Source organism: Maritalea sp. S77 (assembly GCF_049801075.1).
In the GTDB taxonomy this organism is placed as follows: domain Bacteria; phylum Pseudomonadota; class Alphaproteobacteria; order Rhizobiales; family Devosiaceae; genus Maritalea.
Genome location: NZ_JBNAGG010000001.1, coordinates 1311865 through 1426252, shown reverse-complemented (window position 1 = coordinate 1426252; position 114388 = coordinate 1311865). Strand labels below are relative to the sequence as shown.

The 114388-nt window shown below is 51.8% G+C and carries 111 protein-coding genes, 2 tRNA genes, 2 pseudogenes and 1 riboswitch (2 of these 116 running past the window's edge); of the genes and pseudogenes, 54 read left to right on the top strand and 61 right to left on the bottom strand.

Annotated elements, in window-relative coordinates; translation table 11 throughout:
* On the bottom strand, window positions 1–430 hold the 5' portion of the coding sequence (gene dapD / locus ACP15Y_RS06875) for a 2,3,4,5-tetrahydropyridine-2,6-dicarboxylate N-succinyltransferase (RefSeq protein WP_424982260.1). The gene continues 419 nt to the left of window position 1, outside the view; 430 of the gene's 849 nt are visible here — the first part of the coding sequence; its start codon is at window positions 428–430; its stop codon lies off the left edge, out of view.
* A gap of 173 nt (window positions 431–603) precedes the next feature.
* Between dapD and ACP15Y_RS06870 the strand changes: the two genes are divergently transcribed.
* Complete coding sequence (locus tag ACP15Y_RS06870) at window positions 604–1467, top strand: LOG family protein (RefSeq protein ID WP_424982259.1); 864 nt, start codon at window positions 604–606, stop codon at window positions 1465–1467.
* Window positions 1468–1499: 32 nt separating this feature from the next.
* Here the strand turns inward: ACP15Y_RS06870 and ACP15Y_RS06865 are convergent, their stop codons facing one another.
* Window positions 1500–1796: an antibiotic biosynthesis monooxygenase gene (locus ACP15Y_RS06865; protein WP_424982258.1), complete on the bottom strand. Its 297-nt coding sequence runs from the start codon at window positions 1794–1796 to the stop codon at window positions 1500–1502.
* A gap of 88 nt (window positions 1797–1884) precedes the next feature.
* On the opposite strand from ACP15Y_RS06865, the gene ACP15Y_RS06860 reads away from it, so the two are divergent.
* Window positions 1885–2565, top strand: a complete 681-nt coding sequence (locus ACP15Y_RS06860) for a helix-turn-helix transcriptional regulator (protein ID WP_424982257.1) — start codon at window positions 1885–1887, stop codon at window positions 2563–2565.
* Here the strand turns inward: ACP15Y_RS06860 and ACP15Y_RS06855 are convergent.
* Together ACP15Y_RS06855 and argB are read right to left on the bottom strand one after the other, a co-directional pair.
* On the bottom strand, window positions 2562–3251 hold the full coding sequence (locus ACP15Y_RS06855) for a pyrimidine 5'-nucleotidase (protein ID WP_424982256.1): 690 nt from the start codon (window positions 3249–3251) through the stop codon (window positions 2562–2564). The two genes, ACP15Y_RS06860 and ACP15Y_RS06855, sit on opposite strands and share 4 nt — an antisense overlap.
* A complete protein-coding gene (gene argB / locus ACP15Y_RS06850) occupies window positions 3251–4168 on the bottom strand; it encodes an acetylglutamate kinase (RefSeq protein ID WP_424982255.1) in 918 nt (305 codons plus the stop codon). The genes ACP15Y_RS06855 and argB overlap by 1 nt, the downstream gene beginning before the upstream one ends.
* A 135-nt stretch (window positions 4169–4303) precedes the next feature.
* Here argB and ACP15Y_RS06845 point away from each other — a divergent pair, with 135 nt between their 5' ends.
* Together ACP15Y_RS06845 and ACP15Y_RS06840 are read left to right on the top strand one after the other, a co-directional pair.
* Window positions 4304–5035 (top strand): type 1 glutamine amidotransferase, encoded by a 732-nt coding sequence (locus ACP15Y_RS06845; RefSeq protein ID WP_424982254.1) that lies wholly within the window; start codon window positions 4304–4306, stop codon window positions 5033–5035.
* Between the two features lie 62 nt (window positions 5036–5097).
* Window positions 5098–7788: a bifunctional diguanylate cyclase/phosphodiesterase gene (locus ACP15Y_RS06840; RefSeq protein WP_424982253.1), complete on the top strand. Its 2691-nt coding sequence runs from the start codon at window positions 5098–5100 to the stop codon at window positions 7786–7788.
* 7 nt (window positions 7789–7795) lie between these two features.
* On the opposite strand, the gene yihA is transcribed toward ACP15Y_RS06840, so the two are convergent.
* From yihA to rpmH, 5 genes are all read right to left on the bottom strand, one after another.
* On the bottom strand, window positions 7796–8434 hold the full coding sequence (yihA, locus tag ACP15Y_RS06835) for a ribosome biogenesis GTP-binding protein YihA/YsxC (protein ID WP_424982252.1): 639 nt from the start codon (window positions 8432–8434) through the stop codon (window positions 7796–7798).
* Window positions 8427–9077, bottom strand: coding sequence for a CatB-related O-acetyltransferase (locus ACP15Y_RS06830; protein ID WP_424982251.1), 651 nt, complete (start codon window positions 9075–9077; stop codon window positions 8427–8429). The genes yihA and ACP15Y_RS06830 overlap by 8 nt, the downstream gene beginning before the upstream one ends.
* 138 nt (window positions 9078–9215) lie before the next feature.
* Window positions 9216–11039, bottom strand: coding sequence for a membrane protein insertase YidC (gene yidC, locus ACP15Y_RS06825; RefSeq protein ID WP_424982250.1), 1824 nt, complete (start codon window positions 11037–11039; stop codon window positions 9216–9218).
* Window positions 11036–11407 (bottom strand): ribonuclease P protein component, encoded by a 372-nt coding sequence (gene rnpA / locus ACP15Y_RS06820; protein ID WP_424982249.1) that lies wholly within the window; start codon window positions 11405–11407, stop codon window positions 11036–11038. The genes yidC and rnpA overlap by 4 nt, the downstream gene beginning before the upstream one ends.
* A gap of 46 nt (window positions 11408–11453) precedes the next feature.
* Window positions 11454–11588 (bottom strand): 50S ribosomal protein L34, encoded by a 135-nt coding sequence (gene rpmH / locus ACP15Y_RS06815; RefSeq protein ID WP_084633949.1) that lies wholly within the window; start codon window positions 11586–11588, stop codon window positions 11454–11456.
* A 315-nt stretch (window positions 11589–11903) separates the two neighbouring features.
* On the opposite strand from rpmH, the gene ACP15Y_RS06810 reads away from it, so the two are divergent.
* The 6 genes from ACP15Y_RS06810 (at window position 11904) to ACP15Y_RS06785 (ending at window position 19382) form a co-directional block, all read left to right on the top strand.
* Window positions 11904–12674 (top strand): TVP38/TMEM64 family protein, encoded by a 771-nt coding sequence (locus tag ACP15Y_RS06810; protein ID WP_424982248.1) that lies wholly within the window; start codon window positions 11904–11906, stop codon window positions 12672–12674.
* A 41-nt stretch (window positions 12675–12715) separates the two neighbouring features.
* On the top strand, window positions 12716–14146 hold the full coding sequence (locus tag ACP15Y_RS06805) for a dihydrolipoyl dehydrogenase family protein (protein ID WP_424982247.1): 1431 nt from the start codon (window positions 12716–12718) through the stop codon (window positions 14144–14146).
* Between the two features lie 22 nt (window positions 14147–14168).
* Window positions 14169–15590 carry a sensor histidine kinase gene (locus ACP15Y_RS06800; protein WP_424982246.1) on the top strand — a complete coding sequence of 474 codons (1422 nt, stop codon included), beginning with the start codon at window positions 14169–14171 and terminating at the stop codon, window positions 15588–15590.
* Window positions 15591–15719: 129 nt separating this feature from the next.
* Window positions 15720–15796: transfer RNA gene (locus tag ACP15Y_RS06795), tRNA-Arg, on the top strand.
* A 189-nt stretch (window positions 15797–15985) separates the two neighbouring features.
* A complete protein-coding gene (locus tag ACP15Y_RS06790; protein WP_424982245.1) occupies window positions 15986–17293 on the top strand; it encodes an MFS transporter in 1308 nt (435 codons plus the stop codon).
* Between the two features lie 442 nt (window positions 17294–17735).
* A complete protein-coding gene (locus ACP15Y_RS06785) occupies window positions 17736–19382 on the top strand; it encodes a BCCT family transporter (RefSeq protein WP_424982244.1) in 1647 nt (548 codons plus the stop codon).
* Between the two features lie 52 nt (window positions 19383–19434).
* On the opposite strand, the gene ACP15Y_RS06780 is transcribed toward ACP15Y_RS06785, so the two are convergent.
* Window positions 19435–20022 carry a Crp/Fnr family transcriptional regulator gene (locus tag ACP15Y_RS06780; protein WP_424982243.1) on the bottom strand — a complete coding sequence of 196 codons (588 nt, stop codon included), beginning with the start codon at window positions 20020–20022 and terminating at the stop codon, window positions 19435–19437.
* A 68-nt stretch (window positions 20023–20090) separates the two neighbouring features.
* Here ACP15Y_RS06780 and ACP15Y_RS06775 point away from each other — a divergent pair, with 68 nt between their 5' ends.
* On the top strand, window positions 20091–20642 hold the full coding sequence (locus tag ACP15Y_RS06775) for a hypothetical protein (RefSeq protein WP_424982242.1): 552 nt from the start codon (window positions 20091–20093) through the stop codon (window positions 20640–20642).
* Here the strand turns inward: ACP15Y_RS06775 and ACP15Y_RS06770 are convergent.
* From ACP15Y_RS06770 to ACP15Y_RS06665, 22 genes are all read right to left on the bottom strand, one after another.
* A complete protein-coding gene (locus tag ACP15Y_RS06770) occupies window positions 20639–21328 on the bottom strand; it encodes an aspartate/glutamate racemase family protein (protein ID WP_424982241.1) in 690 nt (229 codons plus the stop codon). The genes ACP15Y_RS06775 and ACP15Y_RS06770 overlap by 4 nt on opposite strands.
* Entirely contained in the window at window positions 21325–21849 is a 525-nt protein-coding gene (locus ACP15Y_RS06765) for an RNA pyrophosphohydrolase (protein ID WP_424982240.1), read from the bottom strand. The genes ACP15Y_RS06770 and ACP15Y_RS06765 overlap by 4 nt, the downstream gene beginning before the upstream one ends.
* 10 nt (window positions 21850–21859) lie before the next feature.
* Entirely contained in the window at window positions 21860–23005 is a 1146-nt protein-coding gene (locus ACP15Y_RS06760; protein WP_424982239.1) for a divergent polysaccharide deacetylase family protein, read from the bottom strand.
* Between the two features lie 59 nt (window positions 23006–23064).
* Window positions 23065–24381 carry a S41 family peptidase gene (locus tag ACP15Y_RS06755; protein WP_424982238.1) on the bottom strand — a complete coding sequence of 439 codons (1317 nt, stop codon included), beginning with the start codon at window positions 24379–24381 and terminating at the stop codon, window positions 23065–23067.
* An 18-nt stretch (window positions 24382–24399) separates the two neighbouring features.
* On the bottom strand, window positions 24400–25692 hold the full coding sequence (locus tag ACP15Y_RS06750) for a murein hydrolase activator EnvC family protein (RefSeq protein ID WP_424982237.1): 1293 nt from the start codon (window positions 25690–25692) through the stop codon (window positions 24400–24402).
* A 158-nt stretch (window positions 25693–25850) separates the two neighbouring features.
* Entirely contained in the window at window positions 25851–26333 is a 483-nt protein-coding gene (rlmH, locus tag ACP15Y_RS06745) for a 23S rRNA (pseudouridine(1915)-N(3))-methyltransferase RlmH (RefSeq protein ID WP_424982236.1), read from the bottom strand.
* A 12-nt stretch (window positions 26334–26345) separates the two neighbouring features.
* Entirely contained in the window at window positions 26346–26735 is a 390-nt protein-coding gene (rsfS, locus tag ACP15Y_RS06740) for a ribosome silencing factor (protein WP_424982235.1), read from the bottom strand.
* Window positions 26736–26854: 119 nt separating this feature from the next.
* Window positions 26855–27487 carry a nicotinate-nucleotide adenylyltransferase gene (locus tag ACP15Y_RS06735; protein WP_424982234.1) on the bottom strand — a complete coding sequence of 211 codons (633 nt, stop codon included), beginning with the start codon at window positions 27485–27487 and terminating at the stop codon, window positions 26855–26857.
* Window positions 27484–28755, bottom strand: coding sequence for a glutamate-5-semialdehyde dehydrogenase (locus tag ACP15Y_RS06730; protein WP_424982233.1), 1272 nt, complete (start codon window positions 28753–28755; stop codon window positions 27484–27486). Before ACP15Y_RS06730 ends, ACP15Y_RS06735 begins: the two co-directional genes overlap by 4 nt.
* Window positions 28756–29886, bottom strand: a complete 1131-nt coding sequence (gene proB / locus ACP15Y_RS06725; protein WP_424982232.1) for a glutamate 5-kinase — start codon at window positions 29884–29886, stop codon at window positions 28756–28758. It abuts the gene before it with no gap.
* A 30-nt stretch (window positions 29887–29916) separates the two neighbouring features.
* The gene (obgE, locus tag ACP15Y_RS06720) at window positions 29917–30960 is read right to left on the bottom strand and encodes a GTPase ObgE (protein WP_424982231.1); all 1044 of its coding nucleotides are present in this window, start codon (window positions 30958–30960) and stop codon (window positions 29917–29919) included.
* Window positions 30957–31517, bottom strand: a complete 561-nt coding sequence (locus ACP15Y_RS06715; protein WP_424982230.1) for a GNAT family N-acetyltransferase — start codon at window positions 31515–31517, stop codon at window positions 30957–30959. Before ACP15Y_RS06715 ends, obgE begins: the two co-directional genes overlap by 4 nt.
* On the bottom strand, window positions 31498–32055 hold the full coding sequence (locus ACP15Y_RS06710; protein ID WP_424982229.1) for a GNAT family N-acetyltransferase: 558 nt from the start codon (window positions 32053–32055) through the stop codon (window positions 31498–31500). The genes ACP15Y_RS06715 and ACP15Y_RS06710 overlap by 20 nt, the downstream gene beginning before the upstream one ends.
* Window positions 32042–32605 (bottom strand): GNAT family N-acetyltransferase, encoded by a 564-nt coding sequence (locus ACP15Y_RS06705; protein WP_424982228.1) that lies wholly within the window; start codon window positions 32603–32605, stop codon window positions 32042–32044. The genes ACP15Y_RS06710 and ACP15Y_RS06705 overlap by 14 nt, the downstream gene beginning before the upstream one ends.
* Window positions 32606–32730: 125 nt before the next feature.
* Entirely contained in the window at window positions 32731–32997 is a 267-nt protein-coding gene (gene rpmA / locus ACP15Y_RS06700) for a 50S ribosomal protein L27 (RefSeq protein WP_424982227.1), read from the bottom strand.
* 19 nt (window positions 32998–33016) lie between these two features.
* Window positions 33017–33625, bottom strand: coding sequence for a 50S ribosomal protein L21 (locus ACP15Y_RS06695; RefSeq protein ID WP_424982226.1), 609 nt, complete (start codon window positions 33623–33625; stop codon window positions 33017–33019).
* Between the two features lie 271 nt (window positions 33626–33896).
* A complete protein-coding gene (locus ACP15Y_RS06690) occupies window positions 33897–34808 on the bottom strand; it encodes an ABC transporter permease (RefSeq protein ID WP_424982225.1) in 912 nt (303 codons plus the stop codon).
* Window positions 34801–35811 carry an ABC transporter permease gene (locus ACP15Y_RS06685; RefSeq protein ID WP_424982224.1) on the bottom strand — a complete coding sequence of 337 codons (1011 nt, stop codon included), beginning with the start codon at window positions 35809–35811 and terminating at the stop codon, window positions 34801–34803. The genes ACP15Y_RS06690 and ACP15Y_RS06685 overlap by 8 nt, the downstream gene beginning before the upstream one ends.
* 75 nt (window positions 35812–35886) lie before the next feature.
* A complete protein-coding gene (locus ACP15Y_RS06680) occupies window positions 35887–37590 on the bottom strand; it encodes a peptide ABC transporter substrate-binding protein (RefSeq protein ID WP_424982223.1) in 1704 nt (567 codons plus the stop codon).
* Between the two features lie 121 nt (window positions 37591–37711).
* The gene (locus ACP15Y_RS06675; RefSeq protein WP_424982222.1) at window positions 37712–38695 is read right to left on the bottom strand and encodes an ABC transporter ATP-binding protein; all 984 of its coding nucleotides are present in this window, start codon (window positions 38693–38695) and stop codon (window positions 37712–37714) included.
* Complete coding sequence (locus ACP15Y_RS06670; RefSeq protein ID WP_424982473.1) at window positions 38692–39693, bottom strand: ABC transporter ATP-binding protein; 1002 nt, start codon at window positions 39691–39693, stop codon at window positions 38692–38694. Before ACP15Y_RS06670 ends, ACP15Y_RS06675 begins: the two co-directional genes overlap by 4 nt.
* Before the next feature lie 338 nt (window positions 39694–40031).
* Window positions 40032–40637, bottom strand: coding sequence for a pyridoxamine 5'-phosphate oxidase family protein (locus ACP15Y_RS06665; RefSeq protein ID WP_424982221.1), 606 nt, complete (start codon window positions 40635–40637; stop codon window positions 40032–40034).
* Window positions 40638–40713: 76 nt separating this feature from the next.
* Here ACP15Y_RS06665 and ACP15Y_RS06660 point away from each other — a divergent pair, with 76 nt between their 5' ends.
* The 5 genes from ACP15Y_RS06660 (at window position 40714) to ACP15Y_RS06640 (ending at window position 45625) form a co-directional block, all read left to right on the top strand.
* Window positions 40714–41751 (top strand): enoyl-CoA hydratase/isomerase family protein, encoded by a 1038-nt coding sequence (locus tag ACP15Y_RS06660; protein WP_424982220.1) that lies wholly within the window; start codon window positions 40714–40716, stop codon window positions 41749–41751.
* Window positions 41752–41882: 131 nt separating this feature from the next.
* Window positions 41883–42173, top strand: coding sequence for an STAS domain-containing protein (locus ACP15Y_RS06655; protein WP_424982219.1), 291 nt, complete (start codon window positions 41883–41885; stop codon window positions 42171–42173).
* A gap of 7 nt (window positions 42174–42180) precedes the next feature.
* On the top strand, window positions 42181–42540 hold the full coding sequence (locus ACP15Y_RS06650) for a response regulator (protein WP_424982218.1): 360 nt from the start codon (window positions 42181–42183) through the stop codon (window positions 42538–42540).
* 28 nt (window positions 42541–42568) lie between these two features.
* Complete coding sequence (locus tag ACP15Y_RS06645; RefSeq protein WP_424982217.1) at window positions 42569–45124, top strand: chemotaxis protein CheW; 2556 nt, start codon at window positions 42569–42571, stop codon at window positions 45122–45124.
* Between the two features lie 21 nt (window positions 45125–45145).
* The gene (locus tag ACP15Y_RS06640; protein ID WP_424982216.1) at window positions 45146–45625 is read left to right on the top strand and encodes a chemotaxis protein CheW; all 480 of its coding nucleotides are present in this window, start codon (window positions 45146–45148) and stop codon (window positions 45623–45625) included.
* 85 nt (window positions 45626–45710) lie between these two features.
* Here the strand turns inward: ACP15Y_RS06640 and ACP15Y_RS06635 are convergent, their stop codons facing one another.
* Window positions 45711–46061: a hypothetical protein gene (locus ACP15Y_RS06635; protein WP_424982215.1), complete on the bottom strand. Its 351-nt coding sequence runs from the start codon at window positions 46059–46061 to the stop codon at window positions 45711–45713.
* 160 nt (window positions 46062–46221) lie between these two features.
* Between ACP15Y_RS06635 and ACP15Y_RS06630 the strand changes: the two genes are divergently transcribed.
* From ACP15Y_RS06630 to ACP15Y_RS06590, 9 genes are all read left to right on the top strand, one after another.
* A complete protein-coding gene (locus ACP15Y_RS06630) occupies window positions 46222–46803 on the top strand; it encodes a hypothetical protein (RefSeq protein WP_424982214.1) in 582 nt (193 codons plus the stop codon).
* Between the two features lie 328 nt (window positions 46804–47131).
* Complete coding sequence (locus ACP15Y_RS06625) at window positions 47132–47983, top strand: CheR family methyltransferase (protein WP_424982472.1); 852 nt, start codon at window positions 47132–47134, stop codon at window positions 47981–47983.
* Window positions 47980–49041: a protein-glutamate methylesterase/protein-glutamine glutaminase gene (locus tag ACP15Y_RS06620; protein WP_424982213.1), complete on the top strand. Its 1062-nt coding sequence runs from the start codon at window positions 47980–47982 to the stop codon at window positions 49039–49041. Before ACP15Y_RS06625 ends, ACP15Y_RS06620 begins: the two co-directional genes overlap by 4 nt.
* Before the next feature lie 87 nt (window positions 49042–49128).
* Window positions 49129–49518: a response regulator gene (locus ACP15Y_RS06615; RefSeq protein WP_424982211.1), complete on the top strand. Its 390-nt coding sequence runs from the start codon at window positions 49129–49131 to the stop codon at window positions 49516–49518.
* 171 nt (window positions 49519–49689) lie between these two features.
* Complete coding sequence (locus tag ACP15Y_RS06610) at window positions 49690–52233, top strand: methyl-accepting chemotaxis protein (RefSeq protein WP_424982210.1); 2544 nt, start codon at window positions 49690–49692, stop codon at window positions 52231–52233.
* 185 nt (window positions 52234–52418) lie between these two features.
* Window positions 52419–52799, top strand: a complete 381-nt coding sequence (locus ACP15Y_RS06605; RefSeq protein WP_424982209.1) for a YbaN family protein — start codon at window positions 52419–52421, stop codon at window positions 52797–52799.
* A gap of 93 nt (window positions 52800–52892) precedes the next feature.
* Window positions 52893–55064, top strand: a complete 2172-nt coding sequence (locus tag ACP15Y_RS06600) for a malate synthase G (protein ID WP_424982208.1) — start codon at window positions 52893–52895, stop codon at window positions 55062–55064.
* Entirely contained in the window at window positions 55065–55850 is a 786-nt protein-coding gene (locus tag ACP15Y_RS06595) for an IclR family transcriptional regulator (protein ID WP_424982207.1), read from the top strand. It abuts the gene before it with no gap.
* 201 nt (window positions 55851–56051) lie between these two features.
* A complete protein-coding gene (locus tag ACP15Y_RS06590; protein WP_424982206.1) occupies window positions 56052–56696 on the top strand; it encodes a L,D-transpeptidase in 645 nt (214 codons plus the stop codon).
* Window positions 56697–56730: 34 nt separating this feature from the next.
* Here ACP15Y_RS06590 and ppk2 (ACP15Y_RS06585) read toward each other — a convergent pair whose 3' ends face one another.
* On the bottom strand, window positions 56731–57579 hold the full coding sequence (ppk2, locus tag ACP15Y_RS06585; protein WP_424982204.1) for a polyphosphate kinase 2: 849 nt from the start codon (window positions 57577–57579) through the stop codon (window positions 56731–56733).
* A 223-nt stretch (window positions 57580–57802) separates the two neighbouring features.
* Between ppk2 (ACP15Y_RS06585) and ACP15Y_RS06580 the strand changes: the two genes are divergently transcribed.
* The 8 genes and pseudogenes from ACP15Y_RS06580 (at window position 57803) to phoB (ending at window position 65935) form a co-directional block, all read left to right on the top strand.
* Window positions 57803–59098, top strand: coding sequence for a sensor histidine kinase (locus tag ACP15Y_RS06580; RefSeq protein ID WP_424982203.1), 1296 nt, complete (start codon window positions 57803–57805; stop codon window positions 59096–59098).
* 219 nt (window positions 59099–59317) lie between these two features.
* Window positions 59318–60319 carry a substrate-binding domain-containing protein gene (locus ACP15Y_RS06575; protein ID WP_424982202.1) on the top strand — a complete coding sequence of 334 codons (1002 nt, stop codon included), beginning with the start codon at window positions 59318–59320 and terminating at the stop codon, window positions 60317–60319.
* Window positions 60320–60412: 93 nt separating this feature from the next.
* Window positions 60413–61804 (top strand): phosphate ABC transporter permease subunit PstC, encoded by a 1392-nt coding sequence (gene pstC, locus ACP15Y_RS06570; protein ID WP_424982201.1) that lies wholly within the window; start codon window positions 60413–60415, stop codon window positions 61802–61804.
* Window positions 61797–62282: pseudogene (locus ACP15Y_RS06565) on the top strand (DUF3333 domain-containing protein); the annotation flags it as partial. The gene pstC and the pseudogene ACP15Y_RS06565, both read left to right, overlap by 8 nt.
* Window positions 62283–62777: 495 nt before the next feature.
* Window positions 62778–63629: pseudogene (gene pstA, locus ACP15Y_RS06560) on the top strand (phosphate ABC transporter permease PstA); the annotation flags it as partial.
* A gap of 38 nt (window positions 63630–63667) precedes the next feature.
* A complete protein-coding gene (pstB, locus tag ACP15Y_RS06555) occupies window positions 63668–64483 on the top strand; it encodes a phosphate ABC transporter ATP-binding protein PstB (protein ID WP_424982200.1) in 816 nt (271 codons plus the stop codon).
* A 24-nt stretch (window positions 64484–64507) separates the two neighbouring features.
* The gene (gene phoU / locus ACP15Y_RS06550) at window positions 64508–65212 is read left to right on the top strand and encodes a phosphate signaling complex protein PhoU (protein WP_424982199.1); all 705 of its coding nucleotides are present in this window, start codon (window positions 64508–64510) and stop codon (window positions 65210–65212) included.
* 24 nt (window positions 65213–65236) lie between these two features.
* Window positions 65237–65935: a phosphate regulon transcriptional regulator PhoB gene (gene phoB, locus ACP15Y_RS06545; protein ID WP_424982198.1), complete on the top strand. Its 699-nt coding sequence runs from the start codon at window positions 65237–65239 to the stop codon at window positions 65933–65935.
* A 155-nt stretch (window positions 65936–66090) separates the two neighbouring features.
* Here phoB and cyaB read toward each other — a convergent pair whose 3' ends face one another.
* Both cyaB and ACP15Y_RS06535 read right to left on the bottom strand, forming a co-directional pair.
* A complete protein-coding gene (gene cyaB, locus ACP15Y_RS06540) occupies window positions 66091–66678 on the bottom strand; it encodes a class IV adenylate cyclase (RefSeq protein WP_424982197.1) in 588 nt (195 codons plus the stop codon).
* 169 nt (window positions 66679–66847) lie between these two features.
* On the bottom strand, window positions 66848–67426 hold the full coding sequence (locus ACP15Y_RS06535; RefSeq protein WP_424982196.1) for a GcrA family cell cycle regulator: 579 nt from the start codon (window positions 67424–67426) through the stop codon (window positions 66848–66850).
* Between the two features lie 356 nt (window positions 67427–67782).
* Between ACP15Y_RS06535 and ACP15Y_RS06530 the strand changes: the two genes are divergently transcribed.
* From ACP15Y_RS06530 to ACP15Y_RS06510, 5 genes are all read left to right on the top strand, one after another.
* Window positions 67783–68952 (top strand): aspartate aminotransferase family protein, encoded by a 1170-nt coding sequence (locus ACP15Y_RS06530; protein ID WP_424982471.1) that lies wholly within the window; start codon window positions 67783–67785, stop codon window positions 68950–68952.
* Between the two features lie 69 nt (window positions 68953–69021).
* The gene (gene argF, locus ACP15Y_RS06525) at window positions 69022–69948 is read left to right on the top strand and encodes an ornithine carbamoyltransferase (protein ID WP_424982195.1); all 927 of its coding nucleotides are present in this window, start codon (window positions 69022–69024) and stop codon (window positions 69946–69948) included.
* Complete coding sequence (locus tag ACP15Y_RS06520) at window positions 69945–70940, top strand: Hsp33 family molecular chaperone (protein WP_424982194.1); 996 nt, start codon at window positions 69945–69947, stop codon at window positions 70938–70940. The genes argF and ACP15Y_RS06520 overlap by 4 nt, the downstream gene beginning before the upstream one ends.
* A gap of 118 nt (window positions 70941–71058) precedes the next feature.
* The gene (locus ACP15Y_RS06515; RefSeq protein ID WP_424982193.1) at window positions 71059–72507 is read left to right on the top strand and encodes an efflux RND transporter periplasmic adaptor subunit; all 1449 of its coding nucleotides are present in this window, start codon (window positions 71059–71061) and stop codon (window positions 72505–72507) included.
* Window positions 72504–75668, top strand: coding sequence for an efflux RND transporter permease subunit (locus tag ACP15Y_RS06510; RefSeq protein WP_424982192.1), 3165 nt, complete (start codon window positions 72504–72506; stop codon window positions 75666–75668). Before ACP15Y_RS06515 ends, ACP15Y_RS06510 begins: the two co-directional genes overlap by 4 nt.
* A 24-nt stretch (window positions 75669–75692) precedes the next feature.
* Here ACP15Y_RS06510 and ACP15Y_RS06505 read toward each other — a convergent pair whose 3' ends face one another.
* The gene (locus ACP15Y_RS06505) at window positions 75693–77138 is read right to left on the bottom strand and encodes a TrkH family potassium uptake protein (protein WP_424982191.1); all 1446 of its coding nucleotides are present in this window, start codon (window positions 77136–77138) and stop codon (window positions 75693–75695) included.
* Between the two features lie 179 nt (window positions 77139–77317).
* On the opposite strand from ACP15Y_RS06505, the gene ACP15Y_RS06500 reads away from it, so the two are divergent.
* The gene (locus ACP15Y_RS06500) at window positions 77318–77941 is read left to right on the top strand and encodes a CDP-alcohol phosphatidyltransferase family protein (protein ID WP_424982190.1); all 624 of its coding nucleotides are present in this window, start codon (window positions 77318–77320) and stop codon (window positions 77939–77941) included.
* A 12-nt stretch (window positions 77942–77953) separates the two neighbouring features.
* Here ACP15Y_RS06500 and ACP15Y_RS06495 read toward each other — a convergent pair whose 3' ends face one another.
* Together ACP15Y_RS06495 and metZ are read right to left on the bottom strand one after the other, a co-directional pair.
* Window positions 77954–78184: a hypothetical protein gene (locus ACP15Y_RS06495; RefSeq protein ID WP_424982189.1), complete on the bottom strand. Its 231-nt coding sequence runs from the start codon at window positions 78182–78184 to the stop codon at window positions 77954–77956.
* Window positions 78185–78191: 7 nt separating this feature from the next.
* Window positions 78192–79397 carry an O-succinylhomoserine sulfhydrylase gene (metZ, locus tag ACP15Y_RS06490; protein WP_424982188.1) on the bottom strand — a complete coding sequence of 402 codons (1206 nt, stop codon included), beginning with the start codon at window positions 79395–79397 and terminating at the stop codon, window positions 78192–78194.
* Window positions 79398–79444: 47 nt separating this feature from the next.
* A riboswitch (SAM riboswitch) is annotated at window positions 79445–79523 on the bottom strand.
* An 89-nt stretch (window positions 79524–79612) separates the two neighbouring features.
* On the opposite strand from metZ, the gene ACP15Y_RS06485 reads away from it, so the two are divergent.
* The gene (locus ACP15Y_RS06485; protein WP_424982187.1) at window positions 79613–80707 is read left to right on the top strand and encodes a 2'-deoxycytidine 5'-triphosphate deaminase; all 1095 of its coding nucleotides are present in this window, start codon (window positions 79613–79615) and stop codon (window positions 80705–80707) included.
* A gap of 333 nt (window positions 80708–81040) precedes the next feature.
* Here the strand turns inward: ACP15Y_RS06485 and ACP15Y_RS06480 are convergent, their stop codons facing one another.
* The 9 genes from ACP15Y_RS06480 to ACP15Y_RS06440 form a co-directional block, all read right to left on the bottom strand.
* Complete coding sequence (locus ACP15Y_RS06480) at window positions 81041–81487, bottom strand: ABA4-like family protein (protein ID WP_424982186.1); 447 nt, start codon at window positions 81485–81487, stop codon at window positions 81041–81043.
* Between the two features lie 9 nt (window positions 81488–81496).
* Window positions 81497–81961 carry a cupin domain-containing protein gene (locus tag ACP15Y_RS06475; RefSeq protein ID WP_424982185.1) on the bottom strand — a complete coding sequence of 155 codons (465 nt, stop codon included), beginning with the start codon at window positions 81959–81961 and terminating at the stop codon, window positions 81497–81499.
* A gap of 3 nt (window positions 81962–81964) precedes the next feature.
* Window positions 81965–82282 (bottom strand): YbjQ family protein, encoded by a 318-nt coding sequence (locus ACP15Y_RS06470; RefSeq protein WP_133572806.1) that lies wholly within the window; start codon window positions 82280–82282, stop codon window positions 81965–81967.
* Between the two features lie 5 nt (window positions 82283–82287).
* Window positions 82288–82497, bottom strand: coding sequence for a hypothetical protein (locus tag ACP15Y_RS06465; protein ID WP_424982183.1), 210 nt, complete (start codon window positions 82495–82497; stop codon window positions 82288–82290).
* Window positions 82498–82944: 447 nt separating this feature from the next.
* The gene (locus ACP15Y_RS06460) at window positions 82945–83787 is read right to left on the bottom strand and encodes an AbiJ-NTD4 domain-containing protein (protein WP_424982181.1); all 843 of its coding nucleotides are present in this window, start codon (window positions 83785–83787) and stop codon (window positions 82945–82947) included.
* Between the two features lie 101 nt (window positions 83788–83888).
* Entirely contained in the window at window positions 83889–85532 is a 1644-nt protein-coding gene (locus tag ACP15Y_RS06455) for a thiamine pyrophosphate-binding protein (protein WP_424982180.1), read from the bottom strand.
* Window positions 85533–85544: 12 nt separating this feature from the next.
* On the bottom strand, window positions 85545–86699 hold the full coding sequence (locus ACP15Y_RS06450) for a CaiB/BaiF CoA transferase family protein (RefSeq protein ID WP_424982178.1): 1155 nt from the start codon (window positions 86697–86699) through the stop codon (window positions 85545–85547).
* A gap of 23 nt (window positions 86700–86722) precedes the next feature.
* Window positions 86723–87946, bottom strand: a complete 1224-nt coding sequence (locus tag ACP15Y_RS06445) for an acyl-CoA dehydrogenase (protein ID WP_424982177.1) — start codon at window positions 87944–87946, stop codon at window positions 86723–86725.
* A 187-nt stretch (window positions 87947–88133) separates the two neighbouring features.
* The gene (locus ACP15Y_RS06440) at window positions 88134–88649 is read right to left on the bottom strand and encodes a GNAT family N-acetyltransferase (RefSeq protein WP_424982176.1); all 516 of its coding nucleotides are present in this window, start codon (window positions 88647–88649) and stop codon (window positions 88134–88136) included.
* A gap of 143 nt (window positions 88650–88792) precedes the next feature.
* Here ACP15Y_RS06440 and ACP15Y_RS06435 point away from each other — a divergent pair, with 143 nt between their 5' ends.
* From ACP15Y_RS06435 to ACP15Y_RS06410, 6 genes are all read left to right on the top strand, one after another.
* On the top strand, window positions 88793–89308 hold the full coding sequence (locus ACP15Y_RS06435; RefSeq protein WP_424982175.1) for a response regulator: 516 nt from the start codon (window positions 88793–88795) through the stop codon (window positions 89306–89308).
* 49 nt (window positions 89309–89357) lie between these two features.
* A complete protein-coding gene (locus ACP15Y_RS06430) occupies window positions 89358–89861 on the top strand; it encodes a hypothetical protein (RefSeq protein WP_424982174.1) in 504 nt (167 codons plus the stop codon).
* A gap of 116 nt (window positions 89862–89977) precedes the next feature.
* Window positions 89978–90051 (top strand) — tRNA-Gly (locus ACP15Y_RS06425).
* Window positions 90052–90117: 66 nt separating this feature from the next.
* Window positions 90118–90726: a response regulator gene (locus ACP15Y_RS06420; RefSeq protein ID WP_424982173.1), complete on the top strand. Its 609-nt coding sequence runs from the start codon at window positions 90118–90120 to the stop codon at window positions 90724–90726.
* Window positions 90719–91225 (top strand): hypothetical protein, encoded by a 507-nt coding sequence (locus ACP15Y_RS06415; RefSeq protein WP_424982172.1) that lies wholly within the window; start codon window positions 90719–90721, stop codon window positions 91223–91225. The genes ACP15Y_RS06420 and ACP15Y_RS06415 overlap by 8 nt, the downstream gene beginning before the upstream one ends.
* A 65-nt stretch (window positions 91226–91290) precedes the next feature.
* The gene (locus tag ACP15Y_RS06410; RefSeq protein ID WP_424982171.1) at window positions 91291–92034 is read left to right on the top strand and encodes a class I SAM-dependent DNA methyltransferase; all 744 of its coding nucleotides are present in this window, start codon (window positions 91291–91293) and stop codon (window positions 92032–92034) included.
* On the opposite strand, the gene ACP15Y_RS06405 is transcribed toward ACP15Y_RS06410, so the two are convergent.
* Entirely contained in the window at window positions 92023–93651 is a 1629-nt protein-coding gene (locus ACP15Y_RS06405) for a methyl-accepting chemotaxis protein (RefSeq protein ID WP_424982170.1), read from the bottom strand. The two genes, ACP15Y_RS06410 and ACP15Y_RS06405, sit on opposite strands and share 12 nt — an antisense overlap.
* Window positions 93652–93950: 299 nt before the next feature.
* A complete protein-coding gene (locus ACP15Y_RS06400) occupies window positions 93951–94625 on the bottom strand; it encodes an SDR family oxidoreductase (protein ID WP_424982169.1) in 675 nt (224 codons plus the stop codon).
* A 260-nt stretch (window positions 94626–94885) separates the two neighbouring features.
* Between ACP15Y_RS06400 and ACP15Y_RS06395 the strand changes: the two genes are divergently transcribed.
* From ACP15Y_RS06395 to ACP15Y_RS06385, 3 genes are all read left to right on the top strand, one after another.
* Complete coding sequence (locus ACP15Y_RS06395; protein ID WP_424982168.1) at window positions 94886–95863, top strand: DUF808 domain-containing protein; 978 nt, start codon at window positions 94886–94888, stop codon at window positions 95861–95863.
* 551 nt (window positions 95864–96414) lie between these two features.
* Window positions 96415–98082: a DUF262 domain-containing protein gene (locus tag ACP15Y_RS06390; RefSeq protein WP_424982167.1), complete on the top strand. Its 1668-nt coding sequence runs from the start codon at window positions 96415–96417 to the stop codon at window positions 98080–98082.
* Window positions 98083–98373: 291 nt separating this feature from the next.
* On the top strand, window positions 98374–98547 hold the full coding sequence (locus ACP15Y_RS06385) for a hypothetical protein (protein WP_424982166.1): 174 nt from the start codon (window positions 98374–98376) through the stop codon (window positions 98545–98547).
* 73 nt (window positions 98548–98620) lie between these two features.
* On the opposite strand, the gene ACP15Y_RS06380 is transcribed toward ACP15Y_RS06385, so the two are convergent.
* Complete coding sequence (locus ACP15Y_RS06380) at window positions 98621–99202, bottom strand: ATP-dependent Clp protease proteolytic subunit (RefSeq protein WP_424982165.1); 582 nt, start codon at window positions 99200–99202, stop codon at window positions 98621–98623.
* Between the two features lie 182 nt (window positions 99203–99384).
* On the opposite strand from ACP15Y_RS06380, the gene ACP15Y_RS06375 reads away from it, so the two are divergent.
* Complete coding sequence (locus tag ACP15Y_RS06375; RefSeq protein ID WP_424982164.1) at window positions 99385–100557, top strand: M20 aminoacylase family protein; 1173 nt, start codon at window positions 99385–99387, stop codon at window positions 100555–100557.
* A gap of 40 nt (window positions 100558–100597) precedes the next feature.
* Here the strand turns inward: ACP15Y_RS06375 and ppk2 (ACP15Y_RS06370) are convergent, their stop codons facing one another.
* The 10 genes from ppk2 (ACP15Y_RS06370) to ACP15Y_RS06325 form a co-directional block, all read right to left on the bottom strand.
* A complete protein-coding gene (gene ppk2, locus ACP15Y_RS06370) occupies window positions 100598–101560 on the bottom strand; it encodes a polyphosphate kinase 2 (RefSeq protein ID WP_424982163.1) in 963 nt (320 codons plus the stop codon).
* Window positions 101561–101758: 198 nt separating this feature from the next.
* A complete protein-coding gene (locus ACP15Y_RS06365; RefSeq protein WP_027833800.1) occupies window positions 101759–101995 on the bottom strand; it encodes an Lrp/AsnC family transcriptional regulator in 237 nt (78 codons plus the stop codon).
* Window positions 101992–102828, bottom strand: a complete 837-nt coding sequence (kynA, locus tag ACP15Y_RS06360) for a tryptophan 2,3-dioxygenase (protein ID WP_424982161.1) — start codon at window positions 102826–102828, stop codon at window positions 101992–101994. Before kynA ends, ACP15Y_RS06365 begins: the two co-directional genes overlap by 4 nt.
* On the bottom strand, window positions 102825–104021 hold the full coding sequence (gene kynU / locus ACP15Y_RS06355) for a kynureninase (RefSeq protein ID WP_424982160.1): 1197 nt from the start codon (window positions 104019–104021) through the stop codon (window positions 102825–102827). The genes kynA and kynU overlap by 4 nt, the downstream gene beginning before the upstream one ends.
* Window positions 104018–105643 (bottom strand): AMP-binding protein, encoded by a 1626-nt coding sequence (locus tag ACP15Y_RS06350; RefSeq protein ID WP_424982159.1) that lies wholly within the window; start codon window positions 105641–105643, stop codon window positions 104018–104020. Before ACP15Y_RS06350 ends, kynU begins: the two co-directional genes overlap by 4 nt.
* A 19-nt stretch (window positions 105644–105662) precedes the next feature.
* Window positions 105663–106799 carry an acyl-CoA dehydrogenase family protein gene (locus ACP15Y_RS06345; protein WP_424982158.1) on the bottom strand — a complete coding sequence of 379 codons (1137 nt, stop codon included), beginning with the start codon at window positions 106797–106799 and terminating at the stop codon, window positions 105663–105665.
* A complete protein-coding gene (locus ACP15Y_RS06340) occupies window positions 106799–107611 on the bottom strand; it encodes an enoyl-CoA hydratase family protein (protein ID WP_424982157.1) in 813 nt (270 codons plus the stop codon). Before ACP15Y_RS06340 ends, ACP15Y_RS06345 begins: the two co-directional genes overlap by 1 nt.
* Window positions 107604–108071: a MarR family winged helix-turn-helix transcriptional regulator gene (locus ACP15Y_RS06335; RefSeq protein ID WP_236113172.1), complete on the bottom strand. Its 468-nt coding sequence runs from the start codon at window positions 108069–108071 to the stop codon at window positions 107604–107606. The genes ACP15Y_RS06340 and ACP15Y_RS06335 overlap by 8 nt, the downstream gene beginning before the upstream one ends.
* Window positions 108068–108814 carry an SDR family NAD(P)-dependent oxidoreductase gene (locus ACP15Y_RS06330; RefSeq protein WP_424982156.1) on the bottom strand — a complete coding sequence of 249 codons (747 nt, stop codon included), beginning with the start codon at window positions 108812–108814 and terminating at the stop codon, window positions 108068–108070. Before ACP15Y_RS06330 ends, ACP15Y_RS06335 begins: the two co-directional genes overlap by 4 nt.
* Complete coding sequence (locus tag ACP15Y_RS06325; RefSeq protein ID WP_424982155.1) at window positions 108811–111099, bottom strand: bifunctional salicylyl-CoA 5-hydroxylase/oxidoreductase; 2289 nt, start codon at window positions 111097–111099, stop codon at window positions 108811–108813. Before ACP15Y_RS06325 ends, ACP15Y_RS06330 begins: the two co-directional genes overlap by 4 nt.
* A gap of 137 nt (window positions 111100–111236) precedes the next feature.
* On the opposite strand from ACP15Y_RS06325, the gene ACP15Y_RS06320 reads away from it, so the two are divergent.
* The 4 genes from ACP15Y_RS06320 to ACP15Y_RS06305 all read left to right on the top strand — a co-directional run.
* On the top strand, window positions 111237–112028 hold the full coding sequence (locus ACP15Y_RS06320) for an enoyl-CoA hydratase-related protein (protein WP_424982154.1): 792 nt from the start codon (window positions 111237–111239) through the stop codon (window positions 112026–112028).
* Window positions 112028–113173, top strand: a complete 1146-nt coding sequence (locus ACP15Y_RS06315) for a 3-hydroxyacyl-CoA dehydrogenase NAD-binding domain-containing protein (protein WP_424982153.1) — start codon at window positions 112028–112030, stop codon at window positions 113171–113173. Before ACP15Y_RS06320 ends, ACP15Y_RS06315 begins: the two co-directional genes overlap by 1 nt.
* Window positions 113166–114020, top strand: coding sequence for an alpha/beta hydrolase (locus ACP15Y_RS06310; RefSeq protein WP_424982152.1), 855 nt, complete (start codon window positions 113166–113168; stop codon window positions 114018–114020). Before ACP15Y_RS06315 ends, ACP15Y_RS06310 begins: the two co-directional genes overlap by 8 nt.
* A 209-nt stretch (window positions 114021–114229) precedes the next feature.
* Window positions 114230–114388, top strand: partial view of an ABC transporter substrate-binding protein gene (locus ACP15Y_RS06305; protein ID WP_424982151.1) — the start only. It continues 987 nt past the right edge of the window; 159 of the gene's 1146 nt are visible here — the first part of the coding sequence; its start codon is at window positions 114230–114232; the stop codon falls past the right edge of the window.

Here is a 114388-nt window from a genome sequence, read left to right as displayed (position 1 = left end):
CCATGCAGCCATCATCGACATAGGCGCCAAGATTCACGAAAGATGGCATCAAAACCACATTGCGGCCAATATGCGCTGATTTACGCACAATTGCGCCCGGCACAGCGCGGAAACCTGCCTCGCGGAAACGATTGTCGCCCCAACCTGCAAATTTAGACGGCACTTTGTCCCACCATGTGGCGCCACCGGGGCCGCCTTCAATCACGTCCATATCGTTCAAACGGAACGACAGCAGCACGGCCTTTTTCAGCCATTGATTGACCACCCATTCGCCCTGATCATTTTGCTCGGCCACGCGGGCTTCGCCGCGGTCCATCAATTCAAGGGCTTCTTCCACGGCTTCGCGGACAACACCTTGTGTTGCAAAAGTGATCTCATCACGATTATCAAATGCACTATCAATAGTTTGAGCCAGTTCGGCGCGATCCATGAGCGGGTCTCCTTAGGGATGGGCAATTTCTTTGGCGAGACATTAGCGTGCAAGGGGCACCTGTCAACCTCGCTTTTTCGCGCTTTGGTCGCAAAATTGCAATCAAGCCAAAACATCTTTAACGCTTCACGCGCAAAGATAAAACAAACCGAGGCACCTAAAAGGGGAAATTTATGGCCAGACGTCGCAGACAGCACCACACGTCGCTTCGCACATCAGAAGAAGATATCAACGTCGCGCGCAGGGTACCGCGTACGCCACAAACAGAAGCCGCCGCCTATAAGTTGGCTTTTTCTGACGAAGAATTCATGACCGCTGAGGAAACGCGGCCCATTCGTTTGCAGCTTGAAATCCTCAAGCCCGAATTGTGGTTGGCCGAACGCGGCATCAATTCAACCGTGGTTCTGTTTGGCGGTGCACGTTTGCCAGCACCGGGTGAGGATGCTTGGGCAGCGAAAAACGACGTACAAAAGAAAAATTTGGAAAAGAACTCCAAATATTATGAAGAAGCGCGCAAATTTGCCCGCCTTGCTTCGCTTACCTCCGAAACCTTGGACTACAAGGAATATGTCGTGGTCACCGGTGGTGGCCCAGGCGTAATGGAAGCGGGCAGTAAAGGTGCGGTCGAAGTAAATGCACCCAATATTGGTCTAAATATCGTTTTGCCGCACGAGCAAGCGCCAAACAAATATGTCACGCCAGATCTTTGCTTTAACTTCCACTATTTTGCCACGCGTAAAATTCACTTCTTGTTGCGTGCGCGGGTAATCGCAGTATTCCCCGGCGGCTTTGGCACGATGGATGAGTTTTTTGAAGCGCTCACCCTTATCCAAACCGGTCGCATGGAACGGGTGCCAGTCTTGCTCTTTGGCAAAGAATTCTGGTCTCGCGTCATCAACCTTGAAGCGCTGGCTGAAGAAGGCACCATTTCACCAAGTGATTTGGAATTGTTTGAAACAGTCGATTCTGCCGAAGAGGCTTGGTGCATTGTGCGCGAATTTTACAATTTGCCCAAAGTCACTGACGAAGGCTGCTAAACGAGTTAAGCCCGGCAAATGCCGGGCTTTTTTTATGCGGTGATTTTATCAATGCTGAAATGCTTCATGCTTTCAACGCTGGCGATTTCCGCCATCATGCCTTGAAAGGCGGGCAGGGTCATCACCTTCTCAGCCGCAGCCTGTGCAGCCTCAAGGCTGGCCCATTCCACCAGATCGACAAACTGGGTTTTGTCTTCGACATTCACAAGTGCATGATAACGCACAAAACCCTCTAGCTCTTTGGCATGCTCCATGGCGTCGCGGCGCAGTTTAAGGGCGGTTTCGGCATTCTTTGCAGTGTAAGTCACCACTTCAAAAACGTGAGACATTTGATTTTCCTTTCCTGTTGATGGAAAGCGATTTAGCATTCCCCTGTTGCCACCCTTGTGGCCACAATGTTGAGTTGGGATTTAATTTATGCGCCGCGCCGAACGCCTATTCCGCATCATCCAAATCATGCGCACCGCCAATGGTGCGCTCACCGCGCTTCAAATTGCGGAAAAATTGGAGATTTCTAAACGCTCCGTCTATCGGGATATGGCGCATCTGATCGGCTCAGGCGCGCCAATCGACTCCGAACCCGGCGTGGGTTTTATGCTGCGTGATGAATTTGATCTGCCGCCGCTCAGCTTCACCTTTGAACAGCTGGAAGCGCTAGCACTTGGGGCAAAAACATTGGCGCTGATTGCCGACAAAGACATGTCGGCCGCTGCCAAAGAAGCGCTCGCCAAAATCCGCGATGCTGTGCCGCAAAGTCATCAGGAAAAATTGGACAGCCCGCATTTGATGGTGGTGCCCCCTCAAGGCATCACCATGCCGCAAAAAGAGCTGCGGCAGGCACGTAGGGCCATAGACGAGAAACGAATTTTGAGCGTCACCTATCGCGCGCTGGACGACAAAGTGAGCGAGCGTCAACTCTACCCATTGGCGCTCACAAATTTTGGCCCCATCTGGCTGATGACTGCATGGTGTGTCTCCCGGCAGGACTTTCGAGATTTCCGCATGGATCGGTTTGACAATATGCAAGTGCAGCTCGAGAAATTCACTCTCGCGCCGCACCGAACTTTGGAAACCTATCTCAAAAGATTTGAGGGCTAAGCCTGTCGCGCAAATGGGCTGAGAAACGTGCCTAGATCGTCTGTCACGTGATGAATATGCTCTTCATCATCCTTGCGCTCTAGCTCAAAGGGCTCCAGCTTGCTGCCGTCAAAATCAGCGCCGGGCACCACATGCACCGTGCGCATGCCTAAGCTGTGCGGCACCTTCAAATTGACTTCCATGTCTTCAAAAAAGGCCGCACTGGTTGGCGCAACACCATGGTTGGCGATGAATTTTTCGTAGGAATTATTGTGCGGCTTCGGCGCAAATTCGGCTTCGATAATGCCGAAAATATCCTCAAACACATCTTCACCGCCCAACCGCTTCAACACATTTTGCGCATGGCCACGATCAGCATTGGTGAAAATGATTTTGCGGCCCGGCAAAGCGCGGATCGCATCCATCAAAGCGGGGTTAGGTGCCACGGGCGAATAGTCAATATCATGCACCTTTTGCAAATAATGGTGTGGGTCCACATTGCGCGTGGCCATCAGGCCGCTCAATGTGGTGCCATATTCTGCAAAAAATTCCTTCTGCAATTTGCGCGCATCGGCCCAATCATACCCGGTCACATCCACCACATAAGCGGTGATCAGCTTGTCGATCTGGTCAAACAAGCGGCAGGTGCGAGGATAAAGCGTATTGTCGAGATCAAAGATCCAACAGTCGACATGCGAAAGGGGCATTAAACAGCAACCTCTTCATTGTTCTTGTGAATCAACGTGCCCGCGCCATGTTCGGTGAACAATTCCAACAGCACCGCATGCTCGGTTTTGCCATTCACGATCACGACAGCTTCAACACCATTTTCAGCGGCTGAGATGGCTGTTTCCAGCTTCGGAATCATGCCACCTTTGGCAACACCATCTTTGATCAATTTGCGTGCGCCATCCACATCTATATCTGCAATCAGCTCGCCATCACCGCCCAAAACGCCCTCAACATCGGTCAGCAGCAAAAAGCGTTTTGCGTCCATGGCGGAAGCGATTGCTCCAGCAAATGTGTCGGCATTAATGTTGAATGTGTCGCCCTTTTTGCCAGCAGCAATGGGCGCAATCACCGGGATAATTTCTTCAGAGATCAACCGATGCAAAATCTCAGGTTTCACGTCGCTTGGCTCGCCCACAAAACCAAGATCAACAATGCGTTCAATATTGCTGTCCGGGTCCATCTGGGTGCGGCGCAGTTTCTTGGCAGTCACCATGTTCGCGTCTTTGCCGCAAAGGCCAATGGCCCGGCCACCTTCTTGGGTGATGGCCGTCACGATCTGTTTGTTGATCGCCCCAGCGAGCACCATTTCCACCACGTCAACAGTGGCTTGATCGGTCACCCGCAAGCCATCTTTAAATTCAGATTGAATGTTCAAGCGCTCAAGCATTTTGCCGATTTGCGGCCCGCCACCATGCACCACAATCGGGTGCACGCCAGATTGGCGCAGCAACACAATGTCCCGCGCAAAAGCCCGCGCCAGATGTTCATCGCCCATGGCATGGCCGCCATATTTCACCACCACAACGCGGTCATCATAGCGCAGCATATAAGGCAAGGCTTGGGCCAAAATGGCGGCTTCTTTGGTTTTATCCGGCTTGGGTTCGCTCGTCATGGATGTGGGGATTCCTTGATGATTGTGTTGTGCCTATCGTGCAGGTTCGTCCCGCTTTGTCCAGACCTTAAAACCCCTCTTGTCATGCAAAAGTCAATAGTCTTAGATGCTCGCGATTGTTCGAGGATAGCTTTTATGAAAATCACCATTCTGCAAACCGGCCTTGTGCCTGAACCCATGCGCGACGATTTCCCAACCTATGGCGAAATGATGCAAACGATGCTCAAGCGGGCTGGGGGAGAGTTTGAGTATGAGATCATCAGCGTGGTGGAAGATGAGCCGTTGCCATCTTTGAACCAAGTTGAAGCTGTGCTCATCACAGGCAGCTCGCATGGTGTCTATGATCCGCTGCCATGGATTGCACCGCTGAAAGCATTTATTCGCGACGCCTATGATCACCATATCCCGATGGCGGGTATCTGTTTTGGCCACCAAATTATGGCCGAAGCGCTCGGTGGCCATGCGGGCAAATCTGAAAAAGGCTGGGGTGTTGGGCGTCACACCTATCATCTGCAAAATGCACCTGCGCATTTGAAGGCAACCGCTGATCAGGTCCACATCACTGCCTCGCATCAGGATCAGGTCTTGACCCAACCACCGGCAGCGCAAATCATTGCAAAAAGCGACTTCACGCCTTTTGCAGGTTTATACTATCCGGAAGGGCCCGCGATCAGCGTGCAACCTCACCCTGAGTTTGATGATGATTTCTCTGAAACATTGTTCACCAAGCGCAAGCATGTTGTTTTTGATCCTGCTGACGCAGACCAAGCCTTGGCCTCGCTTAAAACCCCATCTTCTGCCGCTGAGCTGGGGAAAATGTTTGCTGAGTTTTTCCGCGAAAATGTAACCAAAACAGCCAAAATATAATCAAAATTTAAGCATCGCTTATATATGCTGCCAAGAATATGAAAAACAAGGCAGCCTAAACAGTGAAAAAGCAGGGGCAAAATAGCGGCTTCTGGCGCAATTCGATCTGGCATTTTACCAATATGCCGGCTCTGATTTGTGTTGTCTTTTTCTCCTTCTTTTGGATATTTGTTGAAGACCAGCGCAATCGCGTTTACCTGCAAGAGCAGCGCAATGAGGTGTTGGCAAGTGCCAGCCTCGTGCGGGCTGAGCTTGAACATAAGGTCAATTCGAACCTGCAGCTTGTAAAAGGCTTGGTCAGTGTGATCGCATCTGAGCCAGATATGGGGCAGGTGCGCTTTTCCTTTTTGGCCCGCGCTCTGTTTGATGATTCTGAGCAATTGCGGGTGCTGGCAGGCGCGCCAGACCTAAAGGTCAAAATGATCTACCCGTTTGTTGGTAATGAAAGCGTCATCGGTCTCGATTATTTGGAAAATGAAGCCCAGCGCGATGCAGCTTTGCGTGCCCGTGATTCGAGCGAGCTAATTTTGGCTGGCCCAGTTGATTTGGTGCAAGGTGGCACTGGCTTCATTGGGCGCTATCCGGTCTTTCTAAATCATTTTACCGGCCAAAAAGAATTTTGGGGCATCGTTTCTGCCGTGATCGATGCTGACCGCCTTTATGAAGCCAGTGGCTTGTTGGATGAGAAATTGATGCTCGACATTGCGTTGAGGGGTGAAGACGGCCTGGGCGATAGCGGGCGGATTTTTTATGGCAATGAAGGGCTGGTGCGCGACAACCCGATATCTGTAAAGGTCAATTTGCCTTCTGGCAGTTGGACAATGTTGGCAACGCCCAAAAATGGGTGGGCAGATACCGCACCAAACGCTTGGCAATTGCGTTCCGTCCTGGCCATCGTTTTGCTGATTATTGTTGTGCCGCTTCTATATACAGGCCATCTGATCCGCCTGCGCGGGCAACAAAACCAAGAGTTGGAAACACGGGAGCAGCAGCTTGAGTTGTTGCACGAGCGTTTGCGTGTGGCCTTGTCTGCATCGGCGATTGGCGTGTGGGAAACCAATTTGAGTACCGGTGAAAATGTATGGGACGACCGCACAAACGCACTGTTTGGCTTTGACGATTGCATCTATATCCGCTCGGGTAGAGACTGGGAAGAAGCGCTACATCCTGAAGATTTGGAACGCGCAAAGCGAGAGTTCCAAGTTGCCATAACGGAAAAAGGCAATTTGAATTCTCAATTTAGAATTATCACTGCGAAAGGTGAAGTTCGTCATCTTCAATCGCGTTGCTCTTATTATCATCCCGAGGGCGGCGACCCTAAAATGGTCGGCGTAAATTGGGACGTCACTGACGAAGTTGAGATGAAAAACGCGTTGATGAACGCGAAAAAGCAAGCTGAGGGCAAGAATGCTGAGCTCAAATCTGCGCACCAGAAAATCGAACATCTGGCGATGCATGATGAACTGACTGGTTTGCCAAACCGGCGGTTGCTGGATCAACATTTGAGCAAAATGCAGGAAAAAATGAGCGATGATATGGGCCTCGCCATATTGTCGATCGATTTGGACAGATTTAAGCAAATCAACGATACACTTGGTCACCGGGCTGGCGATGCCACCCTTTGCCATTTTGCGAGTGCGCTGCGCTCCAACGCCCCGAAAGAGGGATTTATCGGCCGTGTTGGTGGCGACGAATTTGTTGTGGTCATGCCATGCGATGGCAATCTGGACATACTTGCTGAGTTGGCCAAACGCATTATTGATGCCGCCAATCAACCGTTAAATTTCGAAGGCCAAGTCTGTCGTTTTGGCGCCAGCATCGGCATTGCATGTACGCCAGATAATGATGTTGAATATGCAAGTCTCTTGGTCCGTTCAGACATTGCGCTATATCGCGCCAAGCAAGATGGCCGAAACTGCTATTCCTTCTTCACCGATGAGCTACAAACCAGCATTGTTGAGTCGCGTGAATTGGCGGATGAAATCTTGCGCGGCATCGAGCAATCTCAATTCGTCCCTTATTACCAGCCACAATTTGATGCTCACACGCTCGAGATTATCGGCGTGGAAGCACTGGCGCGCTGGAAACATCCTTCCAAAGGTGTGCTGTCTCCATTTGAGTTTATGAGTGCGGCACAAGAGCTGAATGTGATGGACAAGCTCGATCACATCATGTTGCAACGTGTGTTGGACGATATGAGCACATGGCGTGCCCAAGGGCTCGATGTGCCCAATGCATCAGTTAACGTGTCTTCTAGTCGATTGGAAGATGAGGACCTGATAAAAAATCTTTCTCAATTCGACATCAAGCCAGGCCAAATCACATTTGAATTGGTCGAAACGATCTTCCTTGATGAGTCGAAAAAGATTGTTGATGAGAACCTCGCCCGCATTCAGGATATGGGCATCGACATTGATATTGATGATTTCGGCACAGGCCACGCGTCAATTGTGGGGCTGTTGCGGTTGCATCCGAAGCGATTGAAAATTGACCGCCAATTTGTTGCACCGCTCACCCAGTCAGCAGAGCAACGTCGCCTTATTAAATCCATCATCGATATGGGTAAATCCCTCAATATTGAGGTGTTGGCAGAGGGCGTGGAAAAAGAAGACCAAGTGCGCATCTTGCGCTTGCTTGGCTGCGACGCTTTCCAAGGTTATCTATTCGGGCGTCCAATGCCCGCTGACGATATGGCGCGCTTTGTTAAAGACCAGCAATCAGAAGCACAACTACGGAAAACTGCCTCACTTTAGGCGGATGCTAGCTCACTAACAATTGCGCGATCACTGCACGCAATTCATCAATGCCATCCTTCTTTTCAGATGAAGTAATCAACATTTCAGGATGCGCAGCGCCATGCTTGGAGATGATATTGCTGGTGAGGGCAATCACCTTCTCAAGTTCGGCAGCTTTGGGTTTGTCGGCTTTTGTGATGACGATCTGGTAGGAAACCGCTGCCCCATCCAGCTCGTTCATAACAGTCTCGTCAGCAGGTTTCGGCCCGTGACGACCATCAATGAGCACAAATACACGCCGTAGGTTTGGGCGGCCTTTCAAATAGGCATGGATGAGTTTGGTCCATGTTTCCACGGTCTTCTTTGGCGCCTTCGCAAATCCATAGCCTGGCATATCGACAATGCGCACCGGTGCATCATTAGCTTCAAAGATATTCAGCTCTTGCGTGCGCCCAGGTGTGTTGGAGGTCCGGGCGAGGTTAACACGCCCGGTCAATGCATTGATCAAAGATGACTTGCCCACATTTGAACGGCCCGCAAACGCGATCTCCGTGCAATCTGTTGGCGGCAGGTCGTCAATGCGCACGCACCCCTTGATGAAATTCCAAGGGCGTGCGAACAGCAGGCGACCGGCTTCCAATTGTGCAGGTGTATATTCAGTCATCGTCTAAGCTTGCCTTTTCTAACTGGGCGATATCGGCACCCATTATCGCATCTCTGTGCTTTGTAATCTTTTCCACCGACCAATGCCACCAAGCAATCTGCTCAAGTCGCGCGATGACGTCATCGCTAAATCGCATTTTTACCGTGCGCGCGGGATTGCCCACCACGATGGCGTAGGCTGGTACATCTTTGGCCACAACGGCCTTGCTGCCAATGATGGCGCCATTGCCAATGGTCACGCCGGGCATGATGGTCGCTTCACGACCAATCCAAACATCATGGCCGATGGTGGTATCACCTTTGGTGTTCTCCACCCACTCAGCACTATTGAAGCCTGCTGCCCAATCTTTTGAGAAGATCTGGAAGGGGTAGGTCGAGAAGCCATCCATTAAATGATTGGCTCCATTCATGATGAATTGACACCCTTGCGCCAGTGCACAAAACTTGCCGATGATTAGCTTATCGCCAACAAATTCGAAGTGATATTGAACATTGCGCTGTTCAAAATCCTGCGGTTTGTCACCATCGTCATAATAGGTAAAGTCCCCGACTTCGATGTGCGGGTTGGTGATATGATTTTTCAAGAAGACGATCCGATCAAGATCTTTGATCGGAAAAGGGGTATTCGGATTCGGGCCGTACATAGGCTGTCCTTTGCAAAAGTGTGTGAGCAAATTGCGCGTCCGCAGCGATCGCGGTTGTACGGTTATTGAATCATTGGCTGAGCCTACCCTTTAAACAATTGAGGCGGCTAAGTTAGCCGCCTCATTTTAGATCGTCAATTACTTCGCTTCTTCTTCAGGCTTCTTCCGCTTGAAGGAGGCGGCGATGTTGCCGAACAGGTCAACATCCACGCCATGGCGACGCATGATCACATATTGCTGCAGAATGGAGAGGAAGTTGTTCCATGCCCAGTAGATCACCAAACCGGCAGGGAAGCCTGCCAACATGAAGGTAAAGATAACTGGCATCCACGCAAAGATCGCAGCTTGTGTTGGGTCTGCTGGCGGAGGGTTCAAACGCATTTGCACGAACATGGTGATACCCATGATCAATGGCCAAGCGCCCAACGCCAAGAAGCCGCCCAACAATGGCAAGCCCGTTGGGTCAAACGGCAACAAGCCGAACAAGTTGAAGATATTGGTCGGGTCTGGTGACGCCAAATCCTGAATCCAGCCAAAGAACGGCGCATGGCGCATTTCGATGGTTACGAACAACACTTTATAGAGCGAGAAGAACACTGGGATCTGGATCAATACCGGCCAGCAACCACTCATCGGGTTGATCTTTTCGCGCTTGTAGAGCTCCATCATCGCTTGCTGTTGCTGCATGCGATCATCTTTATGGCGCTCTTGGATTTCTTTCATCTCAGGCTGCACTTTTTTCATTGCGGCCATTGAAGCGTAGGACTTGTTCGCGAACCAGAAGAACAAAGCTTTGATGATGACGGTCACTGCCAAAATAGCGAGGCCGAAATTGCCCAAGATGCCATTGAGGAAACGGATCAAGTAAAAGATTGGCTTGGTGATGAAGTGGAACCAACCCCAGTCAATCAAAAGCTCAAACCGATCAAAACCAAGATTTTGCTCGTATCCATCGATATATTCTTCAACCTTCGCACCTGCAAACACATGGCTTTTGAAGCTGCCGGTTTGGCTTGCGCCAATCACAACAGGGTCTTGCGCCACAAAGCTTGATTGATAGGTGGGGCGGCCATTGGCCAAACGGTGAGAGAAACGGGCATTCACCGATGTGTCCGGTGTCGGCACAACAGCTGTGGCCCAATATTTATCGGTGAAGCCAAGCCAACCGCCATTTGAAGAATAATCTTTGCGGCTCTCTTCAGCCAAATCACCATATGACAATTCAATCAGATTGTTATCTGACAACACGCCGATTGGACCTTCATGCAAAATGAAAAAGCCGGAGGTTTGCGGTGTTTCTTGGCGTGTCACGCGGGAATAAGGGAAAAGTGCAATATCGCCAGAACCGTTGTTTTCAACAGTCTGTGTCACTGTGAAGAGATAGTTTTCATCCACATTGAATGTGCGCTTAAAGATTTGGCCATTGCCATTATCGAACTGCAACGTAACGTCGTTGTCGACAGAAAGAGTCTGATTGCCAACCACTTGCCACTGTGTATCAGATTTCGGCAAATTCGCTGTTGAGCCGGTGGCGCTTACCCAGCCTTGTTCCACAAAGTAGGGCTCTGGCGTGCCTTCTGGAGACAAGAGCGTGATGATTGGGCTGCTGTCATCCACCGTTTCGTGATAGCGCTTCAAGCGCAAATCATCGATACGGCCGCCAGTCAAATTGATCGAGCCAGTCAACGCTACTGTTTCAATTGAAACGCGATCGCCTTGGGCGATCACTTCATCCCGACTGCCCGTCAGGGCCGCCGTTGGTGCGGCGATCTCGCCAGTGCCACCATCCGCTGAAGGTGTTGGCAAGTCTGCTGTTTCTGAGTTGGTTTGCTGTTGCTGCGCAGCAAGTTCCGCTTGTCGTTGGGCTTTTTCCAATTGCGGCCCGGCAACAAAATATTGCCAACCCACCAGCACCAAAATCGACAACCCGATTGCCAGGACGTAGTTGCGGCCTTCATTCATGATTTTGACTTCCGATCTATTGCATGCGCAGCAGCGCTTCTTTCGACATGTATCTTTTCAAGCGCCCGCGAAAGGCTCTTTTTAAGTTCACTAAAGGGTTCATGTAACGCTTCTTGACGACCAATCAATACATAGTTGAAGTTTGGGTCAAAGTTTTTCGCGAACTCCCGGGCAAGTGCGCGCAAACGTCGCTTCACCCGGTTGCGTTGTGGCGAATTGCCCACCCTCTTGGTCACTGTATAACCAACCGCGGGGCCAGTTTCACAACCCTCATTGTGCGCAACAGCTTGCAGCACAAAGCCGCGCCGGACAATTTTACGTCCCCGCGCGGCTTTCAAAAATTGCGCCCTTTTTTTCAACTGGCGCATAGGTGTCATCTCGCTTTTCGGACCCTTATCGTGCCCAAATCGTCACTTAAGCTGACAAACGCTTACGGCCACGTGCGCGACGTGCATTCAAAATTTTGCGACCATTCTTGGTGGCCATACGTGCGCGGAAACCGTGACGACGTGTGCGAACAAGATTGCTAGGCTGAAATGTACGCTTCATTGCTCTTCAAGACCGCATCTTAAAGGACACGGTTCCTCTTTTATTGTTTAATTCTGGATTGACCAAAGATGCAAAAGGCTTTTGTTTTGGCAAAACAGAGCCGACCGCACCATCAAAAATGGTCGAGTTGGGCTGGCTTATAGGCAATCGCGCCCCTCGAGTCAATCAAAACCCTCGCGCGCGAACGCACTTTTTCCCCTATCTGTTTCACAACTTAAGCTCAATTCTGAGTGATCATCCTGTCATTATAATTTACTTGGGTCCGCGCGCGACAAATGTTTAGTTTGAGGGGAACGAAACGGACTGGACATCCCCATGGCCTTGTTAACACAAACCAATCTATCGCAAGTGAAACGCTGGCTCCCTGTGGCGCTACTGCTGATCATCATTGCAATCCTGTATTTTACGGGCAGCTATAAATGGCTTTCCATTGAAGCATTGGTGCAAAATTATTCGGCCATGGTGCAGTTTGTGACCGACTATCTGTTGGTCGCTGTGCTTATATATATGGTGTTCTATGCGGCGGCAGTTGCTTTGTCCTTTCCCGCAGCTTGGGTGCTAACGGTTTCCGGCGGGCTATTGTTTGGTTGGTGGATTGCAGGGCTCGCCACCATATTTGCGGCAACCCTTGGCGCCTCAATCTTATTCTTTATTGCCAAAACCTCGCTTGGTGAGCATATGCGGGAAAATGCCAAGGGCTATATTCAGAAAATGCGTGATGGCTTCCAAAAAGACAGTGTCAGCTACATGTTCTTTTTGCGCCTTACGCCGGTTTTCCCTTTCACGCTGGTCAATATCGTGCCCGGCATCTTGGGTGTGCCGTTCGGCATTTATTTTTGGACCACGCTTGTTGGTATCGCGCCGGGCAGCTTTGCTTATGCCTATGCAGGCGAGGGGCTGGATTCCATCGTGAGAGCTCAAGCTGACGCTTACGAGGCCTGCGTGGCTGCGGGCAACGCCACATGCGGTATCTCGCTTAAGGTTGGCAATATCATCACAACCGACTTGTTGATTGCATTAGGCGCCCTCGGCGTGGCATCGCTAATTCCTATTATTGTCAAACGCTTGCGGAAATCTCCCGCATAATCAATTATGACCAAAACGCACTTGGTGCGAGGACAAACTCTATGGCAAAAATTCTTCAACCTGACTTGTGTGTGATCGGTGGTGGCTCTGGCGGGCTCACGGTTGCGGCGGCGGCATTATCGCTTGGCGCCAGCGTTGTATTGATCGAGCGCGACAAAATGGGCGGGGATTGCCTCAACTATGGGTGTGTGCCGTCAAAATCACTCATTGCTTCAGCCAAGCGCGCGCAATATATGCGCACCTCCACCTCGTTTGGCATCGCCGCGGAAGATCCAAAAATCAATTTTGGTCGCGTGAATGAGCATGTGCACGGCGTTATCGCTGATATTGCACCTCACGATTCGGTCGAACGATTTGAAGGGTTAGGTGCAACCGTACTTCAAGGAGAGGCAAAGTTTGTCGATCCCAAAACGGTCAAAGTGGGTGACCAGGAGGTCAAAGCTCGTCGGTTCGTCATCGCCACAGGTTCCCGCCCAATGACACCGCCAATACCCGGCCTTGGCGATATTGAATATCACACCAACGAGACCATTTTTAATCTCACCCGCAAGCCGCAACATCTTATAATTGTTGGAGGTGGGCCAATTGGCATGGAGATGGCCCAAGCGCATCGGCGGTTAGGGTCAAATGTCACCGTGCTGGAAATGCAGGCGCCATTGGCAAATGATGACCCTGAATTTACTGAAATCGCCCTAAAGCATATTCGCCGTGAAGGTGTGGATATTCGCGAAGGCGTCAAAGTCACGCAAGTTGCACCAAAGGCGAAAAACATTGCGGTGACCATTGAGACGAAAAGTGGTGAGACTGAGGAGATTGTTGGGTCGCACTTACTGTTGGCCGCAGGCCGAAAGCCCAATGTGGAAGCATTGGATTTGGAAAAAGGCAAAATCAAATTCGACGGGCGCGGCGTCAAAGTCAATAAAGGGCTCAAATCGTCAAACAAACGCGTCTATGCCATTGGTGATGTCGCGGGCGGTCTGCAATTCACCCATGTTGCGGGCTATCACGGTGGTCTAGTGGTGAGAAACGCGCTTTATCGGCTGCCGATCAAAAACGACACGTCCATCATTCCTTGGGCCACATATACCGATCCGGAAATCGCAAATGTGGGGTTCACCGAAGCAGATGCGCGTAAGAAATATGGCGACAAGTTCAAAGTGTTGCGTTGGAGCTTTGCCGAAAACGATCGGGCGCGTGCCGAGCACGTGGAAGAAGGTCTCCTCAAGGTTATCACCACCCCGTCGGGCCGAATTCTAGGCGCAGGCGCCGTCGGCAAAAATGCGGGTGAGCTGATCAACATTTATGCATTGGCGGTGGCCAACAAAATGAAGATTGGGGCTTTCACCAAAATGGTTGCGCCCTATCCAACGCAATTCGAGATTGCAAAGCGCATCGCGGTGGAGTTCTATAAAGACAAGGTCGATCATCCTGTTTTGAAGTTCTTGCTAGAGCTGAACAGGACGTTGGGCTAGGGCACGGGCTGCAAAGGCATCTATGGCGAACGAACAGTTTGACGCTCCAAAACGGGTCATATTTGGCCTTTCTATGAAACTGATCACCATGATTATTGCCATGATCATGGTGGTGGAAGTTTTGATTTATCTACCCTCCGTGGCCAATTTCCGCATCAGCTGGATGGATGACCGCGTGCATGTGGCGGGCGTGGCCGCGCGTGTTATTGAGACCGTGCCAGATACGATGGACCTCACTCCGGACATGATCGGCAAGCTGCTCAGTTCGGCCGAAGCGGAAGCCCTGGTGATCCGTACAGAAGGGCAATCGCAATTGATTGAGCGCCCGGACATGCCGATGCCTGTCGCCGCCTATGCAGCAGATACGCGTGAGCGTGCACCACTTGATTTGATCGCCGGCGCTTTGGAAATCCTCTTTTTTGGGTCAAACCGCACCATGCGGGTGATCGGCGTGCCGATGGACAGCCAGGATGTTGTTGTCGAGGTGTTGGTCAATGAGGCACTGTTGCGTCAAGAACTGATCGCCTATTCCCGCAATATCTTCTGGCTCTCACTTCTGGTCGCCAGCTTCACGTCCTTTGCTATTTTCCTGTTCCTAAACGGCTTGTTGATTCGCCCGATCACGCGCTTGACCCGCAACATGGTTGCTTTTCAGCAAGATCCAGATGATGCCCGCAAAATCATTGTGCCTTCCGAGCGACGAGATGAGGTGGGCATCGCGGAGCGTGAACTCGCCGCGATGGAATCCAATTTATTTACAATGCTCAAGCAAAAGCAGCATTTGGCGGACCTCGGGTTGGCCGTTGCAAAAATCAATCACGATTTGCGCAACACGCTCGGCTCTGCGCAATTGCTTTCCGATCAGGTGGCTAATCTAGACGACCCGCATGTTCAGCGCTTGGCGCCGCGTTTGGTGAATACACTCGATAGGGCGATTAAGTTTTGCCAGTCGGTATTGGATTATGGGCGTCATAAATCGGTTGCCCCAAAATTCGAACAGGTTGATTTGCGCGCATTGCTCGATGAATCAGCGTCCGAAGCGGCGATCCGGGTTCATCCTGAAATTGAATGGCTAAATCAGGTGGAAGATGATGTCATCATATCGGTCGATCCGGATCAGATTGCACGTGTTTTCACCAATCTGTTTAAAAATGCGCGGGAGGCACTAGAGACGCACAGCCTGAAAAATGGCGACCATCCGTCCATTTTAGCTAATTTGATTGTTGATCAAGCGCAAGTTTGCCTCACAATTGCGGATAACGGGCCGGGCCTGTCCCCACGTGCCAAGGATAATTTATTCCGTGCGTTCGAAGGTTCTGGTCGGGCGGGGGGCACTGGGCTTGGTTTGGCCATCGCCAAAGAACTGGTCGAAGCCCATGGCGGCGCACTCAAATATATTCCAGAAGAAAGCGGCACAAAATTTGAGATTTGTTTGCCCCGCTAATCCGGGCTTTTCCGCCTGAAAATGACAAAGATATGAAAAAGATGCGATTGAAGGTCTTGCAATCATTTCAAAGCCAGTATATGGCTTTGCGCTGTTGATTGACGGAACAAATTGAGCCGTTGATTTTAAGCACCGGTAGCTCAGCTGGATAGAGCACTAGACTACGAATCTAGGGGTCGGGAGTTCGAATCTTCCCCGGTGCGCCACTTTTCCCCCTCTTGAATGTTATAAGTTATTGGCTTGCGGTCATGGTGGACCAAACGTCGATTTTGAATTCTATATTAGCATGTCCGCTACGCAGTCAGCGCGGGCGTTTGTCCTGCCTAAGCCAGCGACCGATTTTATTTGCTCGGGATAGGTTTCGGTCGAACTAAGGTGTTGTGCAAGGCTACGGTATGGTCAATGTTACAAGCATGACGACCGAGACAGAGTTTTCCTTCGCAAATTTAACTGGTTCCGCACAACGGCACATTCGCGTATTTCAGATGCACCAGTTTCTGGACCGTTTTGCGATGGGGCTGACGGTTGCCGTTGTTGTCCTGGCGTTGACTGACCGAGGGATGGACCTCTTTCAAATTTCGCTTCTCTTCGGCGTCTACTCGCTCACAACGATGGCGATGGAGTTACCATTTGGCGGCCTTGCCGACAGCATTGGCCGTAAGCCAGTCTTTCTAACGGCGGTTGTCGCAAGTTTGATTTCGCTAGCGCTATTCCTTTCAACCAGCAATTTTTATGTTCTTGCGCTCTCATTTGCATTTATCGGCTTTGGGCGGGCGCTTCGGTCGGGCACACTTGATGCATGGTTTGTCGAAACCTTTAGGGCCGCCGCACCAAACGTTGATGTCCAACCCGCACTCGCGAAAGCGCAATGGGCCAACGCTCTGGGGCTGGCCATTGGGGCGGTTCTGGGAGGTCTTTTGCCGGATATGTTGGGATATGTCGCGGAACGCTTTGGGTTCAGCATCTATGACGTGTCCTATGCAGCAAGCTTTGTTGTCATGTTGGGCGTGTTTGTATTTACGGTATTGGCCATTGTCGAAAAGCCGCGCCCGATGGACGGCAATGCTCTATTGCATGGGTTTTCAAATGTTCCAGTGATGATAAAGGACGCGAGCCTACTGGTGCTGAACCGTCCGGCTTTGTCGATGCTTTTGGGATCGCTGTCATTCTTTCTGATGGCGACAAATCCGGTGGAGGTGCTATGGCCAACCCATGCGAAGCCTATGTTGGAAGAAGGCTATGCCAACACCGTCATTGGTGTCGTGACCGCGACATATTTCTTTTCCATTGCTTTCGGCGCTTCCATATCCCCACACCTTAGCCGGGTATTCAAGCGACGGCATGCGATGACACTGGCGGCAATGTTTGCTTGCTTGGCGGGTGTTCAGATCGCGCTGGCATTGCAAGGAGGCATCATCGGCTTTGTCGCCGTTTTTATCCTATATTCAGTTATCCTTGGCGCCTGTGAAACACCCGCCAGTAGCATTCTACATCGCTGCGTTGAAGATCGTCAGCGATCAACCATGTTGTCGCTGAGATCGTTGATACAACAGTTGGGAGCAGCATTGGGATTGGTTTTGGCCGGCGCTATCGCGAAACTATATTCTACACCAGTCGCGTGGATGATTGGCACGGTCTTTCTTGTCATTGCGGTCATGTTGGCTTTGGTTTTAGCTAAACGGTTGGACGCAGAAGCTGAATAGCCAACACCCATAAAATGTGACAACCAGCGCTTTACTCATTGTTTTGCTGTGTTCAAACCCAGTTTTTTGGGTAATCGGCTGGTCATTACGCCGTGAGTTAGATCGGACTGTTGCGCGACATGGAGATCATTGTTCAGCTATATCGAATAAATTATCCACAAGCGAAACTATAAATTCTATATCCGTTATGTTAGCCTTGACCCTAATGGCGCAGCCAGCGGAGACCGAAAGTAGTTAAATCTCGTATTGGGGTAGTATAAATCGAGATTTTATTGGTTTTACAGTCGCAGTTTTAATTTTGCTGTAAAATTTTGCGAAAAGAAAATTCCCTTAGAAAATAAGCCGATTTATATTTCGTTTTATTTTTGGGGAACCGTTGTTCTTTTGACTTTTGTTTCTGTTGCTTGTTTGCCGTTAACGACTAAGTCAATAGGAGGCTAAATTGACGGAAAATCAGGAACCAGAACTGGATGCGATTCCCGCACCAGAAGGTCCTACCGAAATCATTGATAGTGATTATGAGATCGGCCAGGACAATATTGAGACAAGCATTGGCCCATTTGGGCTAGATATTCACAATCCGGTTTTTGTGATTTCAGGGCTAACAGTGGTGGCATTCGTGTTTCTCACACTGGCCTTTCAAACTGAAGTTGAGCCATTGTTCAATGGCTTGCGCAATTGGTTGACCCAAACATTTGATTGGTTCTTCCTTCTATCTGGCAATATTTTTGTTTTGCTGTGTCTGGTTTTAATCGTCACCCCATTGGGCAAAGTGCGCATTGGTGGACGCGAGGCGACACCGGACTTTACCTATGTAGGATGGTTTTCCATGCTCTTCGCTGCGGGCATGGGCATTGGGCTCATGTTCTATGGTGTGAGCGAGCCGATCTCACACTTCACCAGCTCTATGGGCGGTGTCGTTGCTGAAAATGGCGTGCGGACAGACTGGGCCCCCCTCGGTGGCGCTGAAGGCAATGCTGCCGAAGCGGCACGCTTGGGCATGGCGGCGACAATCTTCCACTGGGGCTTGCATCCATGGGCGATCTACGCCGTTGTCGCGCTGTCCTTGGCGATCTTCTCTTACAATAAGGGACTGCCGCTAACGATCCGCTCTGTGTTTTATCCAATCTTTGGCGAGCGTGTTTGGGGCTGGACAGGCCACATCATCGATATCCTCGCTGTGTTTGCCACCTTGTTTGGTTTGGCCACATCCTTGGGCATCGGCGCACAACAAGCCAATGCTGGCTTGAGCATGTTGTTTGGCTTCCCAGAAAGCAACACCAGCATGGTGTTCTTGATCATTGCCATCACTGGCCTAGCCTTGATTTCTGTTGTGGCGGGCTTGGATGCAGGCGTGAAACGTCTATCTGAGATCAACATGGTCTTGGCGATCATCTTGTTGGTGTTCGTGATTATCGTTGGTCCCACCTTGGCCATTTTGACAGGCTTCTTCCAAAATCTTTGGGCCTATGTCGAATATCTGCCTGCCTTGTCCATGCCGTTTGGCCGCGAAGATGCGAACTTCTCACAAGGCTGGACTTCATTCTACTGGGCTTGGTGGATTTCTTGGTCACCATTTGTCGGCATGTTTATTGCGCGGGTAAGCCGTGGCCGCACGGTGCGTGAATTCATCACATGTGTGTTGATCATTCCGTCTATCGTGTCTGTTTTGTGGATGACATCTTTCGGCGGTACAGCCATCGATCAGATCGTCAACCAGGGCTACACAGCCGTATCTGAAGCCGCGCTGGAGCTGAAACTGTTTGAGATGCTGGGGCCTTTGCCTTTGGCACAGCTTACCTCTTTTGTGGGTATCTGTTTGGTGATTGTATTCTTCGTCACCTCATCAGATTCAGGCTCATTGGTGATCGACACCATGACTGCAGGCGGCAAAGTGAATGCCCCAACGCCTCAGCGTGTATTCTGGGCGAGCTTTGAAGGTATCGTGGCGATTGCCTTGTTGCTTGGCGGTGGCTTGGGTGCGCTGCAGGCCATGGCGGTGTCCACAGGCTTCCCCTTCACCTTTATCATTCTGTTGGCCTGTTTCGCGCTGGTCAAAGGGTTGATGAGTGAATTGAAGCACGCTTAACAAGCCTCAAAAATGACAAACCTGATAGGCCCGCCACTCGGCGGGCCTATTTTTAATCTAGCGCATTGCGAATTCGACTGAAGCTGACGGGGGTCATGGCCAGAAAAGAGGCAAGGCGCCAATGGTCAAACTTGTCTTCCAGCTGTTCAAAATGCTCACGAAGCCACAAAAGTCGTGCTTTACCGCCAAGTGCTGCAAGCGCCCATTGATGCGTTGATTGGTGCAAAAGCTGCTGGCGCATAATATCATTGCCCCAAGTCCGAATAGCTGCATTGTCCACCATTAGATCAAGCAAAGTTGCGGCAGATATCATGGCCACACAGCCAGGGGTGAGCATTTCGATATTCAAGAGAGAAAAACCGTCTTTCGTGCGGCTGATATGTGGCGGCAAAACCGCGGGCGCATCGTAAAAGCCGAGATGCACCTGTTCGCCATCCTGTGAAAGAATATAAGCCACACAACGGCCAGACAGCAGCAAAATTTCATCCGTTTCTGGCGTGTCCTGACGCACCAATAAGCAGTTTTCAAGGATATCTTTTTCAATGAAGTGCGGTACAAGCCTTGCCACCGCTTCGTTATCAAGCGGAGCAGCTGAGATAAGCGCTTGGCGCAAGTCCGTATGATCAGTAGGGTCAGTCATTATCAAATGATAATGCGTCAGTTCCGTGCCCGTGTCATCACAGCATTTGTGATATCGAGGAGACGCAAATGAGATTTCAGTTGAAACACAGTAGTATGCGTTGGGCCAGCTTTCTAGGTGCCGCCGCCATTTATATCTACATGCTTTCTGTCAGCCTGCCAAAGCTCACCTCATATGCAGGCGGTCTAGCGCCGTTCGATATGCGACCCGGCGGCTATAACCGGCAGGAGGCTTTGCAAGTGCTGCAAGCGCTCGGCCCAGACGGCAGGGATTATTATCTCAACCACCAACTGGTCCTAGACATTGCATACCCAGCCTTGCTAGCGCTGTTCATCTGGCAAATGTTAGACTTCATCGCGCGCCATCACACCAATTGGTGGATCAATTTCCTGAAGCGCGTCGCTTGGGCTGCCCCACTTGTGATGATCTTTGATTATGGGGAGAATGTGCTGATTGCAAGAATGCTATTGGCTGAAAATGTGACCGTAGATTTGGTCAATATGGCCAGCACCTTTTCACGCGCAAAAGCTATCACCACAAGTTTGTTTTTAACGCTATTGCTGGCTGCTGCAATGGCATATGGCTGGCAACGTTTTCGGAAGCGAGCCAAATCCGGCTAAGAAGCCAGCATATGTGCAACGGCGGCCTTCACGTGCAAGTCCGTGCTATCATAGGTCGGAATGGGGCGATCCTCATCGCTAATCAGCAAGGTGATTTCGGTGCACCCCAAAATAACGGCTTCCGCACCCCGTGCCACCATGCCTTCAATCGCGCGCTGATAAGTTGTGCGGGATTGATCGGAGATAATGCCACGGCACAATTCGTCAAAAATAATGGCGTTTAGGTTGGTGCGATCAACCTCCGGCACGACAATGTCCAGCCCATGGCTTTGTAAGCGGTCGATCAAGAAAGGTTTTTCCATTGTAAACGCAGTGCCCAATAGCCCAACGCGTTCAAAGCCATCTTCTTTAAGGGCCGCAGCAGTGCTGTCGGCAATGTGCAAAAGCGGTATGTTTGTTGCGGCCTCAATCTGAGGGGCAACAAGGTGCATGGTGTTGGTAGCCAACACCAAAAATTCTGCGCCCGCTTGTTCAAGTCCATTGGCATAATCTGCCAATAGTGCGCCAGCCTCGTCCCATGCCCCATCTTTTTGCATTTGCGCGATGGGTGCAAAATCAACCGAACGCATCAAAATGTCGGCGCTGTGCAATCCCCCCTTGTGGGTGCGCACCAACTCATTGAGCTGTTTGTAATAGAGCGCGGTGGATTCCCAGCTCATGCCTCCAAGAACACCAATCGTCTTCATGATTTTTGTTCTCCCTCAATCTGTGGGCGTACCAAATCAACAAGTTCTTGATAGAGCTTCCTTTTGAACGGCACGATCAGGTCGGGCATCTCTTCAATATCGCGCCACGCCCATTCAGAAAACTCCGCCGGATGCTCACCACCGGCAGGTTGAGTCACATTGATTTCGCTTTCATCACCAATGAAGTGAAACACAAACCAACGTTGCTGCTGGCCGCGATATTTGCCTTTGAGCGCTTTGCCCAGCAATTCATCTGGCAAGTCATAGCTAAGCCATTTTGGCACTTCAAACAGCAGTTCAACAGAGGATATGTTGGTTTCCTCATAAAGCTCCCGCTTTGCTGCTACAAGTGCATCTTCGCCCTTATCAATGCCACCTTGCGGAAACTGCCATTCATAAGCTTGCGGCACACCCGCTTTGGGCTTGCGCCGTCCAGCAAACACTTGGCCTTTATCATTGACCACGCATACACCAGCGCAAAAGCGATAAGGCATGCGTTCACGATCGATTGGCTTTGTCATGAAACCTATCCTAATTGTCTTGCATCAGTGCGCTCACTGGCACTAACACAAGATCTTTTTCTTCCAAGCCGTCGGCCCATTCTGCGATTGTGCGCACGGTGACGGGAAGGGATGTTGCGGTGGCAATGGCCGAGCCATTTTCATGCGCTAGCGCTTCCAGTTTCGTCAATTGGCGCAAAATATCGCTGCGTGATGGGGTCTCGTCCAAATTCACCTGAGCCCGCGCAAAATCAACGCCAGCTTGTTTCGCCAACTGTGGTGCCAGCGATCTGTTGGACGCACCGTCATCCAAATATGTAAGCCCACGTAGGGCGATCTCTTCCATCATCGGCTGCATATCGTTCGCCGAGGAGGTGAAGCGCGCACCCAGATAATTGATCACGCCGGTATAACCACCCATGCGCGACATCAGCCAATATAGGCGGTCCAAATTAGCCCGCGCCGCTTGCCCCACCAAAAGGGTTTGGGGGCCGGGGTCATTTTGCGGATAGTCGAATGGCTCCAGCGGAATTTGCAACATAATCTCGTGGCCACCAATGCGGGCGGCGAGCGCAAGGCTGCCAACTTCTTTGCCATATGGCGCAAAGGCTAAAGTCACTTCATCTGGCAGGCGTTCAATTGCGGAGCGGGTATTTTCCTCTGAAAGGCCCAAGCCTTCCACAACGATGGCAATAAGGCCGCGGCCCTTGGCGCTGTCCGGGGTGATAGAAGCCCGAGCATAAACATCGGCAGGTCGGTCGCCATTTGTCGCCACCTGCGGAATAAATCCATGCTGGGTTTGTTCCAGCAGTTCAGGCTTCGGTGCCGCTGCACGGGCAGCGTCGGCACCTTCTGGGAACTCGTCAATATTCACGAAGGACGGGCTATCAATAGGTTCGGCCGGCTCGTCAGGCGTTTCCTCTGCTGCGCCTTCATCAAGGGATAGGTTACGGGCGAAGTCATTATTGCCGGTGTTCGACACACCAACTTCAACATGGGGACGCCCTTCGAGCGGGCTATCAACATAAGCCACCCATATCACAGGCACCGCAATAAGCACGGTGAGCAGAGCAACAGAAACGGGCAAAAGCGGAAACCCGCCAACGCGCACCTTTTGGGTGCTGTCTTTTCGCTCGCCGCCTTTGCGCCCCAAAGGCTTATTCAAATTGTCCGCCATATGCCGCCGCAACTCATGGTTCGGTATTGGCCCCAACTCAAGGTCGGGGCCAAATCAGTTTATTCGTTTGGATTAGGTGGAAAAGCCTCATTGCTCTTTTCACCAAGCATCAAATCGATCGCATATTGCAATTGATTGTCTTTCTCGCGATCAGACGGAACATAGACTGATGAGCCGGTTGTCGCCTCATCCTCTGTGCCGCCGCCGATCTGGCCATCAAGCGCCGCTTCGCCGATGATCTCGTCGCGACCCTGCAGCTCTTCAGGCACATCTTGGAACACTTCAATGTCCGGCATAATGCCCGCTGCCTGAATAGAACGTCCACTTGGCGTGTAATAACGCGAAGTGGTGAGGCGCATCGCACCGCTTTGACCGAGCGAGATAATAGACTGCACTGAGCCCTTGCCGAATGTCCGCGTACCCACAAGCGTTGCGCGCTTTTGGTCTTGCAACGCACCAGCCACAATTTCAGAAGCAGAGGCAGACCCGCCATTGACCAAAACGATCAATTTCAGATTTTCCACTTTCTTATCCAAATCATCTGCGTTTGCGTCATAACGTGCATTTTCTTCCGCGGAGCGGCCGCGTGTGGACAAAACATTGCCACGGCTCAAAAACGCATCTGAGATGAACACGGCTTGATCGACAAGCCCGCCAGGATTGTTCCGCAAATCAAGGATGAGACCTTTGAGGTCATCGCCCAATTCGGCCTGCAAATCATCAATGGCGTCTTCCACACCAGCATAGGCTTGGCCGGTAAACCGAGCGAGGCGGATCACGCCAACATTATCTTGGGTGAAGGAGCGAACCACTTGGAATGTGATCACATCGCGTGTGATGGTCAATTCAATCGGCTCATCAGCGCCCTCGCGAACGATCACCAAATCAATGTCTGTGCCCACTTCACCGCGCATCATATCGACAGCTTCATCCAATGTTTTGCCGCGCACTGGCTCGCCATCCAACTCCACAATATAGTCGTTGGCCAAAACGCCAGCTTCGGCAGCAGGCGTATCGTCGATGGGCGACACAACTTTAATCACTTCATCTTCCATGACCACTTCAATGCCGAGGCCACCAAAGGTGCCTTGGGTATCTTCGCGCACATCGGCATAGTCATCTGGATCGAGATAGCCTGAATGCGGGTCAAGGCTGCTCAACATGCCCTGAATGGCCGCCCGCACCAGTTCTTTTTCATTTGGTGCATCCACATATTCAGATCGAATACGGTCAAAAATTTCGCCAAACAGGTTCAATTCTTCATAAACCTGTTGTTGGTCAAGTGGCCCTAGTTCTTCCTGCGTGGCCTCTTGTGCAAAAGCGGGCGCGCCGCCCGCAAAAAGGCCAATTGAGAGGGCAAGAAGAGCTGATTTCATGGTCGATTTCATAAGTGACTATCCATTCTGTGCTGTCCTGGACCCTTTGTCCCACCATCCGGTTGGGTCAATAGGCGTGTCTTCATTTCGAATTTCAATATAAAGCGTTGGCCGAGAGTTTCCAGCACTGGTCGCGATTGTTTGAGAATTTGTGCGCGCGCCCATTTTGCCCAAAGGTTCGCCCATCAATACAAATTGCCCCAAATCGACGGCAGCGCTGTCCATACCCGCCAACAGCAAGTGATATCCTTGCCCCATATTCAAAATGACAATTTGGCCATAATTAAGATAAGGGCCTTTATAGACGACCCAGCCATCAGCTGGTGCAACAATTTGCGCCTCAGCGCGGGTCACAATGTAAGATCCCTGCGAAGTGCCGCCAAATTTATCATCCGCGCCATAAGACACCACTTCAACGCCGACAACAGGTGGCGTTAAGTGGCCTTTGCCAAGTGCGAAAGGAAAGGCGGGTTCAGTGCGGGATTTGTCGGCCAATGCTAAATCAATCACGCTTTGCTCAAGCGCTTCACCTATCTCACCTTGCGATGCATCCGATGCATCAGCTTCGGCATTGGCATCGCTGACGGACTTCACCTTGTCTTCCAAGGTTTTGATTAATTGTGAGAGAGAAGTGGCGCGACTGGCCAGCAATTCTGCCTCGCGCTCTTCGGCTTCCAGCTCTTCATTTACGCGGGCCAAGCCGCGCTTGCGGGCTTCAATCAGTGTGGCGATGCGCAGCCGTTCTTCCCGCAAAACTGTAAGATTGGCCACAAGCAGTTTCTGTTCTGCCTCGGCTTCTTCTGAAATCGCCAATAGGCTATCCAGTTCAAGCCGTACGGCATCGGCGCGGCTGGCCAGTTGCGGCAAAACTGACGCCAACAGGCTGCCAGCGCGCGCTGAATTTACGGCATTGTCAGGTTCAATAATCAGGGCAGGGGGTGGGTTGCGTCCCAATTGCTGCAACGCGGTGAGCAACGTGCCGATTTCGTAGTTTTCATCATCCAGCGTGGCGCGAATGGTTTGTTCTTCTGCCCGCAAGCTGCCCAATCGTTCCGCGATGGCATTGGCTTCAATCTCCGCCAATTTCACACGCTGCGCTGCTTCAATCAGCGCGGCTGTTTGTTGGGTTCGATCGCCAGAAAGTTCATCAACCTGTGCCTTGAGCTCTTCAACGCGCTCTTCTGTCAACTCAATCGTCAGCTTGACCTGATCGAGTTCAATCTGTGCATCTTGTGTGGTTGTGGGGTCGTTGAACTGGCCAAGGCCCGGCACCATCATCATGGCGCTGAGCAGCAAAATACCAGTGCTCAACCGAGTGGCTTTTCCAATTTGGCGCAAATCAAGACTCACAGGTTAATTTCGGCTCCACGCAAATGGCGAATCACCACTCTAATGTATCAAAGGCAGGCGTTTTGTCGCGTTTAACTTTGACCTTTTTTGGGCCAATGCGGGTCTTTGGTCCACATCAATTAGTTGCGATGATAGGGATGGCCACTCAAAATGGTCATGGCGCGGTAAATTTGCTCCGCCAACATGATGCGCACGATCTGATGCGGCCATGTCAAATTTGAGAAATTGAGCGTAAGCTGACCCTGTTGCCTTAGTGATTTTTCCAGCCCGTCGGCACCGCCGATCACGAAATAGCAGTCACGTGCGGCTTGATCGCGCCATGCGCCCATTTGTTGTGCAAACTTATCGCTGGTTAGGCTTTTGCCACGTTCATCCAAAAACACAAGTATTGCACCTTCCTGCACCAAGGCAAGAATGGCATCAGCTTCTTCTTTTTTGCGTTGATCGGATTGTTTGGCGCGGCTTTCAGCCAGCTCGCGTATGCTCACATCGCCAAAGCCAAGTTGGCGGCCAGTTGCTTTCGCGCGTTCAATATAGCGGCTGACAAGTTGGCGCTCGGGGCCGTCTTTCAACCGCCCCACCGCCAAAATATGGATTTTCATGTGCGGCGAACTCTAGTGCGTCGCATCATTGGGCAAATTGGCTGCCCACATTTTCTCAATATTGTAGAATTCGCGTACTTCGGGGCGGAAAATGTGAACGATCACATCGCCAGCATCCACAAGTACCCAGTCACACTGCGGCACGCCTTCAACTTTTGGCTTGCCGAAGCCCTTTTCGCGTAGCTCGCGCGACAATTGGTCGGCAATCGCGCCAACATGACGGTTGGACCGCCCAGAGGTCACAACCATATTGTCAGCAAGGCTGGATTTACCGCGGATATCAATTGAAACCGTATCCTCGGCCTTTGCATCATCCAAAAGCCCAAGCACGATATTCAACACATTTTCCGGTGATGCAGCAGAATCAGGCGCTGCGCCCTTATTGTTGGTGTGGGGCGTCATGCACCAGCACCGAGTTCAAGTGAGATAGAAACCATTGTGGTTCAATCGTCTTTCACGCTAATTTTCACTAATTCCAATATGCGCTTTTTACGCCGGTTTTTCAAGCCTGCTGCAAGCGGTCAATCGCGGCGCTTTGCCGCTTGGCGCAATTGGGTTGAAGAAAGGTCGGACATGATCCCGTGCAGATATATCCATGCAGGCGCCGGCCGATTAGCAAAATCATGGGCATCGCTTTCATCCACGCGCCAGCGGGCCATGGCCTGCGCAGCGGGGGCAAACGGCGCATTGTGCGCCGCCCCCGGGCGCACATAAACGGCAATCGGCATCAATTGTGCCATATCTTGCCAGCGATCCCATTTGTGGAAGCTCACAAGATTGTCCGCGCCCATAATCCAAACAAATTTGCGGCCGGGCAAAGTATGTTTGAGATAGGCCAGCGTGTCATAGCTATATTTAAAGCCGTGCATGGCTTCAAATCCAGTGATCCGCACGCGTGGATGGTCCACCAGATCTCTTGCCGCCGCAATCCGCTCGGATAAGGGCTTGAGTTCGCTATGATCTTTCAGTGGGTTGCCCGGTGTCACCAACCACCAAATCGCATCCAGCCCAAGCCGTTTCAGCGCTTGGCGCGACACAAGTTTGTGGCCTTCATGCGCTGGATTGAAACTGCCGCCAAACAAGCCAATGCGCATGCCGGGCGTAGAAATAGGCAGACTCAAATCTGCATGACTGTTTTTTACAATATGTGTCACGGACGCGTTTGCCCTTTGCCATGCACGCGATAATTGAAGCTGGTGAGCTGTTCAACACCCACCGGGCCACGGGCATGCATTTTGCCCGTTGCGATACCAATCTCGGCGCCCATGCCAAACTCGCCACCATCTGCAAATTGCGTAGATGCATTGTGCATTAAAATGGCGGAGTCAACTTCGCTGAAGAACCGTTCGACGACTGTTTCATCTTCAGCCAACACGGCTTCTGTGTGGTGAGATGAATATTGGGCAATATGGTCAAGTGCCTGATCGAAATCATCGGTGATCCGAATTGAAATAATCGCATCCAAATATTCGGTGGACCAATCTTCTTCCGTTGCGTCGATCACCCGATTGTCCAGTCCCGCCGTGCGTTGGCATCCCCGCACTTCGCATCCTTTTTCCGCCAAAGCATCCACTAGCTGTGGCACCAAAAGCGGCGCGACATTCTGGTCGATCAACACCGTTTCCACCGCACCGCAAATGCCCGTACGTCGCATTTTTGCGTTTATGATCACGTCCAACGCCATATCGAGATTGGCGCTTTGATCCACCACAATGTGGCAAATGCCTTCCAGGTGCGCAAAAACGGGTACACGCGCTTCTTGCTGCACCCGCCCCACAAGCCCTTTGCCACCACGGGGCACGATCACATCTACATTGCCGTTCAAGCCCTGCAACAATTTGCCAACGGCTTCACGGTCTGTGGTAGGCACAAGCTGAATGCCATCTTTGGACAAGCCAGCGGCCTCCAGCCCATCCACCAAACATCGGTGAATGGCACGCGAGCTATGGAAGCTGTCTGATCCCCCGCGCAAAATGGCGGCATTGCCCGCCTTCAAGCAAAGTGCGCCCGCGTCTGCTGTCACGTTGGGGCGACTTTCAAAGATCACCCCGATCACCCCCAAAGGCGTGCGCACGCGATCAATTTTCAACCCATTCGGGCGGTTAATTTCCGCCAGTTTCGTGCCAACTGGATCATCCAGCAGGGCAATCTGCTCCAATCCGTCGGCAATGGCTTCAATGCGCTGGTCATCCAATGTCAATCGATCGATGAAGGCCGCGCTGATGTCATTTGCCTTGGCAGCGGCCACGTCTTTTTCGTTTGCCGCCAAAATCTCGTCTTTGCGTTCGCGCAGCAACGCGGCGCTCTTGCGCAGCGCGTCATTTTTTTGCGCTGTTGGGGCAATGGCCAACACACGCGCCGCCAAGCGGGCCCGTTCGCCCAACCCCATCATCAGCGTATGAATATCGGCTTGATCTGACATCTAACTCGCCTCCAACAAAACCAAATTGTCGCGATGCACCAATTCAGTGCGCGAGCTTGGTCCAAAAATCTCTGCAATTTGGTCTGAACGTTTGCCCAACACCATTTGCGCGTCCGCCGCATCAAAGTTCGACAAGCCGCGGGCACGTTCTACCCCAGTCGGGTCAAAAATGGAAATCGCATCGCCGCGTCCAAATGCCCCCTCCACCGCAGTCACGCCAATCGGCAGCAGGCTGGTGCCTTTGGCCAGTGCGTTGGCTGCGCCTGCGTCAATGGTAACGCGACCTGCGGGCAGGGCTGACATGATCCAGTTTTTCCGGGCCGCACGCTTTGTGGCCATGGGCACAAAAAAGCTGTGTCGTGCACCTTTAGCGACGGCCCGCAAAGGGTGATCGACCGCGCCTTTGGCGATGATCATCGCAGTGCCAGCATGCACGGCCATCTTGGCCGCCTCAATTTTTGTGCGCATACCGCCGCGAGATAAGTGGCTGGCTGCGCCCCCGGCCATGGCTTCAATCTCTGGTGTAATCCGCTCAATGCGCGGCAAAAATTCGGCATTGGGATCGATATGCGGCGCTGCGCTATATAGGCCGTCTACATCAGAAAAGATGATCAGCCCGTCGCTCTCCACCATCGTGGCCACGCGCGCGCTCAGCCGATCATTGTCGCCATATCGAATTTCGGACGTGGCGACGCTGTCATTCTCATTGATGATTGGCACAGCGCCCAATTCCAACAGCGTGTTCATCGTGGTTTTGGCATTCAAAAAATGCCGACGCTGTTCGGTGATGTTGGGGGTCACCAAAATTTGGCCCGCCACAATATTGTGGGTGTGCAAAATATCGCTAAAGGCTTGGGACAGGGCAATTTGCCCCACAGCGGCCGCCGCCTGGCTTTGATCGAGCGGGAGCGTTTCTGCATCCAATCTCAAGATGCGCCGACCCAGCGAAATCGCTCCGGACGAAACGATAACGATTTCCATGCCCTGAGATTTGAGCTCGGCGATATCAGCGGCGAGGCTTTTCAACCAAGTTTTACGCAGCGCACCGGTGTCGGCATCCACCAGCAAAGCAGAGCCGATTTTGATCGTCAGGCGTTTAAACCCGAAAAAATCGCTGAACGCATCTGCCATAAAAATCTCATTTCCGCCTTCAAATGTCGCCTAAGGCGTCCAAGGTGCGTCTTCCTCTTGCGCTGCTTCCGCAGCTTCTGCTTCAGTGGCGTCATCCATTTGGCTCAACACGTCAAACAGCACTTTGTCGACATCCATGCCTGCAACGGCTGAGATCACATGCACTTTGCCACCACTGGCTTCTTCAAGTGCCGCTTTTTTCTCCACCAACTCGTCTTCAGGAATGGCATCAGCCTTATTCAAGGCCAAGATTTCATGCTTTTCCGCAAGTCCATGGCCATAGGCCTCAAGCTCGCCGCGAATGGTTTTATATGCCGCTACAACATCTTCTTGCGTGCCATCAATCAAGTGCACAATGGTGCGGGTGCGTTCGACATGGCCCAAAAATCTGTCGCCAATGCCTGCGCCTTCATGCGCGCCTTCGATCAGGCCCGGAATGTCGGCCATCACAAATTCGCGGTTGCCAATTTTCACCACACCCAAATTGGGGTGCAGCGTGGTAAACGGATAGTCTGCAATTTTTGGCTTTGCTGCCGTCACGGACGCGAGGAAGGTAGATTTGCCCGCATTGGGCAGGCCAACAAGTCCAGCATCCGCGATCAGTTTCAACCGCAGCCAAATCCACATCTCTTCGCCAGCAAGCCCCGGGTTGGCGTGGCGAGGCGCTTGGTTGGTGGAGTTTTTAAAATGCATATTGCCAAAGCCACCATTGCCACCCTTCAGCAAAATCATCTCTTGACCCACTTCGGTGAAGTCGGCCAGCAAGGTCTCATTGTCTTCTGCAAAAATCTGCGTGCCCACGGGCACTTTCAAAAACACATCGTCCCCGTCAGCACCTGTGCGCTGGCGGCCCATGCCATGGGTGCCTGTGCCAGCTTTGAAATGCTGTTGATAACGATAGTCGATCAGCGTGTTCAGCCCATCCACACATTGCACGATCACGTCGCCACCGCGTCCGCCACTGCCGCCGTCCGGTCCGCCAAACTCGACATATTTTTCCCGTCGAAACGAAACAGAGCCTGCGCCGCCATTGCCAGATTTAATAAAGATTTTTGCTTGGTCTAGAAATTTCATGAGTTTTTACGCAAGGCTGCCAGCGTTGGTGCGGCATGTTCAAACGCATCCTTTGTCAGTTCCGTATCGATATGCGCGAAATCTTCGTTTTGTGCAAGAGAATGCATAACGGACTGGCCAACAGTTTGAAAGCCCAGCTTTTCCTGCACCCGCATTGAAGCAACATTATAGTCGAAAACACCCGAAACGATTTTCGTGGCGCCCGGCCCATCAAACAGCCATTTGATCAGCGCCCAATTGGCTTCCGTCATAATGCCTTTACCCCATGCATCTGGATGCAAATAATAGCCAAGTGAGGGCAATTCGTTTTTCTTAGTAAAACCTGTCATGCCGCAAAATTGATCTTCGTGGGTGAAAATCGCAAACTTCTGATCAAATGGATGCACCAAAGCAGGCTGTTTTTCCAACCAGCCCACAGCGTCCTGTAATTCATAGGGGTGGGGCACAAACGCCAAATTTTTCGCCACCTCATAATTTGACAATGCAGCAGTAATCGCCGCCGCATCGCCAAATTGTGGTGGACGCAAATATAGCCGATCAGTTGCTAATTTCAGCATGCCGCTCTCTCCGAAGATCCCAATAGGCTTGCCGGGTCAAAACGGTGTCGACCGCCGTAACGGTTTCGCCACGTGTTTGGCATTTGAACTGGCACGTGCCAACCTCTTCAAAACCGAGCTTTGCTTGCAACCGGCGCGAGGCGAAATTATCTTCAAAAATGTCAGAGACAATAAAGTCCCGATCATCTTCTAAGAAATACCAATCAAGCGCCGCGCGCATTGCGTCGCTCATGTGGCCTTTGCCCCAATATTGCTTTTTCAACCAATAGCCGACATTAACGCCACGGTCCGTTTTACCAAAATCGATCAAACCACCCAATTTCATGGGCTCCACTTCAATCACAAAGGCAATATTGTCCCGCGACCGGTCATGGATCGTCCGTCCCAACCACGCCAAAACATCTTGGGGGCGGCAAGGGGTGGGGATGTTCTTTAGGTTCCGGGCAACCTCAAAATCGTTGAGTGCTTCAGCTAGGTTCGCTGCATCTCCAATTTCAACCGGACGCAGCAGCAGGTTCTTGGTCTCAATGTAAGTCATGATCTATCCGCTCGTCTCTATGGTTGAATAGGAAATGGTGCATTTCCTTGTCGGCATGAAGGCCGCTTTCTTCGGTGAGAGTCTTCTGATGTGCGAAGCCGCACTTGGCGAGCAATGCTGCAGAAGCCTTATTCGAAACGAGACAACGGGCGAAAAGTTCCGCGTCATTTTTCGTTTCTTTCACCGCATTCAACAAAGCAGAAATAGCTTCAGAACCAATACCTTGGCCCCAATGGGGTTCGCCTAGCCAATAGCCCAATTCCGGCGTCGAGATTTCGTCAGAAAAGGTGAGGCCACAAACCCCGATCAGTTGGTTGTCCAGTGTGATTGCCCAAATCTTTTCCTCCCCATCCGAATTGGCCAGATTGATAAAATAATTGGCATCATCCTCGGTATAGGGGTGTGGCAGTCGGGCCAGCACATCGGCGATTTTTTTATTATTTGCGAGCACCACCAGTTGCGCCACATCCTGACCGCCAAGCGGGCGCATCACCAAACGCTTCGAGCGAATGGTTGAAGGAAGAGTGGTTTTCAAAACTGATTTAGTCATTTTAATGCTCCAAACAAAAAAGGGGACCGGTTTTCACCAATCCCCTTTAAAACTTTGAAGCTTTTAGCAGTTCTGATCGATCCGCCGGGGTTTGGTTAAACCGGCGGATGATATGTGAACCGCCGTTATTCTGCTGCCTCTTGTGGCATCACAGATACAAATGTCTTATTGTTGCGACGTGTCGAGAAGGTCACTTTGCCTTCGACAAGCGCGAAAATTGTGTGATCTTTGCCAAGACCCACATTTTCACCTGGATTCCATTTTGTGCCGCGCTGACGCACAAGGATGTTGCCGGGCACAACGTGCTCGCCACCAAACTTCTTCACGCCGAGACGACGACCAGCTGAATCACGACCGTTACGGGATGAACCGCCTGCTTTTTTATGTGCCATTCTGTCAGTCTCCTATAACTTACTTGCCAGCCAGCATTTCTTTAGCTTGGCCAATCCAATCTTCACGTTCAATGCGGCCTTTAAAGTTCAGCTCTGCATCAATACGTTCAATGTCTGCTTTGGTGAATTCAGCCACTTGCTTCAAAGAAGTTACGCCTGCTGCGTGCAATTTCTTTTCCAATGCAGGGCCAACACCAGAGATCAATTTCAAATCGTCTTTTGCTTCCGCTTTAGCAGCAGGCGCTTCAGACTTTGCTGTTTCTTTGGCTGCTTCTTTTTTAGGAGCAGCTTTCTTTGTTGCTTTTGGCTTGGCGCCACCGGTCAAAATGTCGGTGATGCGCACAACGCTCAAATGCTGACGGTGACCATTTTTACGACGATAGTTTTGGCGACGCTTCTTTTTGAAGATCACAATTTTCTTATCGCGCTTTTGCTCAACCAACTCAGCAACAACAGAAGCACCGTCTACCAATGGTGCACCGATTGTAACGTCGCCTTCAGCGCCAACCATCAACACTTGATCAAATGTTACGGTGTCGCCAGCTTCGGCATCGAGTTTTTCAACATTCAAGACGTCATCAGCAGCAACTTTGTACTGCTTGCCGCCTGTCTTAATCACAGCAAACATATTTATTCCTTTCAAAGGCCGTTCGTGGGCCAGAGTGTTGTCACGCGCTGTGCGGCGCCGGATCACCGGTCTTTTATTCAGGTCAACCTGAAAGCCTTAAGCTGCAGTTTTTCCAATGAAAATAGGCGCAACTGTCCCCAGCTACGCTTCAATTCGAGGGCGGTTATGCTGGAGAATCCCTTTCAAGTCAAGGGAAAAGGCGGATTTTCGGCTATTTATCAAAGAAAACGGCGCCACAATGGGCGCCGTTTTGATAGATCTTTTGTAGTGACTACCGGCCACGAATGCGCGGATCAAGCGCATCGCGAATGCCGTCGCCAATATAATTGACGCTAAGAACGGTGAGCGAGATGGCCAAGCCAGGCCAGATCACGCGGGCCGGGTTAAGCGTCATAAAGTTGGCGCCATCATAAAGAAGACGTCCCCAAGTTGGGAAGTCAGATGGGAACCCGAGGCCCAAAAAGCTCAACGCGCTTTCAGTGATGATCGCATTGGCGATGCCCAATGTGGCCGATACCATAACCGGGCTCAGTACGTTCGGGAAAATGTGCCGCGCAATTGTTTTGAGCGAGCCAGTGCCGATGGAGCGGGCCGCGAGCACGAACTCACGTTCCTTCACCGCTAGCACTTCGCCGCGCACAATACGCGCCGTATTCATCCAGCTGGTGATCCCGATCACGAAAACGATCAATAAGAAGATGCCCGTCTCCGGTCCAAATGCCGCCCGCAATGTGTCGCGGAACAGCAAGATGATCACCAGTAGAAGTGGCAAAATGGGCAGAGCCAAGAACAAGTCCGTGGTCCGCATCAATGGTCCATCCAACTTGCGGAAAAAACCCGCCAAAATGCCAATTAAGGTGCCCAGCAAAAGCGAGAGTGCCATCGCCGCAATGCCCACCGCAAGCGACACGCGCCCGCCGCTCAGCACTTGCGCCAACCCGTCACGCCCCAAATTGTCGGTCCCCATCGGGTGTTCCCAGGTTGGGCCCAAATTTTTGTTGCGAATATCGAGATATTGCGGATCGATTGTATGGATATAAGGCCCAAACAAAACCGCAAAAACGATAAAGAGAAAAATGACCAGTCCGGCCACGCCGCCCTTGTGTTTTAAAAATTGGCGGATAACGTCGCCCCATAAAGAGCGCTGTGGCCGGCCCAGTGTTGTCGCTGCCTGATCAGTCATAGCGGATCCTTGGGTCGAGAATGCCATACACCACGTCTGCAATCAGATTGAACAGCACGATAAGAATGGCAAAAATGAATGTCAGTGTTTGAACCAGCGGAAAATCGCTGCCTTGAATGCCGATGATCAGCAATTGGCCGAGCCCGTTCACCCGGAAAATCTGTTCGGTGATAATCGCACCAGAAAAGATTGTTGGAATGCCCAACGCGATCACGGTTACAACCGGGATAAGCGAGTTGCGCAGCACGTGGGTCAACACAACAACTTTTTCGCTCATGCCTTTGGCGCGTGCGGTCCGCACATAATCCTGGCTCAAATTGTCCAACATGGATGAGCGCATAAAGCGGGAGATTTGCGACGCATTGTAAAGCGCCAACACCATAACGGGCATCACCATCTGCTTCACCTGCAACACAAATGTGTCCCAGCTATTCACGTCCAGTGTCGTGTCATAAACCGACGGGAACCAGCCCAATTGAACGGAAAAGACAACGATCATCAAAAGGCCAGTGAAAAAAGTCGGTACGGAAAAGCCCACCATGGAGATAAATGTCCCCAACTGGTCGAACCATGAATATTGTTTATAGGCTGAAATCACCCCAATTGGCACGGCAATCAAAATGCCGAACACATAAGAAAGGCCAACCACCCACAATGTTTGTGGGATACGCTCCAAGATCAGATCAAATACAGGGCCACGTGTGGCATAAGAGATGATCCGTGCCCGCTCTGATGGATCACCGATGGTAATGCCAATCTGGTCGAGCCAATGAAGCGGTTCATAAACGAAAAAGCCACGGAGCCATTTGAAATAGGCGATGTGTACAGGTTCGCCAACGCCGAGGCTTTCGCGAATTTTCGCGCGCACTTCAGCGGGAATGGTCAGTGGTAAGCTGCCGGTAGGATCCCCCGGCGCAAGATCCAAAATCACGAAGATAATGAAGCTGATCACCAAAAGGGTAGGGATCGCGAACAGCAAACGCCTAAGGGTGTAATTCAGCATGAAAAGTTCCCCAACACTATATTATTGCCCAAATTTGGGAAGGTGGAGCGCGCCAAGCGCGCCCCACAAGTTTGCTTATTCAACGCGTGTCCACTCTTCAGCGAATGCCAATTCTGAATCCCATGGGTTCAGTACAACATTGCCAAGTGTGTTAGACGCTGCAGATACGCGACCACGGTGGATCAATGGAATAATCACATATTCCTGCATCAGCATGTCGTTCATTTTCTTCGCCAGCTCAGACCGCTTTTCGATTGAAGCAGTTTTGCCCATTTCAGCGCTCAAAGCGTTGTACTCTTCAGAGCAATAGCGCGGCATGTTGTTGCCGATCCACTGGTTTGAAGGAGATGGGATTTCTGAACATACCCAGTTGCCCATATAGGCTTCAGGGTCAGTGCCATCGAAGTTGTTGGTGTACATTTCGATGTCAGCAAAGAACTTCTGGAATGTATCTGGTGAAGATTGGTCACCACCGAAGAACACGCCAGCGTCGATGTTGCGCAATTCAGTTTCAACACCAATTTCCTGCCACATCTGCTTGATCAAAGCTTGTGTGCCTTGGCGAACAGAGTTGGTGGATGTTTGGTATAGAATTGACAAGCGTACGCCGTCTTTTTCACGCACGCCATCAGAACCTGGCACCCAGCCAGCTTCGTCAAGAAGTGCTTTGGCGCCTTCAACATCTTGTGTTTTACACGCATCATTTGCGGTTGAGGCATAAATTTCAGGCGCAGGCAAAACGTTACATGTAACCTGACCGTTAGGGCCATAGCCCACTTCTACCAAAATCTCGCGATCGATTGCCATAGACAATGCTTTACGCACATTGATGTCGCTCAAGAACGGGTGGGGCCCGCCTTCAACAGTTGCGCGCTTGTCGCCCAAAGATGGATCTGGGTTGGTCAATTGCACCATCAAACGTTCAACAGATGTACCAAACGCAGAAATGATTTCGCCTTTACCAGCAGCCATCATTTGGTCAAGCACTTCAGGCTCAACTTGTACGTTCCAAGCATAGTCGAACTCGCCAGTTTCAAGCACTGAACGTGTTGTCGCTGCGCTGTCGCCGCCACCTTTCAACACAACAGTTGCAAATGCAGGCTGCGCTGGGTCACGGTAATTGTCGTTGGCTTTATAGGTCACAACGTCGTTCGCGCGGAACTCGTCGACAACAAACGGGCCTGTGCCGATTGGGCCAAAGTTGGCTTCAGTACATTCTGGAGCTTTTGCGCCCATACACTCTTTAAACTGAGCTTCTTGGATCACAGGTGCAGTTGCGCCCACAAATGGACCATATGGGAATGGCTTAGCCACTGCGAAGTTGATTTTCACAGTGTGATCGTCAAGGGCTTCCACGCTTTCAACATCAGCAAAGTTTGATGCTGCGTTACAGCCGCCTTCTGGGTCCAAGCAGTAATTTGCTGAGAACACAACGTCAGCTGCTGTAAACGGTGTGCCGTCTGACCAAACAACGTCATCCCGCAACTTCCAAGTGATAGACCGCAAATCTTCAGAAACGCCGCCATTTTCAATGGTTGGGATTTCTGTTGCCAAAGCAGGCTCCATAGAACCGTCAGGGCGATAGTTTGCCAAAGGATCCAAGATCAAAGACGAAGCTTCGATGTCCTTGGTGCCGCCAGACAGATATGGGTTCAAAATCGAAACCGCTTGCCAATAAGCAATATTGAGGTTTCCATCAGAACCGCGCTCTGCCAAAGCAGCTGTTGCGAACGTAGACGCCGCAGCAGTAGCCATAATCAGAGTTTTAAGTTTACGCATTATTTCCTCCTGGTTAAGAGCTCGCGCCTTCTTTTTTGTTATTCTGAAGGCGACGAACGCCCAGCCCGAAAGCTGGGGATTTCCCCGACCGGCAAGCCGGCCAGAAATGAAAACTGGCAGATCACTCTGCCAGATGGCAGGCCACAAACTGGCCCTTTTTCAGCTCGCGCAGTTCCGGTTCCTCAATGCGACATTTTTCAATCGCAATCGGACAGCGCGTGCAAAAATTGCAGCCCTTTGGTGGATTGGCCGGGCTTGGCACATCGCCTTTAAGAACAATATGTTCTCGCTTGGCTTCCAATTCAGGATCGGGCACAGGCACCGCAGAAAGCAGCGCTTGGGTGTAGGGATGTTTGGGCGATTTATAGAGATCACGCTTTTCTGCGAGCTCAACAATTTTGCCCAGATACATCACCGCAACGCGGTCTGCGATGTGGCGTACCATGCTCAAATCATGCGAAATGAACAAATAGGTCAGTCCCATCCGCTCCTGAATATCTTGCAACAAGTTCACCACCTGCGCTTGGATTGATACATCCAGCGCGGCAATGGGTTCGTCACAAACAATAAAATCTGGATCCAGCGCCAATGCGCGAGCAATGCCGATCCGCTGCCGCTGGCCGCCGGAAAATTCGTGCGGATAGCGGTTCACATAATCTCGGTTCATGCCCACCGCGTCCAGCAGCTCTTTCACCTTCTCGCGCTTTTCGGCGGTCGAAAGATTGGTGTGCTCGTCCAGTGGCTCGGCAATGATTGACCCAACCGTCATGCGCGGGTTCAAACAGGCTTGCGGGTCTTGGAAAATCATCTGCATGCGCGGGCGCATTTCGCGCAAGGCTTTGGGATCAAGGCTGGCAATATCAACGCCCTCAAAATCCAACTGCCCCTCGGTCAATTCATATAGGCGCAACATGGCGCGGCCCGCTGTAGATTTGCCACAGCCACTTTCGCCCACAAGGCCAAGAGTTTCGCCCTTGCGGATTTCAAAGCTCAAACCGTCAACGGCCTTCACTGAGCCAACTTGCTTGCGCAAAATCCCTTTATGGATCGGGAAGTGCACTTTCACATTATCGGCTTTCACCAACACTTGATCATGTTTGGTCATCGGGGCGCTCCCTCTTCAACATCCCACCAGCAGGCCACTTGGTGGCCATCGCCCATTTCCATCAACAAAGGATTTTCCTTTTGGCACCGGTCGAAGGCATGTTCGCAGCGCGGCGCAAAGGGGCAGGAATTGGGATATTCGTGAAGTGACGGGGGGAGGCCGGAAATAGATTGAAGCCGATCTTCGCCTTCTTCATCATCTGTCGGCAGCGTTGCCAATAGGGCGCGTGTGTAAGGGTGAAGCGGGCGCTTATAAAGGTCTTTCACCTTGGCGTGCTCCACCACAAAGCCCGCATACATCACCATGATCCGGTCCGAGATGCCAGCCGCCACGCCTAGATCGTGGGTGATCCACACAATGGCCATGCCGAGCTTTTCACGCAGCTGTTTAACCAGCTCGATGATCTGCGCCTGAATGGTCACATCCAAAGCGGTGGTCGGCTCGTCGGCAATCAAAATTTTCGGGTCGCAAGCCAGTGCAATGGCGATCATCACCCGCTGGCGCATGCCGCCAGAAAACTGGTGCGGATAATCATCCAGCCGATCAGCCGCGCTGGGGATACCCACCAGCTCTAAAAGCTCAACAGCGCGCTTGTGCGCTTCTTTGTCGGAAAGTCCCAAATGTTCTTTTAGTGGCTCCATGATTTGAAAGCCGACTTTGAACACAGGGTTCAGTGAAGTCATGGGATCTTGGAAGATAAATCCAATATCGCCGCCGCGAACTTGGCGTAATGCTTCGGGTTCTAATTTAAGGAGGTCTTTGCCGTCAAAATCGACCGTGCCTGCAACAATTTCTGCAGGTGGCATGGGTAACAACTTCAGAAGCGACATCATGGTCACACTCTTACCAGAGCCGCTCTCTCCAACTACGCTTAATAACTCACCTTCCTCAAGATAAAAACTAATGCCGTTTACAGCGTGCACTGTGCCATCTTGAGTATGAAATACAGTTCTTAAGTCAGTAACATCTAATACCGGCTTAATCGCTCTTCCCCCCAGCTCTTCTTTTTATTTTTTAGTGAGCGTAGCGAACTTTCGGGGTTTTTCAAGAATAAATTTATGATGATGAATTGGTTTGATCAATTTAGTTGCGGCATTTTCAAGAAGAGAAAAATTGGTCCAGCCAATTATCTGCCGGATTCCAAGAGTTTTTTAATGAACACTTGTATTGATTGATCAATTATCGCTTTAGATTCATGCCTGTGAAAAATTTTTCTCTGCAGCACTTAGGGTAGGTCAGTTATACTTACCTTCGAGGTGTTTTAGCTCCAATAAAGGAAGTGAAAGCTTGTTTAAATGAGACCTATGAGATCGGTACTGGACCTACCCAGCTCGGCTCACCACATGCTGGTTTTTGCGCGCTCTGGCCATTCTTGATCATATTGGTCGCCATCAAATGCGCCCTCGGTGATCTCTTTCATCATTTGTCCGGGGGTGGGAAGGTCTGGCAGGGTTTCAATCTCTCCCCAAAGATCGGCACGCATAATGGCACGGGCGCATTGGAAATAGGCTTTTTCCACTTGTAACCGGATGACACTGCGGGGAGCTTTGCCTTCCATTTCGAAGCTGGCGCAAAGTTCAGGATCAACATCAATTTCAGCACGTCCGTTCACGCGCAAAACATTGCTGTTGCCGGGCACCATAAACATGAAGCTGCAGCGGGGATCGCGCACAATATTGCGCAAACTATCAATCCGGTTATTGCCCCGCCGATCTGGCATCAAAAGTGTGCGTGGCGTTTCAATGCGCACAAAACCTGCCTTGTCACCCCTTGGGCTCGCATCGGTGCCTTCGGGGCCAGCAGTGGTGAGAATGGCAAAGGGTGAGTGGGTAACAAAAGCCTGATAACCGGGAGAGAGAAAGTCGATCTCTTTAACCAGCGATGCCTCCGAGCAAGTGCCATAAATTGTCTCAAGGTCAGCTTCGGTGCGTAAGATCGTCATATCTTTACTTTCTGAGTTTATTCCCGTTGTTTGAAAGATAAACTCTAGCTTGAATGAATAACAAGGGCGGAAAATGATGTCAGATCAAAAAGTACATTTTGGTTCAGGCGGGCAACCCTACGAGATCAAACTAAATCGGCCCAAGGCCCTAAACTCGCTTGACCTCGATATGATTGACGCGATTTCCACCAAGCTTGATGAGTGGGAAAGCAAGCCAACTGCTGATCTAATCATGCTGTCCGGAAATGGCGAAAAAGGCTTTTGCGCAGGTGGTGATGTGAAGGCCGTGCGCGTGGCACTTATGGAAAATGGCGTAAAGGGCGCAACCGCATTCTTTGATCGTGAATATGCCCTTTATCAGCGCATCGCCAATTCAAAAATTCCTGTTGTGTCGTTGCAGCATGGCATTGTGATGGGCGGCGGAATAGGCTTGTCAGGTCATGCCCAACTGCGTTTGGTGCGTGAAGGTGCGCGCTTCGCCATGCCGGAAAAATCTATTGGCTTCTTTACTGACGTTGCAGTCAATCATTTGGTCAAGGCTGCGCCACTCCATCAACGGGTTGCCTTCTTGTTGACTGGCGACATGATTTCGCCTGCCGACGCGATCGCGTTGAACCTGTCCGATCAGTTGATTGGTGAGGAAGAGTGGGAGAATTTGGCCGCTTACATCGAGCAATGTGCCGATATGCCCGATGCGCTGGACTGCATCAAACAAAGAGCTGCCGAAATCGGTCAGCCATCACCGCACGCGCCCTTTATTGAATGGGCAGATAAGCATCAGCGCATTTTTGAAGAAAAGGACCTTGGCACTTTGCTGGCACATTTGGGCGAGGCGACCGACGAGTGGGCGCAAAAACTATATGCTGACTTGTTGGCTGGGAGCCCAACTTCCATTGTAGCCTCATTCCTGCTGGTCCATCGCTCGCAAACAATCGACAGCCTTGCGGCGCAATTTGCGCTGGAAAGCGAATTGGCGCGCGTCATTGTCGGGGCGCCAGATTTTGCTGAAGGTGTACGGGCAGTGTTGGTGGACAAAGACAATCAGCCAAAATGGCAACCATCCAGCATTGGCGAAGTGCCAACAGAACAGTTTGGATTTTTACTTTCAAACTGACTTTGAGAAGCCCCAGTATTCGGCGCAAATCATAAAATAATTTCGCATAATCGCCATATGGTTAGGAAATCTTAAATAGTTAGCAGCGAAACTGCCCTGAATTGAATCGTGTGTATGGGGGACAGGCTAGAATGGCCGACGCTCAATTAAAGACAATCGAAATGCCCGCTGTGGCTGACACTGGCGTTGTCGACAATATGCGCGAAGAGATGCTGGATGCGCTTAATGCCGGCAGTCTTGAGATTGAACTTTCTAATGTAGAACGCGTATCCACAAGCGCTTTATTTATGCTGCTCAGTGCTGGCGAAGCTGCCAGACAGCATAATTACGAATTGCGCCTCTCCGCGCCAAGTGAACATTTTGCAAGTGCAGTCTCAACACTCGGACTCGAAGACGCATTTGAACCATTTATGAAAGGATAGTCGGTTTATGCGTGTACTCACGGTTGATGATTCCCGCACCATCCTCGCCATGCTTCAGCACACGCTTGCTGGGGCCGGGTATGAGGTTTTGCAAGCCGAGAATGGCCAGGAAGGCCTAGACGTTTTGCAAAATGAGCCAGTTGATGTGGTGATCACTGATATCAATATGCCGATTATGGACGGCATAGAATTTATCAAAAATGTCCGGGCTTCTGGCAAGTATCAAAGTCTGCCGATCCTTATTTTGACGACAGAAACAAGCCAAGACAAGCGAGACCAAGGGCGCGCCGCAGGCGGCACCGGTTGGATCGTGAAGCCTTTTGATCCGGACAAGTTGCTGAGCGTAATCAAGAAGGTCAGCCACTAATTAGTATTGTAACAGGGCTGGGTAGGTCATGAGTGAACTAGACGAGTTTAAAGCCACGTATTTTGATGAGTGTTCCGAGCTTTTGATTGAGCTTGAGGAACAATTTGTTGCGATTGAAGAAGGTGATCAGGATACTGAGCGCCTTAATGCTGTTTTTCGCGCAATTCACTCAATCAAAGGCGGCGCTGGGGCGTTTGGTTTCCAAGGCTTGGTGGGGTTCGCCCACTCCTTTGAAACGTTGCTCGACTATGTGCGCGATGGCCGCGTTGAGCTCACAGAGGATGTGACCACGCTCTGCATTCGCTCAATTGACTTGGTTGCCGATTTCGTGACCGCGGCGCAAGAAAACCGCGAGCTCGGTGCGGACTATGGTGCGGACGAGAAGCGCCAGTTCGACCAATTGTGCAATCCTGATGCCGCCGAAGGCGATGGCGAAGACGAGCCCGAAGATTTCGATATCGAATTTACACCAGTCATGGTGAACGTAGCTGAAGAAGCTGACGAGTTTGAAGAAGCACCGCTTGAAGATGAATTGAATGCTGCATTGATGGACAATGTTGACGACAGCGACGAAGAAGCTTTGGCCGAAGAAATTGCCAATGCTGACGTGGTTTTCGAAAATGATGACATTTCCGACGATGTGGTGGTTGATGACGCGGGCGACGACGATTTGACCGAGATGCCAATCTCCGATTGTTGGCTTGTGTCCTTCAACCCGTTGCCAGCCCTTTACGAGCGCGCAAATGATCCGCTGCTCTTGTTCCGCGAAATGTCAATTATTGGCGACACCGTGGTGCGCGCCGAGCTGCGCGACATCCCGCCATTACAAGATTTTGAGCCGTTTCAGCCTTATTGTTCTTGGAAGATTTTCCTTCAGGGCGACGATGTAACCGAAGAGCGTATTCGCGAAGTCTTTGAATTTGTTGAGGGCGATTGCGAGATTGAAATTACCCCTCCAGGCGGCATTTCAGAGCAACAAGCCGCGCATCTTGTTGGCGATATCTCGGCCACAGCCAAATTGGTTGTTGCACCAGAAGATATGACGCCAGCGACCGACGATGATGTTGCAGAGGCGGGTGACGATGTGAGCTTTGCCGCGTTGGCTGGCGAACTCGGTGTGGAAGGTCTGGGCGAAAGCGCAGACGAAACACCGGTCGCAACGGAAGCATCTGACGTTGCGCCGACACCTCCAGCTGAAACGGTAGAGCCTATGGCTGAAAAGACAGATAAAGTGGAAGAAAGCGATACTTCGCTTGCAGATCTACTTGAGGCTGAAAAAGCAACAGCACCCGCTGCAAAACCGGCAGAGGCGAAAGCTGAGACCGAGCAAACATCTGATCCTGCGCCTGCGATGCCGCCAGCGGCTGCAAAAGCACCTGCCGTGCCGAAAGCGCCAGAAAAAGCGCCAGTTCAATCCATTCGTGTGGATCTGGACAAGGTTGATCGGGTGGTGAACATGGTGGGTGAATTGGTGATTACCCAGTCCATGCTGACCCAGCAAATGGACGAAACACTGCGCGAAAAATATCAAGAATTGGTGCGCGGCATTGAGGTGCTGGCACAAACAACACGTGGTCTGCAAGATAGCGTGATGGCCATTCGGGCGCAGCCGGTGAAATCAGTATTCTCTCGCATGCCGCGTTTGGTACGTGAGTTGGCGTCGAAAACAGGTAAAAAGATCAAGCTTGAGATGGTCGGTGAGCAGACCGAGATCGATAAGACTGTGATCGAGCAATTGTCAGATCCGCTGACTCATATGATCCGGAATTCGGCCGACCACGGTGTTGAAACTGTCGAAAAACGCACCGCGGCAGGCAAGCCAGAGCAAGGTACAATTCGCCTCTCTGCTGAACAAGCCGGCGGCAACATTTTGATCATCGTTGAAGATGATGGTGCAGGTATCAACCGCGAACGCGTCTTGGCTATTGCCAAAGAGCGTGGTGTTGTGGCGCCAGAGCAAACACCAACCGACGAGCAGATCGACAATTTGATCTTTGCACCAGGCTTCTCCACAGCCACTGAAGTGTCAGATATTTCTGGTCGCGGTGTGGGCATGGATGTGGTGTTGTCCAACATCAAGAAAATCGGTGGTTCCGTGCAGGTACGGTCAAATCCAGGTCGCGGTACCCGCATGACATTGCGTTTGCCGCTCACTTTGGCTGTGCTTGATGTGATGTTGGTAAGCGTTGCAGGCTGCCCATATGTTGTGCCGCTCTCCTCAATTGTAGAAACAATTCAGGCTGGCAAAGCAGACTTTGGCAAAACCCCAAGCGGCGCACGTTTGCTGTCTATTCGTGGCGAATATGTGCAAGTTGCTGATTTGGCAACAAGATTTGCGATGCACACCACAGCGGATGAGCAAGATCGCTTTGTGGTTCTGTGCGAAGCCGACGGTTCTAGTAAGATTGCGTTAGTTGTAGATGAAATTATTGGCCAGCAGCAAGTAGTTATTAAGAGTTTAGAGGAAAACTATGAGCGTATCGACGGCATAGCTGGTGGCACAATCCTTGGTGATGGCCAAGTGGCGTTGATTGTCGATGTACAGGGCCTCAAAGCAGGACCAAACCATCGAAACGCCGCCTAACGGCACAAATGGAGACTGAATATGGAAGCAATTGAAGTCAGCGAAAACGGCCACGAGCCTGGCGGTGCGAATTCAATTCAATTGATCGCCTTTTCAATTGGCGAACAAGTTTACGGTGTTGAGATCACTACCGTTCGTGAAATTCGCGCATGGAATGGTGCAACACCTTTGCCAAACACCCGCGAATATGTTCGCGGTGTAATCAATTTGCGCGGCACAATCGTGCCAATCTTTGATTTGCGCGCCCGTTTTGGTGAAGGCAAAACAGAAGTAACAAAAAATCACGTGGTGGTTGTTCTTTCTGTTGGTGATAAATGGATCGGTATCTTGGTGGACGCTGTGTCCGACATTTTGACCATTCAGCGTGATGACATCCACAATGTGCCTGAGGGCGAAAACATGGATGCAGAATTGCTCAATGGCATCATCACTCACGATAACCGCATGGTGGGTCTGATCGATTTAGACACTGTTGTTGGCAGCACAGGTGAAGAGTCCTAAGCGCCGCAACGTCAAAATGACAAAAGAAAAGCCCGGCATTTTTGCCGGGCTTTTTCTTTGAAAAGATGATGAAAGAGTTGTTGGTTTAGAACAACTCGATATCGTCATTATTGCGTTGTGCAACACCGGAAAGGTTTGGCTTGCGCAACTCGTCCAAAGTTAGCCCCGCCCAAACATCTTCTGCTTCCACACGATCTGCGATTTCAACCATTTCCGCCATGCGTCGTGCGGCGCCTGCCATATTATCGCAACGTTGCTGCACTCGATCTTGCATTTGCAAGCCAACAATGATTTTTCGAATGGCTTCGTCGCGCGCATTTTTGCAGCCCACGCTGTCGTCCATCAGCACGGCAAGTCCGTCATTAACACGGTCCACCATCTCTGCCGTTTGACGGGCTGTTTCTTCTAACTCAATGGCCAGTTTCGCCAAGGACATACGCTATCCCCCCGATTTTTAAGACCTTCAGCCTAACCCGCATTTCCTAACCAGTGCTTGCCCCTTCGCCCAAAAAAATCTGAAAGTTTCAGTTTAGGTTAGCAGTTCACTAACAATTTAGCGTGTAGATTTGTGAAAACGATTATTTCAGGTGAGTGTAGTGAACCCGAGCGCAAGATCGCCAAGAGATATACCCGCAGGATCTACCCAGCAAGTGCATCAGGGCGACTGTCATGTCACCAAAGATGCCAATGTTGCGTTTTCAACCGTACTGGGCTCCTGTGTTGCCGCATGTGTGCGAGATAAATTGACTGGCGTCGGCGGCATGAACCACCTTTTGTTGGGTGTGCAGTCGGATAGTTCCCGCGATCGATATGGCGAAAGCGCGCGTTATGGTGCCTACGCGATGGAAGAACTGATCAACAAAGTGCTGACCCAAGGGTCTGGCCAACGCGATCAACTTGAAATCAAAGTTTTTGGTGGTGGCAACATCAATCAAAAAATGGACGATGTTGGCGCGAAGAACGCTGCATTCGTGCGCGGCTTCCTGTCGGCGGAAGGATATAAAGCTGCTGCTGAAGATTTAGGCGGTACCTATGCGCGCCGCGTCGTTTTCCAGCCGGTGGCAGGCAAAGTGTTCGTGAAACACCTCGATAGCTCGGTCAACGATTCATTGATTAAGGAAGAAATTTCCAAGGCCAACAAGCCAGCTGTGGCACACGACGATATCGAATTGTTCTAAACAGCATCAATTCATTGGAATTAAAAGATATTTGGGCGCGCATTGGTCGCGCCCTTTTTCGTGCAGCTGTCGCCATTAAAACCAGTTATTAACCAATAATGTTTACGTTTGTGCAAGGAATAGAGCAGGCGAAAACAGTGAGTCATTCGCCATTTTCTTTTCCCGTTAATTTTGCTTCTCGCGTGGCGGTGCACATTTACCAAATTTAAGGGTGTGATCCGCCATACTTGGCTCGAAGGCGTATGCCGACCAACGGTACGTCCACCAATTAACGGGCTGTTTTTGCATCTTATGATGCAAAGTCAGGGGAAATGAGGCTGTGACCAGTATGGATAATGGTGAGATCTCCTTGTCAGATCGCGAATTTGAAGCGGTAAGAAATAAAGTCTACAAACTCGCGGGCATCTCGATGAGTGATGCAAAGCGCACGCTTGTGGTTTCACGACTGTCAAAGATTGTGCGTCGGCTAAATCTAAATACCTTTTCCGAGTACATTGACTTTTTGGACCGCGGCGCCTCTGCCGAAGATGTTCAAGAATTTATCAATGCCTTGACCACCAACCTGACGCGGTTCTATCGCGAAGATCACCATTTTGATCATTTGGTGGAACATGTGGGCAAATTGTTGGAAGATCCAAAAATCAAGTCAGCAAAGCGTTTGCGTTTCTGGTCCGCTGGATGTTCCACCGGGCAGGAGCCATATACAATTGCCATGGCGCTTTATAATGCCTTTCCACAGCTCAAAAGCTGGGACATGCGCATTCTAGCGACAGACATTGATACCGATGTGGTGCGCCGCGCCCAAATGGGGATCTATAAAGAAAACGATCTTGCGGGCCTGAGCCCAGAGCGATCAAAATTCTTTGAACCGCTGGGCAATGGCGATGTGCAGATTCCAGATTTCATCCGCCAAGCGATTGCCTTTAAGCCGCTTAACTTGATGAATGATTGGCCAATGAAAGGGCCGTTTGACGCCATTTTCTGTCGCAACGTTGCCATCTATTTCAACAAGCCAACGCAAGAGCGCATGTTCACCCGTATGGGCGAATTACTGGCGCCGCATGGCTATCTATATATCGGCCATTCTGAAAATCTGAACTCAGTTTCCGAGAAATTCCAGCTGGTGGGCAAGACCATCTATAAACCTAAAAACGAACCGGCCTCCCGGAGCGCAGCATGATCAAAGTACTAATCGTTGACGATTCCGCCCTTATCCGCAGCGTGTTGCAAACACTGCTTAGCGAAGACCCGAATATTCATGTGGTGGGAACGGCGTGTGACCCGATGGACGCACGCGGCAAAATCAAGACGCTCAATCCAGACGTGGTGACACTTGATATTGAAATGCCCAACATGAACGGTTTGGCGTTCTTGGAAAAGATCATGCGCTTGCGGCCAACGCCGGTGGTGATGATTTCGACCCTTACGCAAAAGGGCGCGCAGGAAACTTTGCTGGCACTTGAACTCGGCGCCGTCGATTTTGTCGCCAAGCCGGGGCACGATTTGGAAGGTGGCCTTGAGCAGTTTGGTCGCGAAGTGCGCGAAAAAGTGATCGCAGCGTCGCAATCAGATGTGCGTGGTCGCGCCATGGAGCGTCGGCCTGCTGGCGCACCCGCTGCGCGGGCACCTGTGCCGACCAAAGTCAATTCCTCCCGCAAAGCATTGATCGCCATTGGCGCGTCAACTGGCGGCGTGGAAGCCATCAAAACCGTTTTATCCGGCCTGCCGAAAGATTGTCCGCCTGTCGTGATCGCCCAGCATATGCCGCCGGGCTTTACTGAGCGGTTTGCAGCGCGCTTGAACGAAGTCAGCGGTCTAACCGTACTTGAGGCGACCGACCGTGAAATCGTTAAGCCGGGCCATGCTTACATCGCACCTGGTGGCGCACATTTGCGGGTTGAATATAGTTCTGGCCAGCTTAAGTGCCGCATTGGTGCAGATGAAGTGGTGTCTGGACATCGCCCATCAGTGGACGTGTTGTTCAATTCTGTTGCACAGCAAGTGGGGGCTTACGCTGTTGGCGCAATTCTCACGGGCATGGGCAAGGATGGGGCGCAAGGCCTGCTTGAAATGCGCAATGCCGGTGCGTACACCGTCGGTCAGTCGCAGTCTTCTGCCCTGATTTATGGCATGCCCGGTGCCGCCAAAAATATCGGCGCGGTGCAAGAAGAGGCCAAAATTGAGGTTATCGCATCCAAACTTATTTCTGCTTTGGAAGCAAAACGTGACGCTGCGTAAGCGTGAGTTGAGAACTTAGTAACGGTTTGACGTTTATGATGCGATTTGAATTAAAGTTAACTAAGAATATGTCAGAGGCCCAAGCGTATGCCTAAAGCCAGTTCTTTGACCGTTTTGATTGTTGATGATCAGCAATCCATGCGCGGGATCTGTAAGTTTATCTTGAATCAACTCGGCTTCAAAACCGTGATTGAAGCCAAGTCCGGTCGTGATGCGCTCACCAAATTGGAGTCGGCAAATGTGGATCTGATCATTTCAGATTGGAACATGGACGACGTTGATGGGCTCACTCTGCTGAAAGTTATTCGCAAACATCCCAAAACCAATAAGATGCCGTTTATCATGGCAACGGGTCGGGGTGACAAAGAACAGGTGAAAGAAGCCATCGCCTGCGGCGTAAATAATTATGTCATCAAACCGTTTGATGCCGGCACGATGAAAAAGAAGATCGAAGCAGTTATTGGCGCTTTGACTTAAAGTGCACCGCTTCTTTACTGTGAGTATTCACGGCGCCTTTGCTACGCATTGGCGCCGTTTTTTAAGATAAGTTTAGCTTTTCCATCATAAATTGTTTTCTGAAGTATTGCGGATTTTGCTCAAATTATCGCAATTTGGGGGGAATTCTACAGAACGTAGAAAAGGGCGAGCATGTTCAAAAAACTCAAAATGCCATCCATCACAATCGCAAAGAAATTGCCGATTGTTGTTGTGTCAGCGGCGCTCCTCGTGGGGGCCGGCGTTGGTTTTGTGAGCTATCAGGTTTCACAAAATACAGTGAATAGCCTAACACAACAACGGCTTTCGACCATTGCGTCGATCCGGGCTGAAACCCTGTCGGACATGTTGAACAAGATGTCGGCCGATTTGGTCAAAGCGGCGGCAGACCCAAATGTGGTCACTAACGCCACTGAATTGCGCAAAACCTGGGAACAGGCAGATGCAGCAGACCCGACCGGCTATTTGCAGGAAGGGTTTATCGACAACAACCCGCATGCCGAAGACGAGCGCCACTTGGCCAACACGGCTAAGCAGTTCACGAACTATGATTTCGCGCACTCTCGCATTCACCCTGAATTGGCAACACAAGCTGTTAACGCAGGCTACAAAGACATTTTGATGATTTCACCTGATGGTGTGATCGTCTATTCCGTTTTCAAGAAGCGCGATTTTGCCACGAAGGTTGAATCTGGCTCGGCGCTGGATACCATCCTGCAAAAGGCAAATGGTGCGGAAAATGGCGAAGTTGTCTTCACTGATTTTGCACCATATCCGCATTATGCCAACGCTGCTGCGAGCTTTATGGGCTCTCGGATTGTGGACGATAAGGGCAATTTTGTCGGCGTACTTGTGTTTGGCGTGCCATACGAAACGATCGCCGGCTTTATCGGTTTGACAAAAGGTTTGGGTGAAACTGGCGAAACATTGCTGGTGGGCGCTGATAAGTTGTTGCGGGTAGATTCAACCCACACCGAAGAAAACGATGCATTTGTGACCAGCTTGGACACTGTTGCAATTGATCAGGCCTTGGAGGGCGAACCTGCCCACTCCATCACTGTTGACGCCCATGGCGACCAGGTGCATGTGGAAGCTATTCCGGTTGAGTTTGCTGGCGTGAAGTGGGCCATGGTAGCTAGTCAGGAAATTTCAGAGCTGTTCCAGCCAGTGGTTGAAATGCGCAACATGATGTTGATCGTGGGTGCCATTATGTTGGCCATTGCGGTTGCTGGGGGCCTATTCTTTACCCGTACAGTCACTGTGCCAATCTCTCGCCTGACCAAAACCATGCGGGCATTGGCTGATGGCGATTTGGACGTGGAAGTGCGCGGCACCAAAGGCAATGATGAGCTTGGTGAAATGGCGCGTGCTGTTGAAGTGTTCCGTGAAAATGGCATCAAAGTTGAGCAAATGACCGAAGCGGAGAAGGAAGCATCTGCTTCCCGCGCTGCCGAACGTCAAAACATGATGCGCGAATTGCAATCAGCGTTTGGCGATGTGGTGGATGCAGCAGTTGATGGCGACTTCTCTCGCCGCGTACAAGCTGAATTCCCTGATCAAGAGCTAAACACACTTGCTGAAGGCGTGAACCGCTTGGTAGAAACGGTTGACCGTGGCATCAACGAAACAGGCAAAGTATTGTCTGCTCTTGCCGATGCGAACCTGACTGTGCGGATGGAAGGCGAATATAAAGGGGCCTTTGATCAGCTCAAAACAGACACCAACCGCGTAAACGCAAAACTAAGCGACGTGATTGGTCAGTTGCGTTCAACCTCTCGTGCGTTGAAAGTGGCAACAAGTGAAATCTTGGCAGGTGCCAATGATTTGTCTAGCCGCACCAACGAGCAGGCCGCGACCATCAATCAGACCTCTATGACAATGAATGAACTGTCCAAGACTGTTCTGGAAAACGCCAAGGAAGCATCAGACGCCAGCGCCAATGCTGAAGAAGTGCGTCAGACAGCTGAGCAGGGCGGTGAAGTGATGCGTCAGGCTAATGAAGCCATGGAGCGGATTACATCCTCCTCCAACCAGATCTCCAATATTATTGGCATGATCGATGATATCGCATTCCAAACCAACTTGCTGGCCTTGAACGCTTCTGTTGAAGCCGCACGGGCAGGCGAAGCAGGCAAGGGCTTTGCTGTTGTGGCCGTTGAAGTGCGGCGCCTGGCTCAATCTGCAGCGAATGCATCTTCTGACGTGAAGAAACTCATTGAGCAGTCTGTATCTGAAGTGTCAGACGGGTCTCGTTTGGTGGCGGAAGCAGCAACCAATCTAGAATCCATGCTGGATGCGGCGCGGTCTAACAATGCGATCATGGTGTCAATTGCGGATAAGAGTAAGGCGCAAGCCACCTCCATCGAGCAAATCACCACCTCTGTGGCGCAGATGGACGATATGACGCAACGTAACGCAGCACTTGTTGAAGAGACAAATGCAGCCATCGAGCAAACAGAGGCACAAGCATCAGAGCTTGATGCGATTGTTGATGTTTTTGTCACCGATGGAGTGCGTGCAGAAACGCCAACCGCAACCCAAGCTCCTGCAGCGCAAAGCGCTCCGCAAACAGGCATCAAGGGTTTGCAGCAAAAGGTTGTAACAGCAGCCAAATCCTACCTTACACGCGGCAATGCGGCGGTGAAGCAGGAAGAGACTGCAGCGGTTGATGAAGATGCTGATTGGAAAGAATTCTAAGGCATCAATACAGCTCTAGAAATTATAAGGCCCAGTTCTCGCGAACCGGGCCTTTTTTGTCCACGGGCAATTAGGGGGGATGTGGACAAAGGATGTCTCAGGCAGGTGACATCTAAACATGAGTATAAAAATCATATTTATTTTCGCCTGTCAACTCGACATGATGTGGAAAAAAGGGTGATTCCGTGTCTGATAGTCGTTTTTGGCGGTTGATCTGGTCTGCCGTAGCGTGGACCTGCTTAGGCTTGGGCCTGATTGGGGTTTTCCTGCCCATCATGCCCACCACACCATTTCTTATTATTGCGGCCTTTGGCTTTGCCCGCTCAAATGAGCGCATCCACAAATGGCTTATCGAACATCCTCAACTTGGTCCGCCAATTGCGGATTGGGAGAAATATGGCGCCATTGCCACCCGCGCCAAGATCACTGCTGTGCTCACTATGGGTGCAGTTTTTATGGTGTCGGTTTTGATTGGCCTAAGCTGGAAACTATTGTTGATTCAAGCCGCATGTCTGGGTGGAGCGGCCTTGTTTATTCTCACTCGAAAAGCACCGCCAAAAATGTAATTTCCACAATATGGAATGCAATTCCATTTTGTTTGACAGCGGCAAGGCTTTGCCGTTATTCTGGCCAAAATTCAAATTGGTGAGGAATAGATTATGCGTGCGTCAGACTATCAAGAAATCGGCCAACTCAAAGTTGCGAAGCAATTGGCGCAATTGGTCGAAGAAGAAATCTTGCCAGGCCTTAATCTAGACGCCACAAAGGTCTGGATCGCCTTCGAGAAGATTTTGGATGACCTCGCACCGCGCAATAAGGAGTTGCTTGCCAAGCGGGAAAAGCTTCAGCAACAAATCGATGATTATCATCAGGCGCGCAAAGGGCAGGATTTAGATCCAGCTGATTATAAAAAGTTCCTCAAAGACATCGGCTATCTGGTGCCCGAGGGTGCCGACTTTGAAATCGCGACGCAAAATGTAGATGATGAAATTGCCAAAGTTGCAGGCCCGCAACTTGTGGTGCCGGTGATGAATGCGCGCTTTGCATTGAATGCTGCCAATGCCCGCTGGGGTTCGCTCTATGACGGATTTTATGGCACTGATGCCATCTCAACGGATGGGGAACTTGCCCCCGGCAAATCCTACAATGCCAAACGGGGTGCAGAGGTGATTGCGCGGGCTGCTGCATTTTTGGATCAAGCCATCCCATTGGCAAAAGGAAAGCACAGTGATGCGTCTGCCTACCAGATCAGCGATGGTCAATTCATCGCGACCATTGATGGCAGCGAAGTTGCGCTGGCTGATCCAAGCCAATGTATCGGCACGCGCGAAACGCGAGCAGGCGAGAGCTATTTGTTCGTCAATAATGGCTTGCACATAGAAGTTGTCATCAACAAAGAAGATCCCATCGGCCAGCAAAGCAGTGCGGGCGTTAAAGATGTGGTGTTGGAAGCCGCGCTTACCACCATTCAAGATTGCGAAGATTCTGTTGCAGCCGTTGATGCTGAAGACAAAACTGAAGTGTATCGCAACTGGTTGGGTCTGATGAAGGGGGATTTGCAATCCAGCTTCACCAAAGGCGGTAAGGAGATGGTGCGCTCTCTCAATGGCGATCTGACCTTCAAGGGCATCGACGGCGAGGCATTTAGCTTGCCCGGCCGCTCGCTGATGCTGGTGCGCAATGTTGGCCACCTGATGACCAACAATGCTGTGCTTTACGCTAATGATGAGGAAGTGCCCGAAGGCATGCTCGACGCGATGATCACTGTGCTCTGCGCCATGCACGATCTGAATAAAGAGCAAGGACCACGCAATTCGCGCGCTGGCTCTATCTATATTGTGAAGCCCAAAATGCATGGCCCAGAAGAGGCCGCGTTGACCGACGAACTCTTTGATCGGGTTGAAGATGCCTATGGCCTTGCGCGTCACACCATTAAGGTCGGCGTCATGGATGAAGAGCGCCGCACCACTGTCAATTTGAAAGAATGCATCCGCGCAGTGAAAGACCGAGTTGTATTCATCAATACTGGCTTTTTGGATCGCACCGGAGATGAAATCCACACTTCCATGGTGGCCGGGCCAGTTTTGCCCAAAGGCGATATTAAGGGTGCCAAATGGCTGACCGCCTATGAGAACTGGAATGTCGATACAGGGCTGGAAACAGGCTTCTCGAAACAGGCGCAGATCGGCAAGGGCATGTGGGCAATGCCCGACGAAATGGCAAAAATGCTTGAGGCGAAAACCGATCACCTGAAAGCAGGTGCCAATTGCGCGTGGGTGCCATCGCCCACAGCAGCGGTGTTGCATGCCACCCATTATCACCAGATCAATGTGTTCTCCGTTCAAGATCAGCTGAAGACACGTACAAAAGCCACTCTTGATGACATTTTGACACCGCCACTTCTGGGTGGGCGCAATTTGTCGCCAGAAGAAGTTCAGAATGAACTTGAAAACAATGCCCAAGGCATTTTGGGCTATGTGGTGCGTTGGATTGATCAGGGCGTGGGTTGCTCTAAAGTGCCTGACATTCATGATGTAGGCTTGATGGAAGATCGGGCGACATTGCGCATTTCATCGCAACATATTGCCAACTGGCTCTATCATGGATTGGTGGACAAGCAGCAAGTGATGGACGCGCTTAAAAAGATGGCAAAAATCGTAGATGCGCAAAATTCTGACGATCCGGCCTACCAGCCAATGGCGAGCAATTTTGACAGTTCCGTTGCTTTCGCGGCCGCTTGTGAGTTGGTGTTTGAAGGTATCAAACAACCGTCAGGATATACAGAACCAATCCTTCACCGCCGCCGCCTTGAAGCGAAGGCAAAAGCCTAAATGGCCGATCAAAAACAACCCAAAAGTCCGGTTCAATCATTGGATCGGGCTTTTGGCCTTCTCAACATCATCGCCAAAGAGCCAGATGGTATTGCTTTGGGCGCATTGGCGCAAAAGGCAGATTTGGCCCCCTCAACCACCCACCGATTGCTGGGTGCGCTGGAAGGGCAGGGCATGGTGGCATTTGATGATCAGGCAGGCGCTTGGCAAATTGGACTCGGGGCATTTCAAATTGGCGCTGGCTTTTTGCATCGCCGCGATTTTGTTGCTGCCGCCCGCGCGCCCATGCGGCGTTTGATGCAGGAAGCAGGAGAAACCGTAAACCTCGCCATTCTCAACCAACATCGTGTGGTGTTCATCGCGCAGATTGAGTGTGAAGAGGTGATGCGCATGGCGGTGAAAATTGGCAGCGTGGGGCCATTGCATGCGAGTGCGGTAGGCAAGTCCATGTTGGCCTTTAAATCTTACGAAGAGGCGAAGCCAATTATTGACGCTTTGAGCTTCCCGCAGCTCACGCCCAAATCATTGCCGGACAGAAAAGCCTACGAATCGGAACTGGAAAATGTGCGCAAAAATGGCTTCGCGCTGGACGATGAAGAGCAATCTTTGGGCTTGCGCTGCATCGCTGCACCGGTTTTTAATGAATTTTCTGAGCCGGTTTGCGCCCTATCCATTTCGGGTCCAACAGTGCGCGTCAGCCAAGCGCGCACCGCAAGTTTAGCGCTGTTGGTGCAGGCGGCAGCGGATCGCGTGACAGAAAAATTAGGTGGAAAAAAGCCAGATTAGATGGAACTTCACGAAAAAGTGCGCGTTATTCTATGTGAAATAATCTGGAGTGTGGCAAAGATGCTCTATAATTGACGGCGAATTTATTATAGTTTGCCCAAAATTCTTCACCGCCATGCTGTGGCGGCTTTTTTGTGGATGAGAGATATTAAAGTGAAGCTATCACGTCGACAGTTTTCGATGCTTTTGTCAGGTGCAGCGATGTCTGCAGTGTTGACAGGCTGTGGTGCACAAAGCGCCAAAATGGCTGAAGGGCCAAAAGTGACCACACCAGATCCTGATCTGTTGCGTTTTGCTTCCTTCACCGACAATGGATACACAGTGCCCGCGATTCCGGCCAATCGGTTGGATCGTGATCTGTGGCGTCAGGTGGTTGACGATCCGTTTGGCGAAACGCCAGGCACAATCATCGTCGATACGCCAAATCGCTTTCTATATCTCACCATGAAAAATGGCCAAGCCATGCGTTATGGCATTGGTGTTGGCAAGGCTGGGTTCACTTGGTCGGGCCGCGCGAAGGTTCAGTTCAAGCGCCCTTGGCCAACTTGGACACCACCAAGCGAAATGATCGAACGTCAGCCTGAATTGGAAAAATGGCGTGAAGGCCAGCCTCCAGGCTTGGACAACCCGTTGGGCGCACGCGCACTTTATATCTTTAAAGATGGTCGCGACACGCTTTACCGTATTCACGGCTCACCTGAATGGTGGACCATTGGCACGGCAGCATCTTCAGGTTGTATCCGTATGACCAACCACGATATCGTCGATTTCTATGAGCGCGTACCACCAGGCTCGCCAATTGTGGTTATTCCCGATAACCGCATCCAAGTCGACACAGTTGCATAAAAATAGGCGCGGTTTTCCGCGCCTTTTTATTTGCCTATTCGTCCTTTTGGCAATGGGCCAAAAAGGTCTCGGCAGATTGCACAATATGCTTGTCCATCTTGCCAATTGCGCCCATGTCTCTGCCCGCATAGTCAATAGCTGAAACAACGGTTTGAATGGCCCCAATGCGCGCGCGCCGCTTGTCGTTGGCCCGCACCACGGTCCAGGGCGCAAAGTCAAAATTGCTGCGCTCCAACATTTCATTGCGCGCAGCAGAATATACGTCCCACTTTTCCAATGCGCGCAAATCCACCGGGCTTAGTTTCCAATGTTTGAGCGGGCTGTGCCGCCGATCGTGAAAACGCTTCAGTTGCATTTCCTGTCCGATATTCAGCCAAAACTTAAAAAAGTGAATGCCTTCCTTCACAATCATATGTTCCACGTCAGGCAATTGCTGATAGAAATTTTCAGTCTGCTCAGGGCTACAAAAGCCCATCACGGGTTCCACCACCGCACGGTTATACCACGAGCGATCAAACAGTACCTGTTCACCAGCCGTTGGAAAATGCGCCAGATAGCGTTGGAAATACCATTGGCCTTGCTCTGTTTCGGTCGGTTTGGAAAGCGCAACAACCCGATTGTGCCGCGGGTTTAGATAATGGGTATAGCGGCGGATCGTGCCGCCTTTGCCTGCAGCATCGCGTCCTTCAAAAAGCATGATCACGCGTTCACCAGATTGCTGCAGATGGCTTTGCAATTTGGTCAATTCAATTTGCAAGGCTTCTAAATGCGCCTCATAAGTCTTGCGCTTCAGCTTGTCCTCATAGGGATAATTCCCAGATTGAAAAGCACGGTCTTTTACGTGATCGGGGAGTTCGGGGTTGTCTAAATCAAAATCAGCCAATTTGCGCTTTTTCCCTTTTCAGTCTATTGGGGGACACGAAAAATCAATGCACCAAAAACTTTATGGTGCAGTTGTGCCTGCGTAAAGCCTTGAGTGGACTGAAAAAGTCGGGCAGCGAATTTTGGTGTCATCGCAAGTGTGCCGCCTATTGTCGTTGAAACTTCATATTGGCTCACTAAATCAGGTCGGATCATTTTAGCGCGGTATTAATTTAGGATATAGCATGAGTGGATTGGACACTTCCGCCCCCAAACGCAGTTTGACCATCCGTTGGCGCGATCGTTTTTATGCGGCGCGCTGGGTCTTGTTGGCATGTTCGCTCGTTTTTCTGGTGCTTTATGTCGGTGATTTGCTGACCTTTGTTCAGGCGGCCTTGTCCTTCGGCATTATCTTTTTGGCAGCCATCGCCGTGCCGCGCCGCGCCGTGTTGGTGCCCTCTGTTCGCAATCTAGATCAGCAGCCATCGCTTTGGCCGGATACGTCAACCAAACGATTTGCCGAAGCGTTGGCCGACCCGTGCCTAATCGTAGATCGCCGGGTGATTTTGCGTTACCGCAACGATGCGGCGGCAGGGGAGTTTCCGTCCACCTCAATTGGAGACCCGCTTTCTTTCTCTTTGCGCAACCCGCTTTTGCTCAACACAATCGAAAAAGCGATTGCCGAGAATGATCGCGCGACGGGGGAATATCGCGAAACGGTGCCTGCCGCGAGTTGGTATCAGGTCAGCGCAGTGCCGCTGGAGGTGCAAAAGCCCGGCGTCGCGCCCACTGAGCGCACCAACCTTTTTGTGGTGACCATCGTCAATCAAACAGAGCAACGCTCGCTTGATCAGATGCGTGCGGACTTTGTCGCCAATGCCAGCCACGAGCTGCGCACGCCGCTCACCTCCCTGATGGGCTTTTTGGATACGCTGATGGGGCCCGCTGCCAACGACACCAAAGCTCGCGACCATTTTTTGGGCATTATGCGCGGACAGGCAGAGCGGATGTCGCGTCTGATTGATGACCTCTTGTCACTCTCACGTATTGAATTGCGCCAGCATAAGCGACCGACTTCGAAAGTGGATTTAGGCAATTTGGTCAAAGAATCGATTGAAATGCTGCAACCGCAAATCGCTGAAAGCCAAGCTATTCTCGATTTTCAGAACCATTTGGATGATCTTCAGGTGACAGGCGACCGCAACGAGCTCACACAAGTGATTACCAACCTCATTGAAAATGCCATTAAATATGGCGACGAGGGCGGCAAAGTCGAAGTGCACCTTGATAAAGAGCAGAGCCGCGCCAATTTTGATGTGCGGCTGACGGTCAAAGATAATGGCCCGGGTATCCCTGCAGAGCACGTGCCGCGCCTCACCGAGCGATTCTATCGCGTGGATGTTGAGTCGTCTCGGCGCAAAAAGGGCACGGGACTGGGCCTCGCGATCGTCAAACACATTGTGAACCGGCATCGCGGGGCACTCGATATCTCTTCTGTGGTGGGTGAGGGCACACAGATTAGTGTGTACCTTCCGTTATAAAATATGTCATCTAACCAGTTTGTACACAAGCGAGATTCATAAAAACCTTTATAATCCAGTGTGTTATACTGTCATTTAATTGTCATTTAAAAGACATAAAACCATTAGCGCAGAGCAATAATGTGCCCGCAGACCGGGAGGAAACGGCCAGTTAAAAAAGATGCTGGTTTCTCGGTGCAAACACTGAATTTGAGTGCAAGCTCTAAAGAGGATGACATTATGAAATTCGCCCAATATGCAAGCGTTGCTGCTTTGGTTGTTGCTGGCACTGTTGCCGCAACTGGCGCACAGGCACGTGACCAAATCTCCATCGTTGGTTCTTCAACTGTATTCCCATTCGCAACAGCGGTTGCTGAGCGTTTCGGTCAAACAACTGACTTCCCAACGCCAATCGTTGAATCAACTGGTTCAGGCGGTGGTCTGAAATTGTTCTGTGAAGGTGTTGGCGAAGGCACACCAGACATCACCAACGCATCACGTCGTATTAAAAACTCAGAAATCGACACATGCTTGGCAAACGGTGCAACACCGGTTGAAGTTAAAGTTGGTTTTGACGGCATCGTATTGGCTGGCGCAAAATCAGGTGCTGATTTGGCTGTAAGCCGCGACCAAATCTTTGCTGCTTTGGCAAAGAACGTGGTTGTTGACGGTCAAGTTGTTGCCAACCCATACATGAACTGGTCAGACATTGACCCTTCATTGCCAGCAACAAAAATCGAGGTTCTTGGTCCTCCTCCAACCTCTGGCACTCGTGACGCCTTTGTTGAATTGGTGATGGAAGAATCTTGTCAAGAAGGCATCGAAGAAGATGCTTGTGGCGAAATCCGTGAAGACGGTGCATTCATTGACGCTGGCGAAAACGACAATCTGATCGTTCAAAAGCTTGAAGCAAACCCAGCTGCTGTTGGCATCTTCGGTTTCTCATTCCTTGATCAAAACGCTGACAAAATCAAAGGCGCAACTGTTGATGGTGTTGAGCCAACATTTGATGCCATTGCTGATGGCGACTATCCAGTTTCACGTTCGCTCTACTTCTATGTGAAAAAAGAGCATGTTGGCGTGATCGCTGGTATCCAGGAATATGTTGGTGAGTTCACTTCAGAAGCTGCTTGGGGCGACGAAGGCTATTTGACAGAAAAAGGCCTTATCCCATTGCCTGCGGAAGCACGTGAGCAATTTAAGTCAGACGCTGAAAACTTGGTGCCTGCAGAAAAGATGTAAATCTTTTCACTGAATAAGCGTCGCCTCGGGGCTTTTCCCGGGGCGGCCTTTATGCTCTTAAGGGGCATCAACGATTAAGAACGGGGTGGCAAGGTGCAAGGCTGGTTCTTCGTACTCATATTGGTTTTAACCGGATGCGCGCTATTTTACATTGGCCGCTCTCGTGCGGTCACCACTGTTGGTGGTGATGCAACGATCCTTCACTCAAAACCCGGATTTCACGGCGCCTTTGTCTTGATATGTGGCCTAGTGCCCGCCGTGCTTTTGTTTCTCACTTGGCTTTTGTTCTCGCGTTATTTGACCAACGCCTATGTCGCCGCCCAGCTTGGGGCGGATTTTGCCAATTTGGCAACAATTGAACAACACGCCTTGATGCGCAATATGCGCTCTTTCGCTGACCGCACAGATCTAAGCGCGCTTGGTGCGCTGGAAGTATCTGCGGTTGAGCATTACCGTGCTTTCGTCAGCACAGCAGCTTTGGCATTGCAAATTGTTGTCGGTGTAATGGTTGTTGTTGGCGGCTGGTTGGCCGTGCGGGCCATCAACCAAGATTTGCGCGCACGACAGTTCGTTGAAAAAACAGTGATGGCGATTTTGGTCGCTGCGTCAGGCGTTGCCATTCTCACAACGCTCGGCATCGTGCTTTCTTTGATTTTTGAAAGCATCAACTTTTTCCAAAAAGTGAACTTTCTCGATTTCTTGTTCGGCACACACTGGAGCCCGCAAAGTGCCTTTGAAGGTGTGGGTGAAGAGGCGACAGACCGCAATTCTGAGGTCTTTGGCGCCATCCCCGTATTTGCCGGTACTTTGCTGATCACAGCGATCGCCATCATCGTGGCCGCACCAATCGGCTTGATGTCCGCGATTTATTTGTCAGATTATGCGTCGCCAAAAGTGCGTGCTACGGCCAAGCCAATCTTGGAAGTTTTGGCGGGCATCCCAACCGTGGTTTATGGCTTCTTTGCCGCGTTAACGGTCGCACCTTTCTTCCGCAACTCGGGCGATGCCATCGGCATTTCTGTGTCGTCGGAAAGTGCGTTGGCCGCAGGTTTGGTCATGGGGATCATGATTATCCCATTTGTTTCATCACTTTCAGATGATGTGATCAACTCCGTGCCGCAGAGCCTGCGTGACGGGTCCGCTGGCTTGGGTGCAACCAAATCTGAAACCATCCGCCGCGTGATTTTGCCAGCCGCTTTGCCGGGCATTGTGTCTGCCTTGATGCTGGCCATTTCCCGCGCCATTGGCGAAACCATGATCGTGGTGATGGCCGCTGGCCTTTCTGCCAATATGACGGTGAACCCGCTCGAAGCGGTAACCACCGTAACCGTGCAAATTGTAACCCTACTGGTGGGTGACCAGGAGTTTGATAGCGCGAAAACACTTGCCGCCTTTGCCTTGGGTCTGGTGCTGTTTTGCGTTACGCTGCTTCTGAACGTCATTGCGCTTCGGGTTATCCAAAAATATCGAGAGCAATATGACTGATTTAGCAGGTGGCAATGTGGAACAGGCCTCGGTTCATACCAGCGAAGGTGCACGCCAAAGATTGGCCAAGCGCTATCGCGGCGAGTCGATTTTCAAATGGCTTGGGCGCTCGGCGATTGGCGTTTCAGTCGCCTTCTTGCTCTTGCTGTTGTCCACAGTGGTGTTTCAGGGCTTGCCTGCATTCACCTTCAACTTCGTCAATATGCCGTTTGAGCTGAGCGAAGAAAAGCTGAACCTTGATGGCTCCGAAGATGGCCTGCGCCGAGCAAATTATGACGCAGTAGTGCGCGATGCCATTCGCGGCGAATTTCCGACGGTAACAGGTCGTAGCGAACGCCGCACACTTGGTGGTCTGCTCTCATCCGGTTCTTCTGTTTACTTGCGCCAACAGGTTCTGGACAATCCAGAAGTTGTCGGCACCAGCGCAAATTTGGAAGTGCCGATTTCTGACTTTGCTGACCTTTATCTTAAAGGCCAAATCACCAGCGATTACACAATCGATGGCCAGGGCGCATTGCGCGTTGACCGCAACGAAAATGGTTTTCGCTTGATCGCTGATGAGCCCGTTTTTGCTGACGCATTGGCGCGCGCTAAGGAAGCGCTTGCGGCACAGGCCGTTCGGCTGCGCGGGCAACAATCTGGCTTGCAATTGTCACTCAACAAAACACGTGGCGACATTCAGGCGTTGCAAGCGCGTATTCCAGCAGAAGCAAACGCCAATGTGAAATCGCGTTTGGAAGCGGAGCTAGAGCGGTCAGAATCTGACATCACCGTGTTGGAAGCCCGCATCAAACAGATTGAAGAGCAAACCAAAAAAATCGATAGCCGTGTGGCCAATCCGGGCTTGGGTGAAGACCTCACTGAGGAAATGATGTCTGTGTTGGTTTATGCCAACGGCGCGGTGTTGAAAGCGGTTAAGGTCACTTCAACCACAGCAAACGTGGAAGAATATATGCCGCTCGATGCCGATGTGAGTAACATCGACGCCAGCGAGTGGAAAATCCGCGTGCTGGAAGTGCCCGAGGCCAATCGCAAATTCACCGACCAAGAAATCGTTTGGACCGATGTGTTGGTTGACCGCGGCTATGTTCGCTCCGGCCTAAACACCATCTTCTTTACTCGTGGCGCAAGCCGCGAACCAGAAATGGCGGGTGTGCTTGGCGCGGCTGTTGGCTCGGCATTGACCCTGATCATTACCTTGCTCTTGTCCTTCCCGCTCGGCGTTGCCGCGGCAATCTATTTGGAAGAGTTCGCACCGAAAAATCGATGGACCACATTGATTGAAGTGAACATCAACAATTTGGCTGCGGTGCCCTCCATTGTGTTTGGTTTGCTGGGCTTGGCGGTGTTCCTCAACTATTTCGAGTTGGATCGCTCTGCGCCTTATGTTGGCGGTATGGTTTTGGCTTTGATGACATTGCCAACCATCATCATCGCGTCCCGCGCTGCCTTGCGTGCCGTGCCACCTTCAATCCGCGAAGCTGCGCTGGGCATTGGCGCCTCCCGCTTGCAAACTGTGGTGCACCATGTATTGCCATTGGCAATGCCGGGTATTCTCACAGGTACCATTATCGGCATGGCGCAAGCCTTGGGTGAAACAGCACCGCTGTTGATGATCGGCATGGTCGCCTTCGTGGTCGACATTCCGATGGGCTTTTCAGACCCATCCACCGTTTTGCCCGTGCAGATCTTCATGTGGGCTGATTTCCCAGAACCAGCATTCCAACAGCGTACATCCGCTGCCATCATGGTGTTGCTTGGGTTCTTGATTGCTATGAACGCGCTGGCGGTTGTGCTGCGCAAACGTTTCGAACGCCGTTGGTAGGCCGATATTCGGCCCCACCACACATATTGAGGTAGATAATGAGTGTAGAAGCAAATTTGGCCACCGCCACAACGCACGCACCTGCTGCGAACAAGGGCAAGGTGAAAATGAGCGGCAGCGGCGTCAACGTCTTTTACGGTGCAAAGCAAGCGCTGTTTGATGTGGATTTGAACATCTATGAAAACCAAGTGATTTCATTGATCGGCCCATCGGGCTGCGGCAAGTCCACCTTTTTGCGTTGCCTAAACCGGATGAACGACACAATTGATGTGTGTAAAGTTACCGGCAACATCATTCTGGACGACCAGGACATCTACGACAAAAATATCGACGTTGTAGAATTGCGCGCCCGCGTGGGCATGGTGTTCCAAAAGCCAAACCCATTTCCCAAAAGCATTTATGAAAACGTGGCCTATGGCCCGCGTATTCACGGGATGACCCGCACAAAAGATGAGTTGGATGAATTGGTCACCTCTTCTTTGCGTCGCGCAGGCCTTTGGGAAGAGGTGAAAGATCGCTTGGATCAGCCAGGCACAGGCCTTTCCGGCGGTCAGCAGCAGCGCTTGTGCATTGCGCGTGCTATTGCAACGCAGCCAGAAGTATTGTTGATGGATGAGCCCTGTTCAGCGCTTGATCCAATTGCGACAGCGATCATTGAAGAATTGATCGATGAACTGCGCGCCAACTTCACCATTGTGATCGTGACCCACTCCATGCAGCAGGCCGCTCGCGTAAGTCAGAAGACAGCGTTCTTCCATTTGGGTAAACTGATTGAAGAAGGCCCAACAGACCAGATTTTTACCAACCCGATCGACAAAAAAACACAAGATTATATTACTGGGCGTATCGGGTAATATTTAGCGGCGAGAGATTTAACAATGGCAAATCCAGATAACGAACATATCGTCACATCTTACGAAGATGAACTGACTTCTTTGACCCGCGCAATCTCAGAAATGGGCGGCATGGTTGAAGTGGCCATCACCAATGCGACACAGGCGCTGGTCCGGGTGGACCATGAATTGGCCAAGCAAACAGCCAATAGCGACAAGCGCGTTGACGATATGCAGCGCATGATTGATGAGCAGGCCGTGTCCATGATCGCACGTCGCCAGCCAATGGCGGGTGACTTACGCCACATTGTTTCAGCCATTCACGTGGCCAACGATTTGGAGCGGATCGGCGATATCGCGAAAAACTTGGCACGTCGTACCTTGCATATCGATAGCCAGCGCGTTTCCAAGCAGCTTTATAATGGCGTGCGTCACATGTCAGACCTATCGTTGCAACAGGTTAAGCGGGCGCTTGATGCGTTCACCGCGCGGGATTCAAAAATCGCAATAGATGTGTGCCGCCGCGATGACGAGGTAGACTCGCTCTATATTTCACTGTTCCGCGAATTCCTCACCTATATGATGGAAGATCCGCGCAACATCACTGATTGCACCCATTTGTTGTTCTGCGCCAAAAACCTAGAGCGTGCAGGCGACCACGCGACCAATATCGCAGAGGCAGCCTATTATCTGGAGACAGGTGGCAATCTCTACAACGATATTGAGAGCGGCAAGGTCTCTTTGGGATAGTCTTAAAATTGCGAGGATGGGGTTATGTCACCACACATACTGATCGTCGAGGATGAAGCCGATCTGGCATTAATGCTGCGCTATAATCTGGAAGCAGAGGGCTATAAAGTCTCTGCTGCTGAAAGTGGCGATGAAGCTGATTTGATCATGCGGGAAGATGTGCCGGATCTCATCCTTTTAGATTGGATGTTGCCTGGTCTTTCCGGCATCGAGTTGTGCCGCCGCTGGCGCACACGCGAAGAAACCCAGCGCACTCCCATCATCATGATGACTGCCCGTGGCGAAGAAGAAGAGCGGGTGCGTGGCCTAGCTACTGGCGCTGATGATTATGTGGTGAAGCCATTCTCTGTGCCTGAACTTCTGGCCCGTGTGAAAGCCTTGCTGCGTCGATCAAACCCTCATCTCACTGCACAAAGCCTTGCTGCAGGCGATATTGAGTTGGATCGCGAGACCCACCGCGTGCGCCGCTCTGGCCGCGAGGTACATCTCGGCCCAACCGAATATCGTTTGCTGGAATATCTCATGCAAAACCCCGGCCGCGTCTATTCTCGCGAGCAGTTGCTCGACGGTGTTTGGGGCCATGATGTCTATGTAGACGAACGCACCGTAGACGTACATGTCGGTCGCCTCCGCAAAGCCATCAATCGCGGCAGATCCAAAGATCCAATCCGCACCGTCCGCGGCGCTGGCTATAGCTTTGACGAGAAATTCGCCACCGCATAACCCGCCTTCGAGATATTAAGTTTGGGGGAACATTTGCACGCTGATCCCTTATGGTTTCGCGAAGGGATCAGATTGGGGCTACGTGATTGGGTTGCGCTGGGAAGCTTTCAGAAGCCTTCCAATTTATCACTCAAATGACTCCGTCCACGCGAAATTTATTTAAAGAGCAAGTCGCGGTATGATTGCATTTCTTCCGGATAGCTCAAAAGTTCCAATGTCTCAGCTGCTTGTTGCACATCTTGGCGCAGAGAAGGGAGGGCGTCTTGATCATCGGTCATAACCGCCAATTCAACAAATGAGCCAAGACTTGCCACCTGATCAAGCGTGACATGAAACTTATCAAAAAAGTAGATATCGCGACGCTTTTGAATTTGTCGCTTCTCTTCAAAGCCTAAAGATTTAAGCATCGCCAATGCTTTGTCATAGTCGGCAAGGTCCATGGCCACGCACTCGTCCTTTGCAGGGCCCTTCGAAATCCAAAGCACCCGTCCAGAGGGTTGCATATGCCGAAGGGTTTGAAACTGGCCGTTTGTTTCCAAACGCCCATCGGGTAAATCAAGAAACACATCTGTTTCGACATTCCCAATTGTGAAGGGCGTTGCCGCCAATCGTTTCAGCCGGTCTCGAACTTGGTCTAAATCAACAACCCGGAACTTCCGTTCCACCTCAAAGCGGCCCACAAAATGGTCGCCGGGATCACACAACATCCCCTTTGTTTCCAAAGATTCAGCGCCTTGTTCCATTTGTAATCCCTTTTCGTCTTCGAGATTTAGCGTGGATTGCCAAAATATCTACAGATGCCTAGTCAACCTGTCGCTTTTGCCTGTTTAGCGGCAAATTGGGGTAGCGGCAGCTAAATCTTTCCATAAAAAAAGGGCCGCACAAGGCGACCCGATTTAAAGTTTCGCTGCTCTAATTCTTCTTGCGCCGGTCAAGGGAATGGTAAGCACGCTTAGAGTGAAATTCGCAATAGGGCTTACCTTCATCGCTATGGCGTCCACAAAAGTGGAAGTCATCTGCAACAGGGTCGCCAATTGGCCATTTACACGTATGTTCGTTCAGCTCCATCAGGCCGATGCGCTCGGCTTCTGGGATAAAGATTTCAGATTCAGCATTCAGTTCAAAGCTTTGCTCGGCCTCGGTCTCTGCACTCATCTTCAGCGCGGTGTTGCCTGCAATTGCTGGCCCACCAGATGAACGGCGCGGCGCTGAAGAAGCGGCCGCCGGGCGGCTGCTCGCAGGGCGCGCGCTTGTGTTTGATGCTGCGCCGCTTGGTCGCCTTGGCGTGCTGGACGCCGTGGCCCGTGGCTTGCGCGCACGCGGGGCTGAAGATGCGGGCTTTGCCCGGCCTGAAAGTTTAAGCCGATGCACTTTGCCGATCACTGCATTGCGAGTGACCCCTTCGCCAAGCTCAGCCGCGATTTGGCTTGCACTCAAGCCTTCCATCCAAAGTTTTTTCAAAATCGCAACGCGCTCGTCTGTCCACGCCATGGAGGTCCTCCATTTTAATCAAAAGATAGACTCCGGCACCTCACCGAAAAATGCGTAAAATCCGGTTCAAATACCATCCATCGTATGTACTTATAGGTCCGCCACACGAGATATCGTGTTCCTATGGCCTCACTTTACAAGACCGGATGAATCCGTGACAAGGCTCGTCTGCTTTTATTTCCGGTTATCCAAGACATTTTTTAATGTCGTTGCATTTCCGCCATTTCGCTGCCGATTGACTTTTCCCAGTTAAACTGGTCATAAATGCACTTGTTATCGCGTTGCGCCGTTGTGGGCAACGCGTTTTTTGGTTTTGGCGCTGTCTTGCAGCGCCGCAGTTCAGGGCAGAAAGGAACATCAAGAACATGTCCGCACTCTATAAAAATTATCAACGCGCCGATCTCTCTTTTGAGCGGGGCGAAGGGGTGCGACTATTCTCATCAGACGGTGGCGAATATCTTGATTTTGCAGCAGGTATCGCGGTGAACGCGCTGGGCCATGCTGATCCTTATGTGGTGAGCAAGCTTAAAGAGCAGGCCGAAAAGCTTTGGCATGTCTCTAATGTTTTCTCCATTCCTGAAGCAGAGAAGCTCGCTCAGCGGCTCGTAGACATTTCTTTTGCTGATATGGTGTTCTTCACCAATTCAGGCGCTGAGGCGCTTGAATGCGCTATTAAGACCGCGCGTCGCTACTTCTATAATAAGGGTCAAGAAGATCGCTATGAGATCATCACCTTTGAAGGCGCGTTCCACGGGCGGACTTTGGGAACCATCGCGGCAGGCGGTAATGAATCCTATTTGACAGGCTTTGGCCCTAAGGCTGGCGGCTTTCCGCATGTGCCAGCGGGCGACCTTGACGCAGTGAAAGCCGCCATCAGCGACAAGACAGCTGGCATTTTGCTGGAGCCGATCCAGGGTGAAAGCGGCATCAATGTCTTTAGTGCCGAGTTTTTACGCGACCTTCGCGCACTTTGTGATGAGCACGGCATTTTGCTGATTTTGGACGAAGTGCAATGTGGTTATGGCCGCACGGGCAAAATGTTTGCTTATGAATGGGCAGGTATTATGCCTGACGTGATGGCTTTGGCCAAAGGCATTGGCGGCGGCTTCCCGCTGGGCGCATGTTTGGCCACTGAAGAGGTTGGCGCTGCGATGGTGCCGGGCACCCATGGCAGCACCTATGGCGGCAACCCCATGGCCTGCGCCGTAGGCAATGCGGTGTTAGACCGCATTTCAGAAGATGGGTTTTTGGCCCATGTTGAAGAAATGGGTCAATATTTAAGCTGGTCATTGCAGCAATTGGCGCAAAAATTCCCAGAAGAAGTTCTGGAGGTGCGCGGAAAAGGTTTGATGGCGGGGATGAAGGTGAAACAACCCGTAGCGGAAATGGTCGCTAAAATGCGCGAGCATCATCTGCTTGTCGTTGGCGCGGGTGATAATGTCATTCGTTTCTTGCCGCCACTCATTGTTGAAAAACAGGATATCGATGAGGCGATCAACCGAATGGAAAAAGCGCTTTCGGCTTAGGGCTTGCCCGTTTCATTCACTCGATCTTCGCTTCCCCCACAAGCAACTCATGACAAAAGGACAGTCACCATGGCTGCAACGCAACATTTTTTGGATCTTGGCCAATTTACAAAAGAAGAGCTGAGAAAAATTCTTGATTTGGCCCACACGCTAAAAACCAAATTGAAAGAGGGTGAACGCCCGCCATTGCTGCAAGATAAAGTACTGGCAATGATTTTTGACCGTGAAAGCACACGCACGCGCGTCTCATTTGATGTGGGTATGCGCCAGCTTGGTGGCCAAACATTGATGCTTACCGGCGATGAAATGCAATTGTCGCGCGATGAAACAATTGCCGATACGGCCCGGGTTATGTCGCGCTATGTCGATGCGATTATGATCCGCTTGCTCAGCCATGATGATCTGGAAGAAATGGCCGCGGCGGCCACCATTCCTGTGATCAATGGGCTGACCCGCTTTTCGCATCCATGCCAAATTATGGCGGACATTATGACCTATGAGGAACATCGTGGGTCGATCGAGGGCATCAAGATTGCATGGCAAGGCGATTGTAACAATGTGTTGATGTCATGGATTCAGGCGGCAAAATTCTTTAACTGTGAGTTGAAAATTGCTTGTCCTGAACAATATAAGCCTAATCAGGCCATGCAAGCAGAGATCGACGCGACAAACGGACTTGTGCAAGTGACACAAGATCCAGTTACCGCGATGAAGGATGCAGACCTGGTGATCACCGATACATGGGTATCGATGGGCGATTTGGATGCCACCATCCGCCGCGAGATTTTATCACCGCACCGTGTGACGCCAGAATTGATGGCTGAAGCCAAGAGCGATGCAATTTTCATGCATTGTTTGCCGGCGCACCGTGGGGATGAAGTGACCTCAGAGGTGTTGGATGGCCCCCAATCGGTTGTATTTGATGAAGCTGAAAATCGGCTGCACGCCCAAAAAGCCGTTTTGTGCTGGGTGTTCGGCATTGAGGAGCTTAAATGACAGAAGATTTGATGAAAGCCGTCGGGCTTGATCGAGAAGAAAGTGTAAGCGACAGCGTTGTGCCGTTCGCCGTTGAAAATTTGGATGTGCGTGGTCGTGCCGTCAAATTGGATGAGGCGCTGAACACCATCCTGACACGTCATAATTATCCAACGCCCGTTGCGCGCTTGTTGGGTGAAGCCATTGTGTTGGCTTCATTGGTTGGGTCGTCCCTCAAATTTGAAGGGCGGTTCATCTTGCAAACGCAAACGGATGGTCCGGTCAATATGATCGTGGTCGATTTGCAAACGCCAAACGGCCTGCGCGGCTATGCCCGGTTTGACGAAGTGGCCTTGAACGAGGCTGCGGAAGCGGGCGAGCTTTCGCCAGAGCAATTGTTGGGCAAAGGCATCTTGGCCATGACCATCGATCAGGGTGAAATGACCGAGCGCTACCAAGGCATTGTGCAGCTAGACGGGGCGTCGCTTGAAGAAGTGGCCCACCGTTACTTTATGCAATCTGAGCAGATCCCAACCAAAGTGCGTTTGGCAGTGGCTCAGTTTAGCGAAAAGGGCAAAGCACAGGACCAATGGCGTGCTGGTGGCGTGTTGTTGCAGCATTTGCCTTCTCATGGCGAACGCACCATGGCCGATTTGCCCGGCGACGGGGATTTCGACAATCCGGAAACCGCGGACAATGTGTTCGAACCGGAAAATAACTGGGTTGAAGCCAGCGCTTTGCTGCAAACCATTGACGATCATGAACTTGTCGATCCAGAAATTTCGGCTGAACGGCTCTTGTTCCGGCTTTATCATGAAACCGGTGTGCGGGTTTATGAGCCGATGGATCTGGAAGAGAAGTGCGGCTGCAATGCGGATAAAATTGAAGCCATGCTTGAGCAATTCTCGAACGATGATATTGACGCGATGGTGGTTGATGGCGACATCCAAGTGGTGTGCGAATTCTGCTCCACTGCCTATCACTTCAACCCGCATCAATTCCGCAAAGACTAGGCTTAAAAACCAAACGGCTTGATCCAGAGAGGCGAGCTCCTACGTAAAGATGGACAAAGTTTAATTTGTTCAATGCGCGCAATAGGCGTAATTTGAGCAAAAAACCGGGATCTTTGCTATGGACCGTCATCTGGATCAGACCGAGCCTTCTGATCAAAAAACACCTTCTCAGCCGCAAAAACCAAAACGCGCGGGCGGAATTTTCACCGCCATCGGGCTTTTTGTGCGGCTAGGTGTGGCCATCGCCATTTTAGCAGGCGCTGGTTTTTTTGCATTTCAGATGGTCAATAGTAGGCCGGAGCCGCCCGAGCGGCAGGGGCGTGAACGCACCTTTACGGTGCGCACGGTCGATGTTGTGGCCCAAGCCGCCCAACCGCATCTGACTTATTTTGGCGAAATTGTTTCTGCAGGCACGCTAGATGTGCGCGCGCAAGTGGCGGGTGAGATTGTGGAAATTCACCCGGATATTGCCGAAGGCAACACGATTGCCAAAGGCGAGCTGATCGCCCGCATTGACGATTTCACCTATCGCGGTGCACTGACAGAGGCAAAAGCGAGTTTGGTCGAGGCACAATCTGGCGTCACCGAGGCCCGCGAACGCTTGCAGCTTGAACAAGACAATTTGAGCTTTGCCCGCGAGCAATTGGAATTGTCCAAGAAAGATTTAGAACGCGCGCAAACGCTGCTGCAATCTGGCGCCTTAACCCAAAAGAATGTGGATGACCGTGAGTTGCTGGTGTCACAACGTGAGCAAGCGCTCAAGCAGCGTCAGGCCAACATTGCCATCCAACAAGCACAGCTTGACCGTCAATTGGCCAGCATGGAGCGGTTTGATTGGCAAGTGGAGCGTGCCGAACGCAACCTCGCCAACACCGAAATCATTGCGCCATTTGATGCTGTGGTCAGTTCTGAATCCATCGCATTGGGCAAAATTGTCACCAGCAATGAGGCACTGATTAGCCTTTATCGACAGGACCAGCTTGACGTCCGTTTCACCATGTCAGATCGGCAATATGGGCAAATTTTTGCCGATGGTCTGCTCGGTCGTCCGATTGAAGTGGTTTGGGAAGTTGAGCCAGAAAATATCAAGGCCAGCGGCACCATTTCTCGCGCTGGCGCACAGGTGGATGCCGCCAAAGGCGGTGTTGAGGTGTTTGCTCGGCTTGATAATGCCGAAGCAGCGACTTTCCGCCCCGGCACATTTGTCAAAATCATGGTCCCCGGCCGGACCTATGAAAATGTTATCCGCTTGCCGGAAACCGCGATATACGACAATCGCCTAATCTACACCATCGAAGAGGGGCGTATGGTCTCCCATGACGCCGAAATAGTGGCACGCGATGGGGCGCAAATGCTGGTGCGCGCTGATGTGCCCGATGGTGCTGAAGTCATTACCACACGTTTGGCGCAAGCTGGTGACGGCCTTGCCGTGATCACGGAGGGAGAGGCACCTCCAATTCCGCGCCGTGGCCAAGGTGGCGAGCGCGCGCGCGGCGGCAACGCTGAGCAGGGTGGGGGCGATGAACAGTCACGCCCTGATGCTGAGAGCGAAGGGCAAAACTCATGAGCATGACCGGCACAAATCGGGCCCGCTCCATTGTTGAGCTATTTGTGCGCCACCGCAATGCCGCCAACCTGTTGATGATCTTGATGATCCTGTTTGGCGCGTGGGGCATTTCCAAACTGAACCGACAATTCTTCCCTTCACTTGAAGTGAAGCAGATCCAGATTTCGCTCTCTTGGTCTGGTGCCAGCGCCGATGATATCCGCAAAAACATGTTGCAGGCGATTGAGCCAACCGTGCGCTTTCTCGATGGCGTAAAGTCCATGTCGTCGCAAGCACGCGAAGGGTCAGGTTCCATCTCGCTAGAATATGAGCGCGACACCGACATGCGACAGGCCGAAGCGCAGGTGGAGGCCGCGGTGGCGGGCGTCACCAATTTGCCGATCGAAGCCGATACGCCAGAAGTGATCACGCCCAAATTTTTTGACCCCATTGCCGACATTGGCATTTCGGGGCCGTTCCCAGAAGCGACTTTGCGCCACTATGCGCGCGACATCCGCGATGGTCTTTTGGATGCAGGTGTGGATCGGGTCACCTTCACGGGCTATCGAGATCGCGAAATCAACATTGTGGTCGATGACCAGAAATTGCGTCAGCTTGACCTGACAACCGCAGATATTGCACAGGCTATTTCCCGCAACACGGCCGACCGTCCTTCCGGTTCAGTTGAAGGGGATTTGCAAGCCCAAATCCGTGCACTCGCACCGGAAATTGGCGTCAACGAACTCTCAAAACTTGAGCTGAAAACCACGTCGCAGGGCGACAAATTGCTTTTGGGCGATGTGGCAAATATCGAAGATGGGTTCAATCAGGATCAAAGCGTTGGCTTTATGGGCGACGATCAAGCAATCCGCCTCTCGGTCTCCCGGTCTGCAACCGCCGACACGGTCGAGTCCTTCGAGACCATGAATAATTATCTCGATGAAATCCGCCCCACGCTGCCTGCCTCCCTAAAAATTGAAGTGTTCAATGCGGCGGCTTCGTTGGTGGAAGATCGTTTGAGCCTGCTCGTCAATAACGGCTTGATGGGCCTGGGCCTCGTCCTGTTCGTCCTTTTCATATTTCTCGATTTTCGCATCGCATTCTGGGTTGCGGTCGGCATTCCTGTTTCGATCCTCATGACGCTTGGGGTCATGTATTTCTCGGGCCAAACCATCAATATGATTTCGATGTTCGCACTGTTGCTGACATTGGGGATCATTGTGGACGATGCCATTGTGGTGGGTGAGCACACAGCAACCCGATATGCTTTGGGGGACGACCGCGCCGTGGCCGCTACCAAAGGGGCAGGGCGCATGGCTGCGCCGGTGATCGCTGCCAGCCTGACCACCATGGCTGCATTTGGACCCATCTTGTTGCTGGGTGATGTGGTGGGGCAAATCCTTTCAGCGCTTCCCATGGTCGTGATCGCGGTTTTGATCGCCTCGCTGATCGAATGCTTTCTGGTTTTGCCGGGCCACTTGTCACATGCCTTGCCGAAAGAGCGCAAAGCACCGGGGCCGTTCCGTCGCAATTTTGACCGTGGCTTTGACTTCTTTAAAGACCGCATTTTCGGCGCGATCTCACGTGTTTCTTATCGCTGGCGCTATGCCACCACCGCGATTGCGATTGCCTTGGCCATTTTGGGTGGCGCGCTCATTCCATCGGGCAAGCTTGGCTTTGAATTTTTCCCAACTGTGGAGGGCGAAACTGTTTCGCTAAATGCCAACTTCCAGCCGGGTGTACCGCAAGAAGATATGTACACGCTGATCGGCGAGATGGGTAAAGTGGTCAACAAGGTCGAAAAAGAACTCACGCCGGAAGGCGAAACGTTGATCGTCACCAGTTTTGCATCGCTTGATGTGGAGAATGGCCGAGCCAATATTCAAGTCTATCTCACGCCCTCGGAGCAACGCTCTGTGCGGACCCGCGAGATTGGCGCAGCCATTCGTTCGCAATTGCCAAGCTTTGCAGGTGTAAACCGTATCGGCGTGCGTGAGCCACGCGGTGGCCCTCCCGGTCGGGCGATCGACGTTGAGTTTACGGGTGCTGATACAGCAACTCTTAAGGCGGCGGCCGAAGATCTAACCGCCATCCTTGAAGGTTTTGATGGCGTGCAGGACATCAATGACACCCTAAATTACGGTAAGCCCGAATTGGTGTTGGAAATAACACCGCGAGGCAGTGCACTCGGGTTCAACATTGATAGTTTGGGCAGTCAAATACGTGACGCTTTTGAAGGTCGCGTTGCGCGCCGTGTGGCGGCTGAAAATGAAGAGATCACCATTCGTGTTGAGCGTGATGGCGAGAATGAGGGCACGGCTGCCCTGCGCAATCTGTGGGTGCGGTCGCCCGCAGGCAATTTCGTTCCACTGCTGGAAGTGGCCAGCTTGAGCGAGCGCCAAGGCTTTAACCGCATCGTGCGTGAAGAAGGCAAAACCACCGTGCGCGTTATTGCCGATACCGATGCAAACATCATCTCAGGCGCAGAAGTGATTGAGCGTTTGGAAGAAGATTATCTCGGCACTATCGTGGCTGACCATGGTGTCGCCTATAGCTTTGGCGGTACGCAGGCTGAACAAAGTGCTGCCTTTGGCGATTTGCGTCTCGGTGGCCTTATCGCGTTGGGCATCATGTATGTGATCATTGCGTGGATTTTCGCTTCCTATTTTGCCCCGCTGGCGGTGATGTTGATTATCCCGTTCGGCATCGTCGGGGCCATTTGGGGCCACTATATTATGGGCTATTCGCTGACCATCATTTCGGTCATGGGCCTATTGGGATTGGCGGGCATCTTGGTGAATGACTCAATCGTTTTGGTGTCACGATTGCAGGAGCGGTTGGAAGAAGGTGATAGCCTTTTTGAGGCCGCCACAGGTGCATCGCGAGATCGTTTGCGGGCCGTTTTGCTCACGTCCCTGACCACCATTGGGGGCTTGGCGCCGCTTTTGTTTGAAACCAGCTTGCAGGCGCAGTTCTTGATCCCGATGGCGATCACCATTGTGTTTGGCCTGGGGTTGGCAACGGCGCTTGTGCTGTTTCTTGTGCCAGCCTTTATCGGCATTGGCGCGGATATTGGCGCGCTGTTTGGTTGGTTGTTCTTGCGGCCAAATGCGCCCACTTTTGCAGGCTTGCTGCGCGGCGAGCATCACAACGTGTCACGTACACCAACGCCTGCTGAATAGCGGCCAGCTGAATTGGGAAAAGTCTTAGCCGCGCCAAAAGCGCGGCAAGAACAGCACCAGCACGGTGAAAATTTCCAACCGGCCAACAATCATGCCAATAGAAATTAGCCATTTGGACACATCGCTGAGCGGGCCAAAATTGCCTGATGGCCCGATAATGTCGCCAAGGCCGGGCCCAACATTCGAGATGGCTGTTGCTGCACCTGAAAATGCGGTCAAACTGTCCAAGCCAGTCAGTGACAACAACAGGGCCAAAATGATGAAAAAGAAGAAGTAGAGGAAGATAAAGCTCATCACAGAAGCGGAAACCGTATCTGAGATGACTTGCCCATTATAGCGTTTCACAAACACGCCAGAGGGGTAAAGAATTTGCCGAATATGCTGCTTCAAATCCAAGAACAGCACCTGGAAGCGGAAAATCTTGATCCCGCATGAGGTCGACCCCGCACACCCACCAATGAAGGTGATGATGAAAAACAGGGTGATGGCAATGCCGCCCCAAGATCCATAGTCGGTCGTGGCATAGCCCGTGCCCGTCATCACTGATGTCACCGAGAATATGGCATGTCGGAACGCCACTTCGCCCCGATCAATATCATCAACATATTGAATGAGAATAGCCACCAAGGTCACCGCTGCAAGCAAAAGCAAAAATGTGCGGACTTGGCTGTCGCGCCATAGGCCCAGCAAGTCGCCCCGCACCATTTTGATGTAGAGCAAAAACGGCAACGCACCCAAAATCATGAAGGTCACCGCGATATAGTCGATAATTGCGGATTCATAGCTGTCGATGGAACCATCACGGGTGGAAAAGCCGCCTGTAGCGACAGTGGTCATTGAGTGGGCAATTGCATCAAAAAGACCCATCCCCGCCGCCCAATAACAAATGGCGCAAATAAAGGTCAGGGCAATATAAATCGTAGTCATGTTGGAGGCGATTTGCGCGGCGCGCGGCAAAATCTTCTCCGCCGTATCAAACGCTTCTGCGCGGAACATCTGCATGCCCCCAATTTGCAACATGGGCAACACGGCAACCGCCATCACAATGATCCCCAAGCCGCCAAACCATTGCAGCAAGCTGCGCCACAGCAATATGCCGGGCGGCAAATCATCAAGGCCTGAAATCACCGTCGCCCCGGTGGTGGTCAGACCCGACATGGATTCAAAAAACGCGTCGGTGAAATTGAGATTGATCCCGGCCCAATAAAAGGGAAGGGCACCGAACACGGCCAGCACTACCCAAATGATGGCGGTCATAAAAAAGGCTTGGCGCGCATTCAGGCTTTGATCATAGCCGAATGAAGAGGCCCAAATGCCTGCGCCCAGCAATGTGGTGATCAAGCCAGAGGTAACAAAAACGATCCAGTCATCATTGCCCACCAGCGCATCGGCAATAGCGGGCAGAAACATGGAGCAGCCCAAAATCGCGGTCAGCACACCAATGATCATCAAAATCGGACGAAATTCCATAAATGTGTAGATCCCGGATGGTTGCCGACTCTTTTGCGCTGCCGCAAAACTACCATAACATTCTGCTCACAAACATGTGCAGCCTGTTCTCAACTCCTGAGTGATAGTTTAGTTTGACCCGCAAGTGAAGTCTTGTCTAAGGCTTTGCTCCAAGTCCGATGTTTGTGAGGGATTTATTCATGCTTGATGGCCAGATGCGTAGATGGATCGATCCACCGCTCAATTTTATCGGCCAGCAAATGGCGCGGGCAGGCATATCCGCCAATGGCGTCACCCTTGCCGGTCTCGCAATTGGCCTGCTTTCTGCCGTTATGGTCGCCCTGGGCATGTTTTATGCCGCGTTGATTTTGATGTTACTGTCCCGCGTGATGGATGGTTTGGATGGCGCCGTGGCCCGCGCCACGCAAAAAACAGACTTTGGCGGCTATTTCGACATCACCGTAGACTTCCTATTCTACGGCGCATTCCCCTTCGCCTTCATTGTGCTGGACCCTGCCCAATATGGCGTGGTCGGCGCACTGCTTCTCGTCAGCTTCTATTTTAATGGCGGTACATTTCTGGGCTATGCGATCCTCGCCGAAAAACACAAATTGAGCACCACAAAGCGCGGGTCGAAATCACTCTATTTTTCTACGGGCCTCACCGAAGGCACCGAAACAATTGCCTTCTTCGCCGCGCTGTGCATCTGGCCACAATATTTCAACGTGCTCGCGGCGATCTTTGCTGCTGCGTGCTTCTACACCGCCTTTGCGCGGATGCTCTTGGCCTATCAGGAATTTGGCGGCGTCAAAACTGAAGAATAAGCGCCGGATCGATCAGCGCCTATTGCGGGGGTGGTTTTTAGCAACGCGTTCATTGCCACGTTTATAATTTCCCGTCAGCCGCGCCATAATTTGCTGCTGCTCATCGAAATCGCAATCGTCCATATCTGCCAAAAAGTCCGTTGCCCGTTGTCCGCGCAGCGTGGTTGCAAGGCGGCCATGATGCAAAATCTGCACATCGCCGCCTTTACGCGTTTGAAAGTCGAACCCCAAATCGTCAGACATAGCGGTCCTAGATTTGGTCCAAAGCAAACTGCAGGTCAGACAGCAAATCTCCTTCCGCTTCCAACCCAACAGACAAGCGCAACAGCTTTTCTGAAATGCCCAACTCTGCCCGATCTTCTTCTTCCAACCGCTGGTGGGTGGTGGTGGCAGGGTGGGTGATAATGCTCTTGGCATCGCCCAAATTGTTGGAGATTTTGATCAGCGCTAAATGGTCCGCAACAGTGTAAGCATCTGCCTGCTTGCCCTTCACGTCAAAGGCCAACATGTTGGAGCCGCCGCTCATTTGCTTTTGCGCCAATTCATATTGCGGGTGCGAAGGGTGTCCGGCATAATAAACCCGCTCTACCTTGGGGTGGTTGGCCAACATGTCGGCCACTGCCCGCGCGTTTTGGGTCATTTTTTCCACCCGCAAGCCAAGGGTTTCAAGTCCTTTGAGCATCACCCATGCATTAAATGGGCTGATGGATGGGCCAGTTTGGCGGATAATGGTGTGCACATCGCCTTCGATCAGCTCTTTATCGCCCACAATCACACCGCCCAAACAGCGACCTTGCCCGTCAATATGCTTGGTGGCGGAATAAACCACCAAATCCGCACCCAATTCCAATGGGCTTTGATAGATCGGGGTGGCGAACACATTATCGACCACAAATTTCGCCCCATGGGCTTTTGCAATTTTGCCAACCGCTTCCAAATCTACCAGCTCAATGGTGGGGTTGGTCGGGCTTTCCACAAACACGGCTTTGGTGTTGTCGCGCATTGCGGCTTCAAAATTCTTGGGGTCGCGGCCATCCACAAGGGTGGAGCTAACACCCCAGCGCGGCAGAAAATCTTCCACCACATAGCGGCACCCGCCAAACAAGGCGCGCGAGGCCACCACATGGTCACCCGCCTGCACCAAGCTCATCAGCGCGGTGGTCACCGCCGCCATGCCGGTGGCAGTGCCCCGCGCAGCGTCTGCGCCTTCAAGGCCCGCCATGCGGTTTTGAAACATCTCAACGGTGGGGTTAGAGAAGCGCGAATAGATATGGCCTTCTGTTTCCCCTTTAAACCGCATTCGTGCTTCTTCTGATGTGGCATAGGTAAAGCCAGATGAGAGGTAAAGCGCTTCTGAGGTTTCGCCATGATGGCTACGCTCAGTGCCGCCATGCACAGCGCGCGAAGCAGGGGATTGGTTTTTCGGGTCCAAAAGTGGATTTGTCTTGGTCGCCATATCTTTTCTGACTAAACGCCAGTCTCCAAACAAAAAAGCCGACCCAATTGGCCGGCAAACGGTCGCCTTTAGCTAATTCTTTAAGGTGGCTGCAAGCAGACCGGCCAAATCACCACCGAATTATGTGATCTAATGCCAATTGTGGCTTGGCGTCAATGTTTAACATTGCTAACAACAAAGGGTCAGCAAAAGAATTTAATGGAAACGTCAAGTAAATGACTTCGCCAACTGGTATCTATTCAGCCCGCATGATCAATCAAATGCATCAGGATGGCGCCATTATTGTCGCCCATGCCTTCGATGAAGATCAGGTGCAACCTGCCAGCTTGGATTTGCGCTTGGGCGAAATCGCCTATCGCGTGCGCGCCAGCTTTTTGCCGGGGCCGCAAACCTCGGTGATGGAGCGCATTGAAGACCTCAAATTGCACCAGATCAATTTGAGCGAGGGCGCTGTGCTTGAGCGGGGCTGCGTCTATATTGTGCCGCTGATGGAAGAACTGGCATTGCCGGAAGGCGTCAGCGCCACCACCAACCCCAAAAGCTCCACCGGCCGCTTGGACATTTTCACCCGCGTGATCACAGATGAAGGTCGCGCTTTTGACACGGTGCCTGCTGGCTACAATGGCAAGCTTTATCTCGAAATCAGCCCGCGTACGTTCCCCGCGCTGGTGCGTCAAGGCTCTCGCCTTAGCCAAATCCGTTTCCGCTCGGGCGATAGTCGTTTGAGCGTTGAAGAACATAAGGCGCTCCACGCTGAACAAACCTTGGTTTTTGATGAAAACGCCATCGTGGAGCAGGGCGTTTCATTGTCCATCGATCTGCAAGGCAGCGATCGCGGCGGCCTGATCGGCTATCGCTCAAAGCGACACACCGCGGTTGTTGATGTCGATAAGAAAGCCGCACTAGACGTACTCGATTTTTGGGAACCCTTGCACGATCGTGGCACAGGCGAACTGATCCTCGACCCTGACGAATTTTACATTCTCGTCTCCCGCGAAGCGGTGCACGTCCCGCCGGATTATGCCGCCGAAATGGTGCCATTCGACCCGCTGGTCGGCGAATTCCGCGTCCATTATGCAGGCTTCTTCGATCCCGGCTTCGGCCACGCTGGCGCTGCCGGCGCAGGCAGCCGCGCCGTGCTGGAAGTGCGCTCACGCGAAGTACCATTCTTGGTCGAGCACGGCCAAACCATCGGCCGTTTGATCTATGAACGTATGGCCGAACGCCCCGACAATCTTTACGGCGCCGACCTTGGATCAAACTATCAGGGCCAACATTTGAAGCTTTCCAAGCACTTCAAACAAAACTAGCCACGCAGTGGCCCCGCCTGGGGACTAGGGGTAGGTGTAAGCGATACCTATTCGCAGCCCTAACCACCCCCTCCGTCATCCCAAGACTTGATCTTGAAATCCATTTCACCTCAGTGATATGGCGAAGCCCAAACCAAATATACTGGCGTCATCCTCGGGCTTGACCCGGGGATCCAGTCAAGCGCAACCCAAGCGCAAAATATCAAGGTCATCACGAGACGACAATCCCATCTGGATTCCCGCCTATGCGGGAATGACGCGGGGGATGAGGCCAACGCTCATTTTCCTCCCCCTCAGTGGGGAGGAATTTAGGGTGGGGGGAAACCAAAACACTCACTCCTCAAGCGAAGGCAACTGCCGCTCTTTCCAAAAACGGAAAACCATATAGGCGAGCAAGCCAAACGGCCCGTAGAGATAGCTAAACAACATCATCGGCGCCACAATCATATGAGAGTAGTTGCGCCGCGCCGCATCGCGGCCAATCCATGCACCAACAAATAGGTCAAACGCCAGATAGTGCGACCATCCGATCAAAACACCATTTGGGTGATCAAACAGCGTTGCCACTCCGTCTAGGGTGAAAAAACTAAAGCCCTCTGCCGCTTGCCCCAAAAAGGCTGCCGCCAAAAAGCAAAGCAGATAGAAAAGCCCAATGCCGATGGGATAAATGCCACTATGCACCAGCTTTTGGGTCAATTCTGCCCGCGGCATAAACAAGAGCAGCGCCCACGCAGGCACAATAGCCGCATTCAACAGCAGATAAAGCGTGTCCCAATTCATCGCATTGCCTTACTCTGAAGTGACGATGGGCGTACCATCCAACCGTGTGAAGCTCCGCTTGTCGCGATCACGATGCAAGGTCACATCATGATCAGGATAATGCACCTTATCCTGCTCAGCATTGGCACCAACGATCAGATAGGTCGCATCTTCACTTGAACGGTTTTGCAGGCAATGGCCAACCGGGTTCCCCGCTTTCCAAGCGGCGCAATCGCCCGCCTGCAAAATGGTCTCTTCATCTTCAACCAAAACTAATTCGCCAGAAAGCATCAGCAAAAATTCATCTTCAGTTTCGTGCCAATGGCGATGGGATGAAGCAGAACCGGGCGGCAGCATTTCCATGCGTACACCCAACCCGGTCAGGCCAATCTGTTTGCCCAGAACCTTCTCGCCATAAGCGCCATCATCCTGCCCAGTCAGTGGGTTTGGCTCACCTTCATGGTGGGTCCACTCCGGCATATCAATTTTGGGCATGGCTTAGCGCTTCAGCTTTACGGCAGTGCCATAAGCCAAAATTTCTGCCGCGCCTTGGGTGATCATAGAAGTGGTGAAATTCACCCCAATCACAGCATCAGCCCCAACGCTTTGAGCATGAGCCACCATGCGGTCATAAGCCTGCTCGCGCGCCTCGGCCATCAGCTTGGTATATTCACCCACTTCGCCGCCCACCAAATTGCGCAAGCCAGCAATAATGTCTGTGCCCACATGCTTTGCGCGGATGGTGTTGCCCCGCACAATACCAATCGTTTCGATGATTTCGCCTTCAGGCACGGTCAAGCCAGTTGTCACGATCATGCAAATTACTCCTGAATATTATCTTCGTAATATTTATCTTCTTTGTTGTTCAACTTGTCGGAAATGACCCGTGACATCAAATAGATACCGATTGCCAGCAAAATAAAGAATGGCCAAAGCGGCACGCCCGACGCAAAAATTCCAAACGCCATCACGCCGACATAAATCCCGGCTGCAACAATCACAATGATCAAGGCAATCTTATCGAGCGACATCATCTCTCTCCTTCACCGCCGCCCCGCAAAACGCACAGCGCAAAGCTTAAAAGTAGGCAGAGTCCCCACACTTTTCAATCAAATTGCTGCATTTGATGATGGCCATATTAATCTCAGACACGGCAATCGGGCACCAACTGGCGGGGGTGCCGGGGTAGCGAACGTAGTGAGCGACGGCGGCGCGTAAAGACTCTGGGGGTGCCGGGGTAGTGAGCGCAGCGAACGACGGCGGCAAGCATCCTAAGTTTCGTGCAAGCCGTTGATCCCGGCTCAAGGCCGGGATTGCAACTGGATGAAAGGTGCGAGCCCTATGGCCGCCCCGGACTTGATCCGGGGCCGCTCAAATTCAGCTCAAAGCCCTAACCACACTCTCCGTCATCCCAAGACTTGATCTTGGGATCCATTTCACGCCAGCCATCAGGAAAAGCGACTTTTAAGGATAAATTGCTATTCGCTCTTGGCAATCAAATATGAAACAAAGGAAGCGCAAGCACCCAGCATAAACAACGCGTCGGCCTCACTTACGGTGTCTTCTGTACCAAATACGTTTGCATGTCTAACTCCGGTTTTATCGTCGTTCGTATAACCGTATAGCTTCGAAAATGCGTCTTTCAGTCGCTGATTAAGCGTGCCCTGCTTCTCTAGCTGTTTCAAAGCATTTCCCAGAGTTCCGCCTGGTGCGATAGACTTTGCCATTGCCTCGACGGCGTGAATGCTTTCATGAACACTGCCAACCCAATCCTCTATTGCAATTTTTTGTCCGGCTTCGAGAAGGTGTTTTCTCGCGCCGAGATTACCTGACAGTTCAGTTTTGTCGATGGCACGCAGGAGTGCATCAGCCTGTTCGTTCGTGCCAACTGCTACAACACGTTTTTCGATAAGTCGGTAGGCCAAATGCCCTTCGACAAATGCGCTAGCCAAATCGTCTTTCAATTTATCCGTACAGTTTTTGTGGTTCGCTAAGAACTCAATAAGGTCGAACAAACGGTTATATGCTTTATTCTGGGTAAATTCTTCCAATGCTTGGTTCAATTTGTATGCACTGTTGTCGTATGTACTTATCCTATTACCAAAAAACTTTACGTGGATGTCTTGAGCGACAACCTTCCAACTTCCAACAAAATAGTAACCGATCGAGCCGGCACTTCGAACGCGTTCGATTTCTCTGTTGATTGCATAATCAACCAGCCTACGGAAGTCAGGAGAGACTTTTCCTAGCTCAAGTTGTTGGGGAATAGCTTGCAAGCCATTCCTTTGCGAAAAGCTTAGATTGGAAATCTCATCTGACATATTTGGTCACGCTTTGGCACGAAAAGTCCCATTATATTCACTTGGGGCCGTAATGCACGGGCATTTCCCTTAATCCACAGGCGTGCTTTTTGCTAAAATCACTACTTCCCCCGCAACTGCGAAATCGTTGCCGTTGGTGAAATTGCCTCAGCCGCCGTCTTGATATGGATAATCGCAGGCTTGCCGCTTTCCCGCGCCCGTTCAAAGGCGAGCGGGAACTGGTCGGTTTGTTCCACCGTTTCCCCATGTCCACCCATAGCACGGGCCCACGCGGCGAAGTCAGGGTTCACCAAATCCGTGGCGGAAATCCGTTCGGGATAGTGCTTTTCTTGGTGCATGCGGATGGTGCCGTATATGCCATTATCGATCACCAGCACAATAATGTTGGCGCCAAACTGTTTGGCAGCGGCAAATTCTTGCCCGGTCATTTGGAAACATCCATCGCCCGCAAAGCAGATCACATCCCGCTCCGGGTGCCGCAATTTGCCGGCGATGGAGGCAGGCACACCATAGCCCATGGATCCGGAGGTCGGCGCCAATTGGGTGCCATAGCGCTGGAAGCGCCAAAAACGATGCAACCAAATCGCATAATTGCCTGCGCCATTGCACATAATGGCATCGTCAGAAAGCGCCTCGCGCAAATAGGTCATCACGCCGCCCATTTGCACATCGCCAGGTGTTTCCGGCATCGCATCGGTCCAGGCCCGATAAATTTCATTGGCCTTTTTGCCGCGATCCGCAGCGGGCAGGGCGTCAATATGATCCACCGCATCAAAGAAACATTCCGGCGTGGCATTGATGGAAAGTGTAGGCGTGTAAATCCGCCCCAACTCTTCCGCACCGGGATGAATATGGATCAAAGTTTTGCCCGGATTAGGCATGCCCAAAAGCGTAAAGTTCTGGCTTGGATTTTCAGAAAAACGCGCCCCCAGCAAAATCAGGCAATCTGATTGTTCAATCTGCTCTTTCAGCGCCGGGTTGATCCCCAAGCCCACATCGCCCGCATAATGGCTATCTGTATGGTCAAACAATTGCTGTCGCCGGAACGAGCAGCCCACCGGAATGTCGTGCTTGTGGGCAAAGGCTTTCAACTGCGCCACAGACTGCTCTGTCCACCGCGAGCCACCGGCCACGATGAAAGGGCGCTCCGCCGTGCGCAGCAGCTCTTCAAACCGCGCCGCGGCTTTCACGCTGGGCGCAGGCTCTGCCACTTCGATGTAGGGGCAAACGGGCACGTCCACCTCGTCCCGCAACATATCTTCCGGCAGCGCCAGCACCACAGGGCCGGGGCGGCCAGACATGGCGATGTGATAGGCGTGGGCAATCACTTCAGGAATGCGCGCCGCATCGTCAATTTCTTCCACCCATTTGGCCAAATCGCCAAAAGTTTGCCGATAATCCACTTCCTGAAACGCCTCTCGGCCTTTCATGGCGCGGCCAATTTGGCCAACAAACAAGATCATCGGTGTGCTGTCCTGTTTGGCGATATGCACGCCCGCCGCGGCGTTGGTGGCGCCCGGTCCGCGGGTTACCATGCAAATGCCGGGGCGGCCCAGCATCTTGCCGTCCGCTTCCGCCATAATCGCCGCGCCGCCTTCATGGCGCGAGGTCACCACATCGATATTGCTGTCATGCAGCCCGTCAAGCACTGCCAAATAGCTTTCGCCCGGCACGCAGAACACACGGTCCACCTCCTGCGCTTCAAGGCATTTCACCAAAATCTCGCCGCCGGTCATTTTCGCCATTTTATTTGCTCTTTAATTGTCGTTGAGAGCTTTAAGCTCGTTCAGAATTTCTTGCGTATGCTCGCCCACCTTGGGGGAAGGGCGGTCAAATGTCATGGCCGCGTCTGAGAATTGGATAGGCGTGCGTACGCCGGGCACCCCATCCATATCAAGCGCCATCTTGCGGGCCAGCACTTGCGGATCGGCAAACACTTCATCAATCCGGTTGATCGGCCCCGCAGGCACGTTCGAGGCGTGCAGGGCATCCAGCAATTTCAGCTTTTCCCACTTTTGAAACTCAGTTTCCAAAAGCGCGGTCAGCTCAATTCGGTTCGCAACACGTGCGGCATTGGTGGCAAAACGTTCATCAGCGCCAATCTGTTCCTGCCCGATCAGTTTGGCCAAGCGTTGAAACTGCCCATCATTGCCCACAGCCAAAATAATATGACCATCTTTCACGGGCAGCACTTGATAGGGGCAAATGTTTGGATGCGCATTGCCTAGTCGCGTAGGCGCAGTGCCGCTCGCGAGATAGTTCATCGCTTGGTTGGCCAAAACGCCCACCATGCTGTCCAAAAGCGCCATGTCCACTTGCTGGCCCAGCCCCGTGCGCTCACGTTGCCACAGCGCCGCTTGAATGCCGATGGTGGCATAAAGCCCAGTGATAATGTCCGCCAGCGCCGTGCCGATTTTTTGCGGTTGCCCATCCGGTTCCCCGGTGATGGACATCATGCCAGACATGCCTTGGATGATGAAATCATAGCCCGGCTGCTCGGCATAAGGCCCATTTTGACCAAAACCGGTGATGGAGCAATAAATCAGGCGCGGATTAATCGCTTTCAGGCTTTCATAATCCAGTCCATATTTTTGCAACCCGTTGAGCTTGAAATTCTCCACCAAAATGTCTGACTGTTTGACCAATTGGCGAATGGTTTCAAGGTCATCCGCATCCTTAAAGTTCAGCGCAATCGAGCGTTTGCCCCGGTTGCACGAATGGAAATAGGCGGCGCTTTTATCGTCGCCGCGTTCAATCCATGGTGGCCCCCAAGCGCGGGTGTCGTCACCATTGGGCGATTCCACCTTGATCACGTCTGCGCCCAAATCCGCAAGGGTTTGGCCAACCCAAGGGCCAGCCAATACCCGTGCCAATTCAAGCACTTTCAAACCTTTAAGCGGTTGCTCTTGCATTGCTTCTACCTTGCTGTCCGGGCTTAAAAGAATGCCTGCAAGCCAGTTTGCGCACGGCCCAAAATCAGGGCATGCACATCGGCAGTGCCCTCATATGTGTTCACCGTTTCAAGGTTGATCATGTGGCGGATCACGTCAAACTCGTCTGAAATGCCGTTGCCGCCATGCATGTCGCGGGCCATCCGCGCAATGTCCAAAGCTTTCACGCAATTGTTACGTTTCATCAGCGAGATCATTTCCGGCGCTGCTTTGGCTTCATTCATCAAACGACCCACCCGCAGCGAGCCTTGAAGGCCGAGCGTAATGTCGGTCATCATGTTGGCCAGCTTCATTTGGAACAATTGCATCTGCGCCAATGGCTTGCCAAATTGCTTGCGCTCTTGGCCATAGCGGTTGGCCGCGTGCCAGCACGCTTCCGCCGCACCCATCGCGCCCCAGCTAATGCCATAACGCGCACGGTTCAAACAACCGAATGGGCCTTTCAACCCTTCCACATGCGGCAGTAGCGCGTCTTCGCCCACCTCCACATTGTCCATCACAATTTCACCAGTGATCGACGCACGCAAAGACAATTTGCCGCCAACTTTCGGTGCGCTCAGGCCCTTCATGCCTTTGTCCAGCACAAAGCCTTTGATCTTACCGCCATGGGCTTCTGATTTCGCCCACACCACAAAAACGTCAGCAATCGGGCTGTTGGAAATCCACATCTTTGTGCCGTTCAGCACATAGCCATTTTTGATCTTTTTGGCGCGGGTCAACATGCCGCCGGGGTCAGAGCCTGCATCTGGCTCAGTCAGGCCGAAACAGCCAATCAAGCTGCCATCAATCAGACCCGGCAAATATTTTTGCCGCTGCTCTTCAGTGCCATAGGCATAGATTGGATAAATCACCAATGAGCTTTGCACAGACATCATGGAGCGATAGCCGCTGTCCACGCGTTCAACTTCCCGCGCGATCAGGCCATAGGCCACATAGCCCAAATCCGCCCCGCCATATTCTTCCGGAATGGTTGAGCCCAAAAGCCCCATCTCGCCGAACTCTTTAAAAATGTTCGGGTCAGTCTTTTCCTCATTATAGGCTTCGCGCACACGTGGGCGTAGCTTTTCATCAGCAAAGGCGCGGGCCGTGTCCACCACCATGCGCTCTTCTTCTGTCAACTGATCGTCCAGCAAAAATGGGTCTTCCCATTTAAATGAACCAAGGTCAGGGCGGTCTTTGTCGCGCATTGTGGGGCGGTCGGCAGTCATCGGCTTATCCTTCTCCTAATGTCGGTGCATCTTAAAAGGGCCGATATCCTCCTCGATATCCCATTCAATGGCCCATGCACCCAACAAGGTGGTATTTATGAGTTTGAAGCATTAAACGCTTTAGGTTTGAAGGATTGAAGCGATAAATGGGTATAAGTTCATGCATTTGCCGCATGAACGTGGTGTTTTAACTCAATTTAAGTTCATATATGTCTGTATCAAGCCCGTCTTCATCTTTGGTCTTAGCAAAAAGTTCAAAGCCCACTTTCTTCAGCAGGTTGATAGAACGGTTGTTTTCTGGATCCACAGTCGCGTGTAATGGCCAAATTTTATAACGGTTTCGCGCCGCATCCACCAAACCTTGGGCGATCTCGGTGCCCAAACCATTGCCCCATTCGTTGGGGGATAAGCCATAGATGATCTCAACTTCCGCGCCTTCTGGCCACACAAAGCCAGCCCAGCCAATCAATTGATCATCATTTTTGCGCACAATTGCCCCCGTGCCGAAGCCGTTCTTTTCGATATTTTCGCGTGAACGGTTGATCCATAAGGTCACCTGATCCGGCGGCAAAGGCTTCCCGTCTCCGACATATTGATAGACCTGCTTGTCGCTCTGCAGCGTCAACAAATCATCAAAGTCCTTCGCTTCAAACGGACGGCAAATCACGCGATCAGTTTCAAATAAGATATCGGGGAGGGGCATAACTCTATCCAAAAAATCAAAATGCAAAGGTGAAGCTTATGCCAATTCCTCATGATGTGGGAGGGTTGATTTGCGCATCCCACCATTTATCATTTGATTACGTCCTTAATTTACATTGGTCGGACATTATTTAAGGTCTGGCTATGTTACCCAGCATTTCAGGGCAAAACGAAAAGTATAATTTTAGTGATTTGGAAGTGCTGATTGTGGACGACAATCAGCATATGCATACGATTTTGCGCGATATCTTGCTCGGCATGCGCATTAAGAAAATCAAGCATGCATATTCATCAAGCGAAGCAATGAAGAAGGTCGAGGCGGGTGTGCCCGATGTTATGCTTGTGGATTTGCTGATGAAGCCGGTGAGTGGATTTGATTTTATCAGGTCGGTGCGGCGGCATGAGCGGCAAGAAATTAGCCTCTCCGCCATTTTGGTGCTCACCTCATTCTCCTCCGCTGAACTGGTGCGCCGTGCACGCGACAGCGGGGCAAATGAGCTGTTGTGCAAGCCAGTTTCCGTTTCCGGCTTGGTCGACCGATTGACCCACATGCGCGACCATCCGCGCCAATTTGTGAAAACAGAGACATATATCGGTCCTGACCGCCGACGCGCCGTGCGCGAATTTGAAGGCCCTGATCGCCGTAAAAAGCAAGACTAATCAATGTCCTATTTCGGAGCGGCGTTAGGCCCTTGTGAAGGAAGATAAAATGAAAGATGACCGCGAGAATGAGAAACCTATAAAGCCAAAGTCGAAGAAGGTCGAATTCATTACGCCAGAAAATCGGTTGGCTGAGGTTATCTCTACAAAGTCCGGTATGACGCTTCAGGAAATGGAAGATGAGGTTGAAAAGCGCATCAAACTCATTCGCGACAAATATCCCGAAAAGGTTCGCACCATTGTGGCGCAAATGAATGCGGAGCGAGAAAAAGATGCGCCGTTCACTTCAATCCTTGAAGCCATATATGTGTCTGCCCATGATTTAAAAGGCCAGTCCGGAACCTTGGGTTTCAATTTGGTGGGCGACGTAGCGTCTTGTCTTTGCGATGCGATTACTGGCGCCCCTAAAAAGCTTCAAGCCGAGCCAGATATTTTAAAGCTGCACATCAACGCCATCATTTGGGCGTTAGAAAACGAGCACAATGACGCCGTTGAAAAACAAAAAACGGCACTGCTTAAATCGCTACAAGAGTCAGTCAGAAAACAACGATAGTTGCTTTTGCCGTTGCGCCATTTCTAAGCGAGGCAGGTCATCTTATGCCGCCTGCAAAAGTCAATTTTTCTTGACGAATATGCCCAAAACACGGCATATCAACAACGCAATCTCTCGCGGGTGTAGCTCAATGGTAGAGCAGCAGCTTCCCAAGCTGACGACGAGGGTTCGATTCCCTTCACCCGCTCCATTCTCGCCAGTTCACCTTTTCCTTACTCAAAACTGATAGCTTGAACGCCAAGATATAGGCAGGCATATGTCGAGCAATTTATTCGGGCATAATACGAAATATAACTTTGGTGATTTAAAGGTCCTGATCGTCGACGACAATCAGCACATGCATAACATCTTGCGCGATATGTTGTTGGGCATGAGGATCAAGAAAATCCGCCATGGCTTTTCCGCTAAAGAAGGCATGCAACTCGCAGAGAGTGAACTGCCCGATATCATGATCGTTGATTTGTTGATGAAGCCTGTCGATGGTTTCGAGATGATCAAAAAAATCCGTAATCACAAGGACGAAGCCATCCGTGATTTGGCGGTGTTGGTCCTTACATCCTATTCAACGGTGGAACATGTTCGTCGCGCCCGCGATAGCGGCGCAAATGAAGTGTTGTGCAAGCCGGTTTCCGTGGCGGGTCTGTTTGATCGGTTTACCTATATGCGCGACCATCCGCGCCAGTTTGTGAAAACAAAAGACTATGTCGGGCCAGACCGTCGCCGCAATCTGCGCGGGTTTGATGGCGAAGATCGTCGGGCCAACCCGACCGGGGCGAACATTGCGGATGATGGGCATGGCGACGCCGTGCAAACTGAGCATAATCCGGAAATGCGGGCGGAAAATGAGGCGCAATCCAATGAGTGAAAATAAAGATGAGCACCTCAATAAATCCAAGGGAAATCCGGATGATGTGGAGTTTTACACGCCACGCAATCGACTGGCTGAGGTCATTCGGTCCAATTCTGGTCACACATTGAAAGAAATGGAATTTGCCGCCGAACAACGCATTCGCAAACTTGGCGAAAACTATCCAGACCTCGTCAAAAAAGCTGTCGAGGATATGAAAGCTTACTTGGCGTCAGATACACCGTTTAAAGAACGGTTAGACAATATATTTATGTGCGCTCACGATCTGAAAGGGCAGGCCGCCACCTTTGGCTACAAGTTGGTGGGGGAAGTGGGCAAAAGCCTTTGCGCCGCCATTCGGGCAGTGCCAGACCTGTTGGAAAAAGAGCAGGACATTTTACAACTGCACATCAACGCTATCTCTTGGGCCCTGCAGCATGAGCATGATGATAAGGTGGCTACCCAGAAAAGCGAGCTGATCAACTCCCTGCACGAGTCGATCAAAAAAGGGCTTTAGCTGTCACCCAATTGCACTAGTCAGCGCATGGTGCCTCCGCCACACTCCGGCATTGGAGGGGCGATATGTTTGACTTTACACCAGACCAGTTTGGTCAACTCAATGCAGAAGATTATGACATTCAATTTGATCCGGGCAATGCTGATCAGATTGTTGAGTTCGTCAAATTCTATGGGCATCAAGGCCGTATTCTAGAATTTGCAATCGGCACGGGCAGGGTGGCCATTCCCCTTGTTGAGGCGGGCTTTGAGCTTGTCGGCATCGAAGGCAGTGCCGAAATGGTCGATAAAATGCGCGCGAAACCCGGTGGTGATGTGCCGTCTCAAATTGGGGATTTCGCCTACATCGAAGTCGGTGGCGAGTTTGATATGGTTCTGCTGGTCTACAACACCCTGTTCAACCTCACCTCCCAGGCCCATCAGGTGGATTGCTTCAAAAATGCGGCAAAGCATCTAAAGTCGGGCGGACGGTTCATTCTGGAAACATTCGTGCCGGATCTATCAGGCTTTAAAGATCATCAGCGCGTTTCCACCCAACGGGTGGGGGAAGACCATGCATGGTTGGAAGCCGCTTTGCACGATCCGTTGGCACAAAAGTTCCATTTCCAACGCATTCGCATCACAAATGAGGGCATAAAACTTGTGCCGTTGCCCATGCGCTATGCCTATCCGCCAGAGATGAATTTGATGGCTGAACTAGCTGGCTTGCAGCTCGAACATCGCTTTGCCGATTGGCAGCGAAACCCGTTCACCGCCAACAGCAAGTCGCATATTTCGGTCTACCGAAAAGCCGGAGCTTTAGGCCACTGAACGATGGGTGTGGGCAGCGCCGCTGCCACGTTCGTCTAGTTTGAACTGCTCGACCATCATGTCTAAATCTGATGATTGGCGCTCACATTGCTCAATCGCAGCATTCATTTCCTCCACCAGCGCCGCATTGCGTTGAGACATTTCGTCGATCTCGCGGATCGCCAAGCTCACTTCGTTGATGGTGTTGGCCTGTTCGCTCGTTGCGCTGGAAATTTGCCGCACCACATCGTTGGATTGGGAAATATCCGTCAACATGGCCCGCACTTTTTCCGTTGCGTCTTTCACAAACTGTTCGCCGCCGCCAACTTCCTTGGAGGCCTGCTCAATAAGCTGCTTAATCTCGGTCGACGAATTTGCGGAAGATTGGGCAAGCCGACGCACCTCAACCGCAACCACCGCAAAACCCTTGCCGGCTTCGCCTGCGCGCGCCGCCTCGACTGACGCATTCAGCGCCAGCAGATTGGTTTGAAACGCAATATCATCAATCAGGCTGATGATATTTGAGATTTTTGAAGAGGATTCAGCAATTGCGGTCATCGCGCCTGTTGCACGACCCATCGCTTCATCGGCATTTGCTGCGCCCACGCTCAACGTGTCTGTCGCTTCTGATGCGTGCGAGGCACTTTTCTTATTGGCCTCTACAGTCGAAGCGAGCATTTCCACAGATGAAGTTGTTTGCGCAATCGCACTAGCCTCTCGATTGGTGCGATCACTCAAATCGTTTGCTCCAGCCAAAATCTCCTGCGTTGCCGCACGTATGCCGCTTGTTGAGAGCTTGATGCGGCTCACAATGTCCACAAACGTGCCAATTGATTTGTTCAGCGCAACGCGCACCGGGTCCAAATCATTATTGAACTCTTTTTCGATCTGACAGGTCAGATCACCACTTGCCAAGGCGTCCAATGATTGGCCGATCGCCTCCATTGCATCCTTGCGCGCCGTGATAACCGTGGCAAATTTGATCACTTTGACGGGCGTACCATGTTCATCGAAAATGGGATTGTAAGAGGCCTGAATCCAAACGCGTTTGCCCCCTTTGCCTATGCGTAAATATTGGTCGGATTTGAACTGCCCATTGCGTAAGTCCGACCAAAATGCAGCATATTCAGAGCTTGCAGCCTCATCAGGATCAACAAAAATACGATGATGTTTGCCAATGATTTCAGCTTCCTGATAGCCCATCGCATCAAGAAAGTTCCCATTTGCCTTCAAAATCGTACCATCAAGATCAAATTCAATTGCTGCTAGCGAACGGTTGATCGCGGCGATCTGCCCGGCATCATTAACGGCCCGGTTTTTTTCGTTGGTGATGTCGCTGGCCAGCTTTACCACCTTCGCCACGTTTCCCTTGGCATCTAGAACGGGGGTGTAACTCGCCTGAATCCAAACGATTTCGCCAGCACTATTGAAGCGCTTAAACTCGCCACTACTTGCTTCGCCGCGCGCTAGATCGCGCCAAAAGTTTTGATAAGCTGCTGTGTTCGCGTAGCTTTCCTCAACAAACTGACGGTGATGTTTGCCAACAATTTGTTCTAGCTCGTAGCCAAAAGTATCCAAAAAGTTTTGATTTGCAGTCAGCACAATACCCTTCGGATCAAACTCGATGATCGCCTGCACGCGTGAAACTGCCTCTAATGTTGCATTTCTAGAGGAATCTTGCGTCGATGGCTTTTTAAAAGGTCTAACAAACAAACTCATTCACACTACTTTCAATTGTGAAAGACAAATATAGTTACAAAATATAATAGATTTGGAATAACTGTTTGTTAACGCGAGTTTTAAATGGCGGGGTGTCGAGCTTTGTTGAATTTCTAGTCAAGCCCGATCAACTCCAGCCTCTCAATTGGCTCAAAAGATTAGAGTTGAAAGAGCGCGTTGGTGCCCACGATGAAGCAAATCAAGACAGTGAGGTTTGATTATTGCGTCGGCATTAAAAATATCTCGTTCACCGCGCAACGGGCATTGGCTTCAAGCGCATGGAGAACGGCGTCAGCAACATCCTCTGGTTGCAACTTGTCCGGCTTCGGCTCCTCAAAGAAGGGCGTATCCACCATCCCGGGCGCGATGATTGTGCAGCGGCCGCCAAAGGATTTCATTTCTTCAGAAAGATTGCCGCCATAGCCATGCACAAACCATTTGGATGCGCCATAGACCGAGCCTGCAATATGCCGACGCCCCGCGGCGGAGCCAGTCAACAGCATATGCCCTTTGCTTTCCTTAAGATGAGGCATGGCCGCTTTCACGGTCCACAACACGCCCAACACATTCACCTTGATCATGCGCTCCCAATCGTCCGGGTCGCCCGCATCAGTACCTGCCGCAGAAAGGCCGGTGCCCGCATTGGCATAAACCGCGTTGATCCCGCTCGCATGGTCGGCAAACTTATCCATCGCCGCCTTCACGCTTTCAAAGTCGGTGACGTCACCGGGCAGGGCAATCGCCTTGTCGCCCAATTCGTCGACCAATGCGTTGAGTTTGTCTTCCGAGCGGGCAAACAGTCCTACGGTCCAGCCATTCGCAATGGCTTGCCGAGCGGTTGCCGCGCCAATGCCGCTTGATGCGCCGGTGATAAAAAGTGCCTTCTCGCTCATCAAAAACTCCTTTGTTCAAATATGCTCTATGCACAACGTGCACAAACCATAATGGTTGCTTCCTAGGGCTTTGCCGCCATGATAGGTCGAAAATGCAACACTGCCCACCTCGTTGGGTGATAAAGCCAGTGCAGGTGCTGTAAACCCTTGAACCACCAAACCAATCAAGCGATAATGTGGCAAGCGACAAACCGTTCAGGAATGTCATAACAACAGACCTCGCCGCGATGCTGGCGTAAATAATATTTCAGGAGACAGGCATGAGCGGTTTGATGGCATTGTTGGATGATGTGGCGGCGCTGGCCAAATTGGCGGCAGCATCGATTGATGATGTTACGGCGCAGGCCGTGAAAGCCGGGTCCAAAGCCGCAGGCGCGGTGATCGACGATGCAGCCGTAACACCGAAATATATGCAGGGCTTTTCCCCTGCGCGCGAGCTCCCCATGGTGTGGAAAATTGCTCGCGCGTCGCTGGTCAACAAACTGGTTTTCCTGCTGCCTGCTGGCCTTGCCTTGTCGACCTTCGCACCTTGGATGATCCCACCATTGTTGATGCTGGGCGGCGCATATTTGTGCTTTGAGGGCGCAGAAAAAGTTGCGCATTTTCTCGGGTTTGGCAAAGGCCATGGCGGACCAGATGGCAGCCACGCCGAAGGCGATGCCGCACACTTAGAACAAAAAAAGGTCGCAGGCGCTATTAAAACGGATTTCATCCTCTCCGCAGAGATCATGACCATCGCACTCGCCGCCATTCCCGAAAGCACGTTGTGGATGGAAGCCGCAACTTTGGCCATGGTCGCCGTGGGCATCACTGCTTTGGTTTACGGTGCCGTGGCACTGATCGTGAAGGCCGACGATGTGGGCCTCTATCTGGCAGAACGCGGAAAACTAGGCGCAACCCGCGCCATTGGCCGTGGCATTGTTTATGGCATGCCCAAATTCATGACCCTGTTGATGATCGTCGGCACCGCCGCCATGCTCTGGGTTGGCGGCTCCATCATCCTGCACGCGCTAGACCAAATGGGCTTCTCCGCCCCCTATGATTGGATTCACCACATCGCCGTAGACGCAGCCCACGCCATCGGCGCATGGGAAGGCGCTGTTGAATGGACCGTCACCGCTGGCCTAGACGGCATCTTCGGCCTCGCCCTCGGTGTGATCCTCATCCCCATCGGCGTAAAAATCATCAAACCCCTCTGGACCCGCTTCGCGCCAAAACCCGTCGCCGCCCCCAAATAGGTCACTGCGCGAGTCTATTTTCGCTCACGGTTGAGCGGTGCTTGCAGCACCTAACCTCCGCGCGGGCGGCCAAAAAGTTGGCCGAGATCCTCAGCCAGTCGGCTTCGTCCGTTCCTTTCTCACGCTTGCTCAGAGTTTGTTTAGTGCTCCATCCGGCGGGGGCGGGGTTGTGAGCGTAGCGAACGACGGCGGCGCATAAAATTGGGGCCAAGGGTGGGGGAGCCATTTGGCACATCGCTAACAACCCGCCCACCCGTCACCCTCGGGCTTGACCCGAGGGCCTATGTAGCATTCACCAATTCCTATAGTTCTTGCAAGATCAGCGGACTTGATCCAACTCGCTCAAAGTCAGCCTTACGGACCAGGAGACCAAATTTTTCAATTACCACATATCTCCAAAAGCGGCCACTCGAAACAATTTGCTCGCCGTCCTTGCAAGGTCTACACCATACAGGATTCAGATCGGAAGCCCTACGACTTTACTATTATACTCAAAGCTGCTCAAATCTGGCGGTGTTATTTGATTCATACTAGTTGAACTGGCGTTTTTCATGCAGCTAAGTCCTGTGCATCTATCGGTCGCCAAGCTCTTAAACGGGCGGCTGTTCCGAATCCCTGACTATCAGAGAGCCTACTCTTGGCAAAAGCGTCAACGGCAGGACCTATTCAATGATATTGAGGAGGCGCAGCGCTCCGGTCGCGAGCACTTTATGGCGACCGTCGTCGCACTTGCTCGTGAGAAGCGCATAATCGCTGCAGACGAACTTCAAGCTGTGGAGGTTGTGGATGGACAGCAGCGGATCACAACAATAGTAATTCTTTTAAAGGCTGTTGAAAAACAGTTATCGGCGAGTGGAGATAAGGGTGATGTACGGGCAAAACTTGACCTCCAAGATCTTCTCGTCAAAGGCGATGATCATTCGCTAGTCCTTCTGCAGACTAACCATGATAGCAGTAATGTGTTCACCAGTTACCTCCGCAAGGGTATAATTGATATTAATTCGATCGTTACGGCCTCCGACAAGAACATCGTCGATGCGATGCAAGAGTGTGAGGAGTATGTCGAAGATTGGATAAAAAAACGGGCGCTGATCGATCTTCTCGGAACAATTCGAAACCGGCTATCGATGATTTACCATGAACTCGCTGACGAAGCGACCGTCTACCGAGTGTTTGAAGTACTGAACAGCCGCGGCCTAGACGTGAAGTGGATTGATAAGACTAAGAGCCAGTTGATGTCTTCGTTGTTCGAATTTGTGGAAGACGGGGCCCGCGCAGACGGCCTGCGCGAGATGCGGAAAATCTGGCAAGATATTTACCGCACTCTCGGGCTCAAACAGGCGTTGGGCAATGAGGCGTTGCGTTTTGCAGGCACCCTCTCAATTAAATCACGACCTAACCGGGTCATGGGGGAGGAAGAATCTTCTGTCGCGCTGATCCAGCTTGGCGGACGTGATCTCAGAACAATTATTGAAGCCGCAGAATGGTTGTTTCATGTTGTTCGCTTGGTAGATGAACTAAGTAATGACATTCGGCGTGCCGCAGTGACCAAAATCGCACACGCGAGATTCCTAGCGATATCGATCATGCTACGGGGGTTCGAGAAAGAAGTGCAGGAAGAGTTGCTGGGGGCTTGGGAAAATGTGACTTTTCGTATTTTTGCGCTTGGAGGTGCCGACACGCGTATGAAAGTCGGCGACTACGTCAGGTTGGCTCACGACATATACACTAAAAAGCTTTCGTCTGATGAAATTCTTGCTGAGTTAAAAGCACTGGGAAATGACTATGGTCTAAGTGATTTGCTTGACGACGATGAGTATTGGAACGATTGCTACGAGGGGTGGACTGAGGAGCTACGATATCTTCTCTTCCGTTACGACGAGCATCTGGCATCTCAGGCAGGGGAAATGATCAATTCGTCACAATGGAATAAGATATGGACGGTCGACCCCGCAAAATCGATCGAGCATATTGTTCCGCAAAGCGTCGAGCCTGAATTCAAGCATCATTTGGGGAACCTTACGATGCTCCCACCAGGAATAAATTCGTCGTTACAAAACAAACCACCAAAAGAGAAGGCTGATTCCTATTTGAGTTGTGGGATTCGTGGAACTATGGCGGTTGGTAATGAGATTAAAGAATCTGGCAATTGGGATTATTCGCAAGCAAAGAAGCGGGCAGAGCGTATAGAAAAATTTGTAAGAACGGAGTGGGCATGATTCCGGCAGGGTTACAATCAAACTGGATCGACCTATTGTCAATAGCCTCATTTTCTACGTGTAGCATTTGAACGGCTCACAAAAGCCAAGCGTCTCAACAGGGCTCGGAGCGGTCGTCGGCTTTGCGGAAAAAGCGGCAGTTCTGGATAGGCCGCTACTATTTTACTCGGCTTTAACTCTCCAATAGTTGGAAATGTTGCTTGGTTAAAAGGGTATTAGAATTTGTTTTTCGTCAGATTGGGCACGTTAATTGCGTGGATGCTTTTGGTTTTTGGGGTGCTTAGGGGCACCATGGGATTTTACGTGGCGACCGCGTACAATACCCAAGAAAGCATGATTGCGGCTTCGGAGCGATATTTATCAACATCCAATTCTGGTGAAGCAATTAATCAAGGTATGTTGCTGGTCATGGCTGGCATGGTGCCGGGTCTTTTGGCTAAGATCGCCAAGAATATGCGTCGTTAAGGACTCAAAACAACCATCTAACTCCCAACAAAAAAGCCGCCTTGCGGCGGCTTCCTCAGTCTCTCTCAACCCCTTAGGTCAAATCTTCAATGCTGGTGATCACCCGGCCTAGCAAGCCATAATCGATCGCCTCTTTGGTGTTTAGCCAGAAATCGCGGTTGGTGTCTTCGGCGATTTTTTCTGGGGTTTGGCCTGTGGCTTCAGCAAACAAAATGTCGAAGCGTTCGCGCATTTGTTTGATTTGCTCGGCCTGAATTTGAATGTCAGACACTTTGCCGCCCACGCCGCCGCTTGGTTGGTGCAACAAGAAACGTGTGTTGGGCAGGCACAGGCGATTTTCGCGCTTGGCGCCGATAAAGATCAGCGCGCCGGCGCTGGCCACCCAGCCGCTGCCGATGGTGCGCACGGTTGGTTTGATGAACTTGATGATGTCATGCACCATGTCGCCACTTTCAACATGGCCGCCAGGCGAGCTGATAAATACATTGATGGGCGCATCTGAATGGTCGGCAAGGGCCAACAAACGACCAGAAGCTTCCCGCGCCAACTTGTCGTTGATTTCGCCTGTGATCAAAACCGTGCGGTTTTCAAACAGGATTTTCTCAACGCTTGGGTCTTTCTTATCGTCTTTTTTGTCTTCGTTCTCATTTGCCATAGCTAAAAAATGTCCTTGCCCTTGAGTTCGCGTCGTAATTTGCATCTTGGCCTTTTAATTCATGATTCGGCTAAATCTAACGTAAAATTGTGTTCAGCCAAACAATTCCATTTGCCATCCTTAATGGGACATGATGATAATCTGACCTAGTATTGGTTGCACCAATGTTCAAGGGGAGACAAATGGCAGTCATTAATCGTGTTGCTGAATTTCATAAAGAACTGACCGAAATACGGCAAGACATTCATGCCCATCCAGAATTGGGCTTTAACGAACATCGCACCGCGGCGCTGGTGGCGGAAAAACTCGAAAGCTATGGCGTGGACGAAATCGTCACCGGCATTGGCAAAACTGGCGTTGTGGCGGTGATCAAAGGGCAGCAAAATAAGTCCGGCAAAACCATCGGCTTGCGCGCTGATATGGATGCGCTGCCCATCACCGAGATTTTGAACCACGACTATAAGTCGCAAAATCAAGGCGTGATGCATGCCTGCGGTCATGATGGCCACACCACCATTTTGCTGGGCGCGGCAAAATATCTGGCCGAAACCCGCAATTTTGACGGCACCGCCGTGATGATTTTCCAGCCCGCTGAAGAAGGCGGCGGTGGCGGCAATGAGATGGTCAAAGACGGGTTAATGGAGCGCTTTGGCATTGATGAAGTCTATGGCCTGCACAACTCCCCCGGCACCGATGTGAACCATATTGAGGCCCGCACCGGCCCGCTAATGGCAGCCGCGGATTTCTTTGAGATTGAGATCATCGGCAAAGGCGCTCACGCGGCCCACCCGGATACGGGCATCGACCCAATCATTGTCGGCACCGATCTGGTGCAAGCTTTTCAGCGCATCGTCTCGCGCAATGTCGATCCGCTCAAATCCATCGTAGTGTCCGTCACCACCTTTCATTGCGGCACCGCCGACAATGTGATCGAGCAAACCGCCAAACTCTCCGGCACCGTGCGCACGCTCGATATGGATGTGCGGGACTATGCCGAAAAACGGATGCAAGAGATTTGCATCGGCATCGCGCAATTGCATGGCGCCAAAATCAATTTGAATTACCAAAAAGAATATCCGGTCACCATCAACCATCCTGAGCAAACCAAATTTGCGCTGGACGTGGCCAAAAAAGTGGTGGGTGAAGATCGGGTGAAAGACGATATTGAGCCAGTGATGGGCGCGGAGGATTTCTCTTTCATGCTGTTGGCGCGGCCCGGCGCTTATGTGTTTTTGGGGCAGGGCGACACGCCAAATTGCCACCATCCGGAATATGATTTTAATGATGAAATCATCCCCACCGGATCGAGCTTTATGGTCAAGCTGATCGAAGAGGGTATGCCGATCGAAGGATGAGAATAAAGGGGGAGTTTTCCCCCTTTTTTATGTCATCTATTTATCGGTGATCAGGGTGGAGCGTTGCACCCAAAATGTGTTCGGAACGACCAATCACATCATTGGATGAGCCCACGATAAGTGGGTCAGGGCCATGCACCACATGTGCGTCCTTGCCGGGATAGTCGAGCGAGGCTAAAAAATGGCGCATGCAGTTTAGCCGTGCACGCTTCTTGTCATTCGATTTGATGATGGTCCAAGGTGCGTCAGCGGTATCCGTATAGAAAAACATGGCTTCTTTGGCTTCGGTATAGTCATCCCACTTATCCAAAGAGGCTTTATCAATTGGGGAAAGTTTCCACCGCTTTAGAGGCTCATTCTCTCGTGCATGGAAGCGCCGCCGCTGTTCTTCCTGCGTCACAGAAAACCAGTATTTAAACAATCGAACGCCTGTACGCACAATCATGCGCTCAAATTCAGGGGCCTGACGCATAAACTCCAAATATTCGTTGGGGTTACAAAACCCCATCACCCGCTCAACGCCAGCGCGATTATACCATGACCTGTCAAAAAAAATCAGCTCTCCCGCCGAAGGTAAATGCTGCACATAACGTTGAAAATACCATTGGCTTTGTTCGCGTTCGGTAGGTTTCTCAAGGGCGATTACGCGGGCACCGCGAGGGTTTAAATGCTCGGTAAAGCGTTTGATCGTGCCGCCTTTGCCCGCAGCGTCACGTCCTTCAAAAATCAACACAAACTTCTCGCCGGTTTCCCGCGCCCAGTCTTGAACTTTCAACAGTTCGACTTGCAGCTTGGCCTTTTGCGCTTCATAGCTCTTGCGAGAGATTTTGTTTTTGTAGGGGTAGTCGCCCGTTTCAAAACTACGCCGAATTGCTTCAAGATTGTGGCGCATTTCTGCCAATCGGTGTTGTGGCGTTGGCTCATTAAGATCGGGCACGCCTTGTGTTGCCAAGTCAGCGTCAACTATTGCTTCACCTGGTCCCTTATTCATCTCCTCATTCATGCTATTCCCCCTTTTCAGTTAAAGGGGAATTATGCGCCGACGAAAACGAACATCCTTTGATGTGAATCAACAGGCTTAAAAGAAAAAAGCTGCATGTCCTGCAGCTTCTAGCAACTTTACCATTTGTATACGTCTGAAAAGTTTAGAGGATTCCGGATTGCTAGATCCGAAATCCGTTCTATTAAGTGCGCTTAGCGCCTAGAATGTTTTGAAGGTCAGTGTGGTCAGCGAACGCTCAATACCTTCAATGTCCACAATATTGTCATTGATGAACATGCCCACATCTTCGCCTTCGGGTATGTAGATCTTCATCATCAAATCAAAATTGCCCGAGGTCGAATAAAGCTCAGAAACAATTTCGCGCTCGTGAATTTGGTCAGCAACTTCATAAGTTTTGCCCGGCTTGCACCGCAATTGAACAAATACGCAGGTCATAATTGTGTCCTCACATGCCAAAGTTCGGGGAATAGTTCCACATCCAGCATCCGGCGTAAATAGCTCACGCCACCCGTGCCGCCTGTGCCCCGTTTAAAGCCGATAATTCGTTCCACCGTTGTGACATGGTTGAAGCGCCAACGGCGAAAATAATCTTCAAAATCAACAAGCTTTTCCGCCAGTTGATACAGTACCCAATATTTCTCCGGGTTCTCATAAACCTTGGCCCAAGCCGCTTCAACGCCATCGTCAGCCACATGGGTTTTGCTGACATCGCGGTTCAAAACAGCTTCTGGCACGCTGATGCCGCCAAGCTGCAGTAATTGCAGCGCCACATCGTAAAGGCTTGGCACATCTAGCTCTTTTTTGAGCATGGTGTGAATTTCTTCACGGTGCGCATGGGGCTTCAGCATGGATTGATTGCGGTTCCCCAATATATATTCAATCTGCCGATATTGGTAAGATTGAAAGCCGGAGGATTGGCCCAATGTCTCGCGAAACTGGGTATATTCCGACGGTGTCATGGTGCGCAACACGTCCCATGCATTGTTGAGTTGCTCAAATATGCGCGCCACCCGCGCCAGCATCTTAAAGGCTGGCTCAAGGCGGTTTTCTTGCATTGCAGTGCGGGCCGCATGCAGCTCATGCACCGCCAGCTTCATCCACAATTCGCTGGTTTGATGCTGAATGATAAACAGCATCTCGTCATGCGCTGTGGAAAGCGGCTTTTGGGTGTTGAGGATGGTATCAATTTGCAAATAGTCACCATAGGACATGCGTCCATCAAATGACATTTGAGCGCCTTCTTCGCTCGGATCATATGGCTTGATCATGTAACTTTTGACCTTTTTTGGTACTTGGGATCGTCCCAAACTTTTTCATTAATAATAGTACCAAGAATGGCCGCAGCGCCACGCACATCATCATGATTAACATAAAGCGGGGTAAACCCGAACCGCATCATATCCGGGGCGCGGAAATCGCCGATAACCCCGTTGGCAATCAGTGCCTGCATCGCCGCATAGCCATTCTCGAAATGGAAGGAAACTTGCGAACCCCGGCGCCTGCCTTCACGCGGCGACCCCAATTGCAATTGCGGGCAAAGCCGCTCAACTTCATCAATAAATAAATCACATAGTTCGATGGACCGCTCGCGCACCGCGTCCATCTCCACCATGTCCCAAATGTCCATGCTGGCTTCCAAAACACTCAGTGCGATGATCGGCGGAGTGCCGACGCGCATCCGTTCAATGCCCGGCGCAGCGCGATAATCAAGATCAAACGCGAATGGTGCCTCATGACCCATCCAGCCGGAAAGGGCAGGGCGCGCCGCATCTTTATGCTTGTCAGCGACATAGATAAAGGCAGGCGCGCCGGGGCCGCCATTAAGATATTTATAGGTGCAGCCCACCGCAAAATCGGCGTTGCAGCCTTCAAGGTCAACGGGCAACGCGCCTGCGGAGTGGGCCAAATCCCAAATGGTCAAAATGCCATTGGCATGGGCTTTTCCGGTGAGCGCTTTCATGTCGTGCTTGCGCCCGGTGCGATAATCGACCTCGGTGATCATCATCACGGCCACATCGTCCGTCAGCGCATTTTCAACCTCTTCCGGCGCGACCACACGTAGCTCATATTCTTCGCCCAAGCTCTTCAATAGGCCATCAGCGATATAGAGGTCAGAAGGAAAGTTGCCACTGTCGGACAGGACAACTTTGCGGCCCGGATTAAGCTCCAACGCCGAGGCCAAAGCCTGATAAACCTTGATCGACAAGGTATCGCCCATCACCACAGAGCCAGCAGGTGCGCCGATCAATTTGCCAATTCGGTCGCCAATCTCGCTGGGCTTGTTGATCCATCCGGCCTTGTTCCACCCAGTAATCAGCATCTCGCCCCATTCATCCTGAATGGTGCGCTCCACCACGCCCATCGCCGCTTTTGGCAGCGGGCCAAGGCTGTTGCCATCCAGATAAATCACGCCTTTTGGCAGATGAAATTTGGCTTTGGTTTGGGCAAAAATATCGGTCACTTTTGGTTTTCCCTTAGCTGGAACCGCTGGATTTTTCCTGTTTGGGTTTTGGGCAACTGATCGGTGAATACCACAGAGCGCGGATATTTAAAGGGCGCAATGGTTGCTTTCACATGATCTTGTAAAATCTTGGTGGTTTCATCAGATGCTGAAGTGCCTTCGGCCAGCACCACATGCGCCTGAACAATATGGCCGCGCTCAGTGTCGGGCACGCCGATCACTGCACATTCAAGCACATATTCATGCGCCAACAGCGCGGCTTCCACCTCTGGTCCGGCGATGTTGTAGCCAGATGAAATGATCATATCATCATTACGGGCGGCGAAATGGAAATAGCCATTTTCATCTTCCACAAAGGTGTCACCCGTAATGTTCCACCCGTCTGTGACATATTTGGCTTGCCGCTCATCATTCAAATAGCGGCAGCCCGTGGGGCCGCGCACAGCCAAACGCCCCGGTTCGCCGCGCGGCATTTCGTTCATCTCGTCGTCAACAACTTTGGCCTCGTAGCCCGTCACTGGCTTGCCCGTGCAGGCAGGTTTCGCATCGTCCAGGCGGTTGGAGATAAAGATGTGTAGCATTTCGGTGGCACCAATACCGTCCAGCATCGGCTTACCCGTCTTTTGCTGCCATTCATCAAACACAGGCTCGGGCAATGTTTCACCCGCCGAAACCGCGCAGCGCAAGGTGGACAAATCCGCCCCTTCATCCATAGCCCGCAGCATCACGCGATAGGCGGTGGGGGCGGTGAAGCAAATAGTGGCTTTGTGGGTTTCGATGATCTCGATCATATTTGGCGGTGACGCAGTTTCCAGCAAGGTGGCAGTTGCACCAAAGCGCAAGGGAAACACGGCCAAACCGCCCAAGCCGAAGGTAAAGGCCAAAGGTGGGGACCCGACAAACACATCATCTGATGTGACTTGCAGAACCTCTTTGGCATAGCCATCGGCAATAATCAGCAAATCGCGGTGGAAATGCATGGTGGCTTTTGGTTCGCCCGTGGTGCCGGAGGTGAATCCCAACAGGGCCACATCGTCACGACCCGTTTTCACCGCATCAAACTTCACCGATTTGCCCAAGGCAATCCGGTCCAACTCCGCATCATGATTGGCAGTGCCGTCAAAACCGATAATGGTTTTGAGGAACTTCGATGTTTTGCCGCAGGCAACAATCTCGTCCATCATCCGTGTGTCGCACAAGGCAAACTCGATTTCGGCCTTGTCGACAATGGCGCCCAATTCGCCTGCGCGCAGCAGCGGCATGGTATTGACCACCACCGCGCCTGCCTTGGTGGCGGCAAGCCAGCAGGCGACCATGGCGGGGTTGTTGGCGGAGCGGATCAACACGCGGTTGCCCGGCTTCACGCCATAGTCCTCCACCAGCGCATGGGCCAAACGGTTGGTCCAGTCCGCCAATTCCTTATAGGTGCGCTGACGGCCATTGCCGATCAATGCGGTGTTGTCGCCAAAGCCTTTTTCCACCATCGCGTCGGTGAGGGCACGGCCCACATTCAAATATTCCGGATAAGTGAAATCTTCCGCATTGATCTGCGGCCATTGATCAAATGGCGGCAAGTTCTCCCGGCAAAAATGGTCCACATGACCAGTTGGTCCCAATTCCATGATCCCCTCCCAAGGAATTTTAGCTTAGTGTCTGGCGCGCAATCACAATTTTTTGGACGTCTGAGGCGCCCTCATAAATGCGCAAGGCGCGAATTTCTCTGTATAGGCTCTCTACGATCGATCCTTTGCGCACCCCGTCGCCACCGTGGATCTGCACGGCTTTGTCGATCACCTCTTGCGCTTTGTCCGTCGCGTAAAGCTTTGCCATGGCGGCTTCCCGCGTCACGCGCGCAGCGCCCATATCTTTGGTCCATGCGGCACGGTAAATCAGCAAGGCCGCCGCATCCACATCCAAGGCCATGTCGGCGATATGGCCTTGCACCATTTGCAATTCGGCCAAGGGCGCGCCGAACAGTTCCCGCGATTTGGCGCGGGCCAAAGTTTCGTCTAGCGCCCGGCGGGCAAAGCCCAATGCCGCCGCCCCAACTGTGGAACGGAACACGTCCAAAACGCTCATGGCGATTTTAAAGCCTGCACCTGCGTCGCCGATCATGTCGGTTTTCGGCACATGCACATTATTGAACTTCAGCCGCGCGAGTGGGTGCGGTGCGATCACGTCCAAGCGTTCGGCAATCTCGAGCCCTTCGCTATCCGCAGGCACCACAAAGGCAGACAGCCCCTTGGCCCCCGGTGCTTCGCCCGTGCGGGCAAAAACCGTGTAAACATTGGCGATGCCACCATTGGAAATCCACGTCTTTTCGCCATTGAGCACATAATGATTGCCCTTGTCTTCGGCGCTCAATTCAATATTGGCCACATCGGACCCGGACTTAGGCTCGCTCAGGGCAAACGCAGAAAGCGCTTCACCTGCGCGGGTTTTGTCTAGCCAGGATTGCTGGTCAGGCGTGCCGAACAGCGACAGCGCCCCGGTGCCCAAGCCTTGCATCGCAAAGGCAAAATCAGCCAAACCATCATGCCGCGCCAAAGTTTCGCGGATCAGGCACAGGCTGCGCACATCCAGCGTCTCGCCTTGCTTCGCGCCGCTATATTGCAAAAAACCTGCTTTGCCCAACGCGGCCACCAGATCTTTGCAGGCCTGATCCACGTCGCTGTGATCGACGGGCAAATTGGCGCTGGCCCAGCTTTCCAGCTCAGCGTGCAAGGCGCGGTGCCTATCTTCAAAAAAGGGCCAGTTGAGAAAGCTTTGATCGGCCATTAATTGCCCTCAAACTTTGGTTTTTCTTTTGCGACAAACGCGTGATAGGCACGCTCAAAATCTTTGGTTTGCATGCACAAAGCCTGCGCCTGTGCTTCGCTTTCAATCGCTTGCTCGATGCTCATGCTCCATTCTTGGTTGAGCTGGGTCTTGGTGATGCCATGGGCAAAAGTCGGTCCCGTCACCACACGCTCAGCGAGCTTCATGGCCGCATCGTCCAGCTCTTCGGCGCTGTGCAGCGCATTGTAAAAGCCCCAGTTATGGCCTTCCTCAGCGCTCATGGAACGGCCCGTATAGAGCAGTTCCGCTGCGCGACCTTGCCCGATCAAACGGGGCAGCATCGCGCACGCGCCCATATCGCAACCGGCAAGGCCGACACGGGTAAACAAAAAGGCGGTTTTGGCTTCAGGTGTCGCCAGCCGTATGTCCGACGCCATGGCAATAATCGCACCCGCGCCAACGGCCACGCCATCGACAGCAGAGATGATCGGAGTGGAGCAATTGAGCATCGCCTTGACCAAATCCCCGGTCATGCGGGTGAAGGCCAACAGTTCTTTCATATCCATGCCCACCAGCGGCCCGATAATGTCATGCACATCACCGCCGGAACAGAAATTGCCGCCATTGCTGGCAAAAATTACGGCGTTGATGTCGTCGGCGTAGTGAAGCTCGCGGAAGAAATCGCGCAGCTCAGCATAGCTTTCAAAAGTGAGCGGATTTTTCCGGTCCGGGCGGTTCAATTGCACAATGGCAATGTCGCCCTTCATGGTCAGCAAAAAATGCTCGGGCTGATAATCGGCCAATTTAGTCATGCTGATGATCCTTTCGGATATGGTTGAGCGCGTCGATAAAGTGCTCAATGTCCTGATCTTGTACATTGTCCATCAATTCATCGATCCAGCGTTCATGCTCGGCTGCCATTTCGGCAAACTTTTCGATGCCTTTGGGCGTGAGACGCACCAGCGTGGCGCGTTTGTCGCCTTTCACGGAGACGCGCACCACATAGCCATCCTGCACCAGCCGATCGATAATGCCCGTCACATTGCCGTTGGAGACCATCAATTGTTGTGACAATTGGCTCATCAACAGGCCTTCGCGGGTGCGGTCCAGCATCGCCATCACATCAAAGCGGGGCAGAGTGGATTGATAGGTGATGCGCATGCGCTCGCGCAGCTCATTTTCCACAAAACGGGCGGTTTTAAGCATATGCAGCCATAGGCGCAAGCGCTGCTTGCTCATGGGGTGTCCCGTCACCGGGTCAGTTGCGCTCATATTTCACCTCCTGAAATAGATAGGGCCACACCATTCAGCCCCCCACTATGCGGACCGCACAAATTCAGCGCCGCCGCCGCCACTTCTTCCGGCTCGATCAGCCGCCCTTGCGGGTTGTTTTTTGCTAGTGCCTTAAGGGCTTCATCTGCGCTCATGCCCGTCTTTTCCATAATATTGGCGATGGACCGCTCGGTCATTTCCGTATTGAGAAAGCCGGGGCAAAGCGCGTTGGCAGTGATGCCAGATTTGGCCACTTCCAACGCCATGCCTTTAACAAGGCCGATCACCCCATGTTTCGCCGCCGCATAGGGCGCGACATAAGGATAGCCTTTCAGGCCAGCTGTAGACGCAACGGCGATCAAACGCCCCCAGTCTTTGCCCTTCAGCCGTACCAAACCCTCCTTGAGGGTCAAGAAGGTGCCGGTCAAATTCACATCGATCATATGTTGCCAATCGGCAAGCGACGTCTTGGCCAAGGGCGCGCTGGATGAGGCACCAGCATTGGCGACAACAATGTCCATCACGCCGATTTCGTCAAACAAGGCTTTCATCGATTCTTCGTCGGTGATGTCCACGGTTGCCACTTTGATGTTGGCATGTTGGTTCGCCGCCTGTTCAAGCGTTGCGCGCGTGCGGCCCGCCACGGTGACCGTGCCGCCCGCCTCAGCGAATTGCTTCGCCATCACGGCACCAACTCCGGTGCCGCCGCCTGTGATCAATATGTTTTTGCCCGCTAAGATCATACCTTAATCCCGATGCCTTCATTCCGTTCTGCCAATCGCATCATTTGATCCCGACCAGGCAAATAGGGCAAGGGCCATTCGCTATCTTTGTCGCCAAGGGCGGCTGCGGCGTGCAACGTCCAATATGGATCAGCCAAATGCGGACGCGCCAAACACACCAGATCAGCCCGACCCGCCATCAGGATCGAATTGATATGATCCGGCTCATAAATATTGCCAACGGCCATGGTGTTAAGCCCGGTCTCGTTGCGTATGCGGTCCGAAAATGGGGTTTGGAACATGCGGCCATAAACAGGTTTTGCTTCGATAGAGGTTTGGCCTGCTGACACGTCAATAATATCGATGCCGAGTTCTGAGAACATTTGCGCGATTTGCACCGCTTCGTCTGGCGTTACGCCATCATCGCCGACCCAATCATTGGCGGAAATCCGCACGGACATGGGCTTATGATCCGGCCACGCAGCGCGCATGGCCTTGGCCACTTCCAGCGGATAGCGCATGCGGTTTTCAAGCGAACCGCCATATTCATCCTGCCGATTGTTTGACTTGGGCGAAATGAAAGAAGAAATCAAATAGCCGTGCGCCGCGTGCAGCTCGACCATATCAAACCCGGCCCGATCCGCCATTTCGGTGGAGGCGACAAACTGGTCGCGCACCTTGTCCATATCGTCGCGATCCATGGCCTTTGGCGTCGCATTATCTGGCGACCACGGAATGTCAGATGCGGAAAGGAGCGGCCAATTGCCCTCTCTGATCGGCGCATCCATGGTTTCCCAGCCCAGTTGGGTGGAGCCTTTGCGGCCAGAATGGCCGATCTGCATCGCCATTTTGGCGCTGGTCTCGCTATGCACAAAATCTGTCAGGCGGGTCCACGCCGCCTCATGCTCGGGCGCATAAAGACCCGGGCACCCCGGAGTGATCCGCCCTTCAGGCGACACACAGGTCATTTCCACATAAACAAGGCCAGCGCCGCCTTTGGCGCGCTCAGCATAATGGGCAAAATGCCAATCGGTGGGGCAGCCATCCTTGGCCTTATATTGGGCCATGGGTGAGACCACCACGCGGTTCTTCAATTCCATATCGCGCAGCTTGAACGGCGCAAACATCGGCGCACGATGCACGCCTTTCGCGCCAGCCTGTTCCTGAAACCAGGTTTCAGCAGATTTCAGCCATTCCGGATCGCGTAAACGCAGATTTTCATGGCTGATCCGTTGCGAGCGGGTGAGCAATGAATAGTTAAACTGCACGGGATCAAGATCGAGATAACGTTCCACATCCTCAAACCATTCGGTTGAGTTGCGGGCCGCGCTTTGCAGACGCAAGACGTCTAAGCGACGATCTTCCTGATATTTGCGGAACGCGGCGTCTAGGGTCGGCTCGGTGTGCAAAAACTCGGCCAGGGCAATGGCGCTTTCAAAGGCGAGCTTGGTGCCGGAGCCGATGGAGAAGTGGGCCGTGGCCGAGGCATCGCCCAACAGTACCACATTTTCATGGTGCCACTTCTCACACAATACACGCGGGAAGTTCAGCCAGGCCGAGCCGCGAATATGGTTGGCGTTGGTCATCAAGCTGTGGCCGCCCAAATGATCTTTGAAAATCTCTTCGCAGATCGCGATGGTTTCTTGTTGGGTCTTGTCGCCAAAACCGAATTTCTCAAAGGTCTCAGGCGCGCACTCCACAATAAAGGTCGCCGTATCTTTGTCGAATTGATAGGCGTGGGCCCAAATCCAACCATGCTCGGTTTTCTCAAAGATAAAGGTGAAGGCATCATCAAATTTTTGATGGGTGCCGAGCCACACAAAGTGACATTTGCGCGTGTCGATTTCGGGCTTGAAATGCTCGGCAAACTCAGTGCGGGTTTTGGAGTTTAACCCGTCGGAGGCGACGACAAGGTCATATTCTTTCATCATCGGTGAGGCGCTGTCGATCTCGGTTTCAAACTCCATCTTTACACCAAGCTCGCGGGCACGTTCCTGCAAGGTCAGCAGCAATTGCATGCGGCCAACGCCGCAAAAGCCATGGCCCGTGGAAACAGTGCGGTGCCCATCGTGCACCACTGCAATATCGTCCCAATAGGCGAAATGCTCACGGATCGCTTCGGCGCTCTCCTTGTCATTTTCAGCCATATTATCAAGGGTTTCATCGGACAAAACCACGCCCCAGCCAAATGTATCATCCGGCTTGTTGCGCTCAAAAATCGTAATGTCATGCGACGGATCACGTCGCTTCATGCTGATGGCAAAATATAGACTGGCTGGGCCCCCGCCCAAACATGCGATTTTCATAATGTCCTCCCATTGGCGCAATGTCGATCACGCATGGCGAGTATGATTGCATCTGAAACAAGATATTTCAAGCTCAAAATTTTATACTTGAAATATATTTGTTTTTGGTGAAGACTTAAGGCTGATAGGGAGGATATATGGGCGAGCAAAATATGCTGCGCATAGAGCAAGTGGACATTAAAGGCCACAATGCCGCGTGGGCGATTCTCAGCATTGATCGACAAAAGCAGCGCAATGCGCTCAACACAGAATTGTTGGGTCAGATTGCCGATGCGTTGGAAGGTTTTGCTCAATCCTCGACTGTGCGTGCGGTGCTGATTTGCGGCGAAGGTGAACACTTCGCCGCGGGAGCGGACATTTACGAAATCAAAGATAAAGGCCGGGAAGAGGGCTATCTCGATCCACGCAAAGCGCATTGGAAGCGCATCCGCAATTGCCCCTTGCCGCTGGTCGCGGCAGTGGATGGCTTTTGTCTCGGCGGCGGTTTTGAACTGGCGCTGATGTGCGATCTAATTGTGGCTGGCACCACCGCCAAATTCGGCTTGCCAGAACCCAATTTGGGCCTGATCCCCGGTGCGGGCGGCATTGAGCGCCTGACCGCTATGGTGGGCCGCGCACGAGCAGGGCGCATTGTGCTTGGCGGCGAAATTGTTGATGCAATCACCGCCAATGATTGGGGTATTATTAGCTATATGGCCGAAGACGGCGCATTGCCTTTTGCGGCAAAACTGACCGAACGCATGGCCTTGCGTGCGCCATTGGCGATACAGGCGGCGAAAAAGGCGATTGTCGCCAGCGCCGAAACGCCGCTCAAGCACGTAATGGGCGAAACCAGAGGCGATTTTGAAATATTGCTCGGCACCGCAGATAAGGTCGAAGGTGTGACGGCATTCCTTGAAAAACGCAAACCCACATTTGAGGGCAAATAATGGCTGAGCTGAATAAAATCGGTGTGGTCGGCGCAGGCGCAATGGGGCGCAACATAGCGCTCTTCTTTGCCCAAACGGATCATCAAGTGCAGCTATTCGATGTGAACCAAGACGCGGTGACCTCAGCGCGGGACGCGGTGCGCAATAGCTTGGCGCGCGCTGTTGAAAAGCAGCGTGTTAGCGCCGCAGAGGCAGATGCCACAATCGGGCGGCTTCATGCAGCCAAAGATCTAAGCGAACTTGCGGATTGCGATGTGGTGATTGAAGCTATCGTCGAAAAACTTGAAATTAAGCAAAGTCTATTTGCCCAACTCGAAAGCATATGTGGACCCGAAACAGTGCTGGCCACCAACACTTCGTCGCTGAGTGTTACTGACATTTTTGCCAAACTTGACCGCAAGGAGCGGGCGCTGGGCCTGCACTTTTTCAACCCGGCCCACATTATGAAGCTTGTCGAGGTCATCACAGCCCCACCCGTATCTCAGATACGATGTGATGACCTCGTCATCCACCTCAACCAAATCGGCAAAACCGCGATTAAAGTGAAGGATAGCCCCGGCTTTATCGTCAATCGCTGCGCGCGTCCTTTTTACGGCGAGGCACTGGCGATTTTGGAAGAGGGGATGTTTTCTGCTCATCAAGTGGATGCGGCGATGAGGCAAGCAGGCTTCCGGATGGGGCCATTTGAGCTGATTGACCTTGTGGGCGCAGACATAAATTTGGCCGCCAGTGAAACCATGGCTAAAGCCTTTAACCACCACCCGCGTTATTATGTGTTCGACCGCCTAAAACAGCAGGTTGCACAAGGGCATTTGGGTCGCAAAAGTGGCACTGGCTTTGTCACCGATGAGGCAAATGCAGAACTTTCCGAAGCGGATCAGCAGCGCATAGCCCAACGCATTCTGGCAACATTGGTCAATGAAGCCGCCTCCGCCGTGGACGACCAAGTGGCCGCACCGCAAGATATTGATCTGGCGATGCAATTGGGGTTGAATTTTCCAAAAGGCCCATTTGCATTTTTGGCCGAAATCGGGCTTGATCGTGTGCGAGAGATTTTGGCGCTACTGGATGCAAACGCCCCAGTAAATTTGGAGGGTCGTTATCAACCAGCCGCCGCTTTGCAAAGGGAATCGATAGATGCGTGACGGATTGCCAAATTGGACTAAGCCCAGCGATTGGGACGATGCCTATGCCAATGGCGCTTACATCGAGAATTCTGGCTCTTATGTAGAGCATTGGGAACGCGCATCTGAACGATTCCGCGAAGAGATGCTGACGGCAAATCGTGCCGAATTAGACCTTGCCTATGGCGACGCCCAGCGGGAAAAGCTGGACCTGTTTATGCCGGAAGGCACGCCGAAAGGACTGTTTGTTTTTGTGCATGGCGGCTATTGGCTGAGCTTTGACAAAAGTGCTTGGTCGCATCTGGCAGCAGGGCCGGTCGCCCGCGGTTGGGCTGTGGCCATGCCTTCCTATACCTTAGCGCCTGAAGCGCGTATCAGCACCATGACCCAACAAGTTGGCGCTGCAATTTTATATGCCGCGACCAAGGTGGAAGGTCCGATCCGCATCGCTGGCCATTCGGCAGGTGGGCACTTGGTGTCGCGCATGATGTGCGCCGATACGCCCCTGTCCAAAGAGGTGCAAGACCGGCTGAAACATGTGATTTCCATCTCTGGTTTGCACGACTTGCGACCACTGCTCAACACCCGCATGAATGACGGTCTGCAGTTGGATTTGGCCGAGGCGCGCGCGGAAAGCGCAGCGCTGCGCGAACCGTTGGCAGGCGTGGACCTCACCTGTTGGGTGGGCGCAGAAGAACGGCCAGAATTTTTGCGACAAAACCAGCTTTTGGCCAATATCTGGACTGGACTTGGCGTGGAAACTGATGCGGTGGAAGTGCCCTATAAGCACCATTTCAATGTGATAGCGGATTTGGAAGAGGCGGATAGCGCCTTAACCAAGCTGGCCACCAACGAGGTTGGTGACTGAGATATTTTAAGCATGATATTTTAATATTGAAATATATTGAGATTCATGCATGGATGTAACTATTAGAGTTTTGCGGCGATTGGGTACTTTGCCCCATTGTTGCGAGAATTGGCCTTTGCTTTGGGAGAGGCAAAGGGCAAATTAAATGCTTCACCTGTTGTGAAGTATTTGTCATCAGCGGACCTTGGTTCGCAGTTTGGGAGGAAACTATGAAGACGCTAAAAACAATTATGGCCAGCGCGTTGGCGATGAGCTTAGCCCTTGGTGGCTCAGCCATGGCTGAAGGCGCGAAAATCGGCATGATCACAACCTTGTCCGGCGGTGGCGCTGGCCTCGGTGTAGATGTGCGCGATGGCTTTATGCTGGCG

Bases quoted from the DNA above. Each gene is read 5' to 3' on its own strand.
- ACP15Y_RS06870 (WP_424982259.1), top strand. From the start codon at position 604: ATGGCCAGACGTCGCAGACAGCACCACACGTCGCTTCGCACATCAGAA.
- ACP15Y_RS06865 (WP_424982258.1), bottom strand. From the start codon at position 1,796: ATGTCTCACGTTTTTGAAGTGGTGACTTACACTGCAAAGAATGCCGAA.
- ACP15Y_RS06860 (WP_424982257.1), top strand. From the start codon at position 1,885: ATGCGCCGCGCCGAACGCCTATTCCGCATCATCCAAATCATGCGCACC.
- ACP15Y_RS06855 (WP_424982256.1), bottom strand. From the start codon at position 3,251: ATGCCCCTTTCGCATGTCGACTGTTGGATCTTTGATCTCGACAATACG.
- argB (WP_424982255.1), bottom strand. From the start codon at position 4,168: ATGACGAGCGAACCCAAGCCGGATAAAACCAAAGAAGCCGCCATTTTG.
- ACP15Y_RS06845 (WP_424982254.1), top strand. From the start codon at position 4,304: ATGAAAATCACCATTCTGCAAACCGGCCTTGTGCCTGAACCCATGCGC.
- yihA (WP_424982252.1), bottom strand. From the start codon at position 8,434: ATGACTGAATATACACCTGCACAATTGGAAGCCGGTCGCCTGCTGTTC.
- ACP15Y_RS06830 (WP_424982251.1), bottom strand. From the start codon at position 9,077: ATGTACGGCCCGAATCCGAATACCCCTTTTCCGATCAAAGATCTTGAT.
- yidC (WP_424982250.1), bottom strand. From the start codon at position 11,039: ATGAATGAAGGCCGCAACTACGTCCTGGCAATCGGGTTGTCGATTTTG.
- rnpA (WP_424982249.1), bottom strand. From the start codon at position 11,407: ATGCGCCAGTTGAAAAAAAGGGCGCAATTTTTGAAAGCCGCGCGGGGA.
- rpmH (WP_084633949.1), bottom strand. From the start codon at position 11,588: ATGAAGCGTACATTTCAGCCTAGCAATCTTGTTCGCACACGTCGTCAC.
- ACP15Y_RS06810 (WP_424982248.1), top strand. From the start codon at position 11,904: ATGGCCTTGTTAACACAAACCAATCTATCGCAAGTGAAACGCTGGCTC.
- ACP15Y_RS06805 (WP_424982247.1), top strand. From the start codon at position 12,716: ATGGCAAAAATTCTTCAACCTGACTTGTGTGTGATCGGTGGTGGCTCT.
- ACP15Y_RS06800 (WP_424982246.1), top strand. From the start codon at position 14,169: ATGGCGAACGAACAGTTTGACGCTCCAAAACGGGTCATATTTGGCCTT.
- ACP15Y_RS06790 (WP_424982245.1), top strand. From the start codon at position 15,986: ATGGTCAATGTTACAAGCATGACGACCGAGACAGAGTTTTCCTTCGCA.
- ACP15Y_RS06780 (WP_424982243.1), bottom strand. From the start codon at position 20,022: ATGACTGACCCTACTGATCATACGGACTTGCGCCAAGCGCTTATCTCA.
- ACP15Y_RS06775 (WP_424982242.1), top strand. From the start codon at position 20,091: ATGAGATTTCAGTTGAAACACAGTAGTATGCGTTGGGCCAGCTTTCTA.
- ACP15Y_RS06770 (WP_424982241.1), bottom strand. From the start codon at position 21,328: ATGAAGACGATTGGTGTTCTTGGAGGCATGAGCTGGGAATCCACCGCG.
- ACP15Y_RS06765 (WP_424982240.1), bottom strand. From the start codon at position 21,849: ATGACAAAGCCAATCGATCGTGAACGCATGCCTTATCGCTTTTGCGCT.
- ACP15Y_RS06760 (WP_424982239.1), bottom strand. From the start codon at position 23,005: ATGGCGGACAATTTGAATAAGCCTTTGGGGCGCAAAGGCGGCGAGCGA.
- ACP15Y_RS06755 (WP_424982238.1), bottom strand. From the start codon at position 24,381: ATGAAATCAGCTCTTCTTGCCCTCTCAATTGGCCTTTTTGCGGGCGGC.
- rlmH (WP_424982236.1), bottom strand. From the start codon at position 26,333: ATGAAAATCCATATTTTGGCGGTGGGGCGGTTGAAAGACGGCCCCGAG.
- rsfS (WP_424982235.1), bottom strand. From the start codon at position 26,735: ATGACGCCCCACACCAACAATAAGGGCGCAGCGCCTGATTCTGCTGCA.
- ACP15Y_RS06730 (WP_424982233.1), bottom strand. From the start codon at position 28,755: ATGTCAGATCAAGCCGATATTCATACGCTGATGATGGGGTTGGGCGAA.
- proB (WP_424982232.1), bottom strand. From the start codon at position 29,886: ATGGCAGATGCGTTCAGCGATTTTTTCGGGTTTAAACGCCTGACGATC.
- obgE (WP_424982231.1), bottom strand. From the start codon at position 30,960: ATGAAATTTCTAGACCAAGCAAAAATCTTTATTAAATCTGGCAATGGC.
- ACP15Y_RS06715 (WP_424982230.1), bottom strand. From the start codon at position 31,517: ATGCTGAAATTAGCAACTGATCGGCTATATTTGCGTCCACCACAATTT.
- ACP15Y_RS06710 (WP_424982229.1), bottom strand. From the start codon at position 32,055: ATGACTTACATTGAGACCAAGAACCTGCTGCTGCGTCCGGTTGAAATT.
- ACP15Y_RS06705 (WP_424982228.1), bottom strand. From the start codon at position 32,605: ATGACTAAATCAGTTTTGAAAACCACTCTTCCTTCAACCATTCGCTCG.
- rpmA (WP_424982227.1), bottom strand. From the start codon at position 32,997: ATGGCACATAAAAAAGCAGGCGGTTCATCCCGTAACGGTCGTGATTCA.
- ACP15Y_RS06695 (WP_424982226.1), bottom strand. From the start codon at position 33,625: ATGTTTGCTGTGATTAAGACAGGCGGCAAGCAGTACAAAGTTGCTGCT.
- ACP15Y_RS06690 (WP_424982225.1), bottom strand. From the start codon at position 34,808: ATGACTGATCAGGCAGCGACAACACTGGGCCGGCCACAGCGCTCTTTA.
- ACP15Y_RS06685 (WP_424982224.1), bottom strand. From the start codon at position 35,811: ATGCTGAATTACACCCTTAGGCGTTTGCTGTTCGCGATCCCTACCCTT.
- ACP15Y_RS06680 (WP_424982223.1), bottom strand. From the start codon at position 37,590: ATGCGTAAACTTAAAACTCTGATTATGGCTACTGCTGCGGCGTCTACG.
- ACP15Y_RS06675 (WP_424982222.1), bottom strand. From the start codon at position 38,695: ATGACCAAACATGATCAAGTGTTGGTGAAAGCCGATAATGTGAAAGTG.
- ACP15Y_RS06665 (WP_424982221.1), bottom strand. From the start codon at position 40,637: ATGACGATCTTACGCACCGAAGCTGACCTTGAGACAATTTATGGCACT.
- ACP15Y_RS06660 (WP_424982220.1), top strand. From the start codon at position 40,714: ATGTCAGATCAAAAAGTACATTTTGGTTCAGGCGGGCAACCCTACGAG.
- ACP15Y_RS06655 (WP_424982219.1), top strand. From the start codon at position 41,883: ATGGCCGACGCTCAATTAAAGACAATCGAAATGCCCGCTGTGGCTGAC.
- ACP15Y_RS06650 (WP_424982218.1), top strand. From the start codon at position 42,181: ATGCGTGTACTCACGGTTGATGATTCCCGCACCATCCTCGCCATGCTT.
- ACP15Y_RS06645 (WP_424982217.1), top strand. From the start codon at position 42,569: ATGAGTGAACTAGACGAGTTTAAAGCCACGTATTTTGATGAGTGTTCC.
- ACP15Y_RS06640 (WP_424982216.1), top strand. From the start codon at position 45,146: ATGGAAGCAATTGAAGTCAGCGAAAACGGCCACGAGCCTGGCGGTGCG.
- ACP15Y_RS06635 (WP_424982215.1), bottom strand. From the start codon at position 46,061: ATGTCCTTGGCGAAACTGGCCATTGAGTTAGAAGAAACAGCCCGTCAA.
- ACP15Y_RS06625 (WP_424982472.1), top strand. From the start codon at position 47,132: ATGGATAATGGTGAGATCTCCTTGTCAGATCGCGAATTTGAAGCGGTA.
- ACP15Y_RS06620 (WP_424982213.1), top strand. From the start codon at position 47,980: ATGATCAAAGTACTAATCGTTGACGATTCCGCCCTTATCCGCAGCGTG.
- ACP15Y_RS06615 (WP_424982211.1), top strand. From the start codon at position 49,129: ATGCCTAAAGCCAGTTCTTTGACCGTTTTGATTGTTGATGATCAGCAA.
- ACP15Y_RS06610 (WP_424982210.1), top strand. From the start codon at position 49,690: ATGTTCAAAAAACTCAAAATGCCATCCATCACAATCGCAAAGAAATTG.
- ACP15Y_RS06600 (WP_424982208.1), top strand. From the start codon at position 52,893: ATGCGTGCGTCAGACTATCAAGAAATCGGCCAACTCAAAGTTGCGAAG.
- ACP15Y_RS06595 (WP_424982207.1), top strand. From the start codon at position 55,065: ATGGCCGATCAAAAACAACCCAAAAGTCCGGTTCAATCATTGGATCGG.
- ACP15Y_RS06590 (WP_424982206.1), top strand. From the start codon at position 56,052: ATGTCTGCAGTGTTGACAGGCTGTGGTGCACAAAGCGCCAAAATGGCT.
- ACP15Y_RS06580 (WP_424982203.1), top strand. From the start codon at position 57,803: ATGAGTGGATTGGACACTTCCGCCCCCAAACGCAGTTTGACCATCCGT.
- ACP15Y_RS06575 (WP_424982202.1), top strand. From the start codon at position 59,318: ATGAAATTCGCCCAATATGCAAGCGTTGCTGCTTTGGTTGTTGCTGGC.
- pstB (WP_424982200.1), top strand. From the start codon at position 63,668: ATGAGTGTAGAAGCAAATTTGGCCACCGCCACAACGCACGCACCTGCT.
- phoU (WP_424982199.1), top strand. From the start codon at position 64,508: ATGGCAAATCCAGATAACGAACATATCGTCACATCTTACGAAGATGAA.
- phoB (WP_424982198.1), top strand. From the start codon at position 65,237: ATGTCACCACACATACTGATCGTCGAGGATGAAGCCGATCTGGCATTA.
- cyaB (WP_424982197.1), bottom strand. From the start codon at position 66,678: ATGGAACAAGGCGCTGAATCTTTGGAAACAAAGGGGATGTTGTGTGAT.
- ACP15Y_RS06535 (WP_424982196.1), bottom strand. From the start codon at position 67,426: ATGGCGTGGACAGACGAGCGCGTTGCGATTTTGAAAAAACTTTGGATG.
- argF (WP_424982195.1), top strand. From the start codon at position 69,022: ATGGCTGCAACGCAACATTTTTTGGATCTTGGCCAATTTACAAAAGAA.
- ACP15Y_RS06520 (WP_424982194.1), top strand. From the start codon at position 69,945: ATGACAGAAGATTTGATGAAAGCCGTCGGGCTTGATCGAGAAGAAAGT.
- ACP15Y_RS06515 (WP_424982193.1), top strand. From the start codon at position 71,059: ATGGACCGTCATCTGGATCAGACCGAGCCTTCTGATCAAAAAACACCT.
- ACP15Y_RS06510 (WP_424982192.1), top strand. From the start codon at position 72,504: ATGAGCATGACCGGCACAAATCGGGCCCGCTCCATTGTTGAGCTATTT.
- ACP15Y_RS06505 (WP_424982191.1), bottom strand. From the start codon at position 77,138: ATGGAATTTCGTCCGATTTTGATGATCATTGGTGTGCTGACCGCGATT.
- ACP15Y_RS06500 (WP_424982190.1), top strand. From the start codon at position 77,318: ATGCTTGATGGCCAGATGCGTAGATGGATCGATCCACCGCTCAATTTT.
- ACP15Y_RS06495 (WP_424982189.1), bottom strand. From the start codon at position 78,184: ATGTCTGACGATTTGGGGTTCGACTTTCAAACGCGTAAAGGCGGCGAT.
- metZ (WP_424982188.1), bottom strand. From the start codon at position 79,397: ATGGCGACCAAGACAAATCCACTTTTGGACCCGAAAAACCAATCCCCT.
- ACP15Y_RS06485 (WP_424982187.1), top strand. From the start codon at position 79,613: ATGACTTCGCCAACTGGTATCTATTCAGCCCGCATGATCAATCAAATG.
- ACP15Y_RS06480 (WP_424982186.1), bottom strand. From the start codon at position 81,487: ATGAATTGGGACACGCTTTATCTGCTGTTGAATGCGGCTATTGTGCCT.
- ACP15Y_RS06475 (WP_424982185.1), bottom strand. From the start codon at position 81,961: ATGCCCAAAATTGATATGCCGGAGTGGACCCACCATGAAGGTGAGCCA.
- ACP15Y_RS06470 (WP_133572806.1), bottom strand. From the start codon at position 82,282: ATGATCGTGACAACTGGCTTGACCGTGCCTGAAGGCGAAATCATCGAA.
- ACP15Y_RS06465 (WP_424982183.1), bottom strand. From the start codon at position 82,497: ATGTCGCTCGATAAGATTGCCTTGATCATTGTGATTGTTGCAGCCGGG.
- ACP15Y_RS06460 (WP_424982181.1), bottom strand. From the start codon at position 83,787: ATGTCAGATGAGATTTCCAATCTAAGCTTTTCGCAAAGGAATGGCTTG.
- ACP15Y_RS06455 (WP_424982180.1), bottom strand. From the start codon at position 85,532: ATGGCGAAAATGACCGGCGGCGAGATTTTGGTGAAATGCCTTGAAGCG.
- ACP15Y_RS06450 (WP_424982178.1), bottom strand. From the start codon at position 86,699: ATGCAAGAGCAACCGCTTAAAGGTTTGAAAGTGCTTGAATTGGCACGG.
- ACP15Y_RS06445 (WP_424982177.1), bottom strand. From the start codon at position 87,946: ATGACTGCCGACCGCCCCACAATGCGCGACAAAGACCGCCCTGACCTT.
- ACP15Y_RS06440 (WP_424982176.1), bottom strand. From the start codon at position 88,649: ATGCCCCTCCCCGATATCTTATTTGAAACTGATCGCGTGATTTGCCGT.
- ACP15Y_RS06435 (WP_424982175.1), top strand. From the start codon at position 88,793: ATGTTACCCAGCATTTCAGGGCAAAACGAAAAGTATAATTTTAGTGAT.
- ACP15Y_RS06430 (WP_424982174.1), top strand. From the start codon at position 89,358: ATGAAAGATGACCGCGAGAATGAGAAACCTATAAAGCCAAAGTCGAAG.
- ACP15Y_RS06420 (WP_424982173.1), top strand. From the start codon at position 90,118: ATGTCGAGCAATTTATTCGGGCATAATACGAAATATAACTTTGGTGAT.
- ACP15Y_RS06415 (WP_424982172.1), top strand. From the start codon at position 90,719: ATGAGTGAAAATAAAGATGAGCACCTCAATAAATCCAAGGGAAATCCG.
- ACP15Y_RS06410 (WP_424982171.1), top strand. From the start codon at position 91,291: ATGTTTGACTTTACACCAGACCAGTTTGGTCAACTCAATGCAGAAGAT.
- ACP15Y_RS06400 (WP_424982169.1), bottom strand. From the start codon at position 94,625: ATGAGCGAGAAGGCACTTTTTATCACCGGCGCATCAAGCGGCATTGGC.
- ACP15Y_RS06395 (WP_424982168.1), top strand. From the start codon at position 94,886: ATGAGCGGTTTGATGGCATTGTTGGATGATGTGGCGGCGCTGGCCAAA.
- ACP15Y_RS06390 (WP_424982167.1), top strand. From the start codon at position 96,415: ATGCAGCTAAGTCCTGTGCATCTATCGGTCGCCAAGCTCTTAAACGGG.
- ACP15Y_RS06385 (WP_424982166.1), top strand. From the start codon at position 98,374: ATGGGATTTTACGTGGCGACCGCGTACAATACCCAAGAAAGCATGATT.
- ACP15Y_RS06380 (WP_424982165.1), bottom strand. From the start codon at position 99,202: ATGGCAAATGAGAACGAAGACAAAAAAGACGATAAGAAAGACCCAAGC.
- ACP15Y_RS06375 (WP_424982164.1), top strand. From the start codon at position 99,385: ATGGCAGTCATTAATCGTGTTGCTGAATTTCATAAAGAACTGACCGAA.
- ppk2 (WP_424982163.1), bottom strand. From the start codon at position 101,560: ATGAATGAGGAGATGAATAAGGGACCAGGTGAAGCAATAGTTGACGCT.
- ACP15Y_RS06365 (WP_027833800.1), bottom strand. From the start codon at position 101,995: ATGACCTGCGTATTTGTTCAATTGCGGTGCAAGCCGGGCAAAACTTAT.
- kynA (WP_424982161.1), bottom strand. From the start codon at position 102,828: ATGATCAAGCCATATGATCCGAGCGAAGAAGGCGCTCAAATGTCATTT.
- ACP15Y_RS06350 (WP_424982159.1), bottom strand. From the start codon at position 105,643: ATGGAATTGGGACCAACTGGTCATGTGGACCATTTTTGCCGGGAGAAC.
- ACP15Y_RS06345 (WP_424982158.1), bottom strand. From the start codon at position 106,799: ATGGCCGATCAAAGCTTTCTCAACTGGCCCTTTTTTGAAGATAGGCAC.
- ACP15Y_RS06340 (WP_424982157.1), bottom strand. From the start codon at position 107,611: ATGACTAAATTGGCCGATTATCAGCCCGAGCATTTTTTGCTGACCATG.
- ACP15Y_RS06335 (WP_236113172.1), bottom strand. From the start codon at position 108,071: ATGAGCGCAACTGACCCGGTGACGGGACACCCCATGAGCAAGCAGCGC.
- ACP15Y_RS06330 (WP_424982156.1), bottom strand. From the start codon at position 108,814: ATGATCTTAGCGGGCAAAAACATATTGATCACAGGCGGCGGCACCGGA.
- ACP15Y_RS06325 (WP_424982155.1), bottom strand. From the start codon at position 111,099: ATGAAAATCGCATGTTTGGGCGGGGGCCCAGCCAGTCTATATTTTGCC.
- ACP15Y_RS06320 (WP_424982154.1), top strand. From the start codon at position 111,237: ATGGGCGAGCAAAATATGCTGCGCATAGAGCAAGTGGACATTAAAGGC.
- ACP15Y_RS06315 (WP_424982153.1), top strand. From the start codon at position 112,028: ATGGCTGAGCTGAATAAAATCGGTGTGGTCGGCGCAGGCGCAATGGGG.
- ACP15Y_RS06310 (WP_424982152.1), top strand. From the start codon at position 113,166: ATGCGTGACGGATTGCCAAATTGGACTAAGCCCAGCGATTGGGACGAT.